This is a genomic window from Bradyrhizobium sp. A5, assembly GCF_042076515.1.
Taxonomy (GTDB): domain Bacteria; phylum Pseudomonadota; class Alphaproteobacteria; order Rhizobiales; family Xanthobacteraceae; genus Bradyrhizobium; species Bradyrhizobium cosmicum.
This window is the reverse complement of the sequence record NZ_CP148990.1, coordinates 4,056,346-4,167,873: the sequence shown is the minus strand read 5'-3', so window position 1 is coordinate 4,167,873 and position 111,528 is coordinate 4,056,346. Positions and strand designations below refer to the sequence as shown.

The 111,528-nt window shown below is 64.5% G+C and carries 108 protein-coding genes and 2 pseudogenes (2 of these 110 cut by a window edge); 72 read left to right on the top strand and 38 right to left on the bottom strand.

The features are described 5' to 3' along the window. Positions 1–752, bottom strand: the 5' end (the start) of a protein-coding gene (locus WHZ77_RS20115; protein ID WP_375309527.1) for an IlvD/Edd family dehydratase. It extends 1,078 nt beyond the left edge of the window; only the first 752 of its 1,830 coding nucleotides appear in the window; the start codon lies at positions 750–752; its stop codon lies beyond the left edge, outside the window. A gap of 123 nt (positions 753–875) precedes the next feature. Beyond that, entirely contained in the window at positions 876–1,976 is a 1,101-nt protein-coding gene (locus WHZ77_RS20110; protein WP_375309526.1) for a LacI family DNA-binding transcriptional regulator, read from the bottom strand. A gap of 202 nt (positions 1,977–2,178) precedes the next feature. Between WHZ77_RS20110 and WHZ77_RS20105 the strand changes: the two genes are divergently transcribed. The 13 genes from WHZ77_RS20105 (at position 2,179) to WHZ77_RS20045 (ending at position 14,697) form a co-directional block, all read left to right on the top strand. Further along, entirely contained in the window at positions 2,179–3,240 is a 1,062-nt protein-coding gene (locus WHZ77_RS20105; RefSeq protein ID WP_375309525.1) for an ABC transporter ATP-binding protein, read from the top strand. Between the two features lie 69 nt (positions 3,241–3,309). Beyond that, the gene (locus tag WHZ77_RS20100) at positions 3,310–4,623 is read left to right on the top strand and encodes an ABC transporter substrate-binding protein (protein ID WP_375309524.1); all 1,314 of its coding nucleotides are present in this window, start codon (positions 3,310–3,312) and stop codon (positions 4,621–4,623) included. 65 nt (positions 4,624–4,688) lie between these two features. Then, on the top strand, positions 4,689–5,636 hold the full coding sequence (locus WHZ77_RS20095) for a carbohydrate ABC transporter permease (RefSeq protein ID WP_375309523.1): 948 nt from the start codon (positions 4,689–4,691) through the stop codon (positions 5,634–5,636). A gap of 2 nt (positions 5,637–5,638) precedes the next feature. Continuing rightward, a complete protein-coding gene (locus WHZ77_RS20090) occupies positions 5,639–6,514 on the top strand; it encodes a carbohydrate ABC transporter permease (RefSeq protein WP_375309522.1) in 876 nt (291 codons plus the stop codon). A gap of 64 nt (positions 6,515–6,578) precedes the next feature. Beyond that, the gene (denD, locus tag WHZ77_RS20085; RefSeq protein ID WP_375309521.1) at positions 6,579–7,565 is read left to right on the top strand and encodes a D-erythronate dehydrogenase; all 987 of its coding nucleotides are present in this window, start codon (positions 6,579–6,581) and stop codon (positions 7,563–7,565) included. Positions 7,566–7,594: 29 nt separating this feature from the next. Further along, on the top strand, positions 7,595–8,563 hold the full coding sequence (locus tag WHZ77_RS20080; RefSeq protein WP_375309520.1) for a sugar kinase: 969 nt from the start codon (positions 7,595–7,597) through the stop codon (positions 8,561–8,563). Between the two features lie 13 nt (positions 8,564–8,576). Further along, positions 8,577–9,227 (top strand): bifunctional 4-hydroxy-2-oxoglutarate aldolase/2-dehydro-3-deoxy-phosphogluconate aldolase, encoded by a 651-nt coding sequence (gene eda / locus WHZ77_RS20075; protein ID WP_375309519.1) that lies wholly within the window; start codon positions 8,577–8,579, stop codon positions 9,225–9,227. 104 nt (positions 9,228–9,331) lie between these two features. Then, positions 9,332–10,501, top strand: a complete 1,170-nt coding sequence (locus WHZ77_RS20070; RefSeq protein WP_015686787.1) for an acetyl-CoA acetyltransferase — start codon at positions 9,332–9,334, stop codon at positions 10,499–10,501. Between the two features lie 127 nt (positions 10,502–10,628). Next, a complete protein-coding gene (locus WHZ77_RS20065) occupies positions 10,629–10,835 on the top strand; it encodes a hypothetical protein (protein WP_375309518.1) in 207 nt (68 codons plus the stop codon). Positions 10,836–10,959: 124 nt separating this feature from the next. Further along, the gene (locus WHZ77_RS20060) at positions 10,960–12,165 is read left to right on the top strand and encodes a CaiB/BaiF CoA transferase family protein (protein ID WP_375309517.1); all 1,206 of its coding nucleotides are present in this window, start codon (positions 10,960–10,962) and stop codon (positions 12,163–12,165) included. 9 nt (positions 12,166–12,174) lie between these two features. Then, positions 12,175–13,311 (top strand): thiolase family protein, encoded by a 1,137-nt coding sequence (locus WHZ77_RS20055; RefSeq protein WP_375309516.1) that lies wholly within the window; start codon positions 12,175–12,177, stop codon positions 13,309–13,311. Continuing rightward, positions 13,308–13,667 carry a Zn-ribbon domain-containing OB-fold protein gene (locus tag WHZ77_RS20050; RefSeq protein ID WP_375309515.1) on the top strand — a complete coding sequence of 120 codons (360 nt, stop codon included), beginning with the start codon at positions 13,308–13,310 and terminating at the stop codon, positions 13,665–13,667. Before WHZ77_RS20055 ends, WHZ77_RS20050 begins: the two co-directional genes overlap by 4 nt. Positions 13,668–14,169: 502 nt before the next feature. Then, positions 14,170–14,697, top strand: coding sequence for a carboxymuconolactone decarboxylase family protein (locus tag WHZ77_RS20045; RefSeq protein ID WP_375309514.1), 528 nt, complete (start codon positions 14,170–14,172; stop codon positions 14,695–14,697). Between the two features lie 139 nt (positions 14,698–14,836). Here WHZ77_RS20045 and glsA read toward each other — a convergent pair whose 3' ends face one another. From glsA to WHZ77_RS20025, 4 genes are all read right to left on the bottom strand, one after another. Next, entirely contained in the window at positions 14,837–16,678 is a 1,842-nt protein-coding gene (gene glsA / locus WHZ77_RS20040; protein ID WP_375309513.1) for a glutaminase A, read from the bottom strand. 21 nt (positions 16,679–16,699) lie between these two features. Next, positions 16,700–18,769 carry a TRAP transporter permease gene (locus tag WHZ77_RS20035; RefSeq protein ID WP_375309512.1) on the bottom strand — a complete coding sequence of 690 codons (2,070 nt, stop codon included), beginning with the start codon at positions 18,767–18,769 and terminating at the stop codon, positions 16,700–16,702. 36 nt (positions 18,770–18,805) lie between these two features. Beyond that, positions 18,806–19,972: a TAXI family TRAP transporter solute-binding subunit gene (locus WHZ77_RS20030; protein ID WP_375309511.1), complete on the bottom strand. Its 1,167-nt coding sequence runs from the start codon at positions 19,970–19,972 to the stop codon at positions 18,806–18,808. Positions 19,973–20,137: 165 nt separating this feature from the next. Next, a complete protein-coding gene (locus tag WHZ77_RS20025) occupies positions 20,138–20,359 on the bottom strand; it encodes an acetyl-CoA carboxylase biotin carboxyl carrier protein subunit (RefSeq protein WP_375309510.1) in 222 nt (73 codons plus the stop codon). A gap of 94 nt (positions 20,360–20,453) precedes the next feature. On the opposite strand from WHZ77_RS20025, the gene WHZ77_RS20020 reads away from it, so the two are divergent. After that, on the top strand, positions 20,454–21,428 hold the full coding sequence (locus WHZ77_RS20020; protein WP_375309509.1) for an IclR family transcriptional regulator: 975 nt from the start codon (positions 20,454–20,456) through the stop codon (positions 21,426–21,428). Continuing rightward, the gene (locus WHZ77_RS20015; protein WP_375309508.1) at positions 21,358–22,917 is read left to right on the top strand and encodes an acyl-CoA carboxylase subunit beta; all 1,560 of its coding nucleotides are present in this window, start codon (positions 21,358–21,360) and stop codon (positions 22,915–22,917) included. Before WHZ77_RS20020 ends, WHZ77_RS20015 begins: the two co-directional genes overlap by 71 nt. A gap of 306 nt (positions 22,918–23,223) precedes the next feature. Here WHZ77_RS20015 and WHZ77_RS20010 read toward each other — a convergent pair whose 3' ends face one another. The 4 genes from WHZ77_RS20010 to WHZ77_RS19995 all read right to left on the bottom strand — a co-directional run bounded on the left by WHZ77_RS20010 (position 23,224) and on the right by WHZ77_RS19995 (position 29,613). Beyond that, entirely contained in the window at positions 23,224–23,856 is a 633-nt protein-coding gene (locus WHZ77_RS20010) for a hypothetical protein (protein ID WP_375309507.1), read from the bottom strand. 8 nt (positions 23,857–23,864) lie between these two features. Beyond that, the gene (locus WHZ77_RS20005) at positions 23,865–26,117 is read right to left on the bottom strand and encodes a xanthine dehydrogenase family protein molybdopterin-binding subunit (RefSeq protein ID WP_375309506.1); all 2,253 of its coding nucleotides are present in this window, start codon (positions 26,115–26,117) and stop codon (positions 23,865–23,867) included. Position 26,118: 1 nt separating this feature from the next. After that, on the bottom strand, positions 26,119–26,583 hold the full coding sequence (locus WHZ77_RS20000) for a (2Fe-2S)-binding protein (protein ID WP_375309505.1): 465 nt from the start codon (positions 26,581–26,583) through the stop codon (positions 26,119–26,121). A gap of 159 nt (positions 26,584–26,742) precedes the next feature. Then, on the bottom strand, positions 26,743–29,613 hold the full coding sequence (locus tag WHZ77_RS19995) for a winged helix-turn-helix domain-containing protein (RefSeq protein WP_375309504.1): 2,871 nt from the start codon (positions 29,611–29,613) through the stop codon (positions 26,743–26,745). A 442-nt stretch (positions 29,614–30,055) separates the two neighbouring features. Here WHZ77_RS19995 and WHZ77_RS19990 point away from each other — a divergent pair, with 442 nt between their 5' ends. Together WHZ77_RS19990 and WHZ77_RS19985 are read left to right on the top strand one after the other, a co-directional pair. Beyond that, the gene (locus WHZ77_RS19990) at positions 30,056–31,507 is read left to right on the top strand and encodes a type II and III secretion system protein family protein (RefSeq protein WP_375309503.1); all 1,452 of its coding nucleotides are present in this window, start codon (positions 30,056–30,058) and stop codon (positions 31,505–31,507) included. Then, entirely contained in the window at positions 31,504–32,130 is a 627-nt protein-coding gene (locus WHZ77_RS19985) for a hypothetical protein (protein WP_375309502.1), read from the top strand. Before WHZ77_RS19990 ends, WHZ77_RS19985 begins: the two co-directional genes overlap by 4 nt. A gap of 426 nt (positions 32,131–32,556) precedes the next feature. Here the strand turns inward: WHZ77_RS19985 and WHZ77_RS19980 are convergent, their stop codons facing one another. The 3 genes from WHZ77_RS19980 to WHZ77_RS19970 form a co-directional block, all read right to left on the bottom strand. Further along, positions 32,557–33,852, bottom strand: coding sequence for an MFS transporter (locus WHZ77_RS19980; protein WP_375309501.1), 1,296 nt, complete (start codon positions 33,850–33,852; stop codon positions 32,557–32,559). 113 nt (positions 33,853–33,965) lie between these two features. Continuing rightward, positions 33,966–35,162 carry an acetyl-CoA C-acyltransferase gene (locus tag WHZ77_RS19975; protein WP_375309500.1) on the bottom strand — a complete coding sequence of 399 codons (1,197 nt, stop codon included), beginning with the start codon at positions 35,160–35,162 and terminating at the stop codon, positions 33,966–33,968. Between the two features lie 131 nt (positions 35,163–35,293). Next, entirely contained in the window at positions 35,294–36,064 is a 771-nt protein-coding gene (locus WHZ77_RS19970; protein ID WP_375309499.1) for an enoyl-CoA hydratase, read from the bottom strand. A gap of 155 nt (positions 36,065–36,219) precedes the next feature. On the opposite strand from WHZ77_RS19970, the gene WHZ77_RS19965 reads away from it, so the two are divergent. Together WHZ77_RS19965 and WHZ77_RS19960 are read left to right on the top strand one after the other, a co-directional pair. Beyond that, positions 36,220–36,750 (top strand): PaaI family thioesterase, encoded by a 531-nt coding sequence (locus tag WHZ77_RS19965; RefSeq protein ID WP_375309498.1) that lies wholly within the window; start codon positions 36,220–36,222, stop codon positions 36,748–36,750. A gap of 69 nt (positions 36,751–36,819) precedes the next feature. After that, a complete protein-coding gene (locus tag WHZ77_RS19960) occupies positions 36,820–37,440 on the top strand; it encodes a TetR/AcrR family transcriptional regulator (RefSeq protein WP_375309497.1) in 621 nt (206 codons plus the stop codon). A gap of 95 nt (positions 37,441–37,535) precedes the next feature. Here WHZ77_RS19960 and WHZ77_RS19955 read toward each other — a convergent pair whose 3' ends face one another. Continuing rightward, positions 37,536–38,450, bottom strand: a complete 915-nt coding sequence (locus tag WHZ77_RS19955) for a LysR family transcriptional regulator (protein WP_375309496.1) — start codon at positions 38,448–38,450, stop codon at positions 37,536–37,538. A 102-nt stretch (positions 38,451–38,552) separates the two neighbouring features. Between WHZ77_RS19955 and WHZ77_RS19950 the strand changes: the two genes are divergently transcribed. The 8 genes and pseudogenes from WHZ77_RS19950 (at position 38,553) to WHZ77_RS19915 (ending at position 47,942) form a co-directional block, all read left to right on the top strand. Then, a complete protein-coding gene (locus WHZ77_RS19950; protein WP_375309495.1) occupies positions 38,553–40,049 on the top strand; it encodes a CoA-acylating methylmalonate-semialdehyde dehydrogenase in 1,497 nt (498 codons plus the stop codon). 22 nt (positions 40,050–40,071) lie between these two features. Continuing rightward, positions 40,072–41,216: pseudogene (locus WHZ77_RS19945) on the top strand (isobutyryl-CoA dehydrogenase). Then, entirely contained in the window at positions 41,213–42,280 is a 1,068-nt protein-coding gene (locus WHZ77_RS19940; protein ID WP_375309494.1) for an enoyl-CoA hydratase/isomerase family protein, read from the top strand. The pseudogene WHZ77_RS19945 and the gene WHZ77_RS19940 overlap by 4 nt, the downstream one beginning before the upstream one ends. A 31-nt stretch (positions 42,281–42,311) precedes the next feature. After that, a complete protein-coding gene (mmsB, locus tag WHZ77_RS19935; protein WP_375309493.1) occupies positions 42,312–43,202 on the top strand; it encodes a 3-hydroxyisobutyrate dehydrogenase in 891 nt (296 codons plus the stop codon). Next, positions 43,202–44,920, top strand: coding sequence for an AMP-binding protein (locus WHZ77_RS19930; protein WP_375309492.1), 1,719 nt, complete (start codon positions 43,202–43,204; stop codon positions 44,918–44,920). Before mmsB ends, WHZ77_RS19930 begins: the two co-directional genes overlap by 1 nt. A 129-nt stretch (positions 44,921–45,049) precedes the next feature. Continuing rightward, entirely contained in the window at positions 45,050–45,526 is a 477-nt protein-coding gene (locus WHZ77_RS19925) for a MaoC family dehydratase (protein WP_375309491.1), read from the top strand. A gap of 118 nt (positions 45,527–45,644) precedes the next feature. Continuing rightward, positions 45,645–46,562: an SDR family NAD(P)-dependent oxidoreductase gene (locus WHZ77_RS19920; RefSeq protein WP_375309490.1), complete on the top strand. Its 918-nt coding sequence runs from the start codon at positions 45,645–45,647 to the stop codon at positions 46,560–46,562. Between the two features lie 147 nt (positions 46,563–46,709). Then, complete coding sequence (locus WHZ77_RS19915; protein WP_375309489.1) at positions 46,710–47,942, top strand: NAD(P)/FAD-dependent oxidoreductase; 1,233 nt, start codon at positions 46,710–46,712, stop codon at positions 47,940–47,942. Between the two features lie 170 nt (positions 47,943–48,112). Here WHZ77_RS19915 and WHZ77_RS19910 read toward each other — a convergent pair whose 3' ends face one another. From WHZ77_RS19910 to WHZ77_RS19900, 3 genes are all read right to left on the bottom strand, one after another. Continuing rightward, a complete protein-coding gene (locus WHZ77_RS19910) occupies positions 48,113–49,192 on the bottom strand; it encodes an alanine racemase (protein ID WP_375309488.1) in 1,080 nt (359 codons plus the stop codon). Between the two features lie 64 nt (positions 49,193–49,256). Then, positions 49,257–51,068, bottom strand: coding sequence for an ABC-F family ATP-binding cassette domain-containing protein (locus WHZ77_RS19905; protein ID WP_375309487.1), 1,812 nt, complete (start codon positions 51,066–51,068; stop codon positions 49,257–49,259). 2 nt (positions 51,069–51,070) lie between these two features. Beyond that, positions 51,071–51,562, bottom strand: coding sequence for a YaiI/YqxD family protein (locus WHZ77_RS19900; RefSeq protein ID WP_375309486.1), 492 nt, complete (start codon positions 51,560–51,562; stop codon positions 51,071–51,073). A 107-nt stretch (positions 51,563–51,669) separates the two neighbouring features. Here WHZ77_RS19900 and WHZ77_RS19895 point away from each other — a divergent pair, with 107 nt between their 5' ends. After that, positions 51,670–52,470 carry a hypothetical protein gene (locus WHZ77_RS19895; protein WP_375309485.1) on the top strand — a complete coding sequence of 267 codons (801 nt, stop codon included), beginning with the start codon at positions 51,670–51,672 and terminating at the stop codon, positions 52,468–52,470. A 138-nt stretch (positions 52,471–52,608) separates the two neighbouring features. Here WHZ77_RS19895 and WHZ77_RS19890 read toward each other — a convergent pair whose 3' ends face one another. Further along, a complete protein-coding gene (locus WHZ77_RS19890) occupies positions 52,609–54,981 on the bottom strand; it encodes a xanthine dehydrogenase family protein molybdopterin-binding subunit (RefSeq protein ID WP_375309484.1) in 2,373 nt (790 codons plus the stop codon). A gap of 211 nt (positions 54,982–55,192) precedes the next feature. Between WHZ77_RS19890 and WHZ77_RS19885 the strand changes: the two genes are divergently transcribed. Genes WHZ77_RS19885 through WHZ77_RS19875 form a run of 3 tightly spaced genes read left to right on the top strand, consistent with a single transcriptional unit; the run spans position 55,193 to position 57,721 of the window. Next, on the top strand, positions 55,193–56,266 hold the full coding sequence (locus tag WHZ77_RS19885) for a Ppx/GppA phosphatase family protein (protein WP_375309483.1): 1,074 nt from the start codon (positions 55,193–55,195) through the stop codon (positions 56,264–56,266). 1 nt (position 56,267) lies between these two features. Beyond that, positions 56,268–56,948 (top strand): RlmE family RNA methyltransferase, encoded by a 681-nt coding sequence (locus WHZ77_RS19880; RefSeq protein ID WP_375309482.1) that lies wholly within the window; start codon positions 56,268–56,270, stop codon positions 56,946–56,948. A gap of 59 nt (positions 56,949–57,007) precedes the next feature. Continuing rightward, the gene (locus tag WHZ77_RS19875; protein WP_375309481.1) at positions 57,008–57,721 is read left to right on the top strand and encodes an alanyl-tRNA editing protein; all 714 of its coding nucleotides are present in this window, start codon (positions 57,008–57,010) and stop codon (positions 57,719–57,721) included. A 33-nt stretch (positions 57,722–57,754) separates the two neighbouring features. On the opposite strand, the gene WHZ77_RS19870 is transcribed toward WHZ77_RS19875, so the two are convergent. Beyond that, complete coding sequence (locus tag WHZ77_RS19870) at positions 57,755–59,245, bottom strand: DHA2 family efflux MFS transporter permease subunit (protein WP_375309480.1); 1,491 nt, start codon at positions 59,243–59,245, stop codon at positions 57,755–57,757. A gap of 445 nt (positions 59,246–59,690) precedes the next feature. On the opposite strand from WHZ77_RS19870, the gene guaB reads away from it, so the two are divergent. The 3 genes from guaB to WHZ77_RS19855 all read left to right on the top strand — a co-directional run bounded on the left by guaB (position 59,691) and on the right by WHZ77_RS19855 (position 62,932). Then, entirely contained in the window at positions 59,691–61,184 is a 1,494-nt protein-coding gene (gene guaB / locus WHZ77_RS19865) for an IMP dehydrogenase (RefSeq protein ID WP_375309479.1), read from the top strand. 254 nt (positions 61,185–61,438) lie between these two features. Beyond that, positions 61,439–62,461 carry an NADP-dependent oxidoreductase gene (locus tag WHZ77_RS19860; protein ID WP_375309478.1) on the top strand — a complete coding sequence of 341 codons (1,023 nt, stop codon included), beginning with the start codon at positions 61,439–61,441 and terminating at the stop codon, positions 62,459–62,461. 174 nt (positions 62,462–62,635) lie between these two features. Next, entirely contained in the window at positions 62,636–62,932 is a 297-nt protein-coding gene (locus WHZ77_RS19855; protein WP_375309477.1) for a hypothetical protein, read from the top strand. 9 nt (positions 62,933–62,941) lie between these two features. Here the strand turns inward: WHZ77_RS19855 and WHZ77_RS19850 are convergent, their stop codons facing one another. Beyond that, entirely contained in the window at positions 62,942–63,784 is an 843-nt protein-coding gene (locus WHZ77_RS19850; protein ID WP_375309476.1) for a metallophosphoesterase family protein, read from the bottom strand. 69 nt (positions 63,785–63,853) lie between these two features. Next, entirely contained in the window at positions 63,854–64,468 is a 615-nt protein-coding gene (locus WHZ77_RS19845) for an acriflavin resistance protein (RefSeq protein WP_375309475.1), read from the bottom strand. 156 nt (positions 64,469–64,624) lie between these two features. On the opposite strand from WHZ77_RS19845, the gene WHZ77_RS19840 reads away from it, so the two are divergent. Continuing rightward, the gene (locus tag WHZ77_RS19840; protein ID WP_375309474.1) at positions 64,625–64,996 is read left to right on the top strand and encodes an MAPEG family protein; all 372 of its coding nucleotides are present in this window, start codon (positions 64,625–64,627) and stop codon (positions 64,994–64,996) included. Positions 64,997–65,005: 9 nt separating this feature from the next. Then, entirely contained in the window at positions 65,006–66,307 is a 1,302-nt protein-coding gene (locus WHZ77_RS19835; protein ID WP_375309473.1) for an RsmB/NOP family class I SAM-dependent RNA methyltransferase, read from the top strand. Positions 66,308–66,525: 218 nt separating this feature from the next. Here WHZ77_RS19835 and WHZ77_RS19830 read toward each other — a convergent pair whose 3' ends face one another. From WHZ77_RS19830 to WHZ77_RS19820, 3 genes are all read right to left on the bottom strand, one after another. After that, on the bottom strand, positions 66,526–66,735 hold the full coding sequence (locus tag WHZ77_RS19830) for a cold-shock protein (RefSeq protein ID WP_015686739.1): 210 nt from the start codon (positions 66,733–66,735) through the stop codon (positions 66,526–66,528). Between the two features lie 258 nt (positions 66,736–66,993). Further along, positions 66,994–67,326: a DHCW motif cupin fold protein gene (locus WHZ77_RS19825; RefSeq protein ID WP_375309472.1), complete on the bottom strand. Its 333-nt coding sequence runs from the start codon at positions 67,324–67,326 to the stop codon at positions 66,994–66,996. 60 nt (positions 67,327–67,386) lie between these two features. Then, on the bottom strand, positions 67,387–68,643 hold the full coding sequence (locus WHZ77_RS19820; RefSeq protein WP_375309471.1) for an MFS transporter: 1,257 nt from the start codon (positions 68,641–68,643) through the stop codon (positions 67,387–67,389). Positions 68,644–68,740: 97 nt separating this feature from the next. Here WHZ77_RS19820 and WHZ77_RS19815 point away from each other — a divergent pair, with 97 nt between their 5' ends. Then, positions 68,741–69,193 carry a winged helix-turn-helix transcriptional regulator gene (locus WHZ77_RS19815; protein ID WP_375309470.1) on the top strand — a complete coding sequence of 151 codons (453 nt, stop codon included), beginning with the start codon at positions 68,741–68,743 and terminating at the stop codon, positions 69,191–69,193. Positions 69,194–69,229: 36 nt separating this feature from the next. On the opposite strand, the gene WHZ77_RS19810 is transcribed toward WHZ77_RS19815, so the two are convergent. Further along, positions 69,230–69,601 carry a nuclear transport factor 2 family protein gene (locus tag WHZ77_RS19810; protein WP_375309469.1) on the bottom strand — a complete coding sequence of 124 codons (372 nt, stop codon included), beginning with the start codon at positions 69,599–69,601 and terminating at the stop codon, positions 69,230–69,232. A 147-nt stretch (positions 69,602–69,748) separates the two neighbouring features. On the opposite strand from WHZ77_RS19810, the gene guaA reads away from it, so the two are divergent. From guaA to WHZ77_RS19790, 4 genes and pseudogenes are all read left to right on the top strand, one after another. Further along, positions 69,749–71,347, top strand: coding sequence for a glutamine-hydrolyzing GMP synthase (gene guaA / locus WHZ77_RS19805; RefSeq protein ID WP_375309468.1), 1,599 nt, complete (start codon positions 69,749–69,751; stop codon positions 71,345–71,347). A gap of 69 nt (positions 71,348–71,416) precedes the next feature. Then, a complete protein-coding gene (locus WHZ77_RS19800) occupies positions 71,417–72,319 on the top strand; it encodes an HNH endonuclease (protein WP_375309467.1) in 903 nt (300 codons plus the stop codon). Positions 72,320–72,581: 262 nt separating this feature from the next. After that, a pseudogene (locus WHZ77_RS19795) lies at positions 72,582–72,674 on the top strand (integrase); the annotation flags it as partial. Positions 72,675–72,733: 59 nt separating this feature from the next. Continuing rightward, positions 72,734–73,117 (top strand): hypothetical protein, encoded by a 384-nt coding sequence (locus tag WHZ77_RS19790; RefSeq protein ID WP_375309466.1) that lies wholly within the window; start codon positions 72,734–72,736, stop codon positions 73,115–73,117. A 105-nt stretch (positions 73,118–73,222) separates the two neighbouring features. On the opposite strand, the gene WHZ77_RS19785 is transcribed toward WHZ77_RS19790, so the two are convergent. Then, positions 73,223–73,816 (bottom strand): NADPH-dependent F420 reductase, encoded by a 594-nt coding sequence (locus tag WHZ77_RS19785; protein WP_375309465.1) that lies wholly within the window; start codon positions 73,814–73,816, stop codon positions 73,223–73,225. 39 nt (positions 73,817–73,855) lie between these two features. Continuing rightward, positions 73,856–74,590: an SDR family NAD(P)-dependent oxidoreductase gene (locus WHZ77_RS19780; protein WP_375309464.1), complete on the bottom strand. Its 735-nt coding sequence runs from the start codon at positions 74,588–74,590 to the stop codon at positions 73,856–73,858. A gap of 279 nt (positions 74,591–74,869) precedes the next feature. Between WHZ77_RS19780 and WHZ77_RS19775 the strand changes: the two genes are divergently transcribed. From WHZ77_RS19775 to WHZ77_RS19765, 3 genes are all read left to right on the top strand, one after another. Beyond that, a complete protein-coding gene (locus tag WHZ77_RS19775; protein WP_375314769.1) occupies positions 74,870–75,766 on the top strand; it encodes a LysR family transcriptional regulator in 897 nt (298 codons plus the stop codon). A 189-nt stretch (positions 75,767–75,955) separates the two neighbouring features. Beyond that, positions 75,956–77,212, top strand: a complete 1,257-nt coding sequence (locus tag WHZ77_RS19770) for a serine hydrolase domain-containing protein (RefSeq protein ID WP_375309463.1) — start codon at positions 75,956–75,958, stop codon at positions 77,210–77,212. 244 nt (positions 77,213–77,456) lie between these two features. Beyond that, positions 77,457–78,338, top strand: coding sequence for a GyrI-like domain-containing protein (locus WHZ77_RS19765; RefSeq protein WP_375309462.1), 882 nt, complete (start codon positions 77,457–77,459; stop codon positions 78,336–78,338). A 103-nt stretch (positions 78,339–78,441) separates the two neighbouring features. Here the strand turns inward: WHZ77_RS19765 and WHZ77_RS19760 are convergent, their stop codons facing one another. Next, positions 78,442–78,942 carry a peptide deformylase gene (locus tag WHZ77_RS19760; protein ID WP_375309461.1) on the bottom strand — a complete coding sequence of 167 codons (501 nt, stop codon included), beginning with the start codon at positions 78,940–78,942 and terminating at the stop codon, positions 78,442–78,444. Between the two features lie 19 nt (positions 78,943–78,961). Then, positions 78,962–79,879, bottom strand: coding sequence for a LysR family transcriptional regulator (locus tag WHZ77_RS19755; RefSeq protein ID WP_375309460.1), 918 nt, complete (start codon positions 79,877–79,879; stop codon positions 78,962–78,964). Positions 79,880–80,001: 122 nt separating this feature from the next. On the opposite strand from WHZ77_RS19755, the gene WHZ77_RS19750 reads away from it, so the two are divergent. From WHZ77_RS19750 to WHZ77_RS19735, 4 genes are all read left to right on the top strand, one after another. Beyond that, positions 80,002–80,553 (top strand): hypothetical protein, encoded by a 552-nt coding sequence (locus WHZ77_RS19750; RefSeq protein WP_375309459.1) that lies wholly within the window; start codon positions 80,002–80,004, stop codon positions 80,551–80,553. Beyond that, positions 80,550–81,533, top strand: coding sequence for an NAD(P)H-quinone oxidoreductase (locus WHZ77_RS19745; RefSeq protein ID WP_375309458.1), 984 nt, complete (start codon positions 80,550–80,552; stop codon positions 81,531–81,533). The genes WHZ77_RS19750 and WHZ77_RS19745 overlap by 4 nt, the downstream gene beginning before the upstream one ends. Positions 81,534–81,686: 153 nt before the next feature. Then, entirely contained in the window at positions 81,687–82,271 is a 585-nt protein-coding gene (locus WHZ77_RS19740) for a TetR/AcrR family transcriptional regulator (protein ID WP_375309457.1), read from the top strand. A gap of 104 nt (positions 82,272–82,375) precedes the next feature. Continuing rightward, a complete protein-coding gene (locus WHZ77_RS19735; protein ID WP_375309456.1) occupies positions 82,376–82,954 on the top strand; it encodes a DUF308 domain-containing protein in 579 nt (192 codons plus the stop codon). A 111-nt stretch (positions 82,955–83,065) separates the two neighbouring features. Here WHZ77_RS19735 and WHZ77_RS19730 read toward each other — a convergent pair whose 3' ends face one another. Further along, positions 83,066–83,617: a dihydrofolate reductase family protein gene (locus WHZ77_RS19730; RefSeq protein ID WP_375309455.1), complete on the bottom strand. Its 552-nt coding sequence runs from the start codon at positions 83,615–83,617 to the stop codon at positions 83,066–83,068. 178 nt (positions 83,618–83,795) lie between these two features. Between WHZ77_RS19730 and WHZ77_RS19725 the strand changes: the two genes are divergently transcribed. Continuing rightward, complete coding sequence (locus tag WHZ77_RS19725; RefSeq protein WP_375309454.1) at positions 83,796–85,016, top strand: MFS transporter; 1,221 nt, start codon at positions 83,796–83,798, stop codon at positions 85,014–85,016. A gap of 6 nt (positions 85,017–85,022) precedes the next feature. Here the strand turns inward: WHZ77_RS19725 and WHZ77_RS19720 are convergent, their stop codons facing one another. The 3 genes from WHZ77_RS19720 to WHZ77_RS19710 all read right to left on the bottom strand — a co-directional run bounded on the left by WHZ77_RS19720 (position 85,023) and on the right by WHZ77_RS19710 (position 86,569). Then, positions 85,023–85,901, bottom strand: a complete 879-nt coding sequence (locus WHZ77_RS19720) for a GNAT family N-acetyltransferase (RefSeq protein ID WP_375309453.1) — start codon at positions 85,899–85,901, stop codon at positions 85,023–85,025. Between the two features lie 57 nt (positions 85,902–85,958). Continuing rightward, positions 85,959–86,114: a hypothetical protein gene (locus tag WHZ77_RS19715; RefSeq protein WP_375309452.1), complete on the bottom strand. Its 156-nt coding sequence runs from the start codon at positions 86,112–86,114 to the stop codon at positions 85,959–85,961. Between the two features lie 101 nt (positions 86,115–86,215). Then, the gene (locus WHZ77_RS19710) at positions 86,216–86,569 is read right to left on the bottom strand and encodes an MmcQ/YjbR family DNA-binding protein (RefSeq protein ID WP_375309451.1); all 354 of its coding nucleotides are present in this window, start codon (positions 86,567–86,569) and stop codon (positions 86,216–86,218) included. A gap of 69 nt (positions 86,570–86,638) precedes the next feature. Between WHZ77_RS19710 and WHZ77_RS19705 the strand changes: the two genes are divergently transcribed. Further along, a complete protein-coding gene (locus tag WHZ77_RS19705) occupies positions 86,639–87,190 on the top strand; it encodes a carboxymuconolactone decarboxylase family protein (RefSeq protein WP_375309450.1) in 552 nt (183 codons plus the stop codon). Between the two features lie 18 nt (positions 87,191–87,208). On the opposite strand, the gene WHZ77_RS19700 is transcribed toward WHZ77_RS19705, so the two are convergent. Next, positions 87,209–87,442 carry a 4-oxalocrotonate tautomerase family protein gene (locus WHZ77_RS19700; RefSeq protein WP_375309449.1) on the bottom strand — a complete coding sequence of 78 codons (234 nt, stop codon included), beginning with the start codon at positions 87,440–87,442 and terminating at the stop codon, positions 87,209–87,211. A gap of 35 nt (positions 87,443–87,477) precedes the next feature. Beyond that, entirely contained in the window at positions 87,478–88,218 is a 741-nt protein-coding gene (locus tag WHZ77_RS19695) for an SDR family oxidoreductase (protein WP_375309448.1), read from the bottom strand. A 105-nt stretch (positions 88,219–88,323) separates the two neighbouring features. Here WHZ77_RS19695 and WHZ77_RS19690 point away from each other — a divergent pair, with 105 nt between their 5' ends. The 7 genes from WHZ77_RS19690 (at position 88,324) to WHZ77_RS19660 (ending at position 95,715) form a co-directional block, all read left to right on the top strand. After that, complete coding sequence (locus WHZ77_RS19690; protein WP_375309447.1) at positions 88,324–89,217, top strand: LysR family transcriptional regulator; 894 nt, start codon at positions 88,324–88,326, stop codon at positions 89,215–89,217. A gap of 860 nt (positions 89,218–90,077) precedes the next feature. Beyond that, positions 90,078–91,742, top strand: a complete 1,665-nt coding sequence (locus WHZ77_RS19685; protein WP_375309446.1) for an acetolactate synthase large subunit — start codon at positions 90,078–90,080, stop codon at positions 91,740–91,742. Positions 91,743–91,947: 205 nt separating this feature from the next. Further along, the gene (locus WHZ77_RS19680) at positions 91,948–92,295 is read left to right on the top strand and encodes a Lin0512 family protein (RefSeq protein ID WP_015686708.1); all 348 of its coding nucleotides are present in this window, start codon (positions 91,948–91,950) and stop codon (positions 92,293–92,295) included. Positions 92,296–92,299: 4 nt separating this feature from the next. Then, the gene (locus WHZ77_RS19675; protein WP_375309445.1) at positions 92,300–92,992 is read left to right on the top strand and encodes a GNAT family N-acetyltransferase; all 693 of its coding nucleotides are present in this window, start codon (positions 92,300–92,302) and stop codon (positions 92,990–92,992) included. A 72-nt stretch (positions 92,993–93,064) separates the two neighbouring features. Then, on the top strand, positions 93,065–94,249 hold the full coding sequence (locus WHZ77_RS19670) for a serine hydrolase domain-containing protein (protein WP_375309444.1): 1,185 nt from the start codon (positions 93,065–93,067) through the stop codon (positions 94,247–94,249). Between the two features lie 30 nt (positions 94,250–94,279). Further along, positions 94,280–94,945 carry a DUF429 domain-containing protein gene (locus WHZ77_RS19665; RefSeq protein WP_375309443.1) on the top strand — a complete coding sequence of 222 codons (666 nt, stop codon included), beginning with the start codon at positions 94,280–94,282 and terminating at the stop codon, positions 94,943–94,945. 65 nt (positions 94,946–95,010) lie between these two features. Next, positions 95,011–95,715: a glutathione S-transferase family protein gene (locus WHZ77_RS19660; protein WP_375309442.1), complete on the top strand. Its 705-nt coding sequence runs from the start codon at positions 95,011–95,013 to the stop codon at positions 95,713–95,715. A gap of 1 nt (position 95,716) precedes the next feature. Here WHZ77_RS19660 and WHZ77_RS19655 read toward each other — a convergent pair whose 3' ends face one another. Next, on the bottom strand, positions 95,717–96,088 hold the full coding sequence (locus WHZ77_RS19655) for a tRNA-binding protein (RefSeq protein WP_375309441.1): 372 nt from the start codon (positions 96,086–96,088) through the stop codon (positions 95,717–95,719). Between the two features lie 103 nt (positions 96,089–96,191). Between WHZ77_RS19655 and WHZ77_RS19650 the strand changes: the two genes are divergently transcribed. Beyond that, entirely contained in the window at positions 96,192–96,545 is a 354-nt protein-coding gene (locus tag WHZ77_RS19650; protein ID WP_375309440.1) for an ArsC family reductase, read from the top strand. A gap of 24 nt (positions 96,546–96,569) precedes the next feature. Here the strand turns inward: WHZ77_RS19650 and WHZ77_RS19645 are convergent, their stop codons facing one another. Further along, positions 96,570–97,217 carry a hypothetical protein gene (locus WHZ77_RS19645; RefSeq protein WP_375309439.1) on the bottom strand — a complete coding sequence of 216 codons (648 nt, stop codon included), beginning with the start codon at positions 97,215–97,217 and terminating at the stop codon, positions 96,570–96,572. Between the two features lie 340 nt (positions 97,218–97,557). Between WHZ77_RS19645 and WHZ77_RS19640 the strand changes: the two genes are divergently transcribed. The 7 genes from WHZ77_RS19640 to WHZ77_RS19610 all read left to right on the top strand — a co-directional run bounded on the left by WHZ77_RS19640 (position 97,558) and on the right by WHZ77_RS19610 (position 104,051). Further along, positions 97,558–98,313 (top strand): ABC transporter ATP-binding protein, encoded by a 756-nt coding sequence (locus WHZ77_RS19640; protein WP_375309438.1) that lies wholly within the window; start codon positions 97,558–97,560, stop codon positions 98,311–98,313. Beyond that, complete coding sequence (locus WHZ77_RS19635; protein ID WP_375309437.1) at positions 98,306–99,052, top strand: ABC transporter ATP-binding protein; 747 nt, start codon at positions 98,306–98,308, stop codon at positions 99,050–99,052. The genes WHZ77_RS19640 and WHZ77_RS19635 overlap by 8 nt, the downstream gene beginning before the upstream one ends. A gap of 48 nt (positions 99,053–99,100) precedes the next feature. Continuing rightward, on the top strand, positions 99,101–100,321 hold the full coding sequence (locus WHZ77_RS19630; protein WP_375309436.1) for an ABC transporter substrate-binding protein: 1,221 nt from the start codon (positions 99,101–99,103) through the stop codon (positions 100,319–100,321). A gap of 72 nt (positions 100,322–100,393) precedes the next feature. Then, positions 100,394–101,257 carry a branched-chain amino acid ABC transporter permease gene (locus WHZ77_RS19625; protein ID WP_015686697.1) on the top strand — a complete coding sequence of 288 codons (864 nt, stop codon included), beginning with the start codon at positions 100,394–100,396 and terminating at the stop codon, positions 101,255–101,257. A gap of 1 nt (position 101,258) precedes the next feature. Then, the gene (locus WHZ77_RS19620; RefSeq protein ID WP_375309435.1) at positions 101,259–102,227 is read left to right on the top strand and encodes a branched-chain amino acid ABC transporter permease; all 969 of its coding nucleotides are present in this window, start codon (positions 101,259–101,261) and stop codon (positions 102,225–102,227) included. Positions 102,228–102,383: 156 nt separating this feature from the next. Further along, a complete protein-coding gene (locus WHZ77_RS19615; protein WP_015686695.1) occupies positions 102,384–103,028 on the top strand; it encodes a DUF47 domain-containing protein in 645 nt (214 codons plus the stop codon). A 15-nt stretch (positions 103,029–103,043) separates the two neighbouring features. Then, positions 103,044–104,051: an anion permease gene (locus WHZ77_RS19610; protein ID WP_375309434.1), complete on the top strand. Its 1,008-nt coding sequence runs from the start codon at positions 103,044–103,046 to the stop codon at positions 104,049–104,051. On the opposite strand, the gene sugE is transcribed toward WHZ77_RS19610, so the two are convergent. Continuing rightward, positions 104,044–104,358 (bottom strand): quaternary ammonium compound efflux SMR transporter SugE, encoded by a 315-nt coding sequence (gene sugE, locus WHZ77_RS19605; RefSeq protein ID WP_375309433.1) that lies wholly within the window; start codon positions 104,356–104,358, stop codon positions 104,044–104,046. The genes WHZ77_RS19610 and sugE overlap by 8 nt on opposite strands. A gap of 156 nt (positions 104,359–104,514) precedes the next feature. Between sugE and WHZ77_RS19600 the strand changes: the two genes are divergently transcribed. The 7 genes from WHZ77_RS19600 to der form a co-directional block, all read left to right on the top strand. Further along, positions 104,515–106,137: a peptide chain release factor 3 gene (locus tag WHZ77_RS19600; RefSeq protein WP_375309432.1), complete on the top strand. Its 1,623-nt coding sequence runs from the start codon at positions 104,515–104,517 to the stop codon at positions 106,135–106,137. A 105-nt stretch (positions 106,138–106,242) separates the two neighbouring features. Continuing rightward, entirely contained in the window at positions 106,243–106,821 is a 579-nt protein-coding gene (locus WHZ77_RS19595) for a hypothetical protein (RefSeq protein WP_375309431.1), read from the top strand. Positions 106,822–106,888: 67 nt separating this feature from the next. Further along, positions 106,889–107,473: an NnrU family protein gene (locus WHZ77_RS19590; protein ID WP_375309430.1), complete on the top strand. Its 585-nt coding sequence runs from the start codon at positions 106,889–106,891 to the stop codon at positions 107,471–107,473. A 72-nt stretch (positions 107,474–107,545) separates the two neighbouring features. Then, positions 107,546–109,138 (top strand): class I adenylate-forming enzyme family protein, encoded by a 1,593-nt coding sequence (locus WHZ77_RS19585; protein ID WP_375309429.1) that lies wholly within the window; start codon positions 107,546–107,548, stop codon positions 109,136–109,138. 166 nt (positions 109,139–109,304) lie between these two features. Then, a complete protein-coding gene (locus WHZ77_RS19580) occupies positions 109,305–109,958 on the top strand; it encodes a tetratricopeptide repeat protein (RefSeq protein WP_375309428.1) in 654 nt (217 codons plus the stop codon). A gap of 30 nt (positions 109,959–109,988) precedes the next feature. Further along, positions 109,989–110,534: a hypothetical protein gene (locus WHZ77_RS19575; protein WP_375309427.1), complete on the top strand. Its 546-nt coding sequence runs from the start codon at positions 109,989–109,991 to the stop codon at positions 110,532–110,534. Between the two features lie 49 nt (positions 110,535–110,583). Continuing rightward, positions 110,584–111,528, top strand: partial view of a ribosome biogenesis GTPase Der gene (gene der, locus WHZ77_RS19570; RefSeq protein ID WP_015686686.1) — the 5' portion only. 438 nt of this gene lie beyond the right edge of the window; only the first 945 of its 1,383 coding nucleotides appear in the window; its start codon is at positions 110,584–110,586; the stop codon falls past the right edge of the window.

The following is a 111,528-nucleotide window of genomic DNA, read 5'->3' as shown; positions in this document are numbered from 1 at the left end:
TCGTAGGCGATCTGGCCGCGCTCGCGATAGGGCGCGGGGATTGCGGCGCAGCCCGGCAGCGAGAAGCCGAGCGCTTCGGCGAGGCCGTTCATGGTCGACGCCGTGCCCATGGTGTTGCAATGGCCGACCGAGGGCGCCGAGGACGCCACGATCTCCATGAACTCCTCGTAGTCGATCTCGCCGGCAGCGAGCCGCTCGCGCGACTTCCAGACGATGGTGCCGGAGCCGGTGCGCTCGCCTGCGTGCCAGCCGTTCAGCATCGGGCCGCCCGACAGCACGATCGCGGGCAGGTTCACGGTCGCCGCCGCCATCATGCAGGCGGGCGTGGTCTTGTCGCAGCCGGTGGTCAGCACCACGCCGTCGAGCGGATAGCCGTAGAGGATCTCGACCAGGCCGAGATAGGCGAGGTTGCGGTCGAGCGCCGCGGTCGGGCGCTTGCCGGTCTCCTGGATCGGATGGGTCGGGAATTCCATCGCAATGCCGCCGGCCTCGCGGATGCCTTCGCGGACGCGGTGCGCCAGCTCGATATGGTGGCGGTTGCACGGGGAGAGGTCGTTGCCGGTCTGGGCAATGCCGATGATCGGCTTGCCGGACTGCAACTCGGCGCGGGTGAGGCCGTAATTCAGATAACGCTCCATATAGAGCGCGGTCATGCCCGGATTATGCGGGTTGTTGAACCATTCCTGGGAGCGGAGGTGGCGGCGAGCGCCGTTGCTGGCGGGCGCATGCCCATTGGTTGGGTTTTTTGTCATTGGTTTCTCCTGCAATGCAAACGCACTGGCGTCGGGGGGCTCAGCTTCGGCTGGTGCGATGCCCAACGGCGCGGTCGATGGTTCAAAGGCCCGTTGGCGGGTCATTTCCTCACGAGGTTGATACTACTCATGGCTACTTGGTAACGCTATCATTTTGTTCGTCGCGCCTGCGCCGGATACGGCTGGCTTGCTGTCCGGACGCCGTGATGCCGAGCTCTGCCGCTCGATCACCTTGAAGCCGAGATCGAGCACCGGACGCTCCGGGCGCCGTCCGTCGATCGCCTCGATCAGCATGGTCGCGGCGGTGTTGCCCATCTCGTAGCGGTTGGTGCGCACGCTGGTGAGGGTGGGGACCGCGGAGGCCATGAACTCGAGGTCGTTGAAGCCGACGATCGCGATCTGTTCGGGGATCGCGATCTCCCGGCGCCGGCATTCGAAGAGAACGCCGAGTGCGAGGTCGTCATTGGCGCAGAACACCGCATCGATGCCGGGCTCGCGTCCGAGCAGGTCGGCGAAGAGGGTGCCGCCGAGCGTCACCGAGGTCGGCGTCGCCGTGGTGACGACGAGGCGCTGTTCGAACAGGCCTGCTTCCTTCATGGCCGAGACATATCCGTCCAGCCGCCGCTGCACCCGCGGGTCCATGCGCGCGCCGACAAAGCCGATCTTGCGGTGGCCTTGCGCGAACAGGTGCGCAACGGCCGCGCGCGCCGCATCATAGTGCGAAAAGCCGATCATCATGTCGACCGGATCGGGCCCGACCTCCATGATCTGCACGATCGGGCAGTCGGCGGCCTCCAGCATCGCGCGCGATTCCGCGGTCTGGTCGATGCCGGTGACGATCAGTCCGGCCGGCTTCTGCGCCAGAAACAGGCGCAGCAGCTTCTCCTCCTGGAGAATACTATAGCGTGTGTTGGACAACTGGATCGAGTACCGGCTGCCTTCGGAGGCATCATAGATGCCGCGCAGCACGTCGGAGAATACGTTGTTGGTCAGCGAAGGAATCAAGACACCGATCACCTCGGTGCGTTGCGAGGCCAGCGCGCGTGCCGCGAGGTTCGGCACGTAGCCGAGCTCCATGGCGGCGCTCTCGACCCGCGTCCGCTTGGCGACCGACAGCGCCTCCGGATTGCGGAAGAAGCGCGACGCCGTGATCGGGCTGACGCCGGCAAGCTCGGCGACTTCCGCCAGCCGGATTTTGCCTGACTTGGTGCGTTTTCGACCCATTTGCTGCTCTTAACACAGTCACCCTCGCAAACAAAGGAACGTTGACAGCGCTACCAGCAGCGACTAACCAAAGACAAATTGCCAAAACCGCACAAACTGCCGACAATGTCGCTCGCCAAGATCGGGCTTCGGTTGGTGAAGTCTGAAAAAACAAGACGGTCGCGGCGCTCGGAGCGTCGTGGACTTTCGAGGAGGGAGCTAGATGTCGTCTGTGCAAATCCGCGACGTGCGGAAATCGTTCGGCAATTTTGAAGTCCTGCACGGCGTCTCGATTCCGATCGAGGATGGCCAGTTCGTCGTTCTGGTTGGTCCCTCCGGCTGCGGCAAGTCGACGCTTCTGCGCATGCTCGCAGGCCTCGAGAACATCACCTCCGGCACGATCTCGATCGGCGACCGCGTCGTCAACAATGTCCAGCCCAAGGAGCGGGACATTGCGATGGTGTTCCAGAACTACGCGCTCTATCCGCACATGACCGTGGCCGAGAACATGGGCTTCTCGCTGAAGCTGCGGAACGCGGGCTCCGACGAGATCAACAAGCGCGTCAAGCGCGCCGCCGAAATTCTCGCGCTGGGGCCGTTGCTCGAGCGCTATCCGCGCCAGCTTTCCGGCGGCCAGCGCCAGCGCGTCGCCATGGGCCGCGCCATCGTGCGCGATCCCCAGGTCTTCCTGTTCGACGAGCCCTTGTCGAACCTCGACGCCAAGCTGCGCGTCGCCATGCGCACCGAGATCAAGGAGCTGCATCAGCGGCTGAAGACCACGACCGTCTACGTCACCCACGACCAGATCGAGGCCATGACCATGGCCGACAAGATCGTCGTCATGCATGACGGCATCGTCGAGCAGATGGGCACGCCGCTTGAGCTCTACGACAAGCCCGACAACCAGTTCGTCGCCGGCTTCATCGGCTCGCCCGCCATGAATTTCCTCAAGGGGCATGTGCGCGTCAATGGCGTTGCGACCTTCGAAGGGCCGAACGGCGTCAAGCTGCCGCTCAAGAACGCGCCGGCCGCGTCCGACGGCCGCCCGGCCGTCTATGGTGTGCGGCCCGAGCATTTCACCATCGCCGACGACGGCGCCGATGCCGAGATCATCGTGGTCGAGCCGACCGGCTCGGAGACGCAGGTGTTCGCCAAGGTCGGTGGCGAGCAGGTCGTCGCGGTCTTCCGCGAGCGCCACCAGTTCAATCCGGGCGACAAGGTCAAGCTGAAGCCTGACCCGTCGCTGGTTCACTTGTTCGACGAGGCGACGGGCAAACGCATGTAGCGACGCCGAGGAACTGCCCAAGAACTACACAACATAAATATAAAATCTTAGGGTCTTAGGGAGAGAATGATGAGCAATTTCGACAGGCGAAGTGTGCTTAAAGCCGGCCTGGGCGGCGCGGCCTTGCTCGCCGGCCCGGGCATCGTCCCGGTCCGCGCGGCGGAGTGGACCAATGTGCCGGAGGCGAACGCCTCCATCCGCGTGCTGCGCTGGAAGCAGTTCATCCAGGCCGAGTTCGACAAGTTCGCCGAGCAGACCAAGAAGTTCTCCGAGAAGACCGGCGTCAAGGTCAAGCTCGAGGCCGAGAGCTGGGAAGACATCCGTCCCAAGGCCGCGGTCGCTGCCAATGTCGGCGCTGGTCCCGACCTCATCATCGGCACGCTCGATGATCCCCACAAATTCCCGGAAAAGCTCATCGACATGACCGACGTCGCCGATTATCTCGGCGCCAAGTACGGCGGCTGGTATCCGGTCGCCGAACGCTACGGCAAGAAGGGCAACAGCTGGATCGCCATCCCGCAGGGCGCGACCGGCGGCTGCCTGAACTACCGTATCAGCCACATGAAGGCCGCGGGCTTCGAGGAGTTCCCCAAGGATACCGCCGGCTTCCTCAAGCTCTGTCAGGCATTGAAAAAGAACAACACGCCCGCCGGCTTCGCGCTCGGCCATGCCACCGGCGATGCCAATGGCTGGTGCCAGTGGGCGCTCTGGGCGTTCGGCGGCAAGGTCGTCAACGACAAGAACGAGGTCGTAATCGACTCGCCGGAGACCATCGCCGCGCTCGAATACGTCAAGCAGCTCTATGAGACCTTCATCCCCGGCGTGCTGTCGTGGAACGACAGCAACAACAACAAGGCGTTCCTGAACGGCGAACTCAGCCTGACCCTGAACGGCATCTCGATCTGGACCGTCGGCAAGAACTCCACCGATCCCAAGCAGCAGGAGATCGCCAAGGACATGAACCACGCGCCGATGCCGATCGGTCCCGTGGGCGTGCCGACCGAGCAGCAGAACGTGCTGGTCGCCTACGGCTACAAGCACTCGAAGTATCCCAAGGCGGTGAAGGAATACATCAAGTTCATGTGGGATAAGGAGAACTACGACGCCTGGGAGGTTTCCTCGAACGGCTACGTTTCTCCGCCGCTGCCGGCCTACAACGACAACCCGGTGTGGACGTCGGATCCGAAGATCACGCCGTTCCGCGACTGCCTGAAGCGCAGCCGCGACAACGGTTTTGCCGGCGATCTCGGGTATGCCTCCGCCGCCGTGATGGGCGACTTCGTCGTCGTCGACATGTTCGCGGAAGCCGCCTCGGGCTCTGTGACGCCGAAGCAGGCGGCCGCGCGTGCCGCCGAGCGGGCCAAGCGCTACTATCAGGTCTGATCAGTCCAATCCGCGCGGCGTCCGGTTCGCCGGACGCCGTGACTATTCGTCGAGAGGAATCCGACATGGCAGTTATGGCCGAGCCCGTTGTCGCGCCTGTAAGGCGCAGCAGCCTGTGGAGCAGAGCATTCGAGAGCCGGCATTTTCTCGGCGCGATGTTCATGGTGCCGGCTATCGCGATTCTCATCCTGTTTCTGGCTTACCCGCTGGCGCTGGGCTTCTGGCTCGGCATGACCGATACCAAGATCGGCGGGGCCGGGCGCTTCATCGGCTTCCAGAACTTCGTCTCGTTGTCGAAGGACTCGGTGTTCTGGCTCTCCGTGTTCAACACCATCTTCTATACGGTCGCCGCGAGCGCCGTGAAATTCGCCATCGGGCTTTACCTGGCGCTGCTGCTCAACGAACGCCTGCCGTTCAAGTCGATGATCCGGGCCATCGTGCTGTTGCCCTTCGTGGTACCGACGGTGCTCTCGGCGATCGCGTTCTGGTGGATTTACGACAGCCAGTTCTCGATCATCTCCTGGGTGCTGATCAAAGCCGGCCTGATCACGCGCTACATCGACTTCCTCGGCGATCCCTGGAATGCGCGCTGGTCGGTCGTTGCCGCCAATATCTGGCGCGGCGTGCCGTTCGTGGCGATCACGCTGCTTGCCGGGCTCCAGACCATCTCGCCATCGCTCTATGAGGCCGCCAATCTCGACGGTGCCACCAACATGCAACGCTTCCGCCACATCACGCTGCCGATGCTGTCGCCGATCATCGCGGTCGTGATGACGTTCTCGGTGCTGATGACCTTCACCGACTTCCAGCTGATCTACACCATCACGCGGGGCGGGCCGATCAATTCCACGCATCTGATGGCGACGCTGTCGTTCCAGCGCGCCATCACCGGCGGCAATCTCGGCGAGGGCGCGGCGATCTCGAACGCGATGATCCCGTTCCTGGTCGCGGCGATCCTGCTCAGCTTCTTCGGGCTTCAGCGCTCCCGCTGGCAGCAGGGCGGGAGGGACTGACCATGAGCACCGCAGACGACCAAAGCGTCGGAATGGACTACCTCGAGAGCTTCCCGCGGAAGCTTTTCCGCGTCTACCTTCCGCTCGGCCTGATCATCTTCTTCCTGCTGTTCCCGTTCTACTGGATGGCGGTCGCGACGTTCAAGCCGGACGCGGAGATGTACGACTACGAGAAGTACAATCCGTTCTGGATCGTGAATCCGACGCTGGAGCACATCAAGAAGCTGTTCTTCGAGACCGACTATCCGCTCTGGATGTGGAACACCGTGATCGTCTCGGTATCCTCCACCTTCATCTCGCTGTTTGCCAGCGTCTGCGCGGCCTACGCGATCGAGCGGCTGCGCTACAAGGGCTCGCGCTATGTCGGCCTTGCGATCTTCCTCGGCTATCTCGTGCCGCCTTCGATCCTGTTCATTCCACTGGCGGCGATCGTGTTCCAGCTCGGGCTGTTCGACGGCAATCTGGCGCTGATCCTGACCTACCCGACCTTCCTGATCCCGTTCTGCACCTGGCTCTTGATGGGCTATTTCCGCACCATCCCCTATGAGCTGGAGGAGTGCGCGCTGATCGACGGGGCCACGCGGCTTCAGATCCTGATCAAGATCACCCTGCCGCTGTCGCTGCCCGGGGTGATCTCGGCGGGTATCTTCGCCTTCACGTTGTCCTGGAACGAGTTCATTTACGCGCTGACCTTCATCTCCTCGTCCGAGAACAAGACCATTCCGGTCGGCGCGATCACCGAGCTCGTCAACGGCGACGTCTACCATTGGGGCGCGCTGATGGCGGCGGCCCTGACCGGCTCGGTCCCCGTAGTTATCCTTTATTCCTTCTTCGTGGAGTATTATGTGTCGGCGATGACGGGCGCCGTGAAGGAATGATCGCGGGGCCGCCATGAGAGCGCCTCTAGCCTGATGCGCTCCGACAACAAGAAGGAGTAGGCTCTTGCACATTCTGGTTCTGGGCGCCGCCGGCATGGTCGGCCGCAAATTGTGTGAACGGCTGTTGCGCGACGGCCGGCTCGGCAAGAGCGACATCACCAAGCTGACCATGCATGACGTGATCGAGCCCAAGCAGCCGGAAAAAGCCGGTTTTGCCGTCGAGACCGTGTCGGGCGATTTTGCCGTGCCGGGCGCGGCCGAGAAGCTGATCGCCGGCCGTCCGGACGTGATCTTCCATCTCGCCGCGATCGTCTCGGGAGAGGCCGAGCTCGATTTCGACAAGGGCTACCGTATCAATTTGGACGGCACGCGGATGCTGCTCGATGCCGTCCGCCTCGTGGGCGGCGGCTACAAGCCGCGCGTGGTGTTCACGTCCTCGATCGCGGTGTTCGGCGCCCCGTTCCCCGACGCGATCGGCGACGAGTTCTTCCACACGCCGCTGCTCAGCTACGGCACCCAGAAGGCGATCGGCGAACTCCTGCTCGCCGACTATTCGCGCCGCGGCTTCCTCGACGGCATCGGCATCCGCCTGCCGACCATCTGCATCCGGCCTGGCCTGCCCAACAAGGCGGCGTCGGGCTTCTTCTCCAACATCCTGCGCGAGCCGCTGGCCGGCAAGGAAGCGATCCTCCCGGTGTCCGAGGACGTTCGTCACTGGCACGCCACGCCGCGCTCGGCCGTCGGTTTCCTGCTCCATGCCGGCACCATGGACCTCGCCAAGGTCGGTCCGCGCCGCAATTTGACCATGCCTGGCTTCTCGGCCACGGTCGGCGAACAGATCGCGGCGCTCAGGCGTGTCGCCGGCGACAAGGTCGCCGCGCGCATCAAGCATCAGCCCGATCCCTTCATCGTCGGCATCGTCGGCGGCTGGCCGCGCAATTTCGAGGCAAAGCGGGCGCGCGAACTCGGCTTCACCACCGAAGAGAAGACCTTCGACGATATCATCCGCATTCACATCGAAGACGAACTCGGCGGCAACTTCGTCGCCTGATCCAACCGATGAACAGCTTGGATATGACGATGGCGAGCGTTGCTTGCATCGGCGAGTGCATGGTCGAACTCAGGCAGGCCCATGGGGGACAGTCTGCCGGGCAGGGCGGCGGGCTGTACTCGCGCGGCTTCGGCGGGGATACCCTCAACACCGCGGTGTATCTGGCGCGGCTCGAGGTCAAGGTCGACTATCTCACCGCGCTCGGCGATGACGCCTTGAGCGACGAGATGATCGCGGCCTGGACCGCCGAGAGCGTCGGCACCAGGCGCGTCGTGCGGTTGCCGGGCAAGCTGCCCGGCCTCTACATGATCCAGACGGATGCGAACGGCGAGCGCCAGTTCTTCCACTGGCGCGACAGCGCGGCGGCGCGGCAGTTGATGAACCTGCCGGAGACGGACGAGCTGCTCAACTCGCTGATGAGCTACGACATCGTCTATCTCTCCGCGATCACGCTCTCGATCTACGACGCGGCCGGGCGCGATCGCCTGTTCGCGGCGATCAAGCGGGCGCGGCTGCTCGGCACCCGCTTCGTGTTCGACACCAATTTTCGCGCACGCGGCTGGCCCGATCGCGACGTCGCCCGCGAGGTCTTTGCCGCGGCCTTCGCGGCCGCCGACATCGTGCTGACTTCGACCGAGGATCTGCTCGCGCTCTATCCCGGCGAGAGCCGGGAGCAATTGATGGCACGGATCCCAAGCCCGGAGCTGGTGTTCCGGCTCGCCGAGCCGGTCAGCCTGTTGCGTTTCCCCGGGGCTACCCACGAGGTCCGCGCCGAGCCCATGACCAAGCCGGTGGTCGACACCACCGCCGCCGGCGACAGCTTCGCGGCGGCCTATATCGCGGCACGGCTCGCCGGTTCCGATCCGGTCGAGGCGGCCCAGGCCGGGCATCGCCTCGCCAGCCTCGTGATCTGCTATGCCGGCGCCATCATTCCGGGCTATGCCATGCCGCCGAAGAAGCGGCACCGGCCGGCGACCACGCGTCAAGCGACCAAGTGAAACGAAAGCCAAGATGACCACGAGCGCCCAGCAGAACCACCTCGTCGCGCTGTTCAAGGCCGCGACCGTCATTCCCGTCCTCACCATCGAGCGTATCCAGGACGCCGTGCCGCTGGCGCGTGCACTGGTCGCCGGCGGCATCCGCACGCTGGAGGTGACCATGCGCACCCCCGTCGCGATCGAGGCGGCAAGGGCGATGATGGCCGAGGTGCCCGAGGCGGTCGTCGGCATCGGCACGATCCTCAATCCGGCTGACTTTATCCGCGTCGAGAAACTCGGCGTCGCGTTCGGCATCAGCCCGGGCCTGACCCCCGATCTCCTGAAGGCCGCCACCGACAGCTCCCTGCCGTTTGCGCCCGGCATTGCCACCGCGTCCGAGCTGATGATGGCGCTGTCCTACGGCTTCGACGTTGCAAAGTTCTTCCCGGCCGAGCAGGCCGGCGGCATCAAGGGCCTGCGCGCCCTCGGCGGCCCGTTCCCGAACGTACGGTTCTGCCCCACAGGCGGCGTGGGGGAGGCCAATGCGGCGACCTGGCTCGGCGAGCCCAACGTGGTCGCGGTCGGCGGTTCCTGGCTGTGCCCGGCGGCGGAGATCAAGGCCGGGAACTGGGCCGGCATAACTGCCATCTGCCAGCGCAGCCTCCAGGCCCTGAAAGCCGGGTGAAGTCTTGCCAGCCCTGCGCTAAGATTTAATTCAGCAAGGACTTGATTCAGCGAAGGCTTGGCTCAGCCAAGACCCAGATTAGACGACTCCAGGGAGAAAAGACCATGACCGCCAGCATCGTCGGATGGGCCCATACGCCGTTCGGCAAGTTCGACACCGAGACCGTGGAAAGCCTCGTGGTGAAGGTCGCCAACGAGGCGCTGGCGGATGCCGGCATTTCGGCCGGCGACGTCGACGAGATCGTGCTCGGCCATTTCAACGCGGGTTTCTCGCCGCAGGATTTCACGGCGTCGCTGGTGCTCCAGGCCGACCCGAAGCTGCGCTTCAAGCCGGCCACCCGGGTTGAGAATGCCTGCGCTACGGGCTCTGCCGCCGTGCATCAGGGCCTGCGCGCGATCGCCGCCGGTGCGGCCAAGATCGTGCTGGTCGTCGGCGTCGAGCAGATGACGCGCACGCCGGGTCCGGAGATCGGCAAGAACCTGCTCAAGGCGTCATATCTGCCGGAGGACGGTGAAACCGTCGGCGGCTTCGCCGGGGTGTTCGGCAAGATCGCCAGCTCCTATTTCCAGAAATACGGCGACCAGTCCGATGCGCTGGCGCTGATCGCGGCCAAGAACCACAAGAACGGTGTCGCCAATCCCTTCGCCCAGATGCGCAAGGATTTCGGCTTCGACTTCTGCCGCGCCGAGAGCGAGAAGAACCCCTACGTTGCCGGCCCGCTGAAGCGCACCGACTGCTCGCTGGTCTCCGACGGCGCCGCGGCGCTCATCCTGGCCGATGCCGAGACCGCCAAGAGCATGAGCAAGTCGATCGGCTTCCGCGCCACCGCGCATGCCCAGGACTTCCTGCCGATGTCCAAGCGCGACATCCTCCAGTTCGAGGGCTGCACCGTCGCCTGGCAGCGCGCGCTGGAGCAGGCGGGCGTGACGCTTTCCGATCTCTCCTTTGTCGAGACCCATGACTGCTTCACCGTCGCCGAGCTGATCGAATACGAAGCGATGGGCCTGACGCCGAGGGGACAGGGCGCCCGCGCCATCAAGGAAGGCTGGACGCTCAAGGACGGCAAGCTGCCGGTCAACCCGTCCGGCGGCCTCAAGGCCAAGGGCCACCCGATCGGCGCCACCGGCGTGTCCATGCACGTGATGACCGCGATGCAGCTCGCAGGCCAGGCGCCCGAGGGCATGCAGCTCAAGAATGCAAAACTCGGCGGCATCTTCAACATGGGCGGCGCCGCGGTCGCCAACTACGTCTCCGTGCTGGAGCCGCTGAAGTAACGTCTTGTCGCTTCCGTTGGGTGGGCAAAGGTGCGAAAGCTCCGTGCCCACCTTCTTTCTTGCGCTAGATCATGGTGGGCCCGCCGGGGCCCCTTAAAGCTCCTGATTGATTTGCAGGGAATACATCATGAGCAATGACTACGAAGACTCGCTGTCGATGGACGCACTCAACGATCGCATCGCGATCCTCGAGGATAATATCAGGCAGCTGATCGAGCAGGCTGCGGCTGCCTCGGGCGAGCAGAGCGAGTCCCGCATTGCCGACCGCCTCAACCAGCAGAATGACGAGCTCGACCGGCTCCTCAAGATCCGCGATTCCCGCCAGAAGAAATAGCGGCTGATATCGCCTTGCGGCGCATGCGGCCATACCCCGGCTGCCCTTGCGCGCGCGGCGTCACTGCCGTTAGCTGACCGAAATCGCGGGGCCGATCTGGCCTTGCGCAATCGGGAGCGAACGAATGGGGCCGCTAAAGGGCATCAAGGTCGTCGACATGACCACCGTGCTGATGGGGCCTTATGCGACCCAGATGCTCGGCGATTACGGTGCCGACGTGATCAAGGTCGAATCGCTCGATGGCGACGTCACCCGCCTGATTGGCCCGATGCGGCACACCGGCATGGGTCCGGTGTTCCTCAACACCAATCGCAGCAAGCGCTCGATCTGCCTCGACCTGAAGAAGCCCGGCGGCCGCGAGGCCGTCCTGCGGCTGCTGAAGAACGCCGACGTTCTCGTCTACAATGTTCGCCCGCAGGCGATGGCGCGGCTTCAGCTCGGCTATGACATCGTCTCGAAAATCAATCCGCGCCTAGTCTATGCCGGTGTATTCGGCTTCGGCCAGGACGGGCCGTATGCCGCAAAACCCGCTTATGACGATCTGATCCAGGGCGCCACGGCGCTTCCCGCGTTGATCGCGCAGACTGGCGACGGCGTGCCGCGCTACGTGCCGAACGCGCTGGTCGACCGCATCGTCGGCCTGACCGCCGTCGGCGCGATCTGTGCCAGCCTCGTGCATCGGGATCGCACCGGCCGAGGCCAGCGCGTCGACATCCCGATGTTCGAGACCATGGCGGGATTCGTCATGGGCGACCACATGGGCGGGCTCACCTATGAACCGCCGCTCGACAAGGGCGGCTACGCCCGCCACCTCTCGCGCGACCGCAGGCCGTACAAGACGTCGGACGGCTATCTCAGTGTCATCGTCTACAACGACAAGCAGTGGGAGAATTTCTTCAAGGCGACGGGGCGCGACGATCTGCGCGACGATCCGATGTTCGCGACCTTCGCCGGCCGTGCCGCCAACATCGATGTCGTCTATGCCGAGCTCGCGCGCATTTTCGAGACGCGCACCACGGCGGAATGGATCGACCTCCTGACCAAGGCCGACGTGCCTGTGATGCCGATGCATGATTTGCAGGGCGTGCTCCACGACGAGCATCTGGAGGCGACGAAGTTCTTCCCGGTCGTGAACCATCCGACCGAGGGGCCGATCCGCAGCATGAAGGTCACGGCGACCTGGTCGGAGACCGAGGCGGAGCCGGTGCGGCTGGCGCCGCGGCTCAACGAGCACGGCGCGGAGATTCTGCGCGAGGTCGGTTACTCCCAGGACGAGATCGCCGCCATGGTCCGCGACGGCGTCACGCGTTCGCCGCCGGACGAGATGTAGGGGACCGCCATGAGCTTCATCACCGGCGTCGGCCTCACGTCTTATGGCAAGCACGAGGGTTCATCCTCGCTCGACCTGATGAGCAAGGCGGCGCAAGCCGCGCTCGACGATGCCGGGCTCGAGCGTACGGACATCGACGGCATCCTCTGCGGCTATTCCACGGTCTCGCCGCACATTATGCTGGCGACCGTGTTCGCCGAGCATTTTGGCATCCGCCCGTCCTACGCTCATGCCGTGCAGGTCGGCGGCGCCACGGGGCTGGCGATGACCATGCTCGCGCATCATCTCGTCGACGCAGGCGTTGCGCGCAACGTGCTCGTGGTCGCCGGCGAGAACCGTCTCACCGGACAGAGCCGCGACGCCTCGATCCAGGCGCTGGCGCAGGTCGGTCATCCCGACTATGAGGTGCCGCTTGGCCCGACCATTCCCGCCTATTACGGCCTCGTGGCCACACGCTATATGCACGAATATGGCGTGACCGAAGAGGATCTCGCCGAGTTCGCGGTGCTGATGCGCGCGCACGCCTGCACCCATCCCGGCGCGCAATTCCACGATCCGATCACGGTCGCCGACGTCATGGCCTCGAAGCCGGTGGCGATGCCGCTCAAGCTGCTCGACTGCTGCCCGGTGTCCGATGGCGGCGCGGCGTTCGTGATCAGCCGCGAGCGGACCGGGGAGGCCGGCGTACGCATCCGCGGCTGCGCGCAGGCCCATACCCATCAGCACGTCACGGCCGCGCCCGCGCTCAGCGAACTCGGCGCCGAAATCTCGATCGCCCGCGCCAGGAAGGCCACGGGCCTTGCGATCTCGGACGTGCGCTACGCCGCGATCTACGACAGCTTTACGATTACGCTGGCCATGCTGCTGGAAGACCTCGGCCTTGCCGGTCGCGGCGAGGCGGCGGCCCGCGTGCGATCAGGCCATTTCAGCCGCGACGGCGCCATGCCGCTCAACACCCATGGCGGGCTGCTCAGCTACGGCCATTGCGGCGTCGGCGGCGCGATGGCCCATCTGGTCGAAGCGCATTTGCAGATGACGGGGCGAGCTGCGAATCGGCAGGTGCGCGACGCCTCGATCGCGCTGCTGCACGGCGACGGCGGCGTGCTGTCGTCCCATGTCAGCATGTTCCTGGAGCGGGTGCGATGAGCGAGCGTCTGGCGGACTGGACCAAGGGCGAACAGGCCATCACTTTCCAGACCTGCGCCGCATGCGGACATGTGCAGTATTTCCATCGCGCCTTCTGCGCGGCTTGCGGCGCCTCCGATCCGCCCGAGGCGCGTGCCAGCGGCAAGGGCAGGGTCTATGCGACCTCGCTGGTCTGCCGCGCCGCCACGCCCGAGACGCGCGCGCACGTGCCCTACAACATCCTGCTGGTCGATTGCGCCGAGGGCTTTCGCATGATGGCGCACGGCGAGAACGGTCTCGCCATCGGCGATGCGGTGACGGCGAGCTTCAAACCGTTCGCGGGAAAACTCGTGCCGTTCTTTACGAAGGAATCGTAAGGGGATTCGTCATTCGGGGGCGGTCCTGAGAGACCGAGCCTGGAACGGGAATTCTGGGCCTGGCCTGTGCGAGAGCCACCCCGGAATGACGAAAACTCTTGCTAACGCAACTCTTACTAACGCCCGTAGAACAAGATGCTGGCGATGACCAGCATCGCCGTCACCGCCAGCATATGCGCGAGCGCTCCCGAGGCCGCCCCCTTGGTGGCTTCCTTCATGCCTTTTTCTCCCTAGACCTGGGCGTGACTCATCGTTGCGCGCTACTCGCGCCCCGACGGCCAATTGTTTTTACTCGGAACACCCCTTGCGAGTACTCACCGCGATTTGTCCCCACGCCGCGAATATCGACTGTCCCAAGGTCGATCAGCATTGCGGCGGCATTTTGACTCGATAATGTTGCTCCCAAGGTTGCGCGCGCATAGAGTTTCCCGGGACTTATCCCGCTAACGACAAAAAGTAATAAAAGCCCCCAAGAAGTCTTCGAGAAAAACCCAGGAAAATCATGGCCCGCATCGGTTACAGCGACCCGTCCAAGGCATCCGACCGCACCCGCGAAATCCTCGACAAGAACCGCAATGCCAACATCTTCCGGATGATGTCGCATTCGCCGAGCTATTTCGAACAGTACTGCCGGCTCGGCGGCGCCATCCGCCACAAGGGCGAACTCGATCCGATCGTGCGCGAGCTCGCGATCACGCGCACCGGCATTCTGTGCGAGGCGCCGTACGAGATCGTCGCGCACAAGCGCATCGGCAAGAATGTCGGCGTGACCGACGAGCAGAACGAGGCGCTCGAGAACTGGCAGGCCGCCAAGTGTTTCGACGAGACGCAGCGCGCCGCGCTCGCGTTCACCGATGAGGTCGTGAAGTTGAAGAAGCCGACGGATGCGACGTTCAAGGCGATCGCGGCAAAGCTGACGCCGGCCGCGCTGGTCGAGCTTCAGCTCTCGGTCGGATTCTACATCATGACCTCGAAATTCCTGGAGACATTCGAGATCGATCTCCAGCCGGTAACGGAAGTGGTGGGCTGAACGGACTGCGCCATCCGCGCACGCGATCCTCATCCTGAGGAGCCCGCAAAGCGGGCGTCTCGAAGGATGGATGCTGGCGAGATGCGGGCCTTCATGGTTCGAGACGCGCTTCGCGCTCCTCACCATGAGGGTCGTACACTCACGTCGACGTCAGGATATCCACCTTGGCGTTGGCAACGATCAGGCGGTCGGCCAGCAGCAGCGCCAGGTTCCGCATGACACGCTCGCTGGCGCGCGGGTGCTGCTTGCGGAAGCGTTCGAAGTCCTTCAGGGGGACCTCGAACGCGGTCGCCGCCATGTCGGCGAAGACGTCGGCGGAGCGCGTCTGCTCGATCAGCGCCATCTCGCCGAACGCCATGCCGGCGGTGAGCGTCGCCAGCCGCACGCCGTCGGGCAGGGTGACATGCACGGCGCCGCTGCGCAGGAAGAACAGGGAGTCGGCGGGATCTCCGGTGGTGAGGATCTTCGCGCCGGATTGATAGGTCCGGATGCTGCAGATCGATGTGAGGTCGGTCAGCTCTTCCTCGCTGAGGCCTTCGAGCAGCGGCTGCTCGGCAAGCTCGGTGGTCTCGTGGAAGTCGATCGAACCGCCATAGCGGTAGACGATCTGGTCTTCGGCCCATTCGATCGCGGTGTCGAGCAGGTAGAAGTCGCGGACGTTCTTCAGCTCCGCCGTCCATTCCCGCAACGTGTCCCATTCCTTGGAAGTGCGCCTGACGCCTGACAGCACCACCGTCACGTTCAGCGCGGCGAGCTCCTCGAACGCCTCGGCCACGAGCCGCGCACCGGCGCGCGTGGTCGAGGTGACACGATGCAGATCGAAGATCACGAATTGGGGCCGGGGCCGTCCGGCGAGCCGGCGGGAGACGTAGTCGACCGCCGACAGCGACAGCGTCCCGACCAGCTCGATGACTCGCACCTCCTGCTCATGCGCGGCCAGGATCTCGCGCTCCTGTGGACGGCGGACGCGGCGGGACGGGCTCTTGCCGATGTCGTAGTCGGCGATGACGGCGTTGCGCGCGTCGTCGCTGCGGTTGAGCATGTGCAGGTCGTAATGCGAAGACAGCGCCTCGCAGACCTTGATGCCGCGCACGCTGTTGCCGTGCTTGTCGAGCTTCGGCGAATAGCTGCCGAGGCCGAGGCGGGCGGGCAGCGCCGCCAGGATGCCGCCGCCGACCCCGCTCTTGGCGGGGATGCCGATCCGGTAGATCCATTCGCCGGCATAGTCGTACATGCCTGATGACGTCATCACCGACAGCGTACGCGAGATCGCGTAAGCGCTCAGCACCTGCTCGCCGGTGACCGGATTGATGCCGCGGTTGGCAAGCGTCGCCGCCATCACGGCGATGTCGCGCGCCGTGACCAGCACCGCGCATTGCCGGAAATAGACGTCGAGCACGCCGGCGACATTGTCCGAGATTACCGCATTGGTCTTGAGCAGATAGCCGATGGCGCGGTTGCGGTCGCCGGTCTGGCTTTCGGATGCGTAGACGGCCTCGTCAACGGCGAGGTCGCGCCCCGCAAAGCGGCTGAGCGCGAGCCGGATCTGCTCGAAGGCGTCCGCGCCCTTGCTGTCATAGATCAGCCCGGTGCAGGCGATCGCACCGGCATTGACCATCGGGTTGAACGGATGGTTGTCGGAATTGAGCCGGATCGAGTTGAAGGGATCGCCCGAAGGCTCGACGCCGATCGCGCTTTCGACCCGGCCGGCGCCCAGGAGATCCAGCGCCAACGCGAACACGAACGGCTTTGACATCGACTGGATGGTGAAGGGCACCCTGGAGTCGCCGACCTCGTAGACATGGCCGTCGAGCGTGGCGAGGCTGATGCCAAAATAGGCAGGGTCGGCTTTGCCCAGCTCGGGAATGTAGTCGGCGACGTGGCCTGAGGTCTCCGCCGAGAATTCGTTGAGGCAGGTGTCGAGAAACCGCAGCAGAGGCGGTTTCGAACGGGCCCAGGCGTTGGCGGGAGGCGGTGTCATCGCCTCTCTTGTGCAACGCAATCAGGGTACGCGCAACCCGTCCGGAATCGAGTTTTGCCGTCGGACCAGCAGGAGCGCGACCAGGACCGTGGGCATGAGGATGCCGAGACCGAGCATCGTCACCTGCATCTGCGACAGCGGCATGATCCCGCCGCCCGGGGTTGCCACCACGAAGCCGCCGATCACCAGCAGCACCCGCAATGGCCACTCCATCAGGCACGCGCCGCGGAGGTCGCCGACGAACGGCTGATAGCCCTGGATGCCACCGCAGATGAACAGCGTCCCGAACGCGGCGAGCGCCATCAGGCCCAGACCTTCGAGATAGGGGCTCGGTCCTTGCAGCACCAGCGCAGGATTGAGCACGAAGAAGAAGGGGATGAAGTAGATGATGCTTCCGACCCACATCGATTCCCAGCCCGTCTTCATCGCCGGCGAGCCGGCGATGCCGGCGGCTGCGAAAGAGGCGATGGCGACCGGCGGCGTGATCGAGGACAGCATGCCCCAGTAGAAGATGAACATGTGTACGGCCATCTTGTTGAGTCCGAGCTTCTCCAGCGCGGGCGCGACCAGAATGGCGAGGAAGATGTAGCAGGCCGTCGTCGTCAGCCCCAGGCCGAGAATGAGGCTCGTGAGGGCGCACATGCCGAGCAGCAGGAACGGATTGTCGCCGGCAATGTGGAGGAGGTCGTTGGCGAGGCTCGACACCACGCCGGTCATCGAGAAGGCGCCGATCAGGAGGCCGCAGCCGGCGAGGATGCCGACCAGTTCCACGAAGGTGCGCCCGTTGACTTCGAGGAACTTGCCGATCGTCGCCAGCGTCCAGCGCGTGTCCTTCGAGAAGAGCTGGTTGAGCACGAGCAGCAGCGCGGTCGCATAGAACGGCGCGTGGCTCTCGCGCTTGAAGTAGAGCAGCATCACGACCAGCAGCGCGATGACGAACACGTAGTACCAGCCGTCCTTGATCGTATCCATGATCCGCGGCAGCTCGGCGCGCGGAATGCCTTTCAGCCCGTGGCGCGCGGCGTAGGAGTCGACCTGCATGAACAGGCCGATGTAATAGAGCGTCGCTGGAATGATCGCGGCGATCGCGACGTCGGCATAGCTGACGTTGAGGAACTGGGCGATTACGAAGGCGGTCGCACCCATCACCGGCGGCGCCAGCACCGCGCCGGTGGAGGCACAGGCCTCGATCGCTCCGGCATAGGACGCGCGAAAACCGCTCTTCTTCATTACCGGGATGGTCATGGTGCCGGCGGTGAGCACGTTGGAGATGATCGAGCCCGACATCATGCCGAGCAGGCCGCTGGCGAAGATGCAGACCTTCGCCGCACCACCGCGGAACGTGCCGCACATCGCGAAGGCGAGGTTGATGAAGAACTTTCCGGCGCCGGTCATCATCAGCGCGGTGCCGAACACCAGGAAGCCGATCACGGTGTCGGCGAAGGCCTGGATGGGAATGCCGAGCAGGCTCTCGCCCGACAGTACGTGGTAGGCGGTTGCTTGTTCGAGCGTCGACTGCGTGCCGCGGAACGGCCCGAGCCAGCCGGCCTCCGCGAACAGCGGATAGACGGTGAAGGGAAAGACGCTGAGCAGCAGGCTCCAGCCGCCGGTGCGCCGCAGTGCCTCCATCAGCATCGCCCACATCACGAGGCCCGCCGCGATCACATTGTTGGGCGCGCCGCCGAATTCCCAGCCGGCTTCCGCGGCCTTGCGCACGTTCGACATCAACATCAGGGCGGCGGTGAACGTCACGACGAAGAAGAGAAGGTCATACCAGGGAATGCGGTCGAGCGGCGCGCGCTCTGTGCCCGGAAAAATCAGGAACGTGAACGGCAGCATCAGCGCAATCAGGAGATAGAAATACTCGGTGTTGAGCTGGGTGTAGCCAATGAAGAAGCGCAGCGAGAATTGCTGATTGATGCAGAGCAGGATCGTCGCCGCGGTCGCGGCCACCAGTGTCCAGCGCCATGCACCGCGAAGCGTGCGGACGCGCGTGACCTCGGCCTCCTGCATGTTGCCGGCGGCGCCATGCGGATCGTCGAACACGATCCGCTTGGCCTCGTCCTGCGGGCCGGAAGAAATTGACGACATGATCGACTCCGCGCGTGGGCCGTTAGCTGGTGACGATTATTCGTCGAACCCGTTCGGCATGTCGGCCCTGGCCAGCGCCGCGGCGCGCGCCTTCATCCAGCCTTCGAGGAACGCCTTGTCATCCGCAGGCGGGTTGGACTTGCCGTAATCGGCCCACGCCGCGCCGAGCACGTCCTGGCGCTTGAACAGTTTGTTGTTGTGCGCCTCCTGCGCATCACTCCATTGTCCGGCTTCTTTCAGCGCCTTCACCGCGCCGGCATGGACGGGCACCACCCAGTTCTTGGTCTGCCGGTCGGCGGCGAGGCCGCCGGCACCGGGCGCGGAGTCTTTGTACGCATCGTAGTTGACGATCATCGCCTTGGTCATCGCATAGACCTGGTCGGCCGGCTGCGAGGCATAGGCGACGAAGATCGGGTAGGGGTAGTTGCCGAGCTCGATCGGCTTGTCCGGCGTGATGCCGGCGCCGCAGGTGGCCGTCTGCGGGAAGAAGAACGAGCCGACCTTCTGCATCCGCGCCCAGCCTTCCTTGTCCTTGGCGGGCAGCGGCGGCCAGATCAGGCCGCGCGGCGAGGTCTCGGCTTCCTTGGCGGGGCCGGTGATGGTGGTGCCGAAGGCCGCATCTGTGTCGTTGTTGATCAGGCCTTTCCACATCGCGCCGTAGCTGGCGAATTCGACGACCTTGACGTCCTTCTGCGTCAGCCCCGCGAAGGCGAGCACCGCCAGCGAATTCTGGTTCAGCGCGGGCGAGCCGACCACGAATCCGACGCGCTTGCCTTTGAGGTCCTTCAGCTCCTTCACGCCGGCATCAGCGGCGACGCCGAGCGTGCCGCAATTGCAGTCGACGGACGAGAGCATGATCTGAAGCGGCTGCGGCCCCCATTCCCTGGAGCCGAACTCGAACACGCCTTCCTGCGCGAAATAGGTGCCCGATCCCATTGCGGATGCCGCCGCGCGCTTGGCGCGCAGTGGCGCAAGACGCGCGACGTCGTTGCCTGCCGGCAGCACGCGCACGTCGGTGCTGTATTTGTCCTTCATCATCTTGCCGACGCCGACCGCGATGTTGAAGCCGGCGGTGCCGGTGTCATAGGCGGTGAACGTCAATGTCGCCGGCAGCTTGATGTCATCGGCGAATGCATAGCGTGTAGACACAAAAGAAGCGCCCGCAACCAAGGCAGGCGCGAGCATGATCAGCCCACGAAGCATGTTTCCCTCCACGATCCCCGCTTTTGCCGCGAAGATTTTCGTTCTTTGTTTGAAACGGTTTTTTATTTGAGTCGATCATGTCACCGCGATCGAGCGATGGCAACGTCGTACCGGGAACGCAGCAATGAAGCAGACAGATTGTCGCGGAAATGACGGAGAATGCAGTCAGTTCGCGATCATCGCGATCGCCTGTCCCTCGGCCACGACGTCGTCGAGCTTGACCAGCAGCGATGTGATCGTGCCGCTCGCGGGCGACGGCACAGGGATCTCCATCTTCATCGCTTCGACGACTACAATTTCATCGCCATCCGCAACGGTTCCTCCAACTTGCACGAGAGTTGCGCAGATGCGACCCGCGATCTCTGTGACGATCTTAATTTCTGGCATGCCATCGCCTTTTTGTTGTCGTTGCAAAATGCCTGAGGTAGCGTCGTCTGCAAGTGGAATTTAATTCCGCACAGCGGAACAATTGGTAGGGAACATGGGACGACGTTCGGAGCGGTTGAGTAGGCAAGGTGCACTCGCTGGCGACGCCGGCGAGGGGGATGTCATCCAGGTGGTGTCGCGCGCGTTCGACGTGTTGCGATGCTTCGAGGGCCACGAGGCTCGCCTCGGCAATCTCGAGATTTCAAATCGGTGCGGTCTGCCGCGTTCGACGGTGTCGCGGCTCACGCACACGCTGACGCGGATGGGGCAGCTCGTCTATCTGCCGCGCGACCAGAAGTATCGCATCGGCCCGAGTGCGGTGGCGATGAGCGCCTCGATGATGAAGGGCGCGCAGCTCCGCAGCATGATCCGCCAGCGGCTCCAGGAAGTCGCCGAGCAATTGCCTGGTACGGTCGGCTTCGTCGTGCCGGATCGGCTTCATCTCGTCTATCTCCAGTTCGCGCGCTCGGCCGCCGCGCTCGGCCTGCACGAGGGCACCGGCAGCCGCATTTCGATGGCCTCGACCGCGGCGGGCGCGGCCTACACGGCTGCTTTGTCGCCGGAAGTCGGCGATGCCTTCATCAACGACATGGAGCGGGATGCGCCCGAGGCCGCAAAAATCCTGCGGCCCCGTATCGAGGCTAACCGGCAGTCGCTGCGCGAGCGGGGCTATGTCGTGGCCTGCGGCCTGTGGAGCCCGCACATCAACGGGCTCGCGGTGCCGATCTGGTCGCCGCAGTACCAGACCTTCGTGGTCATCACGATCGGCCTTCTGGCGGCGATGTATGACGAGCAGCGTCTGCATGCCGAAGTCGCACCGCTGATGGTCGCGCTCGGCCGCTCGCTCGGCAGCCTGATGGAAGGCGCGGAGGGCGACGTCTTCAACGCCCGTATCCCGCGCAAACCGGTCGCAATGGCCGTGCATAACAATAACAAGCCGATCAATTCGGAGGGAGTGAATGAACTGGAAGCCGGAACTCGACGAGCTCGCCCGGCGCGAAGCCTTCGCGCGGGAGATGGGCGGCGTTGACAAGGTCAAGCGTCAGCATGACCAGGGCCGACTGACTGTTCGGGAGCGTATCGACAAGCTGACTGACAGAGGCAGCTTTCACGAGATCGGTGCCGTCTCCGGCATCGGTGAATACGATTCCAGCGGCGAGTTGCAGAAACTGACGCCGGCGAACTGCGTGTTCGGCCGCGGGCGCGTCGACGGCCGCACGGTGGTCGTGGTCGGCGACGATTTTACCGTGCGCGGCGGCTCGGCGGATGCGTCGATCTCGGCCAAGCCGCTGATGGCGGAGGAGATGGCGCACGATTTCCGCCTGCCCATCATCCGCATCATCGAAGGTTCCGGCGGCGGCGGCTCGGTCAAAACCATCGAAACCAAGGGCGCGGCGAATCTGCCGGGGGGCATCGGCGGCACGCGCTGGTATCGCTTCACGACAGAAAACCTGTCGCGCGTTCCGGTGGTGGCGCTCGGCCTCGGCTCGGTCGCGGGCCTTGGCGCCGCGCGTCTGGCCGCCAGCCATTATTCCATCATGACAAGGAAATCCGCGATGTTCGTCGCGGGCCCGCCGGTGGTGAAGGCGCTGGGGCAGGACCTCACGAAGGAAGAACTCGGCGGCGCCGACATCCAGACCCGCGCCGGAGCGGTCGATCATGCCGTCGACACGGAAGAAGAGGCGTTCGCTTGCGCACGGCGTTTCCTCTCTTATCTGCCGTCATCGGTCTACGAGCTGCCGCCGACTTTGCCCTGCGCCGACAACCCCGAGCGGAGCGAAGAAGCGCTGATGAACGCGGTGCCGCGCAACCGCAAGCAGGTCTACAAGATCCGGCCGATCATCGAGTCCGTCATGGACAAGGGCTCGTTCTTCGAGGTCGCCAAGAACTTCGGCAAGCCCCTCATCGTGGGCCTGGCGCGGCTCGAGGGCAGGGCGGTGTTGGTGCTCGCCAGCGACAGTTTCCACTATGGCGGCTCATGGACCGCGGATGCCTGCCAGAAGGTGGTGCGCTGGGTCGACTTCGCCGAGACCTTCCATCTGCCGATCGTCTATCTCATGGATTGCCCCGGCTTCATGATCGGCCTCGATGCCGAGAAGGCGGGCACCATCCGCCACGGCGTTCGCGTCATGACCGCGGTTAACCAGACCACGGTGCCCTGGTGCACGGTCATCCTGCGCAACGCCTTCGGCGTCGCCGGCGTGGTGCATCAGCCCGCCGACCGCTTCTCGATCCGCTACGCCTGGCCGTCGGCCTATTGGGGCTCGCTGCCGCTCGAAGGCGGCATCGAAGCCGCCTACCGCGCCGACATCGATGCGGCCGAGGACAAGGCCGCCAAGCTGAAGGAGATCGAGGAACGGCTGAACAAGCTGCGCTCTCCGTTCCGCTCGGCCGAAAAGTTCTGGGTCGAGGAGATCATCGATCCCAGGAAGACGAGGTCGCTGCTGTGCGAGTTCGCGCGGCTGGCCGAGCCGCTGCGCAAGGCAGGGCCACCGGAGAACATGACGATCAGGCCGTAGCTCGCTTGTACTGCGAGCTGCTGCTGTCGGCCTTCGACCCGATTGCGCTCGGACCGTATTGATCCATCGCAACACCACCCGTCCAATTGTCTGCAAGCGTCTCGCTCTTAAAAGGGAGAGACGTCATGACAAACGCGGGAAACGCACTGCTTTGGACAGGCATATTCTTTTGTCTGTCGTTTGCTTCGATCTTTGTAGTCTGGTTTGCCGAGCGGGTACGCATGGGCGTTCAGAGCAAGCTGTAGCGCTTCGGCTCTGGCACCTGAAGCCTGCCGAGCAGCGCTCGGCTTGCGGCGACACAAAGGATCAGTTCGGACAAGGTTGTCCGGCAGCTCCCCACAGAGCCATGTCCTTGACATGATCCTCGAACGTACCCGGCGGCGTCGTGCGGCCCGCTCCGGGCGCCCATCCGCGCGGGATGAAGCCATTCAACGATGCATCGTGCCGCAGGTGCTCGACGAGCCCGGCGGCGTCGCGACCGCCATTGCGTTTGGGATCTTTCAGTTGCGCGCAAATCTCGGCGCCGCTCTTGCCGAACCAGATGAAAGCCACCGGGGCGAGCTGCCAGTCGATTCCGGCGCGCGGCGGCGCTGGCGCCGGCTCGTTCGCTTGGGTTGAAGTCATGTGACAGGTCGAGCAGGCGAGCTTTTCAGCGCCGATGCGGCTCTCTCCACCATGGATGTTCATGCCATGCACGCGGGGCTTGGTTTCGCCTGCCGGTGTCCATATCGGTATCGCCTTGGCATCGACGTGGCAGTTCGCGCAGCGCGGATGTGTCACCACCGCTTCGATTCGCTTCCAAGCCTCCAGCCCGTCGGCGCGGCTGACGCTGCCCGGCGGTGGCACCCCCTTGGTGGCCTCGTCCTTAGCTGCGACGATCCCGGTGAGAACCGCGATCGATGAAGCGGCGATGATGACCGCGATCAGAGACCTCGTCATGGCGCGCCTCACACGAATTCGATGAACTTGTTGAAGGGCATTTCGCGGATACGCTGGCCGGTCGCCGCGAAAATCGCATTGGCGAGCGCCGGTGCCGCAGGAGGGACGGGCGGCTCGCCGACGCCTCTCACCTTGGGATCGTTCTCGAGCCCGCGAACTTCGATTACCGGGCATTGGTAGATCCGCATCGCTTCGTGGTGGTTGTAGTTGGTCTGCTGCACCGCGCCTTTAGCGTAAGTGAGCTCGCAATTGATGGCATGGCCAAGCCCCCAGATGACGCCGCCCTGCACCTGGTTCTCGAAATTGACGGGGTCGATGACCTTGCCGACATCGACGGCGACCCAGACCTTGTCGATCCGGATGCCTCGCTCCGTCTTCGTCACTTCGACGACTTCGGCCGTCGGAGTGCCGAAGGACTCGACGAACGCGACGCCGCGCCCGCGGCCGTTGCCAAGCGGCCCCTTCCAGTCCGACATTTCCGCAACCGTCTCCAGCACCTTGCGATAGTGCGGCACGGTGCACATCGCGATGCGCGCCTTCATGGGATCGAGCCCGGCCGCATGGATCAGCTCGTCGATGAAGCTTTCGGTGAAGAAGCCCGACGTCGAGGCGCCGACCGATCGCCACGTGGTGCTCGGCGAAAGTCCCTGCGCCTCGTAGCTCGTGGCCCGGAAATTGGGGATGTCGTAATAGACGTTCCACAGACCGGCGGCCAATTGCCCGTCGGGATCCTTCGAAGGGGTGCCCGAACGCTCGAGCAGCCCCTTGAGCGGAGCCGTCGAAGCAAGTTGCAGATCGGCTGCGACGATCTTGCTCTTGTCGACGCTGCCTCGATGCCGGGCGATCGCAATCTGCCGCGGAATGTCCTGGAGGAAATCCTCCTCGCGCGAGAACACCAGCTTGATCGGCGTTCCCTTCATTTGATTGGCGATCTCGGCGAGAACGCGGACGTTCTCATATTCGAGACGGTGGCCAAAACTTCCACCGGTCCATTGATTGTGGAACGTGATCTGTTCCGGCTTGAGGCCGATCGCGGTTGCCGCGACATATTGCACGAAGCGGGGGCTCTGGTGACCGACCCAGATCTCCATCCCCTTGTCGGTGACGAGACCGATCCCGTTCAGCGGCTCGAGCGGCTGATGTGCCACGTAAGGCGCGCGATACTCGGCCTCGACGAGCTTGCCCGTCTTCAAGCCAGCGTCGATATCGCCGATCTTGCGCCACTCCTTGCCGAGGAATTCAGGCTTGAACGAGGATTCCAGAACCTTCCAGTGATCGGCCTGCTCGGCGGGATAGGCTGACGGTGCCCACTCGCAGATGACGGCGTCGGCCGCCTTCATCGCATACCAGCTATTCGTCGCGATCACTGCGACGCCAGTCTTGAGTTCGAGGACCTTCTTGACGCCCGGCATTGTGCGCGCCTTGTTGGCGTCATATGACTTCAGGGGCTGGCTCTTGCCGGGGTTCAGCTTGACGGCGGCGTACACCATGCCTTCCATTTTCATGTCGATGCCGAACTTCAGCTCGCCCATCACCTTGTCGCGAATGTCGAGGCGCGCCATCGGCTTGCCCAGCATGCGCCATTTCGAGGGATCGCGCGGCTTGGCATCGAGCACTGGCGGAATTTTTGCTGCGTCGGTAGCGAGATCGACATAGGCGATCCTGGTGCCGTTGGGCAGGATCACATGGCTCGATTGGGTACGCAGGTCGGCCACAGCGATACCCGAGCGTTTGGCGGCGGCAGCCTTCAGCGTCTCGCGTGCGACGGCGCCCGCCACGCGCAGCTTTTCATAAGTGTCCGGCAGCGTGCTCGACCCACCGGTCATCTGCAAGCCGGACTGCCTGAGCCATTCGAGCGTCTTGGCGCGCGCTTCCTCGGCGGCGGGACTTTGGTCCGCAGCCACGAACGGCGCGAACTCGTCGGCGAAGCCTGTGTTGAAATAGGCGGGGCTGGGGCCGGCGAAGCGAATCTCGAACTGGCCGGGATCGAGGTCCATCTCCTCGGCAATCATGATTGGCTGAATCGAGCCGACACCCTGGCCGATATCGGCATGCTGGGCGATCAGCGTAATTTTCTCCGGGCTGATCTCGACCCAGGGATTGAAGGTCACTGAGTTCGGCCCGAGGCCGGCGACCAGCGGATTGTCACCGGCGGTGGCAGCCGCTTCAGCTGTGCCAAAGGCGCCGAAAGCGATGCCCCCGGCGACGGCCGCGGAGCCGAAAACGAAGGCGCGGCGGGAGAGGTCCTGCATGTGGCCCATCTCACTTCTCCGCCATCTTCTTGGCGGCGGCGGCGTGGATCGCGGCGCGGATGCGCGGATAGGTGCCGCAACGGCAGAGGTTGCCTGACATCACCTGGTTGATCTCGTCGTCCGTGGGGTTGGAAATCAGATCGAGCAGCGAGATCGCCTGCATGATCTGGCCGGTCTGGCAGTAGCCGCATTGCGGCACCTGATGTTCGATCCAGGCCTGAATGACCGGGTTCTGCTCCTTTTTCTCCAGGCCTTCGAGCGTGACGACCGACTTGCCCGCGACCTCGCCGATATGCGCCTGACAGGATCGCACGGCCATTCCGTCGATCTGGACGGTGCAGGTCCCACATTGCGCGATCCCGCAGCCGTATTTGGGACTGGTGATGCCGAGCTCGTCGCGCAGGACCCAGAGCAGGGGCATCTCGGGAACGACATCGACTCGATGCCTGGTCCCATTTACGGTGAGTTCGATCATATCGCGGCATCCTTACAAATCGTCCTGCAGCAACAATCTAGCGAGGCGAACAGAGGCCTGCGGTTAAATGTGGTAAAAGCGTACGGTCAAGACATATGGAACCGGCGCGGCCTGGTAAGCACAGCCGGCACGCAGTCATGTTCCGTCCATTCAGGGAGACTACGCGCGGCCGGATGAGGCCTCGATCTCTAAACGATCGAGCAGGCGACGGGCTCTCGCGACGTCCTTGCCGGTGCTGTCCTGAGCAAACTGCCGGCAGATTGGATCAAGCATCGCTGCGGCCGCAGAAGCAGCTCCGCTCTCCGTCCAGACATTGGCGAGGTCGGTCGCGGCGCGGAGCTGGAAGGAAAGGGCGCCTGACGCTCCGGCTGTCTGCACCGCGCTGATCAGCGCCTGCTCCCCGCGCGCGCGATCGCCGCGCTGAATTTCGATACACCCCAGGACCCGTAGCAGTTCGGGCTGGCACCAGGTCTCATCGAGTTGGTCCGCATGCGCTATGGCGGCTGCAATGCTCTCGCGCGCAAGCTCAATCCGGCCGCGCTGCAGCGCCGCTTCCGCGAGCATGCCGAGGTAGATCGGCGCGCGGATCAGGAATTTGCTGTCGAGGATCTCGTTGGCGGCGACGCGCATCTGCTCGACCGCATCCGCACTTCCGCGATGATGCCCTATCACAGCGCGGAAGAAGTGGCTGAGCGGCGCCCAACTCGCGAGGTTCCTCCGGTTGAGATTGTCGTCGAGCAGGTTGAGATGCTGCTCGGCCGTGTCGATATCGCCTCTCCAGATCGCAATGGGAATGGAGGCCAGGGCAAGAGCGTTGGACTGTGTCACCAGATGCTCGGTTGCGGCGGCGCCGTCGACGGCGGCTCTGGCAGCCTTGACGGCTTCGAGCGTATCTCCGCGTACCCATCCGACGAAGGCGAGCGAGACGCGGATCACCACGTAGGGATCGACTTGGAAGCGCGATATGCGCGTGCGCTCCGCAAGACTGTCGTGCTGTCTGGCGAGCCGCTTCAGGGAAGCGTGGGCGCCGACGATATCGCCGCGATAAAACTGCGTCATGATGCGAAACCGCGCGCCGGAGGATGCGGCGGCGCTATCCTTCGTGCGCTCGCTGATCGCATCGAAGCGATCGAGGCTCGCCAGAACGTCGCGGTGACGCCCGGCGAATGACTGGAGGACCGCAAGGCCCCATACCGCACGGAGCTGATAGTCCGCATCGCCCTTCAGCTCGGCCAGCCTCACGCTTTCGCGGCACGCACCTTCGGCCTCCGGATCGAGCCGTTCGGCGAAAGTCAGGCTTCGGGCATGGGCAGTCGCCAGCTTCATCCGCACCTCGAGATCTGGATGAGCCGTCAGCTTTGCGGCGTCCAGCGCCGTGCGCACGCGTTGCCGGCATTCGGCCACCGACGAGAGTTCATCCCAGAGCGGGATCGCTGCGGCGGATAGTCGGAGGCCAGTCTCGACATCGCCATCCGCGCCGAAAGCCCAGTCGATCGCGTTGCGCAGGTCGTTGGCGCGCCGGCCGTAGGTCGTCATCCAGTCTTCCCGTGCCACCCACGTCCATTCCGCCTCGGCACGTTCGAACAGGTCGAGCATATAGACGGCATGGCTCTCGCAGGCGCGCCTATGTTCACCTTCCGCACGCAGCCGCTCTGCGGCATAAGTTTTGGTCGTGTCGAGCAGTCTGTACGCAGCCTTGCCGCCCGAGACTGTCTGCGAGACCAGCGACTTCGATGCGAGGTTGTCGAGGCAAGCGGCGGTCTCGCCCGGCGACGCGACGATGTCGCTGGTGATGCCGAGCACGTCCTCGGTCGTGAACAGTCCGGCGAACACGGACAGATGACGCAACAGTGAGGCCTCGGCCTCGGATAAAAGCCGATAACTCCAGTCCAGCGTCGCCTGCAGAGCCTGGTGTCGAAGCGGCGCGGTTCGCGGACCGTAGTTCAGGAGATCGAAACTGTCTTTAAGATGTCGTAACAGGGAAGCTGGATCGCAGCTCTTCAGCCGCGGCGCCGCAAGCTCGATCGCGAGGGGAATTCCATCCAGCCGCCGGCAGATATCGGCGATGACGGAGACGTCGGAATCGCTCAGACCATAGCCTGCGGCTTCCTGCGCACGTGTGACGAACAGCTCGACCGCCGGGAACGCCATGGCCTGTCGTCCGTCGAGGCCTGCCTCATCCGAGGGACAGCGAAGCGGGGCAAGCCGGTATACATTCTCGGTCTTCGATCGAAACGGCTCGCGGCTGGTCGCGATGATACCGATCTCGGGCACTGCGAGATGCATGTGCTCGGCCACGAGCGCCGAGGTCGTCAGCACATGCTCGCAATTGTCCAGGATTAGCAGCATGTTTTTGGACCGCACAGCGTCGACGATCCCGACGAGCAGATCGATGACTCCGGCGGCGGATCCCAGGGCGGACGCGATGGCCGCGCACACCAACTGCGCATCATTGATCGCAGCGAGATCGACGAAACAGACACCGTCATTGAAGCGTTCTGTCAGCTCCCGCGCGGCTGCGACGGCGAGGCTCGTCTTGCCGACGCCAGCGGGACCGACGATGGTGACAAAGCCGCGATCACACACGCGTTTGGTGACTTCGCCGACATCGTCTTCGCGCCCGATCAGCAGGTGTGACCCTTGCAGCTGCCGCTCCAAGCCGCCGCCGCCATGGGAGGGCGCTACCGACGAGGCAGATGCCGTCTCGAACCGCACAGGCGCGGCAAAGCGATAGCCGCGGCCGGGAACGGTGACGATGTAGGGAAGATCGGCCTGGTCCTGCAGCAGTGATCGGCGCAGGGCCGCGATATTCACTTTCAGATTGCTCTCATGCACGAATGTGTCGGGCCATGCGAACCGGATCAGATCGGCCTTGCTGACCAGTTCACCCTGCCGTTCGAGCAACACCTGAAGCAGATCGAGCGCGCGCGCCCCGACCCGAACCGGAACCTGACCCCGCAGCAGCAATTGCCTCCGGGGAAAAAAACGATACTCGTCAAAAAAGTAAGCGCCTTCGCTGACCGGGCGCAAGGTGGCCTCCCAACACGTCCAATGTAGAGTCTATGGCATCGGGCGCGGTCTGGCCATGTTGCGTATCGGCGCGACAGCGGATGCGTCGTGCGATTTTGCAAGTGCGGTCTGGTGCCGTCAGAGTGGCGAAGAGCCAGCCAGTGCGGCCGCGAGGCACGGCTGATTACAAGCCACCGGTTCGTGCCTGGCGCGGCCGGATAACGGACTGCGCGAAGCCATCCCGAACCTGGCCGCAAAGAAGGTTACGTTCCGGGCGCATCGATTATTGGGGCGGGATTTGGGCGTTCTTTTCGCTCGTATGTCGGTGACCTCAATTTTGTTTCGGTTGCGCCGGAGGCGCCCGAACGCCCGATCTGCGACGTTCAATCCGTGTTGGCCGCCACGTGCTCCTGCGAAGGATCCGTGAAGTCCTCCTTCGGATGAGACGTTAAGGACAATTGCTATGTATGCGGGCGCCGGACTATCGATACGTGCTTCCAGGCACTGGCTTCTAGTACTGCTCGTTCTGGCGATTGTTTCATGTGGATCGTCGTCTGGAACGAACGCTGCGGACCCCAGATCCCTGAGACAAGGAGGCGCGATCGGCCACTCCGATGCGAGGTTTGTGTCCCTCGGCGTGCGCAAATCGATGGTGATCGATCTTCCCCGCGACGTGAAGGATGTGCTGGTCGCCGACCCCAAGATCGCCAACGTCGTGCTTCGATCGGCGCAGCGCGCCTACATCATCGGTGCTGCTGTCGGGCAAACCAACGTGGTGTTCTTCGATACCGCCGGCCAATCGATTGTCGCCTACGATATCGCCGTCAAGCGTGACCTGAACGGTGTTCGTGCCGCGCTGAAGCAGGCGCTTCCCGCGGCCAATGTCCAGATTGACGGCGTCGGCGATGGGGTCATCCTGACCGGATTCGTCGCGACGCCCATCGAGGCCCAGCAGGCCAACGATATTGCTGCGCGCCTCACTGGCGCGGCCGAAAAGGTTGTGAACTCGATCACGGTTCGGGGGCGTGACCAGGTGATGTTGAAGGTGACGGTCGCCGAGATTTCACGCGAGATCGTGAAGCAGCTCGGCGTCGATCTGAGCACCAGTCTCAGCTCGGGTACGTCGGTTGTCAGCCTGGCGAACTCGAATCCCTTCACGGCCTACGGCAAGAACCTTGTCGACGGCAACAACGTGTCCCTGTCGGCCGGCGGAGCGACGGCCACGCTGAGGGCGATGGAGAAGGCGGGGGTCGTACGCACTTTGGCTGAGCCCACGCTGACGGCGATATCGGGAGAGGCCGCCACCTTTGTTTCCGGCGGTGAGTTCCCCGTTCCCGCGGGGTATTCCTGCGACCCAACGACCCATGTGTGCACGACGCAGATCAGCTTCAAGAAATTCGGAATGTCGTTGAGCTTCACGCCGGTAGTGCTGACGGAAGGCCGCATCAGCCTGCATTTGATGACCGAGGTGTCGGACCTCTCGAACGAGAATTCGATCACCTTGTCCCAGGCGGTGAGCGACAACACGACCAACTCTCTGACGGTCCCCTCCATCAAGACGCGCCGGGCCGAGAGCACGCTCGAGATCCCTTCGGGCGGGTCCATGGCAATCGCCGGCCTGATTCAGGACCAGACAAAGCGAGCCGTGAATGGCTTGCCCGGGCTGATGCAGGTGCCGCTGCTGGGCGCGCTCTTCAGGAGTCAGGACTTTGTCAACAATCAGACCGAGCTCGTCGTTCTCGTGACGCCTTACCTCGTTCGCGCCGTGAGCCCCAGAGAGCTCTCGCGCCCGGATGACGGCTTTGTCGGCTCGAGCGATCCGCAAGCCAATCTCATCGGCAGCATCAATCGCCTTTACGGCCGAACAGGATCAACCGGAGCCCGTCGCAGCAATATCGGCTTCATCACAGATTGACGCGCTATCCATACGTCGATCCCGGCAATGTTCAGGCAATCTCTGCAACATCTCTAAACATCTTCGTCAATATCCCGCGGCTGTTCGGGCATAAGGACGTGCGTGGACTTAATATCAGGATCGGCGAAATGCTTTTTAAGTTTTCGGTGGTGCGCATGGGCATTCGTGCTGCTTGCCTCGCGCTCGTCGGCATAGGTCCGTTGCGCGCAGAGCCGGTGTTCGACGGTTTGGCCGGCGCATGGTTCGGCATCGGCACGATGAAGCCCTCGGACGGCCCACGCGAGAAGGTTCGCTGCAAGGTGGCTTACAACGTCACCAAGCCTGGACGGTCGTTGACGCTGGACCTGCGCTGCGCGAGCGATGCGTACAAGATGGTCTTGTCCGCGAACATCGAGCAGAGCGGGACGGAGCTTTCCGGCAACTGGTTCGAGAGCGAATACCGGCAGGGCGGCAAGGTCTACGGCACGAACAGGGACGGCCTGATCGAGGCGCGAATTGAGGGAAACACCGTAGCTGCGCTGGTGACGATCCAGACCAGGAGCAACCATCAATCCTTCCTAATGGAAGCGCCGGGGTCCTGGATGTCGGAGGTCGCGATCGAGTTGAACAAGGAAGCGAAGTGATTTGGCTCATGCGCAACAATTCTTCATACGCAGCAATTCTTCGCCGCTTGGTGGAGAGGCATCGCAACCACTATCGTTCCGTTCGGGCTCAGGAATTCCCAGATTCTCGCGCCTGAGGACCGTTGCCTCGGCCCCTGGATGTTGACACTCCCCGAGCAGCTGGCGGCGGTTCTCTCTCCCGTATCGAGCTCTCTCCGATTTGTAACAGTTGATTGCTGAACGGGCCGAGGTACAGCTGTGGCCGCTGGCGGCTGGTTGCCCGGCTCATCACGCAGGACCCGCTTCTGGTTCACTCACATGAATCGCGCACTCCGAGTCGCCCGCTGTTCGCTCGTCGCCATCGTATCTTCACTCGCGACCGGCACCTCGCGAATCGGTGACGCCGCAGTGTTCGGCGTAACCTCCAAGATCTGATGCTAGACCTATTTACGCCATCGCCGGCTTCGGCTCGGGCTTCGGCTGCCGCGAGATCGCCAGCACGATCAGCGCGGCGAACACGCAGAGCGCGCCGGCGATGAAGAAGGCGGGCAGATAGCTCTGATAGACCGTCCGCGAGAAACCGGCGCCGAAAGCGGCAGTGCCCGCGCCGAGCTGATGGCCGGCAAAGATCCAGCCGAACACCAGATTGGCGCGCTCGGGTCCGAACTTCTGCGCGGTGAGGCGCACCGTCGGCGGCACGGTGGCGATCCAGTCGAGCCCGTAGAACATCGCGAAGAGCGACAGGCCGTAGAACGAGAAATCGCTGAAGGGCAGGAAGATCAGCGAGAGCCCGCGCAGGCCGTAGTACCAGAACAGCAGATAGCGATTGTCGTAGCGGTCCGACAGCCAGCCCGACATGATGGTGCCGAAGAAGTCGAAGATGCCCATCGCGGCTAGCAGGCCCGCGGCCTGCACCTGCGGGATGCCGAAATCGAGACACATCGGGATCAGGTGCACTTGCACGAGGCCGTTGGTCGAGGCGCCGCAGACGAAGAAGGTCGCAAACAGGATCCAGAACGCGCGCGACTTCGAGGCATCGCGCAGCGTGCCGAGCGCCACGCCCGTGATCGAGCCGTGGCTGACCGGCGGCACGGGCAGGGGCTCGGTGCCCTCGTCACCGAATGGGCGCTGGCCCACATCGCTCGGTCGGTCGCGCATCGCGAGCAGGACTGCGAGCGCGGACACGCCGAGCGCGATGCAGACGAAGCCGAGCGCCAGCCGCCAGCCGTAACGTTCGGTGAGGCTTGCGAGCAGCGGCAGGAACACGAGCTGGCCGGTGGCGACGCTCGCGGTCAGGATGCCGACGACGAGGCCGCGCCGCGCCGCAAACCAGCGCGTCGCGATGGTGGCGCCCAGCACCAGCGCGGTCATGCCGGTGCCGATGCCGATCACCACGCCCCACAGCGCGACGAGCTGCCAGACTTCGGTCATGCCGAGCGAAAGCACCAGCGCTGAGACCACGATGAGCTGAGCCGTGAGGGTGACATTGCGCAGGCCGTAGCGGTTGAGCAGGGCTGCGGCGAACGGCGCCATCAGCCCGAACAGGATGAAGCGGATCGAGAGCGCAGAGGAAATCTGCGCCGTGCTCCAGCCGAACTCCTGCTGCAGGGGAACGATGAACACGCCGGGCGCACCGACCGTGCCCGCGCTGATCAGCGCGGTGAGGAAGGTCACGCCGACCATCACCCAGCCGTAATGGATGTTGCGGCGGGAAAGCGCTGCCGCGAGCCAGTTCGAGATCATTGGGCCTCAATGTTTGATGAGCAGTCTTCGAAAGACCTGCGCGAGTGTGCAGAATGGCACGGGCGGTGTCTGGCGGAAATGACAGAGTTCCCTCATTTTCGGACGTGTGCGCGTCAGTGCACGAGACGCTCCACTGCGATCGCCGTGGCTTCGCCGCCGCCGATGCAGAGCGCCGCGACACCGCGCTTGAGGTTCTGTGCCTCGAGTGCATGCAGCAGCGTCACGATCAGCCGGGCCCCGGTGGCGCCGATGGGATGGCCGAGCGCGCAGGCACCGCCGTTAATGTTCAGCTTGTCGCGGGGAATACCGAGATCGCGCTGCGCGGCCATCGCCACCACGGCGAAGGCCTCGTTGATCTCGAACAGGTCGACGTCACTAGCGCTCCAGCCGACCTTGTCGAGCAGCTTGCGGATCGCCGGGATCGGCGCGGTGGTGAACCATTGCGGCTCCTGGCTGTGGGTAGCGTGGCCCTTGATCACGGCCAGCGCCGGCAGGCCATTGCGGTCCGCGAGCGAGCGTTTCGTCAGCACCAGCGCCGCGGCGCCGTCGGCGTTGGCGGAGGAGGCGGCCGGGGTGATGGTGCCATTGGCGCGGAACGCCGGCTTCAATCCGGGAATCTTGGCGGGATCGACCTTCAGCGGATGCTCATCATTGGCGACGATGCGCGGACCAGCCTTCTCCGTCAGCGTGATCGGCGCGATCTCGGCCTTGAACGCACCGCCCTCGACCGCCTTGCGCGCCCGGCTGAGCGTCTCCATCGCATAGGCGTCCTGGTCCTTGCGGGTGAACTGATAAGCTTCCGCGGTGGCCTCGCCGAAATCGCCCATGGAGCGGCCGGTCTCGTAGGCGTCTTCCAGGCCGTCCATCATCATGTGGTCGATGATGCGGTCGTGGCCGACGCGGTAGCCGCCGCGCGCTTTCGCCAGCAGATAAGGCGCATTGCTCATGCTCTCCATGCCGCCGGAGACGACGATCCCGGCCGAGCCCGCGCGGATGACGTCGTGCGCCAGCATGGTCGCCTTCATGCCGGAGCCGCAGACCTTGTTGACGGTCGTGGCGCCGGTGGCATCAGGAAGTCCTGCGGCCCGCGCGGCCTGCCGCGCTGGTGCCTGGCCCTGGCCGGCGGGAAGGACGCAGCCCATGAAGACCTCGTCGACCTTCTCGGGCGCGAGTTTTGCGCGCTCCAGCGCGGCGGCGATCACATGCGAGCCGAGCTTATGCGCGGCGAATGGCGACAATTCGCCCATGAAGCGGCCGAGCGGAGTGCGGGCGGCGGAGACGATGACGACGGGATCGGCGGCTTCGGCCATGACAAAATTCCCTGCGATGACGGGTAAGATTATGGTCATCATATGATGCGGCGCAAAAAATGCAACCGCGGCAGGGATGAGAAAATGTCGTGGGTCGGATGAGATTTGGTCGTCCGAGGGAAGGGGAGGCTCTACCGCTTCCGGTTCACAAACGCCTGCATCAGCCGCGTCGGCTCGTCCGTCAGGAACGATTCGCCGAACACCTTGACGCTGAGGTTCACCGACTCCGTCAGCGGCAGTTCCTCCCACTGCCGCAGCAGCGCCTTCTGCGAGCGCAGTGCTTCGGGGCCGCATTCGAGCAGTGCCTTCACGAGATGCTCGATCTCAGCATCCAGTCCGCCCTCCGGCGCGACCTTGTCGACCAGACCCCAGGCCAGCGCAGTCGGCGCGTCGATATTCTCGGCCGTCATCACCAGCCAGCGCGCGCGGGCCCAGCCGATCAGGCGCGGCAGCAGCGCGGCGTGGATCACCGAGGGAATGCCGACGCGCACCTCCGGCATGCCGAAATGCGCATCGTGCGCCGCAATCCGGAAATCGCAGGCCGCCGCGACCTCTAGCCCGCCGCCGAGGCACCAGCCGGGCATGCGCGCGATCACGGGGGCGGGGAATTGGCGCACGGCTTCGCAGAGATCGCGCAGGCGGCTGATGAAGGCTTCGGCGGATGTCTGGTCGAGCTTCGCCATCTCCTTGATGTCGGCGCCGCCGATCATGCTCTTCTCGCTCTGGCCGCGCAGCACCACGACGCGAATGCTGCGGTCTGAGCCGAGCTGCTGCAGGCCCTCGCGGACTGCGTCGGTCACGGGTGAGCCGAGGATGTTGAGCGAGCCGGCGTTGCAGATCGCGACATGAACGACGCCGCGCGCATCGCGCGTCACGCCGCAGTGCTGATTGAGCATTTCCATCGTGGCATCTCGAAAGTCTCGTGGACAGGCGCAAGGCGCACCGGTCCGGATCACTTCCGGGCCGAAACGCCGGTCTTGTCAAGCGGACAGGGGGACGGAGTTGCCAGTGCGAAATCCGCGGCATAGTATGACATGTATCATACATAGGGCCTGCCATGACCAGTGACGATCAACTCGACCTGTTTTCGCCGGCGCAGCGGCGCGAGCGCATCGTGGACTGGCAGGTTCCCGCGCCGGTCGCCAGAGTGGCCATGGGGTTATCAGGCATGGACGCGATGCTGGGCATTCGCGATGGCCGTTTGCCGCCGCCGCCCTTCGCCAGGCTGATCGGCTTCACGATGGCCGTGGTCGAGCCGGGCCGGATCGTGATGGAGCTGCAGCCGCGCGAAGACCTCGAAAATACCATCGGCCTTTTGCACGGCGCGACCGCGGCGGCGCTGATCGATACCGCGATGGGCTGCGCGATTTCGACGCGGCTGGAGGCCGGGCAGTCGTGCGTGACGCTCGACCTGAAAATGACCTTCCTGCGGCCGCTGTCGGTCCGGTCGGGCTTGATCTCCGCCGAAGGTAAAGTGATGAAGCTGGGCCGCCAGACCAGCTATACCGAGGGCTTCGTGCGCGACGGCAAGGGCGCACTCGCAGTCCATGCAACTGCAACCTTTTCGATGATCGGCGTCACAACTTGACATGAATTAATGCACACGCCGGGCCGTTCCTGTGTTATGAGATGATCTTCGACATTTAATGAGACGTGCATGCGCTATTCCCGGGAACACAAGCAGGAAACCCACGACCGGATCGTGAAGAAGGCCTCGGTGCGTCTGCGGGAGAAGGGCGCCCACGGCATCGGCGTCGCCGACCTCATGAAGGAGGCGGGCCTGACCCATGGCGGCTTCTACGCGCATTTCGACTCGCGCGAGGCGCTGGTGATCGAGGCCTTTGGCTACGCCATGGACCGCTCGATGGAGCACTGGCGCAAGCAGTCGGATCAGGTCGTGCCCGAGAAGCAGCTCACCCAGATCGTCGAGACCTATCTGTCGACGCTCCACCGCGACAATCCCGGCCATGGTTGCTCGATTCCTGCGCTGGGCGCTGAGATCGCCCGCGAGAGCCCGAAGACGCGCAAGGCCTTTGCCGGCAAGCTCGACGAGATGGTCGAGATGATGACCGACTTCATCCCGAACCTGCCGCGCAAGGCCGCGCGCAAGCAGGCGATCGCGACGCTGGCGACCATGGCCGGCACCATGCTGCTGGCGCGGATTGCCGGCTCGAGCGAGCTGTCGGACGAGGTGCTCAAGGCGGGCAAGGACAGCGCGCTCGAGGGTGCGAAGCGCGAGCCGAAGGTCGCGGCGGTTAAGAAGGCGAAGCAGAGTTAGCGATGTCGTATGGTGGGCAAAGGCGCTTCAGCGCCGTGCCCACCATCTCTCGTCGATCGCGGCAGACATGGTGGGCACGCTTCGCTTTGCCCAACCTACGACATCCGCCCCGCAAACAGCGCCCGATTGCGCTCCACGATTTCACCGATGTAATCCGCCACCGCCCGGATACGCGCCAGATCCTTGCTGTCGGCGTGCATCAGCATCCAGAACGTCCGGGTGATCGAGATCTCCTCGGGCAGCACCGCCACAAGCTGCGGATAATCACTCGCCATGAAGTGCGGCAGCACGGCGATGCCGAAGCCCGAGAGCGTGGCATTGAGCTGCGCGATCAGATTGGCGCTGCGGAAACGCGCGGAAATCCGCGGCGAGACCTGCGGCAGATAGTCGAGTTCCGGCGTGAACAGCAGCTCCTCGATGTAGCCGACGAAGCGGTGCTGCGGCAGCACGTCGCGCGAGGTGATGTTCGGGAAGCGGTCGAGATAGGCGGGCGCCGCGTAAAGCCCGAGGCGGTAGTCGAGCAGCTTGCGGCCGACGATGCGGCCTTCCTTCGGCATGGTGAGGCTGATGGCGATATCGGCCTCGCGCTTGGAGAGGCTGAACAGGCGGGCGGTGGCTACAAGTTGCAAATCGAGGTCCGGATAGCGGTCCGCGAAAGGCGCCAGCCGCGGCGCGAGGAAGGCCGTGCCGAAGCCATCAGGCGCGCCGATCCGCACTGTCCCGGTCAGCCGGGCCACCGAGCCGCCGACCTGCTCCTGGTTGGCGACGATGGTCGATTCCATGGCCTCCGCGCTGTCGGCGACGCGCTGGCCGGCCTCGGTGAGGAGATAGCCGGTCTTGCGCCGGTCAAACAGCTTGGCCGAGAGGTGCTTTTCCAGCCGGTCGACACGGCGGATCACCGTGGCATGGTCGACGCCGAGCTGTTTGGCTGCAGCCGACACCGACCCGCCCCGCACGATGGCCAGCACGAAGCGGAAGTCGTCCCAGTCGATGTGACCTTGATCCAGCATTTCCGCACATCTATGGTGCATTATCTCAGACTTGAATCCTATAAAATGCAGGTCGATAGGATTTGTCAAAGCGATCAGACCGGGATCTAAGGAGTTCATTCCATGCGCGCAGTCGGACATTTCATCGGTGGCAAGGAGGTCAAGGGCACCTCGGGCCGCACTGCCGACGTTTTCGAGCCGATGACCGGTGACGTCCAGGCCAAGGTGGCGCTGGCGTCCAAGGCCGAAGTCCGCGCCGCCGTCGGGAACGCGCGCGCAGCACAGCCCGCGTGGGCCGCGACCAATCCGCAGCGCCGCGCCCGCGTGATGATGAAATTCGTCGAGCTGGTGCAGCGCGACTACGACAAGCTCGCCGAGCTGCTGGCCCGCGAGCACGGCAAGACCGTGCCGGACGCCAAGGGCGACATCCAGCGCGGCCTCGAGGTCGCGGAATTCGCCTGCGGCATCCCGCATCTGATGAAGGGCGAGTACACCGAAGGCGCCGGCCCCGGCATCGACATCTACTCCATGCGCCAGGCGCTCGGGGTCGTCGCGGGCATCACGCCGTTCAATTTCCCGGCGATGATCCCGATGTGGAAGTTCGCTCCCGCGATCGCCTGCGGCAACGCCTTCATCCTCAAGCCGTCGGAGCGCGATCCCGGCGTGCCGATGCTGCTGGCCGAATTGATGATTGAAGCGGGCCTGCCGGCCGGCATCCTCAACGTCGTCAACGGCGACAAGGAAGCGGTCGACGCCATCCTCGACGATCCCGATATCAAGGCTGTCGGCTTCGTCGGCTCGACGCCGATCGCGCAGTACATCTATGAGCGTGCGGCCCAGACCGGCAAGCGCTGCCAGTGCTTTGGCGGCGCCAAGAACCACGCCATCATCATGCCGGATGCCGACATGGACCAGGCGGTCGACGCGCTGATCGGCGCGGGCTACGGCTCGGCCGGCGAGCGTTGCATGGCCGTTTCCGTTGCCGTGCCCGTCGGCAAGTCCACCGCCGACCGCCTGATGGAAAAGCTGATCCCGCGCGTCGAGTCGCTCAAGATCGGCACCTCGATCGATCCGTCGGCCGATTACGGTCCGCTGGTGACGCGCGAGGCGGTCGAGAAGGTCAAGGGCTATATCGACATCGGCATCAAGGAAGGCGCGACGCTGGCCGTCGATGGCCGCGGCTTCAAGATGCAGGGCTACGAGAACGGCTTCTATCTTGGCGGTTCGCTGTTCGACAACGTCACCAAGGACATGCGGATCTACAAGGAGGAGATCTTTGGCCCCGTGCTCTCGGTCGTGCGCGCGCACGACTACAAGGAAGCCCTGGCGCTGCCGTCCGAGCATGATTACGGCAACGGCGTTGCCATCTTCACCCGCGACGGCGACGCCGCGCGCGACTTCGCGGCCAAGGTCGATGTCGGCATGGTCGGCATCAACGTGCCGATCCCGGTGCCGATCGCCTATTACACTTTCGGCGGCTGGAAGAAGTCCGGCTTCGGCGATCTCAACCAGCACGGCCCGGACTCGGTCCGCTTCTACACCAAGACCAAGACAGTGACCTCGCGCTGGCCGTCCGGCGTCAAGGAAGGTGCGGAGTTCTCGATCCCGCTGATGAAGTGATCCTCTCAGGAGCGAGGCCGGGATGCAGTTCGCTCTGAACGAGGATCAGGTCGCGGTTCGCGACATGGCGTTGGCGTTTGCGGCGGAAAAAATCGCGCCGCACGCGCTGCGCTGGGACGAGGAGAAGCATTTCCCCGTCGACGTGATGCGCGAGGCGGCGACGCTCGGCATGGGCGGCATCTACATCCGCGAGGATGTCGGTGGCTCCGCCATGACGCGGTTCGACGCGGCGCTGATCTTCGAGGCGCTGGCGACGGGCTGTCCGACCACGTCGGCCTTCATCTCCATCCACAACATGGCGTCCTGGATGATCGATGCCTATGGCAGCGACACCCAGCGCCATACATGGCTGCCGAAGCTCTGCACCATGGAGCTGATTGCGAGCTACTGCCTGACCGAGCCGGGCGCCGGCTCGGACGCGGCGGCCCTGCGCACCCGCGCGGTGCGCGACGGGGACCACTATGTCCTCAACGGCCTGAAGCAGTTCATCTCCGGCGCCGGCGGCACTGATCTGCTGGTTACGATGGTCGGACCGGCGGCGACGGCCCCGGCGGCATCTCGACCCTCGTCATCGACGGCAAGACGCCGGGCGTGTCGTTCGGCGCCAACGAGCGCAAGATGGGCTGGAACGCGCAGCCGACCCGCGCGGTGATGTTCGAGAACGCGCGCGTGCCGGTCGCCAACCGGCTGAGCGAGGAAGGCGTCGGCTTCAAGATCGCGATGGCCGGCCTCGACGGCGGCCGTCTCAACATCACTGCGTGTTCTCTTGGTGGTGCTCAAACTGCGCTCGACAAGGCGCGCGCCTACATGAAGGAGCGCAAGGCGTTTGGCAAACGCCTCGACGAATTCCAGGCGCTGCAATTCCGCCTTGCCGACATGGCGATCGAGCTGGAGGCCGCGCGCACTTTCCTGTGGCGCGCCGCCGCTGCGCTCGACCGCAAGGACCCCGATGCGACCATGCTGTGCGCGATGGCCAAGCGGTTCGGCACCGATGCCGGATTCGAGGTCGCCAACCAGGCGCTGCAGCTTCATGGGGGTTACGGCTACCTCAGCGAATACGGCATCGAGAAGATCGTGCGCGATCTGCGCGTGCACCAGATCCTCGAGGGCACCAATGAAATCATGCGGCTCATCGTGGCGCGCAAACTGATCGAGGGCGCGCGATGAATGCAGTGGAGGAGGGCGACCTCATCGTTCGCCGCGAGGGCGCGGCGGGCGTGATCCGGCTCAACCGGCCCAAGGCGATCAACGCCATGACGCTGGAAATGTCTGAAGGCATCGACGCCGCGCTCGATCGCTTCGAGGCCGATCCTGAGGTGGCTGTGATCATCCTGGAAGGCGCGGGCGATCGCGGGCTCTGCGCTGGCGGCGACATCCGCGGGCTCTGGGAGAGCTCGCGCGAGGGCGGCGACCTCGGCGCGCGGTTCTGGCGCCAGGAATACATCATGAATGCGCGGATCGCGAGGTATCCGAAGCCGTATGTCGCGTTCATGGACGGCCTCGTGATGGGCGGCGGCGTCGGGCTGTCAGGCCATGCCAGCCATCGAATCGTCACCGATCGGACGAAACTTGCGATGCCCGAAGTCGGCCTCGGCTTTTTCCCGGACGTTGGCGGCACCTGGCTGCTGTCGCGCTCGCCCGGCGAGATCGGCACCTATTTCGGCCTCACCGGCCAGACCATGAACGGCCCCGACGCGATCCACGCGAAGTTCGCCGATGCCGTGGTGCCCGCGGCCAAATGGCCGGAGCTGCGCGGAGCACTGACGCGGGTTGGTCCAGCAGCGAGCCCGGCCGAAGTCAGCAGGCTCATCAACAGCTTCGCGACCGGCGATGCGGCCGGTCCGGTCGCGGCAAAACAGGCGATGATCGATGCGTTGTTCGGCTTCGACCGCATGGAGGACATTGTCGCTGCGCTGAAGCGCGACGGCTCCGAGTTTGCATTGGCCGCGCTGAAGACGCTCAATGAGAAGTCACCGCGCGGTATGGTGGTGACGCTGAAGCTGCTGCGGCTGGCGCGCACGGCGTCGAGCCTCGAAGAGTGCCTGGTGCGCGAATATCGCGCCGCGCTGGAGGTCTTTCGCAGCGACGATTTCCGCGAAGGCGTGCGCGCCGCCGTGATCGACAAGGACCGCAACCCGACCTGGTCGCCGCCGCGGATCGAGGACGTCACACTGGAGATGCTTGCGCCATATCTCGCCGGGATCGGCGCCGACGAGCTGAAGTTCAACTAATCAACGAAACGTCACAGCGGAGGATATCGAGATGGCCACGATCGCATTCATCGGTCTCGGCAATATGGGCGGCCCGATGGCGGCCAATCTGGTCAAGGCCGGCCACAAGGTGGTGGCCTTCGACCTCGTCGAGGCCTCGCGCACGCAAGCCAAGGCCGATGGCGCGGGCATCGCCGACAGCGCAGCGGGCGCGGTGAAGGGCGCCGATGTCGTCGTCACCATGCTGCCGGCGGGCAAGCACGTGCTCGGTGTCTGGAACGAGGTCGTCCCTGTCATGACCAAGGGCGCGTTGATCATCGACTCTTCGACCATCGACGTCGAGAGCGCGCGTCAGGCGCACGCGCTTGCCGCCAAGAACGGCGTGCTCTCGGTCGACGCGCCGGTATCCGGCGGGACCGGCGGCGCCAAGGGCGCTACGCTCACCTTCATGTGCGGCGGCGAGGAGGGCGCATTTGCTGCGGCCAGGCCCGTGCTGGAGAAGATGGGCAAGAAGATCGTGCATTGCGGCGGCGCCGGCGCAGGCCAGGCGGCCAAGATCTGCAACAACATGATCCTCGGCATTTCCATGATCGCGGTGAGTGAAGCCTTTGCGCTGGGCGAAAAGCTCGGGCTCTCGCATCAGGCGCTGTTCGACGTCGCCTCGACCTCGTCGGGCCAGTGCTGGTCGCTGACGACCTATTGTCCGGTGCCGGGTCCGGTGCCGACCTCGCCCGCCAACAACGACTACAAGCCGGGCTTCGCCTCGGCGCTGATGGTGAAAGATCTGACCTTGGCACAGGACGCCGCGAAGGCTGCGGGCGCCGCGACGCCGCTCGGCCAGCATGCGCAGGAAATCTACCAGGCCTTCGACAGGGACGGGCAGGGCGGGGTGGATTTTTCCGGAATTATCAAGCACGTTAGGGGGCTGGCCGGGAAAGCCTAATGACGACATTTCAGGACGCGCGCGCGTTTCTTCTGCAACATCGGACGGACTACGAGACAGCGGTCAAGGATTTCCGCTGGCCCGATCCGGTTCCCTTCAACTGGGCGCTCGACTGGTTCGACGCCGAGCTGGCGGCGAATGGGGAGAGCAAGGATCGGCCCGCACTCTGGATCGTCGATGCCGCGCAGGACAAGCAGACGAAGCTGTCCTTCGCGGCGCTTTCCAGGCGCTCCAACCAGGTCGCCAATTTCCTCCGCGCGCAGGGCTTGAGGCGCGGTGATCATCTTCTGCTGCTGCTCGGTAATGTGGTTCCGCTGTGGGAGACGATGCTGGCTGCGATGAAGCTCGGTGTCGTCGTCATTCCCGCCACCACGTTGCTCACCGCCGACGAGCTGCGCGACCGGCTCGATCGCGGCAAGGCGAAGGCAGTGGTCGCTGCGCAGGACCAGGTCGCGAAGTTCGCAAGCCTTGGTGCCGAGAACGTCGTCCGCATCGTGGTGGGCGCGGGCTCCGAGGGGTGGCTCGGATATGACGAGGCGGCGAAGGCGTCTGAGAGCTTCACGCCAGACGGCCCCACCAACGCCGACGACCCGATGCTGCTCTATTTCACCTCGGGCACCACGGCAAAACCCAAGCTCGTGCTGCACAGCCAGCGCAGTTATCCCGTCGGCCATCTTTCCACCATGTACTGGATCGGATTGAAGCCCGGCGACGTCCATCTCAACATCTCGTCACCGGGCTGGGCCAAGCACGCCTGGAGCTGCTTCTTCGCGCCGTGGAACGCCGGCGCCACCGTGTTCGTAGTCAACCAGCCGCGCTTCGATGCCAAGGCGCTGCTCGCCACCATCGGCCGCTGCGGCGTCACCACGCTGTGCGCGCCGCCGACAGTGTGGCGACTGTTCATCCAGGAGAATCTGGCGTCGTTCAAGGTGGCCTTGCGCGAGGTCTGCGGCGCCGGCGAGCCGCTCAATCCCGAAGTGATCGACCAGGTGAAGGCCGCCTGGGGGCTCACCATTCGCGACGGCTATGGCCAGACCGAGACGACTGCGCTCGCGGGCAATTCGCCGGGGCAAAAGATCAAAGTCGGCTCGATGGGCCGGCCGCTGCCGGGCTACCGCGTGCAGGTCAGCGACGCCGACGGCCATCCCGCAAAGGAAGGCGAGGTGACACTGGTGCTGGGCGCGAACCGTCCCGCCGGCCTGATGCAGGGTTATCAAGCCGATGACGGCAAGCTCTCGGGTGCTGAAGGTGCGCTCTATCGCAGCGGCGACGTCGTGTTTGAGGACGAAGACGGCTATCTCACCTTCGTCGGCCGCTCCGACGACGTGTTCAAATCCTCGGACTACCGCATCAGCCCGTTCGAGCTGGAAAGCGTGCTGCTGGAGCACGAGCTGGTGGCGGAAGCGGCCGTGGTGCCGAGCCCCGATCCGATCCGGCTCGCAATCCCCAAGGCGTTCGTGCTGCTGACGGCAGACGCCGAGCGGACGGGCGAGACCGCGCTCTCCATCTTCCAGCACCTGCACAGCCGGCTTGCGCCGTTCAAGCGTATCCGCCGTCTCGAAATCGTCACCGAGCTGCCGAAGACGATCTCTGGCAAAATCCGCCGCGTCCAGCTACGACGGCTGGAACGCGACGACGATCGCAAGGATCCCCTGCGCGGCCGGGAATTCCGCGAGGAGGATTTTCCGGAACTGTCGAAAACAAGAAGTGAAACTTAGTGTAGCTTGTCATTCCGGGGCGATGCGCAGCATCGAGCCCGGAATCCATTTCGCGGCAGAGTTTGCTGCCGGATGGATTCCGGGCTCGCGCTTCGCGCGCCCCGGAATGACGGCAATTGGAGTTGCTAGATGAACGAAATCTGGAAGAAGCCGCCGATCACGCTGGAGGCCTATCAGGCTCTGGCCGGCAAGGAGATCGGCGTCTCGTCGTGGTACCTGATCGACCAGCCCCGCATCGACACCTATGCCGACGTGACCGAGGATCACCAGTTCATCCATGTCGATCCCGAAAGGGCGAAGGAAAGCGCGTTCGGCACCACGATTGCGCATGGCTTCCTGACGATGTCGATGATGTCGGTGATGTCCTACGAAGTGATGCCGGCGATCGCGGGAACGACGATGGGCGTCAATTACGGCTTCGACAAGCTGCGTTTCATCTCGCCGGTGCGCTCGGGCAAGCGCATCCGCGGCCGCTTCGTGCTGGCGGAAGCGAAGCTTCGTAAGCCCAACGAATTGCAGTCCCGCACCAACGTGACGGTCGAGATCGAGGGCGAGGACAAGCCCGCGCTGGTCGCCGACTGGCTCGGGCTGATCTATTTTGCCTGATCTGAGGCGTCGTTCCCGGGCTTGACCCGGCAACCCATCGCTGCTCAAAAGCCTGTCGAATTGATGGATGGCCGGGTCAAGTTCGGCCATGACGAAATAGCATCCAGGAAGCACACTCATGGCAATCAGGTTCGACGGACGTGTCGCCATCGTCACCGGCGCGGGCAATGGTCTGGGACGCGCGCACGCGCTGGGATTGGCGAGCCGCGGCGCAAAGGTCGTGGTCAACGATTTCGGTGGCGCACGCGACGGCAGCGGCGGCTCGCTGTCGCCGGCGGAAACCGTGGTCGAGGAGATCCGCAAGGCGGGCGGCACCGCGATGGCCGACGGCGCCGACGTCTCGAATTTCGAGCAGGTCACCGCGATGGTCGCCCGCGCCACCAAGGAGTGGGGCAGCGTCGACCTGATGTGCGCCAATGCCGGCATCCTGCGCGACAAGTCGTTCGGCAAGATGGAAGCCGCCGATTTCCAGAAGGTGCTCGACGTGCACCTCGTCGGCACCTTCTACTGCTGCAAGGCGGTCTGGGCCGGCATGCGCGAGCGCAACTACGGCCGCATCGTGCTGACGACCTCGTCCTCCGGCCTCTACGGCAATTTCGGCCAGGCCAATTACGGCGCGGCGAAATCAGGCATGGTCGGCCTGATGAACGTGCTGGCCGAGGAAGGCCGCAAGACCAACATCCGCGTCAACACTATCTCGCCGACGGCGGCGACCCGCATGACCGAAGAGCTGCTGCCGCCGCAGGCGCTGCAATTGATGAAGCCGAACGCGATCACGCCCGCGGTCGAGTACATGCTGAGCGAGGACGCGCCGACCCGCACCATCATGGGCGCTGGCGCCGGCTCCTTCGCGGTGATCAAGATCCTGGAGAGCGAGGGTATCAACCTGCCGGAGTCAGATTGGACGCCGGACGCGGTCGCCGCGCATTTTGCCGAGATCAGCGACATGTCCAAGGCGAGGGCGCTGCAGGGCGCGTTCGAGCAGACACAGAAATACGTGGCCCAGGCGGCGGCACGGGCGGGCATCAAGCTGTAGCTCCACTGTCATTCCGGGGCGCGCGTAGCGCGAACCCGGAATCCATTGCGCTACAGAAACGGCCGCCTATTGGATTCCGGGCTCGCGCCAAGTGGCGCGCCCCCGGAATGACGAGCTAGGCGAGAGAATCTGGCCTAAACTCCCGCCATGACTCCACCTGAAACCCACGTCGCCGTCATCGGTGCAGGTCCCGCCGGCCTGATGGCGGCGGAGATGCTGGCGCAGGGCGGCGCTCGCGTCATCGTCTACGACGCGATGCCGTCGGCCGGCCGCAAATTTCTGATGGCCGGCCGCGGCGGGCTCAACCTCACCCACAGCGAGCCACTCGCGGATTTCCTTGCCCGCTACCGGGAAGCGATGCCGCATCTGCGCGCCGTCATCGAGGCGTTTCCGCCCGATGCGCTACGCGACTGGAGCGCCGCACTTGGACAGGTGACCTTCGTCGGCAGCAGCGGACGTGTGTTTCCAAAAACGTTCAAGTCCTCGCCATTGTTGCGCGCCTGGCTGCGGCGGCTCGATGCGGCAGGCGTGCAATTCGCGTTTCGGCATCGCTGGACCGGATGGGACGCGCAGGGGCGGCTTACATTCCAAACACCCGACGGCAGGCTTGCGATCGACGCCAAGGCAACCGTGCTCGCGCTCGGCGGCGCGAGCTGGCCGCGGCTTGGGTCGGATGGTGGCTGGGTCGAACTCCTCGCGGCAAAGGGCATTGCCATCTCGAAGCTAAGGCCGGCCAATTCCGGCTTCACGGTCGCGTGGTCCGACGTCTTCCGGGAGCGTTTTGAAGGCCAGCCGCTCAAGGGCGTGGCGCTCACGATCGGATCACACAAGGTGCGCGGAGAGGCGATGATCACGCGCAGCGGCCTCGAAGGCGGCGCGATCTATGCGCTGTCGGCGGAGCTGCGCGAGGCGGTGCTGGGTCTGGGGCACGCGACGCTGATGATCGCCTTGCGGCCCGATCTCGACACGACTGCCCTGACCACGCGGCTATCGGGGACGCGCGGCAAGCAGTCGCTCGCCAACTTCCTGCGCAAGGCGGCGCAGCTGTCGCCGGTCGGCATCGGCCTCATGCAGGAAGCCGCCATCGCATCTGGACGTCCACTGGCATCGTTCTCGCCGGCCGATCTGGCGCACCTGATCAACGCGATCCCGGTTCAGCTCACCGGCGTCGCTCCGATCGATCGTGCGATCTCGACCGCGGGAGGGATCAGCTTCGACGCGCTCGACGACCGCTTCATGCTGCGCAAGCTGCCCGGCGTGTTCGCCGCCGGCGAGATGCTGGACTGGGAGGCACCGACCGGCGGCTATCTGTTGCAGGCGTCGTTCGCGACGGGGGCTGCGGCGGGCAGGGGCGTGCTGGCGTGGTCGAAGCGGTCATAGAACGCCGCCGCCCTTCGAGGCCTCCGCTTCGCTCCGGCACCTCAGGGTGACGGCTACGAGGGAGCGGTATTGCAGCGACAGACTAATGAGAGCGTCATCCTGAGGTGCGAGGTTTCCGGTGCGAAAGCGCCGGAAGCCGAGCCTCGAAGGATGCGCGGGCCCTCCTGCGTCTACCTCAGCTTCCCCCGTGCCGACACCGGCAGCGTGCCGATGATCTCCTCGCCGCGCACCATCACCACCTCGTCCATCATGTTGACGACGACGCAGACATGGTTCGGCACGACGCGGACGACATCGCCGACGTTCGGACGCGTATTGCTGCGGGAGAGGTCGAGAAAGCCGTGCTCCTCGGCAAAGCGCGCGATCTTGGCTTCGGGGTGTTCGAGGATCAGGCCGTGGCCGTCGAGCCCGCCGGTGTCCGTGGTCAGCGTCTTGGAGCCGGCGTCGAGAATGCCGCGCTCGGGCGCGGCGCGGCTCACCACCGTGGAATAGATGTGCAATGCGCAGTCATCCCAGGTCGCAGAGCCGGCGGCGACCTGCATGCGGTCGTTGTAGATATAGGTGCCGAAGCGATGCTCGGTGCCGCCCTTGAGCTTGCCGATGTTCTTCAGGTTCGGCGTGCCGCCGGTCGAGACGATCGTCGCCTCCAGCCCGTGCGCGCGGACGCCGGCCAGCGCCTCGTCGTAGAATTTCTGCGCGTCGGCCCAGCCGGTCTCGGTCGGATACAGCATGAAGCCGGCGAAGTGCAGTCCCTTGGACGCGGCAATCTCGCGCGCCAGCGCGATCGCTTCCGCCGGTGTCTCGACGCCGGCGCGCTTGCGCCCCGTATCGCATTCGACCACGACCGAGAGCGGTCGGCCTGACGCCGCGGCGGCCTTCGGCAGGCCCGCGACGACGGTCGCATTGTCGGCGGCGACCGTCATGTTCGCCTTCGCCTGCAGCGCACCGAGCCGCGCCATCTTCTCTTCGCCGAGCAGATTGTAGCTGATCAGGATGTCGTCGATGCCGGCATTGGCCATGATCTCGGCCTCGCCGAGCTTCTGGCAGGTGATGCCCTTGGCGCCGGCCGCAATCTGCATCTTCGCGATCGTCGGGTTCTTGTGCGTCTTGATGTGCGGCCGGTTGGCGATGCCAGCATCGTCGCAGGCCTTCTGGATCCGAGCGATGTTGCGCTCGACCTTGTCCATGTCGATGACGGCGCAGGGCGTGCCGTATTCGCGGGCGATCTTGGCGGCGAGGGGAGTGGTCATGGAAGTCTCTTAGTTGGCGCGCATTCTGATCGCAAAACCGGTGCCCACTTTTGCGGAATGCGCGCTAGGCCTGTTCAATCTCTTCGCGGAGCATTTCCAGTTCGAGCCAGCGCTCCTCGGCGGCGGACAGTTCTTCATGCGCCTTGGCGATGGCGGCAGACGTATCGTCGAATTTCTTGCGGTCCTTGGTATAGAGGCCGGGATCGTCGAGCACGCGTTGCAGCCTGGCGATATCTGCCTGCAATTTTTCCATCGTCTTCGGCAGGGTGTCCAGCGCGTGCTTTTCGTTGAAGCTCAGCTTGCGCTTGGCTACGGATGCGGGAGCGGTGGATCGCTCTTCCTTCTTGTCCGCGCTCGGCTGCGCCTTCGCGGTCTCGCGCTTCAGGTCTGCGCCGCGCTGGATTAGCATGTCGCTGTAGCCACCGGCATATTCGGTCCACTTGCCGTTGCCCTCCGGCGCGATGACTGACGTCACGACGCGGTCGAGGAAGTCGCGGTCATGACTGATCAGGATCACTGTGCCCTCGTAATCGCCGAGCATGTCTTCGAGTACGTCGAGGGTTTCGAGATCGAGATCGTTGGTCGGCTCGTCCAGCACCAGCAGGTTCGAAGGCTTTGCCAGCGCGCGTGCCAGCATCAGCCGGCCGCGTTCACCGCCCGAGAGCACCTCCACCGGCGTGCCGCGCTGCTCCTGCGCGAACAGAAAGTCCTTCATGTAGCCGACAACATGCTTCGGTTTGCCGCCGACCATGATCTGGTCGCCGCGGCCGCCGGTGAGCGCCTCCGCCAGCGTCGACTTGGGATCGAGGCTTTCGCGGTGCTGGTCGAGCGTGGCCGTCTCCAGATTGGCCCCAAGCCGCACGGTGCCGGTATCAGGCTGCATGCCGCCGGTAAGCAGATTGACCAGCGTGGTCTTGCCGGCGCCGTTCGGCCCGATGATGCCGATCCGGTCGCCGCGCTGGATGCGGGTGGAGAAATTGTCGACGATCATGCGCTCACCATAGGCCTTGGTGATGCCCTTGGCTTCGATCACCAGTTTGCCGGACTGATCCGCCTCGGCCGCGGCGAGACTGGCGGTGCCGGCGGTGCCGCGATAGTTGCGCCGCTGGTCGCGCAACGCATGCAGATTGCCGAGCCGCTTGACGTTGCGCTTGCGGCGACCGGAGACGCCGTGGCGCAGCCAGTGCTCCTCGTCGACGATCTTGCGGTCGAGCTTGTGCTGGTCGCGCTCTTCTTCCGCCAGCACCTCGTCGCGCCAGCTCTCGAACGAGGCAAAGCCGCGGTCGATCTGCTTGATCTTGCCACGATCGAGCCAAGCCGTGGAGCGGGAGAGATTGGTGAGGAAGCGGCGGTCATGGCTGATGATCACCAGCGCGCTGCGGCGGCTGTCGAGCTCCTTTTCCAGCCACTCGATGGTGGCGAGATCGAGATGGTTGGTCGGCTCGTCCAGCAGCAATATGTCGGGCGAGGGCGCCAGCACATAGGCCAGGGCCGCACGGCGCGCCTCGCCGCCCGAGAGGTTGTGCGGGTCCTCGTCGCCGCTGAGGCCAAGCTGCTCCAGCAGATAGCGCGCCTGATAGGAATCGTCGCCGGGCGCGAGCCCGGATTCGACATAGCCGAGCGTGGTCTTGTGCTCGCCGAAATCTGGCTCCTGCGGCAGATAGCGGACGGTGGCACCGGGCTGCACGAAGCGCGTGCCGCCGTCGGGCTCGACCAGGCCGGCCGCGATCTTGAGCAGCGTCGACTTGCCGGAGCCGTTGCGGCCGATCAGGCAGACCCGCTCGCCGGCCGCGACGTTGAGCTCGACGCCTGACAGCAACGGCGTGCCGCCGAAGGTCAGCTTGATGTCTTTCAGTTGGATCAGCGGCGGCGCCATCGTCAGCCCTGACTCGTTGCGGCCTGATCGGCGCGGCGGCGCTGGATCCGGCGCAGCGTCTGGTCGAGCGCGGAGAGGAAGGCCGAGCGGTCGCGTGGCGCGAACGACCGCGGGCCGCCCGTGACTTCACCGGCCGAGCGCAGATCGGTCATCAGATTGCGCACCGCCAGCGTCATCCCGATTGATTCTTCCGTGAACGGCTTGCCGTTCGGCGCGATCACGTCGGCGCCCGCCTTCACGCAGCGGCTGGCCAGCGGAATGTCGGAGGTGACGACGACGTCGCCGGGCTTGACCCGCTCCACGATCCAGTCGTCGGCGGCATCCATGCCGGCGCCCGCCGCGATGCGCTCGATCAGCGGATCCTGTGGCACGCGGATGAAGTTGCCGGCGACCACGCTCACGGGCACGCCGTGCCGGAGCGCGACGCGGTAGATCTCGTCCTTGACCGGGCAGGCGTCGGCGTCGACATAGATACGGGTGGGGGTGTCAGTCATTCGCGGCGTGGTACCCCATTCGGGCCCCAAAGGCGAGGGGATTGACCCGTGTTCCCCGGGGCCTACCATCGGCCTCGAAGCAACAAGAATCCAGGGATGGTCCGCCAATGCCGAGCCGGCTCGAAACCTACCGCGTCGAGGCCTACAACACTGCCAAGCAATCCGAAAACAAGATGCACGACGACAGCGTGGCGCGCCGTTTCGGCTTTTCCGGCGGGCTGGTCCCCGGCGTCGACGTCTTCGCCTACATGATGCACGTGCCGGTCGCGCGCTGGGGCCGCGATTTCCTCAGCCACGGGCTGATCGAGGCCCGCTTCATCAAGCCGGTCTATGACGGCGAAACCGCCGACGTCGACGCGACCGAGCACGACGGCCAGCTCACGATCGAGGTGTTCAGCCGCACCGAGCTCTGCGCCACCGGGACAGCGTCGCTGCCGGCGGCTGCGCCCGTGGTTTCGTTGAGCGACTATGTCGAGGTGCCCGCGGTGGCCGAGCGCAAGCCGGTCGGTCCCGCGACCTTCGAGACCGGCAAATGGCTCGGCACGATGCCGCGCCGATGGATCGGGCAGGACGCGGCCGATTATCTCGCCGATATCAGGGAGACCGATCCGATTTTCGCGCGCGAGGGATTTGGCCATCCCGGCCTCATCCAGCGCGTGATGAACCGCGTGCTGGTCGACAATACCATTCTGGGCCCGTGGATCCACGTCGGCAGCCGCATGCAGCTGCTGTCGGCCGCGCGCGTCGGCGACGAGATCACCGCACGCGCGAAGGTCACCGCGACCTACGAGAAGAAGGGCCACCGCTTCGTCGAGCTCGACGCGCTGGTGGTCGCCAACGGCACGACGCCGCTCGCGCACTGCCAGCACACCGCGATCACCCAGCCGCGCGAGCAGGCGGTGGCGTAGGCGGAAGTAGGCACATCGTCACCACGTCGTCATGCCCGGGCTAAACACTTGTCCCGGGCATCCACGTTCTTCGTGCATCGAGGCAAGGCGTGGATGGCCGGGACAAGCCCGGCCATGTCGGCAGAGAAAGAAAGTCCCTTACGCCGCCTTCCCCTTCGCGTCCTGGATCGCGCGCCACACCCGCTCCGGGGTCAGCGGCATGTCGATGTGCTTGATGCCGTAATCGGAGAGCGCGTCGACCACCGCGTTCACGACGGTCGACAGGCTGCCGGCGCAGCCGGCTTCGCCGCAGCCCTTGCTGCCGAGCGGATTGGTCGTGGCCGGCACCGGGTGATCGCCGACCGTCATGTTCGGCACGTCCTCGGCGCGGGGCAGCGCGTAGTCCATCAGCGAGCCCGTGATTGGCTGCCCGCTCTCGTCGTAGCGGACTTGCTCCATCAGCGCCTGGCCGATGCCCTGGACCACGCCGCCATGGAGCTGGCCCGCGACCAGCATCGGGTTGATCACCGTGCCGAAATCGTTGACCGCGCTGTAGCGCACGATCTGGACCACGCCGGTGTCAGGGTCGATCTCGACCTCGGCGACGTGGCAGCCGTTCGGGAACGCCGACGGCACCGGCTCGCTGGTGTGGTCGACGTCGAGAGAGTCAGGCACGCCGTCCGGCGCCTTGCCGTCGTGCAGGCGCTTGGCCAGCTCCATGATGTCGATGCTGCGGTCGGTGCCGGCGATGGTGAAGCTGCCGTCGGCGAACTCGATGTCGGCCTCGGACGCTTCGAGCATGTGCGCAGCGGCGCGCTTGCCCTTTTCGATGACCAGCTTCGAGGCCTCCACGATGGCCTGCCCGCTCGCGGTGATCGAGCGCGAGCCGCCGGTGCCGTTGCCGGTGTGGACGATATCGCTGTCGCCCTGCACCAGCTTGACGCTGTCGAAGGGCACACCGAGTTGCGAACAAAGCACCTGCGCGAATGCGGACGCGTGGCCCTGGCCATAATCGAGCGTACCGGTGATCAGCTGCACGCTGCCGTCGGGATCGAACACGATCTTGCCGAGCTCGGGGCTCGGCGGCGCGGTGACCTCGAGATAGGAGCCCACGGCGATGCCGCGCAGCTTGCCAGTCTTCTTGCTCTCCTTCTTGCGCTTGGCGAAATTCTCGTGGTCGGAGATTTCCAGCGCCTTGTTGAAGACGGCCTGGAAGTCGCCGCTGTCATAGGTGACGCCGGAGGAGGCCGCGAACGGGATCTGGTTCGGCTTGATGAAGTTGCGCTTGCGCATGGTCAGCCGGTTGATGCCCATCTCGTCGGCTGCGCGGTCGATCAGCCGCTCCATGTAGTAGTTCGCCTCGGGCCGGCCGGCGCCGCGATAGGCGCCCATCAGCGTGGTGTTGGTCAGCACCGTCTTGATGTCGATGCCCATCAGCGGCGTGCGGTAGACGCTGGAGAAGTTCTTGCCGGTGTTGAGCGAGAGCGGGCCGGGCGCGACGCCGGTGATGTAGGCACCGAGATTGCCGTAGCCGGACAGCTTCGCCGCGAGGAAGTGCCCCTCGGCGTCGAGCGCCAGCTCGGCATGGATCTTCTGCGCGCGGCCGTGGCTGTCGGAGAGGAAGGCGGTCGAGCGCTCGTCGAGCCACTTCACCGGGCGTCCCAGCGCCTTGGCCGCGTACAGGATGCACATGTATTCGGGGTAGTTGACGTTCTTCATGCCGAAGGAGCCGCCGACATTGGCGGTGAGGATGCGGACCTTCTCGTTCGGCACTTTCAGGTTCTTGGCGAGGTTGGCGCGGTTGCCCGCGACGCCCTGCGTCGGCATCTGGATGGTGTAGCGCTCGGTGGTCTTGTCGTAGGAGGCCAGGCCGACGCGTGGTTCCATCGAGACCACGGCGACGCGGGTGTTCTCGATGTCAATCCTGGTAACGTGGGCCGCGCCTGCGAACGCTGCGTTGACCTTGTCCATGTCGCCGTAATGGTAGTCGAGCGCGACGTTGTTCGGGATGTGGTCGTAGAGCTGCGGTGCGCCGGGTTTTGCGGCTTCCTCGGGATCGGTCACGGCCGGCAGCGGCTCGATGTCGAGTTCAACGGCTTCGGCCGCGTCGCGGGCCTGCGCCAGCGTCTCGGCCACGACAAAGGCGACGGGATCGCCGACGAAGCGGACCTTGTCGGTCGCCAGCGGCTGGCGGTTCGTCTGGAGCAGGGGGGAGCCGTCGCGGTTCTTCAGCGGCAGGCCGCAGGTGAAGGGGCCGTAGCCGGCGGCGTCGAGGTCCTTGCCGGTCCACACCCCCAGCACGCCCGGCATCGCCTTGGCGGCATCAAGGCCGATGCCGCGGATCACGCCATGGGCATGGGTCGAGCGGACCACCACGGCATAGGCCTGGCCGGGCAGGTTGAAATCGTCGGTATAGCGGCCCTTGCCGCGCACCAGCGTGTCGTCTTCCTTGCGGCGGACCGGTTGCCCGACGCCGTATTTTTGCAGTGCAATAGCGTTTTCGAGCGTGGACGATTTGGTGTGTTCTTGCATGGAAATGACCTGAAAAGCCGGCAATTGCGCGTTTTGTGGGCGCTTGGGGGGACCGGGTCCCTTCAAATAACCCACCGCCTCGTTCACGACAACGCACGAATGGGCATGGTCCCATGTGATGCGTTGTTGCGCAGGACTGACGCGCTGCTAATGTTTCAGGCGAAAAAGCAATTCCAGATCGGCCCGAACCGGCCGCGGAAAGACAGTTTATATGAATGACCACACGCGGCTCCGCGACGGCCATGCGCCGCACGGTGGGCTCGAGGGGTCGATGGCGGCGGTGGCGTTGGCCCCCGAACCGGCTGTCGCCGCGCAAACGCCGGGAACCGGCGTCTACGCGGCGCTGGACCTCGGCACCAACAATTGCAGGCTCCTGATCGCCTCTCCGACCAGCGACGGCTTTCGCGTGGTCGATTCCTTCTCGCGCATCATCCGGCTCGGCGAGGGCGTCTCGGCAACCGGGTGCATCAGCGAGGCCGCGATCGAGCGCGCCATCGTGGCGCTCAGCATCTGCCGCGACAAGATCAACCTGCGGAGGGCGCGGCGGCTGCGGCTGATCGCGACCGAAGCCTGCCGCGCGGCCTCGAATGCGGAGGGGTTCCGCAGCCGCGTCGCGGCCGAGACCGGCATCGAGCTGGAGGTGATCGACCGCGAGACCGAGGCCTCGCTCGCCGTGCTCGGCTGCTCGCCGCTGGTCGATCCCAGGGGCAGGGGCGCGATCCTGTTCGACATCGGCGGCGGCTCGACCGAACTCGTGCGGATCGAGCGCGATCCGGAGAATCCGGAGCCGCGCATCAAGGCGTGGATGTCGATCCCGCTCGGCGTGGTCACGCTCGCCGAGCAGTTCGGCGGCCGCGACGTGACACCCGAGATCTATGCCGCGATGGAGCAGGAGGTCGCCAACCACGTGGCGCCGTTCGCCGAACAGCACGGCGGCGATCTCGCCGACATGCACCTGCTCGGCACCTCCGGCACCGTGACGACGCTGGCCGGCATTCATCTCAATCTCGTGCGCTATGATCGCCGCCGCATCGACAGCGTCTGGATGCACGATACCGACATCACCGCGACCATCAGCAAGCTGCTCGGCATGAGCTACGAGGAGCGCGCCGGCAACAGCTGCATCAGCGTCGAGCGCGCCGATCTCGTGCTCGCCGGCTGCGCCATCCTCGACGCGATCCGTCGCGCCTTCCCGCTGCCGCGCCTGCGCGTCGCCGACCGGGGCCTGCGCGAGGGCATGCTGGTCGAGATGATGCGCGAGGACGGCGCGCTCGGGAGCTGGTGAGATGGCCAAGGACACGACCGGCCGCTTGCACGTCCAGGTCAAGACCGGCGGCAAGCGCAAATTGTCGTCGAAGCTGTGGCTGGAGCGGCAGCTCAATGACCCCTATGTGGTCAAGGCGAAGGCGCTGGGCTATCGCTCGCGCGCCGCATTCAAGCTGCTCGAGATCGACGACAAATACCGGCTGCTGAAACACGGAATGTCGGTCGTCGACCTCGGCGCAGCGCCGGGCGGCTGGAGCCAGATCGCCGCTAAGCGGGTCGGCTCGATCGACGGCAAGGGCAAGGTCGTCGCGATCGATCTTCTTGATATGCCCGAGATCGCCGGCGTCGAGTTCGCGCAGCTCGACTTCATGGACAATGACGCCCCGGCGAAGCTGAACGCGATGCTCGGCGGCGGCGCCGACGTCGTGATGTCCGACATGGCCGCCAACACCACCGGCCACCGCAAGACCGACCAGCTTCGCATCGTCGGCCTGATCGAGACCGCCGCGGCGTTCGCCTGCGACGTGCTCAAGCCCGGCGGTACCTTCCTGGCCAAGGCGTTCCAGAGCGGCGCCGACGCCGAGCTGCTCGCCCAGCTCAAGCGCGACTTTGCGACCGTGCGCCATGTGAAGCCCGCAGCGAGCCGGCAGGACTCGTCGGAGCGGTACGTGCTTGCGACGGGATTTCGCGGCGGCAGCTGAGACCCGGCGGCCGTCCGGGGACGCGACGGCAAAGGCTTGGCGGAACGAAAGGAAACGTCATGCATCTTCTTTGCCAGGGCGCCCCTCAGGTGCTCGAACTGGAGGCAGATGTCCTCGACACCCGGCCTGGCGCGGTGCTTCTTGCTCAAACACCCGTATTCCCGGGAGGCGGAGGCCAACTCCCCGACAGGGCGTCCATCCAATGGAGCAAAGGCGAAGCGGATATCCGCGCCTTGAAGTCTGACGAGCGGGGCTGGTGGCACGAATTCGACGGCGAAGCCGAGATATTCGGTCCCGTCCACGTCTCGGTAAACGCAGCCTTTCGCCGCCTCATGTGCGAGCTGCACACGCTCGCCCATGTCACCAACAGCGTGGTGTTTCAGAACTTCGGCGGAGCCTTGCTCACCGGCGCGCAGCTTTCGGCGGACGGAACGTTCCGGATCGATTTCGATCTGACCGGTTCGGAAGCGGACAGGCTTCGCGCTCTGGCTGATCCGATCAACGACGTTATCCGGCAGGATCTTCCGATCCGGACATATCAGATGCGCTGGGACGAAGCCAATTCCGTTCCCGGTCTCTTTCGCAGCAAGAGTGTGTCGCCTCCGCGTCAGGCGGACGGCAACGTCCGCATTGTCGAGATAGGAGATCTCGACCGGCAGGCATGTGGGGGAACGCATCTCGGTTCGACCGGGCAAACGCGGCCGGTGCGCATTCTCAAGGTCGACAACAAGGGACGTCAAAACCGGCGCATCAAGGTCGGCTTCGTCGACTAGGGAGCGGGGCCGCCGTCAAAATGGCGGCAGGTGCTACCCCAGCCGCTGATCCCGCACGTCCTGCGTATCTTCCGTCGCGGTCTTGACGGCGGCGCTTGCCGCGCTCTTCGCCGCGCCCTTGCGGCTGGAAATATCCCCCACCTTGCGGCCGGAGATCTCGTGGCCGGCGTCCGCGGGCATCTGCCAGAAGAACCAGCTCGATGCCGCCGAGGTCAGCGCCACCACGACGAAGGCGGGGGCGAACACGGTGGCGTTGAGCTCGCTGACATGGCTGAGCCACATCGTCGTCTCGACCGAGGCCGCGCCGACGGCGACGCCGGCGGAGACCGCGAGCTGCTGGTTGACGCTGACCAGCGTGGTGGCGCGGCTCATCTGCGCGGTCTCGACCTCGGCATAGGCCACTGTGTTGATCGCTGTGAACTCCAGCGAGCGGAAGAAGCCGCCGACCACCAGGATCACCATGATGATGAGCAGCGGCGTGGTCACGGTGAACAGTGCGCAGACGCCGAGGAAGACCGCGCTGACGATCGCATTCACCGTCATCAGATTGCGGAAGCCGAAGGTGCGGATGATGCGTGCCGCCAGCGCCTTCATGCCCATGGCGCCGAGCGAGGAGCCAAACGTGACGAGGCCCGACTTGAACGGCGACAGCCCGAAGCCGATCTGCATCAAGAGCGGCAGCAGGAACGGCAGTGCGCCGATGCCGAGCCGGAACAGGAATCCGCCGAGCACGGCCGCGCGCAGCGTCGGCAGGTTCAGCAGCGAAAAATCCAGTACCGGCGATCCGGTCCGCCGGGCATGGATGACGTAGAGCGTCATCGAGATCGAGCCGCCGACGACCAGCGCCGCGACCGTGCTCCACGGCAGCAGGTTGAGGCCGGCCACCGACAGGCCGAAGGCAATGCCCGCAAGCCCGAGCCCGGCGAGCACCATGCCGTAGAGATCGAACGGCTCGCGTTCCTCGCTCTTGATCGGGTCGATGAACTTCAGCGCCATGAAGATGCCGAGCAGCCCGATCGGGATGTTGATCAGGAAGATCCAGTGCCACGACGCGTAGGTGGTGATGAAGCCGCCGAGCGGCGGGCCGATCACGGGACCGATCAGCGCGGGGACCGTCACCCAGGCCATGGCATTGACCAGCGCGCTCTTGTCAACCGAGCGCAGCAGCACGAGGCGCCCGACCGGCGTCATCATCGCCCCACCCATGCCCTGGAGGATGCGCGCGAACACGAAATCGGTGACCGAACTCGAGAGCGCGCAGCCGACCGAGCCGACCATGAACACGCCGACCGCGATCGCGAACACCATCCGCGCGCCGAACCGGTCGGCGGTCCAGCCGCTCGCCGGAATGAACACCGCCAGCGACAGCAGGTAAGAGGTGATCGCGAGCTTCAGCGTCAGCGGGCTGGTGCCGATGTCGGCGGCGATCGCCGGCAGCGAGGTGGCGATCACCGTCGAATCCATGTTTTCCATGAACAGGGCGGTGGCCACGATCAGCGGAATGACGCGTTGCTTGTCGACCATGACGGATTGGTAATGAAAATCAGAAGAGGGGTGGAGTTGCGGCTTACCACCACGACTCGGTCAGGACCATTGCGGATCGACGCATAGCACCTAAATCGCGCGTAACATCGGTGTGACCCTCTCTCGTCATTCCGGGGCGCACCACCTGGCGCGAGCCCGGAATCCATCGGGCCGCAGCGACCGCCGCGAAATGGATTCCGGGCTCGCGACTTCGTCGCGCCCCGGAATGACGGCGGGTGGAGGCCGGGGGCACGCTGAATTTACTTAAAAACCCTGTGCATGGCTGGCCAGCGATCCGAATTGCTTTGATTCGTCATCCGGCCGTGCTATCGACCCGCGTCAACCCCACCGATGGGCTCCGATTCTCCGGCGATGCCGCAAGGCACGCCGAGGGCGGCGCTCATCCATAGCTATTTGCGGCAGGGCCGCAGGAAGGAGTTGGCAAATGGCCACGGTGCAACTTCAAGGCATTCGCGAAGCTCTTACGTTCGACGACGTGCTGTTGAAGCCAGGCCTGTCGGACGTCATGCCGGGCGAAGTCGACATCCGCTCCCGCGTCACCCGCGTCATTCCGCTCAACATTCCGATCATGGCCTCCGCCATGGACACGGTCACCGAAGCCCGCATGGCGATCGCCATGGCGCAGGCCGGCGGCCTCGGCGTCATCCACCGCAATTTCGATCCGGAAGGGCAGGCCGCCCAGGTGCGGCAGGTCAAGCGCTACGAGTCGGGCATGGTGGTGAACCCGCTCACCATCAGCCCCGAGGCGACGCTCGACGACGCGCTCAAGCTGATGAGCGACCACGGCATCTCCGGCATTCCCGTCGTCACCGGCGCCGGCAAGTCCACGCCGGGCAAGCTGGTCGGCATTCTCACCAACCGCGACGTGCGCTTTGCCACCGACCGCAGGCAAAAAGTCTCCGAGCTGATGACGCATGAAGGTCTCGTCACGGTGCGAGAGAATGTCAGCCAGGACGAGGCGCGGCGGATGCTGCACCAGCATCGCATCGAGAAGCTGCTCGTCGTCGACGAGCAGTATCGCTGCGTCGGCCTCGTCACGGTGAAGGACATGGAAAAGGCGGTCGCTCATCCGCTCGCCTGCAAGGATGCGCAGGGCCGCCTGCGCGTCGCCGCTGCCACCACCGTCGGCGACACCGGCTTCGAGCGCACCGAGCGGCTGATCGATGCCGGCGTCGACCTCATCGTCGTCGACACCGCGCACGGCCATTCCCGCCACGTGCTGCATGCGGTGAACCGCATAAAGCGTCTGTCCAACTCGGTGCAGGTCGTTGCCGGCAACGTCGCCACCACCGAGGGCGCGCAGGCGCTGATCGATGCGGGCGCGGACTGCATCAAGGTCGGCATCGGCCCCGGCTCGATCTGCACCACGCGCATCGTCGCCGGCGTCGGCGTGCCCCAGCTCACCGCGATCATGGATGCGGTGGAAGCCGCGAAGAAGTCCGACATCCCCGTCATCGCCGACGGCGGCATCAAGTTTTCGGGCGACCTTGCCAAGGCGCTTGCCGCCGGCGCCGACATCGCGATGGTGGGCTCCCTGCTTGCCGGCACCGACGAGACGCCCGGCGAAGTCTTCCTGTGGCAGGGCCGGTCCTACAAAGCGTATCGCGGCATGGGATCGGTCGGCGCGATGGCGCGCGGCTCGGCCGACCGCTACTTCCAGCAGGACATCAAGGACACGCTCAAGCTCGTGCCTGAAGGCATCGAGGGCCAGGTGCCCTACAAGGGCGCGGTCGGTCACGTCATGCACCAGCTCGCCGGTGGCCTGCGCGCCGCGATGGGGTATGTCGGCGCCAAGGACATGAAGGAGCTGCACGAGAAGGCGAACTTCGTCCGCATCACCGGTGCCGGCCTGCGCGAAAGCCACGTCCACGACGTGACCATCACGCGCGAGAGCCCGAATTATCCGGGCGGAGGTTAGTCGCTTTCGCTCGATCGCTCCGCTCTCTCCTTCGTCATGGCCGGGCTTGACCCGGCCATCCACGTCTTGGCTCTCGCTCCACGGCTTGTGGATGCCCGGGTCAAGCCCGGGCATTACGACGAAGAGTGATGCACCAGATTTCTCAAAGTCGTCAGTCGACAGACATCAGCCGCACCGCCCTTGAGTCCTTTTGTATTGACGCGGCTACCTCCCTCCGCTTCCGTTCGCGGCGAAAGCAATCCGGAGGAAGCCCCATGTCCCAGGCAAAACGTATCGTTCTCGCCGCGCGTCCCGTCGGCGAACCAAAGCCGTCCGATTTCCGCACTGAGGAATTCGCTGTTCCGACGCCGGGGCAGGGCGAAGTCCTGCTGCGCACGATCTGGCTGTCGCTGGATCCGTACATGCGCGGGCGCATGAGCGACGGTCCGTCCTACGCGACGCCGGTGCCGGTCGGCGGTGTGATGGAAGCCGGTACGGTCTGCGAAGTCGCTGCGTCCAACAATCCGAACTTCGCCAAGGGCGACATCGTGCTCTCGCGCGCGGGCTGGCAGACCCATGCGATCTCGGACGGCAAGGGGCTCGCCAAGGTCGATCCGAAACTCGCGCCGATCTCGACCGCCATCGGCGTGCTCGGCATGCCCGGCATGACGGCGTACACAGGCCTGCTCGACATCGGCAAGCCGCAGGAAGGCCAGACCGTCGTCGTTGCCGGCGCCTCGGGGGCGGTCGGCTCGGCCGTCGGCCAGATCGCCAAGATCAAGGGAGCACGCGCGGTCGGCATCGCCGGCGGCAAGGACAAGTGCGACTACGTGGTGAAGGAGCTCGGCTTCGACGCCTGCCTCGACCATCGCGATCCCGATCTCGCCGCGAAGCTGAAGGAAGCCTGCCCGAAAGGCATCGACGTCTATTTCGAGAATGTCGGCGGTGCGGTGTTCGAGGCGGTGTTCCCGCTGCTCAATCCGTTCGCGCGCATTCCGGTCTGCGGCCTGATCGCCCATTACAACGACACCGAGTCCAAGCCGCCGAAATGGGCCGGCGCGATGATGCGTGCGATTCTGACCAAGCGGCTGAACTTCCGCGGCTTCATCGTCTCCGACTTCGCCTCGCGCCATGGCGACTTCCTGCGCGACATGTCGGGCTGGGTCCGCGACGGCAAGGTCAAGTACAAGGAGTTCGTTACCGAGGGACTGGACAGCGCGCCCGGCGCCTTCATCGGGCTCCTGAAGGGCGCCAATTTCGGCAAGCAGCTGGTGCGGGTCAGGCCGGACAAGGCTTAGTTGCCAAGGTTTGGCTGCAAGACCTGGTTGCAGATCGGCCACTCCCCGTGCGGGAGTGGTTAATAAAGAGTCACCGATCGGCCACACCTGCCCGCAAAAGCCGCAGGTGCGACCGGTCGTTCATTGACCTCGAAGCGAAGGCATTGAATCATCGCACATATTTCGGGTGTTGCGATGTTAGAGATCGGTATTTTCTGCGTCATTGTTCTGGCCGCCGGCTATTGGACGGCGATGTATGTCATGGGACGTCATGACGACGTCATTCATGGCAAGTTCGTGCACACCGACGACGAGGGCGCGCTCACGCAGCCCGCGATGCCGGTGCCTCCGCCGCCATTTCCGAAGCGTCCGCTCAAGGCCGCCGCGCCAGCCAATGTTCAGTCCGTGAAGGCTGAGGCAAAGCCGGTCAACAGCGACGCGCTGCAATCCTTGCTCGCCGCGATCCAGCAGGATCTCAAGAGCGTCGCCTGACGAGCGCGGTTAGTGCTCCCCACCCATCTGGGCGAACAACTCCTCGATATCGACATCGACCTGTCCGGCGGCGCGGATGTGGCGGACCTCGAAACTGTCGGGCTTGAAGCGGTATTCGACCAGGCCGACTTCCTTGATCGCGATGCGGTCCTGGCGGGCATCGTTGATCCTGAAGCCGGCCGACGGCGCCCAGACGTGGCGGGTGTGGCGAAAAGTGAAGTCGCGCCGTTGATGCACGTGGCCGCTGGCGATCAGGCGCAAATCGACGCCCGCGAACATCCCGATCAGCCGCGCGCGTGACGGCTGCGGCACGTAGCGGATCGAGGTCTCCGGCGTTTCGGGGTCGTCGGGCAAATTGAGGAACAGCGGCTTGTGCAGGAATAGCGCGACCGGCTTTCCGTTGGTCCGCGCGATCTCCCAGGACAGCCAGTCGAACTGCTCGGCCTCGAAGGCGAGCCCCGCATTCATCACCAGCGTGTTGAGGCCGATGAAGTGCCAGCCCGCTTCCTCGAACGACCAATGGTCTTCGCCGATGATGTCGCGAAACTGCTGGCGGTGGGCTTCGGTGACCGGCGGCTTGGGGGCCGGCCCGATTGCGGTCGGATTGTCGCCGATGTCGTGATTGCCTGGAATGTAGCGGCAGGCGACGGGCAGGGCGTCGTGCAGGCCCTTGGCGAATGCGACATCGTCGCGGCTGGTCGGTCCGTCGAACGAAACGTCGCCGGTGTTGACGACGAGATCGGGCCGATCGGCGTCGATGTGCTCACTGACACGGTGGAAGTTGGCGATCAGGCCGGGGAAGCGCCGGCCGAGATGGGTGTCGGAAATCTGCGTCAGGCGAAATTCGGACATGCGGTCAACTTACCCGGTGTCGCGCGTCGGAACGATGACGGTGCGGGCGTGCATCGCAATAAACAAAGTTTAAAACACGCGGTAGCGGATCGTGTAGGCGTCCTGCGGCGCAACTGCGCCCGCCACTGGCGAGGCGACGCGATCGGCGAGATGCCACGGGCTGAAGTCCTCCGAGCGGTGCGGCTCGGCGGGCGGGCGGATGCGGAATTCGAAGGTGTCCTTGCCGGGCAGGTTGACGGCCAGCACGCGGTCCGCGGTGCGATGGTTGAGCACCACCGCGCCACGCAGCAGCGCGCGGCCGTCGCCGAGCTCGCGCACGCCGTCGACCAGCGCCAGTGTCTGGTTGCGGTCAGTGTGCAGCTCGATCTGGGCATCGGACACCGCCGTCAGCGTCTCCCTGGGCATGCGGATCTCGAACTCGACGGCGGGCCTGGACGGGTTGAGGCTGAGATAGGCCAACGCGGCATGGCGCATGTCGTAGGCGGCAAAGGCGAACAGGACAATCGCGGCGAGCACGGCGAAGCCGTGCCTGACGACGTCGCGCCAGGTCCGGTAGCTCAAGCGGAAATACACTGTCATCGCCAGCGCCACGGCAAGCGCTGCCGCGATGCCCGAGATCGCCGACATCAGGATGCCGAGCCAGCCGTCAGCAGATTCGGTCCAGAGGCTGGTCAGGCTGGTCACGGCGGTCGTTCGCCTTGCGGCCCAAGGGCCAAAAATCGCTTTAACTAACGGGATTTGGTCGCGGGATCGGGAACACCGGTTCAACTGGTCGATTGTCAGCGCCTCTGGTCGCGGCTAATGACGGTCCGCGGCGTTCCGCGTCACGGGAAAGTTCCGATGTCCATTCAAATGGTTTTGCTGCCTGTCTTCGTGCAGGTCGGTCTCACCTTCGCGCTGCTGATCGGCGTGGTCTTCGGGCGCCGCAAGGCATCCAGCTCGGGCGAGGCCAGGAGCCCCGACATTGCGCTTGGCGAGTTCGAGCTGCCGGTGCTGTTCTATGCCCTGATCGCGTTGGCGCTCCCCTTGCGCCATGCCGATCTCTTCATCGTGCTGATGTCCTGGGTGTTCGTGGTGACGCGGTTTGCCCATGCCGGCGTCTTCGTCTCCTCCAACGACCTCCGCCGGCGCTCGACGGTCTGGCTCGCCGGCGTGCTCGTGCTGCTGGCGATGTGGATCTACTTCGCACTGAAGATGCTGTTGCTGATCTGAAAGATTCAAATGACTCCCGCTGCCCGGCTGTCCGCAGCCATCGAACTGATTGACACCATCGAGAAGGACCGCGTGCCCGCAGCCAAGGCGCTGAAGGAGTGGGGCACCGCGCACCGCTTCGCCGGCTCGGGCGACCGCGCCGCGATCGCCGGCCTCGTCTGGGACGTGCTGCGCCGCTATGCCTCGAGCGCCTGGCTGATGGATGCCGATACCGCGCGGGCGCGGCTGATCGGCATGCTCCGCCTCGAGCGCAACATGGATGCGGCCACCATGGCCGCTTTGTTCGACGGCAGCCGGTTCGCGCCGGCGCCGCTGACCGACGCCGAGCTGGCGGCGCTGGCCTCGCGTTCCCTGAAGGATGCCCCGGCCGCGATCGCCGGCGACTATCCCGAATGGCTCGATTCCCATCTGGCAAAAGCGTTCGGCGAGGACCGCGTTGCCGAAGCCGTCGCGATGGCGAGCCGGGCGCCGCTCGACCTTCGCGTCAACACGCTAAAGTCCAATCGCGACAAGGTGCTGCGCGGGCTTGCTCATCTTCATGCGAAACCGACGCCATGGTCCGTAAACGGCTTGCGCATCGAGCTTTCGGCCGATGCGCGCAACCCCGGCATCCAGGCCGAAGAGGATTTCATCAAGGGCGCCGTTGAAGTGCAGGATGAAGGATCGCAGCTTGCGGCCCAGCTCACCGCGGCAAAACCCGGCGAGCAGGTGATCGATCTCTGTGCAGGCGCCGGTGGCAAGACGCTGGCGCTGGCCGCGATGATGCAGGGCAAGGGCCGGCTGATCGCGACCGACAGCGACAAGCGCCAGCTCATGCCGATCCACGAACGCCTCTCGCGCGCCGGCGTCCACAACGCCGATGTCCGCACGCCCAAGGGCGAGGCCGATCCGCTGGCCGAGATCAGCGGCACCGCCGATCTCGTTGTCATCGACGCGCCCTGCACGGGAACCGGAACCTGGCGCCGCAACCCTGACGCCAAATGGCGCATGCGGCCGGGCGCGCTCGAGATCCGCCTGCGCGACCAGGCCGCGGTCCTGGATCGCGCCGTGCCGCTGGTCAAGGCGGGCGGCCGCATCGCCTACATCACCTGCTCGGTGCTGCCGGAGGAGAATGGCGAGCAGGTGCGGGCGTTCGTCGCGCGGCATCCCGAGTTCGCGGTCGTGCCGCCCGAGCAGACCGCGAGCGTGCTCTGGGACAAGGCGGAAGCGTTCGCGGACGCCGCGCTGCAGTCGCCGGAGGGCTGGCTGATGACGCCGCGGCGGACCGGGACGGACGGGTTTTTCGTGTCGGTGCTGAAGAAGGTGGGCTGATCTCGCTCCGCCGTCATTCCGGGGCTCGCGAAGCGAGAGCCCGGAATCCATTGAGCCGCAGAGACAGTCGCGCGATGGATTCCGGCATCGCCCTCCGGGCGCCCCGGAATGACGGAGGCGGCCGCCCAAAACAAAAGCCCCGAACCGGATCCCGGTCGCGGGGCTTTCTAATTCTTGCGTTCTGCCGGTACGTCCGTGGTCAGAACGGTGCGCGGGTATTAGCCGACGCGGAGATTGTCAGCCGACGACTTGCCGCTGCGGCGGTCGGCCACGATGTCGAACGAGACCTTCTGGCCCTCGTTGAGGGTCGAGAGGCCGGCGCGCTCGACAGCGCTGATGTGGACGAACACGTCCTTCTGGCCGTCATCCGGCTGGATGAAACCATAACCCTTTTGGGTGTTGAACCACTTCACGGTGCCCATAGCCATGGGAATTTCCTTTGTTAGAGATGGTACGCGCGGACCGGTACGCGTCGCTGCGCCCATGATCCTGTTCAGTCGATGTTTGGAGAAGTCATCTGAAGCGTGCGCGCCCGTCTGCAACGAAGGGAAGCGGCCCAGTCGTTCGGCCAAGTATCGATGATCACATTATAGCGAGATTTTGGGCTTCTTCAAGGCATCACCCGTGGTCCGGCGTCTCGCGAGACTTTGCTATTTTGCGCTGCAAATAAAACCGGCCGGCGCGTCTCAATCCACGATGAAAAGCGTGGCGCCGGTGGCCGTCGAGGACCGGTGCGCGGCATCGCCGAAATCCGAGACCTGGTAGCTCATCCCCGCCGTCAGCTTGAACTTGCGCCCGTCGCGCAGCTCGCTGTCGAGTTCGCCCTTCACGACGAAGATCACGTGGCCACGGTCGCACCAATGGTCGGCGAGATAGCCCGGCGAATACTCCACCATCCGCACCCGGAGATCGCCGATGTTGAGCGTGCGCCACAGCGCCTGGCCGGTCTCGCCGGCATGCGTGGTCGGCTCGACCTTGCTCCAGTCAGTGACGGTGAAGGGGCAGGTGGGAAGTTTCATGGTGGGATCCTGTCTTGATGCCGGCGGAGCCCTTGTTATCGGATGCGAACGCCGCAGTCCTCATCTTTGCTGGTGCGTCAGTGCGCATGGGTGCGGCACCTGCATCTTGCTTGCAATCATGACCCAGACCAGCAGCGCGGCGGCGCTGATCCCGGCGCCGAGCATGCACACGCCGGTCCAGCCGGCCATCGCGTACACCATTGTCGAGGTGATCGCGCCGGCCGCGCTTCCGACCGAGTAGAACACCATGTAGCCCCCGATCAGTCGGCTGGCCGCATCCGGGCGCGCGGCGACGATCAGGCTCTGGCTGGTCACATGCACGGCCTGGAGCCCGAAATCCAGCATGATGACGCCTGCGACCACGAGCCACAGCGAGGTTTGCAGGCAGGCGATCGGAGCCCAGGCGGCCAGCATCAGCATCAGCGAGAGGCCGGTGGTGCGCTGCCCCCATCCGAGATCCGCGAGGCGTCCGGCATTGCGCGCCGCAAGTGCTCCGGCGAATCCGGCGATGCCGAGCAACCCGATCGCAGTGTGCGACAGCGCGAAGGGGGGCGCCGAGAGCGGCAGCACGATCGAGGTCCAGAACACGTTGAGATCAGCGAAGATTAGAAACGCAAACAATGCGCGCTCGCGCAGCAGCGGCTCCTCGGCAAACAGCGCGGCCGTCGAGCGCAGCAACGACGTGTAGGACGCTTCGGCCATCGCCGTCGGCCGGCCGGGCGGCAGCACGCGCAGGAGCAGGGCGGCGAGGGCGAGCATGAGGCCGGCCGAGACCAAATAGACCATGCGCCAGCCGCCGATATCGGCCAGCGCGCCGGAGGCGAACCGCGCCAGCAGGATACCCGCGACGACGCCGCTGGTGACGGTGCCGATGGCGCGGCCGCGCCCGTCCGGCGTGGCCAGCGTCGCCGCAAACGCAACGAGGACCTGGACGACGACGGCCAGCACGCCGACCAGCGCCATCCCCGCAAGCAGCACCGCAGCGTGCGACGCCGTGCCGACGACCACGAGCCCGATGGCCGACAGCACGGTCTGGCCGACGATCAGGCGGCGGCGATCCCTGAGGTCGCCGAGCGGCACGATCAGGATCAGGCCGAGCGCGTACCCGATCTGCGTGAATGTCACCACCGTGCCGATCGCAGCGGGCGCGATATCGAGGTCGTGCGCCATGGCGTCAAGCAGGGGCTGCGCGAAGTAGATGTTGGCGACGCTCAGGCCGCAGGTCAGCGCGAACAGCAGCGCCATCGCGGGAGAGAGCCCGCGCCCGGTCGTATCATCGGCTTTCACGCCCGCTGTCGCGGTGTCGTTCCCCGTCATCGTCGTCTCCGGCGTATTCGATTTGGTCTTAAAATAAGACCAGTTGCATCATGTGCTGTCTAGTCTTATTTTAAGACCAGTTTGAAGGGGGCGGCGAATGAAGCGGACCGGTTTTGCCGAGGCGAGCTGCCCGGTGGCGCGCGCACTCGATGCCATCGGGGACGTGTGGTCGCTGCTGATCGTGCGCGATGCCTTCGATGGCTTGCGCCGGTTCGGCGATTTCCAGAAGAATCTGGGCATTGCCAAGGGCATGCTCAGCGCGCGCCTGCACAGGCTGGTCGAGCTCGGCGTGCTCGAACCGGTTCCGGCCTCCGACGGCAGCGCCTATCAGGAATATGCGCTGACGAAGAAGGGGCGCGACCTGTTTCCGGTCGTCGTCAGCCTGCGCCAGTGGGGCGAGGCCAATCTGTATGCCCGAGGCGAAGCGCATTCCGATCTGGTGGACGAAGCGGGCCAGCCGGTCGGCAAGCTCGTGCTTCCGTCGCGGGCCGGCCGGCCGCTGGCATGGTCCGACACCAGGGTGAGAAAGGCCGGCGCGCGCAAGCGCTGAATGCGCGCGGGCCTCCTCAAGCTGGGATCGTCGGCGTCAATGCGGCAAATGGTTCGCCGAGCCCTGCACGATCAGCCCGGCCTCGTTCACCCGCAGATATTCGCAGATCCGCTTGCCCCGCTCGTTCTCGTAGAACACGACCACGCTGTCAGGGCTGACGAACAATTCGATCACGGTGAAATGCAGGTTCGGGATCAGCCCGAGCGCCTTGCCCCAATAGGCCCGTAACGCGTCCTTGCCGCGCACGGTGCCGCTGGCATCGAACCCCATCATGGGGATGCGGTCCGAGGTCATCACGGCGTCCTCGTCGTAGAGCGTGAGCACGCGTTCGAGATCGCGCGCATTCCAGGCCTCGACCCAGGTGTGGCCGAGCGCGGCAAGCGTTGATGGCTGATGGTGCTGTGGCACGAGCGTTCTCCCTGATTGGCCCTGCGTGATGCGGGTCATATTAGGTCAATAATACTTACCTATTTCCGTTTGTCCATGCCCAAAGAAGAATGTGGGTGCGTGCCCCGCGCGGTTGCGGGCCGGTCGCACGTCGCGTATCTGCTTGCCATGACAGCAGCACAGCACGACCGCTCCGCGTCGACGCCCTCCGTGGCCTCGGCGCATGACAAGATTCTCATCGTCGACTTCGGCAGCCAGGTGACGCAGCTGATCGCGCGTCGCGTGCGCGAGGACGGCGTCTATTGCGAGATCGTTCCGTTCAACAAGGCCGAACAGGCCTTCAAGGAGATGAAGCCGAAAGCGGTGATCCTCTCCGGCGGGCCGGAGTCGGTGCATGAGGCAGGCTCACCCCGCGCGCCGCAGCTGATCTTCGCCTCCGGCGTGCCGGTGCTGGGCATCTGCTACGGCCAGATGACCATGGCGGAGCAGCTCGGCGGCACGGTCGAGGGCGGCCATCACCGCGAATTCGGCCGCGCCGATGTCGAGGTCAAGGCGCCGAGCAAGCTGTTCGAGGATGTCTGGTCGCCCGGCGGCAAGAACCAGGTCTGGATGAGCCATGGCGATCGCATCACCAAGATGCCGCCGGGCTTCAGCGTTGCCGGCACCTCGCCGAACGCGCCGTTCGCGATCATTCAAGACGAGACGCGCAAATATTACGGCCTGATGTTCCACCCCGAAGTGGTTCACACGCCCGACGGCGCCAAGCTGATCCGCAATTTCGTCCGCAAGATCGCCGGGCTCTCCGGCGACTGGACCATGCGCGCCTTCCGCGAGGAAGAGATCGCGAAGATCCGCGCCCAGGTCGGCAAGGGCAAGGTGCTCTGCGGCCTCTCCGGCGGCGTCGATTCCGCGGTCGCGGCCGTGCTGATCCACGAAGCCATCGGAGACCAGCTCACCTGCGTGTTCGTCGATCACGGCATGCTGCGTCTCGACGAAGCCAAGACGGTCGTCGACCTGTTCCGCCACCACTACAACATCCCGCTCGTGCACGTGGATGCCTCCAAGCAGTTCCTCGGCGAGCTCGAAGGCGTCACCGACCCCGAAACCAAGCGCAAAACCATCGGCCGTCTCTTCATCGAGGTGTTCGAGGCGGAGGCCAAGAAGATCGGCGGCGCCGACTTCCTCGCACAAGGCACGCTCTATCCCGATGTGATCGAGAGCGTCTCCTTCACCGGCGGCCCCTCGGTGACGATCAAGTCGCACCACAATGTCGGCGGTCTGCCCGAGCGCATGAACATGAAGCTCGTCGAGCCGCTGCGCGAACTGTTCAAGGACGAGGTCCGCAAGCTCGGGCGCGAGCTCGGCCTCCCCGAAATCTTCGTCGGCCGCCACCCGTTCCCGGGCCCCGGCCTCGCCATCCGCTGCCCCGGCGACATCACGAAGGACAAGCTCGACATCCTGCGCAAGGCCGACGCCGTCTACATCGACCAGATCCGCAAGCACGGCCTCTACGACGACATCTGGCAGGCCTTTGCCGTGCTGCTCCCCGTCAAGACCGTCGGCGTCATGGGTGACGGCCGCACCTATGATTTCGTGGTCGGCCTGCGCGCCGTGACCTCCACCGACGGCATGACCGCGGACTTCTACCAGTTCGACATGAAGTTTCTGGGCGAGACCGCCACGCGCATCATCAACGAGGTGAAGGGCGTGAATAGGGTGGTGTACGACGTGACGAGCAAGCCGCCTGGGACGATTGAGTGGGAGTAGGGGACGCTCCTGTGGTTCAACATCACTGAATTGGGCGTTACTTCCCAGAGAGGAAGCGCGGCATAGATCATGGGATTTGGGGTATTCATCCATCGATCGGACTCGATCTACGATGACAGCCCGGCTGAACGATATCAGTTTCCCAGTCAGTATTTTCGTCGCGTCGAAGCATGCATCGGCGATTGGATCATCTATTATGAGCCGAGCAAAGTCGCCGAAACGCGCGGCTACTTTGCGATTGCTCGGGTTCAGCAAGTCATTCCCGATCCAGGCACTCCGGGGATGTACCTCGCTCTGATCGAACCCGGAAGTTACCTCGATTTTGCCAATCCGGTTTCCTTCAACGGGCCAGCTGGTCCTGTCGAACGCGGCGTCCTGAATGAGCAGGGGCGAATTTCGGGGCGTGCTCAGTCGGCAGTCCGACCAATCTCGCCGGAGGATTTCAACAGAATATTCGAGCTCGGTTTTGCGGAAGGCGCACCGCTGCTGCCCCGCGTTGATACCGATGTTCAGTTGTCGCAATTTGACGAAAAGCAGCAGGCCCCGTTCATATTCGAGCAACAGCGAGATCGCGTCAGCCTAACTGTATCGAGAGTTCTGCGTGACCGCGTCTTTCGCCGGATTGTACTGCGCGCCTACGACGAGCGCTGCGCCATTACCGGTTTGAAGCTCATCAATGGAATGGGGCGCGCAGAAGTCGCGGCGGCGCACATTCGGTCTGTGGAGGCAAAGGGGCCGGACATAGTAAGCAATGGGATCGCGCTATCCGGTACGGCGCATTGGATGTTCGATCGTGGTTTGATCAGCTTAGCGGATGATTTGGAAATACTGATCTCGCGCCAGACAAACGACCTGGAGGGAGTTCGATCGGTGATCAACAAGACCGGTCGCGCACTTGAGCCAAGGAGGCCATCGGATCGGCCTCATCCGCATTTTCTGAAATGGCACCGCGAGCATTGCTTTAAACAATGACCATGTCGGCAGCAGCGCAATGCCCGAGTTCGCGCTTTCATCTGCTCCTCGACCCGGTGCCGATTTGTCGCACCTCCCAGTGAGACGGCATGCACCGGTAAAGCGACGACTGATGAAGACAAGGATTTAGGCAAACCGTCGCGCCCAATCTCGCCATATTTGCTGGTACTGTCGAGGTCACGTTTTAAGGGCTCCGTTTCGGTCGGTTCTGTACCATCATGGACCATGATGGTATCTGGCGGCGAACCGAACGGAGAATACCTTGTTGACGGATACGGGACTTCAGAAGCTCAAGCCTGGCGAGAAGCTTTACAGGCGCGGCGACCGCGACGGCATGGACGTTGCCGTCATGCCCATCAACAGGCGCAAGCAGATCCGGGAACGTGGCGGCCACACCATCAAGGTGATGCATTGATGCGCGCCGCGTTGAAAGTGGTGATGGCCGCAATATTTGCCATGCCGGCTGCGGTGGCTCTGGCGAAGTCTCCGGACTGCGCGAGTTGGCCCACGAACATGGCCCTCACGCACCTCAAGAACGCCGGCCTGATTGATATCCCGTCAGTGATCGACGCGCAGACCAAAGCCGTTCGTCTCGCATCCGAAAAGATCGGCAAAGACCTCCACCAGCAGGTTTACGACATCACGTTTCACACCAGGGATGGCAAGACGATCGAGGTCATCACGAAAAGCCAGGCATCAAGCGAGGAATGCTCGATGAGCGGCGTCGACGTCTACTTGGTCTCGACAAAAATCGGCGGGTCGGCAGCGCTGCCATCTGAGGGCACGACTAAAAAGTGATCCGGCTGTACCGAAGGCTCAAGAACTGGAGTTGACCGGTCGCGCGCTGCTCTAAGACGTTAGCGCGCGCGACCAGGTTTCGGCGTCGATCACACGGTAGATCGATTACTGCTCCTTCCTGAACAAATCCTGGAAGATCAACTGGCCCCAGACGCGGTCGCGTGCGTGCACCAGCGCGCCACCCTCGTTGAGCTTTCCCAGCTTGACGGGAGCGAACCCGAGTTGCTTGGCCAGGGCCGCCACGGGAGCGATCGCGTCCTCGTCGTCGCTGGACAGAAAGACGACCCGGTGGCCGCCTTCGACGACCGGATCGGCAGCCAGTTTGGCTGCACCCAGGTGATTGAATCCTTTCACGAGCCTGGCGCCGGTGAACGCCTTCGCAACGACGGCGGAGGACAGAAGACCGTCCAGCTCTTCTCCAAACCCGTTCGTCGCGTCGATGATCGTCTTGCCTGTCCAGTTCGGGAGGGCCTTCGCGACCTCGCGATGCTCGGCGAACGGGACCGCCAGGATGATCGTGTCGGCCTCGACGGCATCCCGCAGCGACCTGGCGACGACTGTGGGTCCAATCGCCCGAGCCTGCGGCGCCAACGCCTCAGGCGGGCGGCGGCTCGCGACTGTTACGTCGATGTTCTTGCGGGCGAAGGCGTGCGCGAGGGCCTGGCCTATCTTGCCGAAACCTAAAATTGCGTAGCTCATGATATTCTCCGATCCGTGTTGATATTGATGTCCGGGCCTTCAGATCGCGGAGAAGCCGCCATCGACGGACAGCTCCACCCCATTCACGAAGCTCGAATCGTCTGACGCAAGAAACAGCGCGACTGCCGCGATTTCCTCGGGGCGCCCCATCGTTCCCCGCGGGATCAGGGATTCGAACATCCGCTTCGCCTCCTCGGTGAGAACTTGGTCCTGCATCGGTGTGGCGATCGGCCCCGGGCTCAGCACGTTCACCCGGATGTTCCTGCCCTTCAGTTCGTTGAGCCAGGTGCGTGCGAATGAGCGCAGCGCCGCCTTGCTCGCCGCATACACGCCGTAACCGGGAAAACCTTTCACCGATGCGACCGACCCGGTCATGAAGATCGACCCGCCATCGCGAAACAGCGGCAACGCCTTCTGAACCGTGAACAGCGTGCCGCGCGTATTCAGGTTGAACGTCGCGTCGAAATGCTGCTCGCTGATCTCGCCCAGCGGGACGGCTTCGCCGATGCCGGCGCTCGCGTACAGGACGTCGATCCCGCCCTTGTCCCGCTTGACCCTGTCGAACAGGCGGTCGAGGTCGTCGAGATTGGCCGCGTCGCCGCGCACGCCGGTCACGTTCCGGCCGACCAGTTTGACGGCAGCGTCGAGCGCCTCCTGCCTCCGGCCCGTGATGAAGACATAGGCGCCTTCTTCGACGAACCGCCTGGCGCTCGCCAGCGCCATGCCGCTCGATCCACCCGTGATCACTGCAACCTTGCCTTCAAGCTTTCCCATGACTTCTCCTTGCGTGGTGTGGGACGGCATCTGCCCCCGAGACCCTCGAGATGGGTCTGCCGGCGTCAGGCGTTGAGTGCGGAGGCGCGCACATCCGTGGTGCGAAATCGAACCGGCTGGACGACTGACGCCAGCCGTGACGATCGGTGTCCGCCGTTCGGAAGTCGGCTCTTTCGGTGCGGGCTATGATAATTGCCACGCGCCACCCACATACGTGAGGCCGTTCGATGGGTTGGATACGGGCTTTGGAAGGCGCACCGCGCGGTGCGGGATTGCACCATGATCGACTGGGATGACGTTCGCTACTTTCTGGCCGTCGCACGCGGAGGCTCGGTGCGGGCTGCCGCCGAGCGCCTCGGTGTGAACCACGCGACCGTGCTGCGCCGCATCGCCCAACTCGAGGAACGCCTCGGGGTCCAGATGTTCGAAAAGCTGCCTTCGGGTTACCGCCTGACGGCTGCGGGCGAGGAGGTCCTCGAATTCGCGGACCAGATGGAGGCGTCGTCGCACCTGCTGGAGACGCGCGTCTTCGGCCGCGACCAGGGCGTGCGCGGGCGTCTGCGGGTGACGCTGGCGCCGCCGCTGGCGACACACCTGCTCATGCCTGATTTCGCCGATTTCGCGCGTCTGCATCCGGACATCGAGATGGACATCCTGTCGTCCGGCGAGCTGGCCAATCTGACCAACCGGGAGGCCGACGTCGCGCTCCGCGTTGTCTACGACCGCAAGACCCTGCCGCTCAATCTTCACGGCCTGAAGGGACCGGAGGTGTTCGGCGGCGTCTACATGTCCAGGGATCGACTGACCGCGTGGCGTGCGGGCGCACCCGATCCCATCAGGTGGATCGTCATCAGCATTCATGGAATTCCGGATTGGGCCAGCGACGGTGAGGTTCGCACCGCCGATGTTCCGTTCAGGGTCACAGATGCCGGAGCGCAGATCGTTGCCGTCAGGCAAGGGCTCGGGATGACGACACTGCCGTGCTTTGTCGGCGATGCCGACCCGCTGCTCGCAAGGGTGCCGGGCTCCGATTTGCACATGTACGGAACGCTCTGGCTTCTCACTCAGGGCGAGACACGCAAGACCAAGCGCGTGCGGCTCTTCACGGAGTTCATATCCCGCAGGCTCACCGCGTACGCTCCGCTTCTTGCGGGGCTGTCCATCTCGCGCGGCTGACGCACGGCAGGTCGCCGACTTTTTGCGAACAGCGGGATACTAATCCAACGTCGCGATCGCGCTTCGAACGCCGATGCTCAACCGTTGCACCTCCGGTATCCGGCGCGCAGGTGCCCGGCACAAACGCGGGATGTCCGCGATTTCATCTGATGCTACGACATCGGCGCCGCACGTCTGGAGTCATTGTCCATGTCTACCGCCACACCCGCCGCCAACCCGTCCACCGCCACCTCCACCGACCCCGAAACCCTCGGCTGGATGCGCGGTTTCCCGCCGGCGCCCGACCGCCTCATCACCTTCCAGGACAGCTCGTTCCGCAGCTTCCCCGAACTGCGCTGGGCCTGGAGCAACATCCGCCAGCTGGTGCCGACCGTGAACGTCTGGCGCGGGGCGGGGCCTGCGTCGCCGCTTCCGCGCGAGGATCACGACATCGGCGCGGTCGCCTCGATCACCATGGACGGCCGGCCCATGACCTTCGCAAACATGCTGGAGGAGACCTACACCGACGGCATCGCCGTGCTGCATCGGGGCAAGCTGATCTTTGAGCGTTATTTCGGAGCGCTGAAGCCGCACAAGCCGCACATTGGGATGTCGGTGACGAAGTCGTTCACCGGCGTGCTGGCCGGCATTCTGGTCAGCGAGGGCAGGATCGATCCGCAGGCGCCCGTCACGGACTATGTGCCGGAGCTGAAGGCCAGCGCGTTCGGCGATGCGCGCGTGCACGAGGTCATGGATATGACCACGGGGCTCGCATACACCGAAGTGTACACCGACAAGAATTCGCACGTCTGGGGCCTGCGGCGCGCCAACGGCATGGCGCCGATTCCGCCTGACTATGACGGCCCGACCACCATTTTTGATTTTCTCGTCGCGCAGACAAAGCAGGGCGAGCACGGCAAGGCCTTCGCCTACAAGACCGTCAACACCGACGTGCTCGCCTGGATCATCAGGCGCGCCAGCGGCATGACGTTGTCCGACCTTCTGTCGGAGCGCATCTGGCAGCCGATGGGCGCCGAGGAGGACGCGCATTATCACGTCGACCGCATCGGCACCGAAAGCGGCGGTGGCGGCCTCTCCACGACATTGCGCGATCTCGCCCGCTTCGGCGAGACCATGCGCAATCACGGCCGCTTCAACGGCCGCCAGATCGTACCGTCGTCCGTTGTCGAAGACATCGCGCGCGGCGGCGACCCCGAAAAATTCAAGCCGGCCGGCTACGCTACATTACCGGGCGCGTCCTACCGCAATCAATGGTGGGTCACGCACAACGCCCACGGCGCCTACATGGCGCGCGGCGTCTACGGCCAGGGCCTCTACATCGATCCCAAGGCCGAGATGGTGATCGCGCGCTATGCCTCGCATCCCGTGGCGGGCAATGCCGCCAACGATCCCGTGACGCTGCCGGCCTACATGGCGCTGGCGAGGGCGTTGATGGCTGGCGGGTAGGGTTGGCTGCTGAATCGTCTCTTGGCGCCACAGACTCGGTGTCATCGCCCGACTTGATCGGGCGATCCCAGAGACGATCGTCAATGAGCCGAGAGGCCGCGGCGTACTTGGTCGCACGGCCGAGCCGGGCGACGACAGCCGTGGTCAACGGATGCCACGGGGAACATCCCCTGCCAAACAGCAAGATCGGTCGAGCGCGTCACCGCCATCCGCGCAAAACTGTATCAGCCACGGAGCAGGGACGATGAAGGCGGCGCTGCAAAACTATCAGGACCGGATGCGGCGGGTGCTGGATCATATCGACCGTCACCTCGACGCCGATCTGGACCTCGACACGTTGAGCGCTGTCGCCGCCTTCTCGAAATTCCATTTCCACCGGCAGTTCACGGCGACCTTCGGGCTGTCGGTGCATCGCTACGTCCAGCTTTCCCGTCTGAAGCGCGCATCGCATCAGCTGGCCTACGCGGACGACCTCGATGTCACCGACATCGCGATGGATGCCGGCTACGACGCGCCCGATGCTTTCGCCCGCGCCTTTCGGCAACGGTTCGGGCAGTCGCCGTCGTCGTTCCGGAAATCGCCCGTGTGGGAGCCGTGGCTTGCGGCCTTCGGGCCTCTCGACAACGCGAGGAGCAAGCTCATGCAGACGACTTTTTCCACCAACGACGTGACGATCCGCGATGTGCCACCCACGAAGGTGGCGATCATGGAGCATCGGGGGAGCCCCGAAGCACTTCGCGCCACCATCCAGAGGTTCATTGCCTGGCGCAGGGCGGCGAACCTGCACCCCAGCACAAGTCCGACCTTCAATGTCTGGCGGTCCGAGCGGCGTCCTGCCTCGCCGGCTGACTACAGCGTGGACCTGTGCGTCGGGACCGACCGGCCGGTCGCGGGATGCGGCGAGGCGGTCAAGGCCGGCGAGATCCCCGGCGGACGCTGCGCCGTGCTGCGCGTGGTCGGCCACACCGACAATCTGGAGCCCGCCGCGCTCTATCTCTATCGCGACTGGCTTCCGGCCAGCGGCGAGGAAGCCCGCGACTTCCCGATCTATTGCCAGCGGCTGAGCTTCTTCCCGGAGGTGCCGGAGCACGAGACGGTCGCGGATGTTTTTCTGCCGCTGAGATAGCGCTGCTGCCCGAACGCAGAAGCAGGTAGTAGCCGAAGGCGTAATCCACCACTTGAGCTTCCACGGAGAGAGACAGTGGTGGGTTACGCCTACGGCTCGCCCCCTACAAGCCCCGCGCCAACTTCTCGAACTTCTTCACCAGCCGCTCCCGCTTCAGCCGCGACAGCCGCTGGATCCAGAATATGCCGTCGAGCTGGTCGATCTCGTGCTGGTGGCAGACGGCGCGCAGGCCATCGGACTCCTCGCTTTGCATGGTGCCGTCGAGATCCCAATAGCTGATCCGCACGCGCGCGTGGCGCTGGACCTCGTCGTTGACCCCAGGCATCGAGACGCTGCCCTCGCGGTGCATGATCAGCTCGGGCGAAGCCCATGTGATTTCCGGATTGACATAGGTCTGCGGCCCCGACTTGGCGTCGAGTTCGAGCACGACGACGCGCAAGGGCACGCCGATATGCGGCGCGGTGATGCCGATGCCGGGCGCGCCGCGCATCGTCTCCAGCAAATCTGCTGCGAGTTCGCGCAAGCCGTCGTCGAAGGCGGTGACGGGACGGGCCGGGCTCGCGAGGCGCCTGTCGGGGTAGCGTATGATGGGGCGGATGGTCATGATGTGATTGGCATCCGCACTACGCCCACACCGGCGGCGACCCGATGGAATCCCGCAAGGCGGCGGTCAGGATGGTCAGTTTTGCAGACGGCTGAGCCAGGGCCCGCAACAGGTAGATGCCGGTCTTCGTCTCGTTCCACGGTTCGCCGTCGATCGGGATTCGTGTCAACGTACCGGCGCGCACATCTGCGCCGACCACCCAGTCGGCGAGGAATGCAACGCCAATGCTGGCGAGCGCCGCGAGACGCATCGCTTCGAAATCGTCGCATCGAAACACGGCTTGCTGTTCGGGCGCTGTGCCCGCGGGCTGACCAAGCACGTCCGTCCAGCCGAGCAGGTCGGCGCCGTGCAATTTGTCAATCAGCCGATGGCCGGTGAGGTCTTTCCCTACGGTCGGCGTACCATGACGATCGAGATAGGCCGGAGTGGCGACCAATATCCTGGTCTGCGATGCCAGCTTGGTCGCGATGAGGGTGCTGTCGGCAAGTTCGCCGATCCGGATCACGGCGTCCAGCCGCTCCAGCACGGGATCGGCGAGTCTCTCGGTGAGATCGAGCTCGATCATGAGGCCGGGATGATCCCGCATGACCGTTTCGAGGGTGGGGATCACGTAGCGCTTGCCGAAGGTCGGAAAGCAGGCAAGGCGAAGAACGCCGGCGACCGCACCATCGAAAGCGGCGATCTCGGCGTGCGTGTCCGCGAGGTCATCGAGCAACCGCTGCGCGCGTTCGAACAGTCGTTCTCCGGCATCGGTCACTGCGAGTGCGCGGGTCGAGCGTACCAGCAGGGGCACCCCGAGACTATGCTCGAGCGCGTCGATCTGCCTGACGATGGCCGAGGGCGTCACACCGCGATGACGCGCGGCGCTGGAGAAACTTCCGCCACGAACCACGTCGACATAGATTGCCAGATGCTCCGCAAAACGCGGATCTTTCATCTTTGCGCCTTTCGCAAAAGGGTTTCGAGTTCAACGTTCATTATCATCGAACCTCAAAAGCCGTATCTCCTCCCTCGAAGGCGGGCCCTGCCGGCCTAAGCCCTTGATCAAAGGAGACTATCATGAAGGTTCTCGATCGCATCCTGTCGCAATCGGCCTACACCGCGGACATTGATGTTTCGCTCGACCAGGTGGACATTGCCGAATGGCTGTTCACGCTCTCAGAAGCCGAATATCTGCGTTGCTGCCCGCCTGATCACATTGCGGCCGGCGTCAGCACCACCGACGACGGACGCCGCATGATGATCAACGTCGAGCAGATCGGCACCGGCCTGGTCGTTCAGCACTATGTCGCTGAAGAGGCCGGCAAGACCTACTGCCGCATGAATTCAATCTCGGACGTGTTCACGGCCAATGGCAGGACCCAGGTCAACGTGATCTGGGAGCTGAAGGCCGAAACCGTCGATGGAGGACGTACCCGCTATACGAACAGCGTCACGGCGCACCCGACCGATGTCTTCATGGCATTCCTGGACAAGCACGGCCTGTCCTTCGACGGCGCTGCCAAAGCGCGCCAAGCGGCCGGAAGCGACCACAATCGCCGCGAGACGCCGTTATTCGCCGCCAGCATCGCGCGGCGCGCCATGGCGCTGGCGCAGGAGCAGGCGAAATGAGAGGTGTCGTCTATGACAGCTTCGGTCCGGCGGAGGTTCTCCGCGTGGCCGAGGTGCCGAGGCCCGAGATTCGCCCCCACGACCTGCTGGTGCGTGTGAAGGCGGCAGGGATTAACCGCGCGGATATTCTTCAGCGCATCGGCGCCTACGGCAACCAGAGCTTTGGCGAGAGCAACCTGCTTGGCCTCGAATTGGCCGGTGAAGTTGTTGGCGTCGGCAGCGAAGTCGATGACGTCTCGATCGGGGAACGTGTGATGGCGATCGTGGGAGGGGGAGGATATGCCGAGTTCGCCCGGGTCGACCGTGACATGGCGGTCAGGCTTCCAGGCAATGTCTCATTCGTCGAGGGCGCGGCGATCATGGAATCGTTCGTCACGGCGGTCGAAGCGGTCTCGCATCTCGCAGGCCTCGGGCAAGGTCAAACCGTGCTCATTCACGGCGCCGCGGGCGGAGTGGGCTCGGCATGCGTGCAGGTCGCGCATGCGCTGGGCGCCTCCGTCTACGCAACGGCGAGCGCTTCGCGGTTGGCGGATGTCGGCAAGATCGGCGCGGCCACTGTGATCGACTACCGGGCAGATGATTTCGAAAGCGTGGTCGCAAAGCTTACGGATCATCGTGGCGTTGACGCCGTGATCGATTTCGTCGGCGGCGACTACCTGCCACGCAACCTTCGCAGCCTCCGGCCCGGCGGAACACTGGTTCAAGTCGGCCTTCTGAGCGGACAGCACGACACCTCGATTCCGCTCAACCTGCTGCTACACAACCATCTGCGATTGGTCGGCACCGTCATGAAATCGCGTGGCGTGGACGAGAAGCGGGCGATGGTCCGCCGATTCTCCAAAGGCTTCCTGCCGCTGTTTGTGTCGGGTGGGCTGAAACCGTTGGTCGACCGGGTGTTTCCGCTGGAACGCGCCGCCGATGCCCATCGCAGCGTGGAGCGCGGCGGGGGATTTGGAAAGATTGTCCTGGCGGTCAACTGAACGCGCTCTGGCGGGAATGTCGTTGGCGGAGTGCTCAATCCAATGGGGATCTGTAAGGGGACTCCGATATGCGGCGCCACGCTGCTTGCCACTCACGGATGGTTGAAGCACGTCATTCTTGACGCCCTACCAACTGGTAGGTAGTTGTACCCCATGCCCAACGTATCTTCCACTGCTGACGACATTCTGGCCTGCGCGCGCACGCTCATCATCGCGGGCGGTTACAACGGCTTCAGCTACGCTGATATTGCCGAGGTGGTCGGCATTCGCAAGCCGAGCATTCACCACCATTTCGCCAGCAAGGTCGATCTGGTCCGTACCCTCGTGTCGCGCTATCGCGAGGAGGCCCAGGCCGGGCTGGCGGCACTCGAGCGCAACATTCCTGACACGCGCGAGCAGCTCGAAAACTATGTCGCGTATTGGGAGGCGTGCATCACCGACGTGACGGCTCCCTTCTGTGTCTGCGCGCTACTGGCCAGCGAGCTTCCGATCCTGCCGGAGGAGGTGGCGCTCGAAGTCCGCGCGCATTTCCGCTTCCTCGCGTCGTGGCTGACGTCGGTGATGGAGCGCGGCAAGCGGAAGGGGCGGTTGAGATTCTCGGACACGGCCCGGGTCGAGGCTGAAGGATTCATGGCGACCATCCACGGCGCGATGCTGTCGGCGCGCGCCTATGGCGATCCAAAGATGTTCGGCGTGATCACCGCTCCGCTGCTGGAGCGGCTGTCCGGCAAGCACTGAGAGACATCGGCGAAGCGACAACGACGCCCCGCGAGCACTTGGGGTGAACGCGATCGCGTGGCGCGCGAGTAAACTACCAACTAGTAGGTAAAGAGGAGACTGCAGTGACGCATCATCAACTGGATCTCGTGCGTGCCGATCGCGAACGATGGCTGAAACAATACTACTTCACCCGCGCGGCGTTCTCCATCGCCTGGGTCGCGGCCGCGTTTGCCGCGGGATCGTCGTCGGCGCTGATCGCCGCCGCCTTGCTCGTGCTCTACCCGGCATGGGATGCAGCGGCCAACTTCGTCGATGCCCTGCGCAGCGGGGGCTTCGGGCAGAACCGCACGCAGGCACTCAACGTTCTGGCCAGCCTGGCGACCACCGTCGCGGTCCTCATCGCCTTGCAGATGAGCATGAACCTTGTACTCGCGGTGTTCGGGGCCTGGGCGATCCTGGCCGGCCTGCTCCAGCTGGGGACGGCCATCCGGCGCTGGAAGAGTTTTGGCGCGCAATGGGCCATGGTGCTGAGCGGCGCCCAGTCGGCGCTGGCCGGCGGCTTCTTCATCTTCCAGGCCTCCACGCCCGCGGTGCCGTCGATCGCGACCGTCACAGGCTACGCTGCGGTCGGCGCGCTCTATTTCCTGGTCTCGGCAATATGGCTCACCGTCGGCGACTGGCGCCGTCGTGCCGCGATGTGAGGCCACCGCGTCCGAAATCCGAGCCTTGCAGGATCGACATCCTAAGTCATTGATCCTGCAAGCGCCGGCTACTGTGCATGGGGTTGTTTTCGCGAGTATTGTTTCAAGGCATCAGCCGAACTCGTATCGGCTCTGCACCATCCCGGACGCGAACGTCGTCGTTTCCACATGCCGGAGCGGCAGATCGGCTGCGAGCCGACCAAACAGGGGGATGCCGTCGCCAAGCAGCACGGGAATGCGCGTCAGCACGATGTCGCTGATCAGCCTCTCCTGCAGGAACGACTGGATCACCCGACCGCCATCGACATAAGCGCGTCGCCATCCCTCGCTCGCCAGCATTTGCATCAGAGGCCGCGGCGCCAGCGACGAGATCCGGACCTTGCCGCCGAGGTCGGCGCGCAGGTCGGCTTGCGACAGGGTTTGGCTCAGGACGACGACGGGCTTCTTGAAAGGCCAGCTGTCGAACGACAGCACCTTCTCGAAGGTGGCGCGGCCCATCACCAGGCCGTCGACCGTATCCATGAACGCGTCGTAGCCGGTGTTCTCACCGGAGGCTGCGTATCTGGTCAGCCAGTCGATGTCGCCATCGGGCCGGGCAATGTAGCCATCGACGCTGGCCGCGATGAAGACATGACCGGTCGTCTTTTTGGAGGAGGTGTTCAATGTCGTTACCATCGGCGTTGCAGGAGGGCTGATCGAGATGCACATTCGCGATCAGGGATCGAAGGTCAAGAATTTGTCGAGCAGGCTGGAACAGGCGTGCAAAAAATTCGCGACGACGATGTCGGACCGCGCTGTTCCCATCCGTCTTTCACCCAGACAGACCTGACGGGAGACCAGAATGAACGCTTCCTCTTATCGCTGGGTGATCGTCGCCGCCGGCGGCTTGCTTGGCTGTGTCGCCATCGGCGGCATGTTTTCGCTGCCGGTATTCCTGCAGCCGATCGCAAATGACACGGGCTGGTCGGTCACCGGTATTTCCAGCGCGATGACGATCGGCTTTCTGGCGATGGCCTTCACCAGCATGCTATGGGGCACGCTGAGCGACAGGTTCGGCCCGCTCCCGGTGGTGCTGACGGGATCGATCGTGCTGTCGCTGAGCCTGTTCGCCGCGAGCCATGCGACCTCGCTGCTGGCGTTCCAGATCGTTTTCGGCCTCCTGACCGGCGCCTCCTGCGCGGCGATCTTCGCGCCGATGATGGCGACCGTCACCGGCTGGTTCGACACTCATCGCAGTCTCGCGGTGTCGCTGGTGTCGGCCGGCATGGGCGTGGCGCCGATGACGATGGCGCCGCTCGCCGCATGGCTCGTGTCCAATCACGACTGGCGCACCGCGATGCAGATCGTGGCGCTGGTGGTTGGCGCCATCATGATCCCGGTGGCGCTGCTGGTGCGCCGTCCGCCCGCGCTCGCCCACGCCGTGGCCGCCCCGGCGGGTGAGGGCGCCGGGCAGAACGAGATGTCGATGGGCGAGGCGCTGCGCTCGCCGCAATTCCTGATCCTGCTCGCGACCAATTTCTTCTGCTGCGCCACCCATTCCGGTCCGATCATCCACACCATCAGCTATGCCGTCAGTTGCGGCATTCCGCTGGTCGCGGCGGTGACGATCTACAGCATCGAGGGCTTTGCCGGCCTCGGCGGGCGCATTGCCTTCGGCCTGATGGGCGACCGCTTTGGCGCCAAGCGCGTGCTGGTCTCGGGCTTGCTGCTGCAGGCGTTCGGCGCGCTGGCCTATGTCGCCGCGCATCAGCTCGCGACGTTCTACGTGGTCGGCGCCGTCTTCGGCTTCATCTATGCGGGCACCATGCCGCTCTATGCCGTGCTGATCCGCGAAAACTTTCCGCTGCGGATGATGGGCACGGTGATCGGCGGCACCGCGATGGCCGGCAGCCTCGGCATGGCGACCGGCCCGCTCGCCGGCGGGCTGATCTACGACGCGTTCGCCAGCTACGCCTGGCTCTATGTCGCCTCCTGGGCGATGGGCCTCGGCGCCTTCCTGATGGCGATGAATTTCCGCCCCTTCCCGAAGCCGCAGGCCGAGGCGGCGCCGGTCGTGGCGTGACGACGCCTATGACGGGACGCGCTTCTCGAAGAACAGATCCGGATACGGATCGTCGTTGAAGCGCGGGATCTCGCGCCAGCCCGTGGTGCGGTAGAGCTGGCCGGCTTCCGCCAGCGCACTGTTGGTGTCGAGCCGCAGCAGGTCGATGCCGAGCTCGCGCGCGGCATCTTCGGCCGCATCCATCAGGCGCCGGCCGAGCCGCAATCCGCGCGCGGCAGGGGCGACCCACAGACGCTTGATCTCGGCGTAGCCGTGATCGGTGCCCTTCAGCCCGACACAGCCGATCGGCAGCGTGTCCGACATCGCCACGATGAACGTGCCGCGCGGCCGGCGCATATCCTTGGCGTCGGGGTCGCGCGACAATGAGACGTCGAAGCCCTGCCTGAAGCGGCGGCCGAGCTCGGCATAGTACTCGCCGAGGCAGTACCGGGCTTCATCGCTCCGCGGGTCCATCTCGGTGGGCGCAATGCGCTCGCGCGTCAGCGCCGAGGCGATCAAGTCCATCGCCGCCAGCAGCGCATCGCGCTGCGAATGCCGTGCAATGATGCTCTCGGCCTGTGTGTTCGATAGCGCCTCATAGGCGGCGAACTCGCGCCGGCCCGTGCGCGTCAGCTTCGCGACGCGGCGGCGGGCATCGCCGTCGTGCGTAGTGGTCTCGACCACCCCTTCGTCCTCGAGGCTGCGCAAAAGCCGGCTCATCAGCCCGGAATCGAGGCCGAGATAGTCGCGGATCTCGGCCACATCCGAGCGCCCATGGCCGATCGCGTTGAGCACCCGCGCTGCCCCGAGTGGCCGGCCGCGTCCGAGGAACGAAGTATCGAGCGCGCCGACGGCGGACGTGACGGCACGGTTGAAGCGGCGGACGCGGGAAACGGGATCGAGCATGATGTCTGACTTTAGTCAGAGATCAATTCCCGGTCAACGGCGGCAGGACCCTTCGCTCTAGCTGCAGATCGCGCGGGGAATCATCCAGGTCGCAAAGGTCTGCCAGAGTCCGTCCTCACGGCGGCGCTGGTAGGCGACGAAGTCGGCGCCGTCGCCATGCACGAGTTCATAGCGATGTGCTTTGGAGGATACGCTGGTGTTGGGATTGCTCATGGAACACTCCATCTCGAATGGGCTCTGCGGCTGAGTTAGGTGCAGTGCAGCAAAAGTCCAATGGGAGGACGGTAATCATCCCATCACGTTCTGGAGAGCGGTCAGTCCAGCCCCAGGGCCTTGCGCGATTTGCGGGTGAGCTTTGCGACGATCGTGGCATGAGCCTGCGCCAGATAGGCCGTGAGCTCGGCATCCGGCAGCGCGTTATTGCCAGCGAGCTGCACCCATTTGGCGCGCGCGAGATACGGCGCTGGCCGTGCCACGCCATGTTCGATCAGGATCGCGTAGGCCATGTCCGAGACCTTGAACATGTAGCCGCCGGAACCCGCGGCAAAGCCACCGCTGAGCGCGAACATCTTGCCGCCGACCTTGAACACGGAGGTGCCTTCCCACTGCACCACCTTGGTGACGGCAGGCAGGCGCAGGCAGCGTGTTTCAAATGTCTTGGGTGTCATGCGATCGCAATCGAGGCGGATGGCCTGCCGTTATGGCAACATGTATTCTCCAACCAGGGATGAATGGCCATGTCGCGAGTTTCGATCAAGACCAGGGACGATTTGCCGGAGGCGCTGAGGCCGCTGTGGGACAAGATGGCGACTTACGGCGCGTTCGAGAACCAGGCCGGTGTCATGGCGCATCGCCTGCCGATCTTCAAGCACATGTGGTCGCTGCTGGTTGATCTCGCCAGCGAAGGCCAGGTGTCGAAGCGCCATCTCGAGCTTGCGCTGGTCACAGTCTCGCTGCTCAACAAGTGCGACTATTGCGTCTCCCACCACGCACCCAAGCTGGCGGTGCAGGGCGTATCGGAGCAGGGCGCCGCGCGCCTCGTCGACTACAAGGACCATCCCGAGCTCGATGAGCTCGACAAGCTCGTCGTCGAATATTCCATCGCCGTCACCAACAACTGGAACAAGACCCGCGACGAGATCTTTGTCCGCCTTCGCGCGCATTTCTCGGAAGCTCAGATCGTCGAGCTGACCTGGCGCATCGCGCTGTGCGGCGCCTTCAACCGCTTCAACGACATCCTTCAGCTCGAAGTCGAGCAGGGCGTTCCCCACAGCGAGGCTGCCGAGTAGGCGGAGTCGCCCGCGGACTCAGCCTGAAGCTGCCGTGACGGAATCGCCGGCGCGATAAGCGTCGGGAACGACGAAGACCTCGTCGGCGCGGCCATAGCCGCCGTCGGGGACTTCCGCGATCAGGACCATCGTGTGCGGCCGCGCCGCTTCGCCGAAATAGTCGACGAACAGCGCGGTGAGGCGATGCACGATCTCCGCCTTCTGGGTTCGCGAGAGCGCGGCCTGCGGGATCTTGATGTTGGCGAAAGGCATGATTGTCGTCTCCGTGTAAGGTGTCGTGCTGCGTGTCAGATCACGCCGCCGTTGGCGCGGATGATCTGGCCGTTGATCCAGCCGCTGTCGCGGCCGGCGAGAAAGGCGACGACGCCGGCGATGTCGTCGGGCTGGCCGAGGCGGCCGAACGGGTTCATGGCGGCAATGGCGCGCACCTGCTGCTCGCTCTTGCCGTCCATGAACAGCCGGGTCTCGACCGGACCTGGCGCCACCGCGTTGACCGTGATGCGCCGGCCGCCGAGTTCCTTGGCGAGGATATGCGTCATGGCTTCGACTGCGGCCTTGGTCGCGGCGTAGACGCCGTAGCCGGGCTGATAGAGGCCGACGACGCTGGACGAGAAGTTGACGATGCGGCCGCCGTCGCGGAGCCGCCGCGCCGCTTCGCGCAAGGACCGGAACACGCTTTCGAGGTTGATCGACATCTGCCGCGCGAACGCGGCGTCCGTCATCTCGGCGAGTGGCCCGAGTTCCATGACTCCGGCATTGTTGACGAGGATGTCGACGCCGCCGAAGGCCCGCTCGGCCGCATCGAACAGCAGCGATGGGGTTGCCGGATCGACAAGATCGGCCTGCACGGCGATGGCGTGTCCGCCGGCGGCTTCGATTTTGGCGACGAGCGCGTCGGCAGCGTCGCGGCCGCTGGCATAGTTGATGGCAACCGCGATTCCGTCCTGGGCCAGCCGGCGGGCGATCGCCGCGCCGATGCCGCGGGAGCCGCCGGTGACGATGGCGCCGCGCTGGGATGGAGTGGTCATGATGGGTCTCCTCGATGGTGTCTGACCGGGAGATACTCCATCGCGATGGCCGGATAATCGCCTGAGACTTGCCATCACTTGTCGGCTGTGGTGAACAATCGTTCCATGGACCGTTTCGACGCCATGCGCCTGTTTGTCCGCCTGGTCGAGCGGCAGAGCTTTACGGCCGCAGCCGCCGACCTCGGCATTCCGCGCTCGACGGCGAGCGAGGTGCTGCGCGGCCTCGAAGCGCGACTGGGCGCGCGCCTGCTGGAGCGGACGACGCGGCATGTCACGCCGACGCTCGACGGCGAGGACTATTACCGCCGCTGCGTCGCCATCCTGGCGGAGGTCGAGGAAGCGGAAGCCGCGATGCGCGATGCACAACCGCGCGGCCTGTTGCGTATCGACGCGCATCCTTTGCTGACGCGCACCTTCATCCTGCCGCACCTGCCTGCGTTCCTGGCGCGCTATCCGCAGCTCGACTTGCAGATCGGGCAGGGCGACCGCCTCGTCGATCTCGTGCGCGAGGGCATCGATTGCGTGATCCGCTCCGGCGAGCCCGAGGACAGCGGCATGATCCTGCGCCGCCTCGGCACCATCGCGGAGGTTACGGTGGCGAGCCCGGCCTATCTGGCGAGCCACGGCACGCCGGCGACGCCGGACGCACTCGACGGCCATCAGATGGTGGCCTTCCTCTCCTCGCGCACCGGCGACGTGCTGCCGCTGGAATTTTCCATCGCCGGCACGCTTCGCCATGTCGTGCTGCCGAGCCGGGTTCGCGTCAACAATTCCGACGCGATGGCCGACCTCGTGCGGCTCGGCTTTGGTCTTGCGCAGGCTCCTCGCTATCGCTTTGCGGACGATCTCGCCAGCGGGGCGCTGGTCGAGGTGCTGGCGGACCATCCGCCTTCGCCGACGCCGCTCTCGGCGCTCTATCCGCAGAACCGCCAGCTCGCGCTGCGCCTGCGCGTGTTCCTGGAGTGGATCGCCGGCATTTTCGCCGAAGCGAAGCTGTAGGGAGAAGCGGGCTACAATCCCTTGCGTTGCCCGACGGGCAAAACACACAAGTCAGGGGTCAATCAGCCGTCGCAAAAATATTCCATTTTACCAAAATTCGGTTATGGCGTATTCAAGCGTCACCTCACCCCGGTCAGAGGGGCGTATCGCGATCGTCACGAAACGTGGGGTGAGCTGCGGTGGACGCAGACAGCATCGGCGCGACAGGCATCGCAGGGCGGGCAACCATGAGCGAAGGCCATTGTGCACACGACCGGTGTGATTTGCGTACGGCAAAATCGTGTGGTCCTGGCGCCCGCAGGCTGGCGTCAAGCGTTGCGGTGATGCGTGCTGTCCAACCGTACATGCGCATCGTCAGCCGCAAGGCGACGGGGGCAATAGTGCATCGCTCCCCGGGGAGAGCGCGACATAAGCCGTAAACCCACTGCGCAGGGAAGGCCGGTTGTTTGGCTTCACCTGTATGCCGCTGTGCAGCCTCTTGTAGCGCAACTTTCGCACAGTGGACCGTGGGTGCCAGCCGGCACCCGGTCTTCCCTGCGCCCTCTGACATCTGAGGGTGTCGAGATGAAGCAAAGCTCGGGCGAGACACGCCGCGAGGACGCGAAACTGCGTCTGCGTGGTTGTGGGATGGGTTTCGCAAGTGCTCCACCCATCCTACGAGTTGCCACCAACATACTCCGTCATTGCGAACGCAGCGAAGCAATCCAGAGTCTCTCGGCGGAAGGATTCTGGATTGCTTCGCTGCGTTCGCAATGACGATGTTGATGCAATTGAACGCCTCTTTGTGAGTTGTGCCGGAGCGGCATATCGCTACGATGCGCGCGCTCCCGACCACGGGACGCACAACGCGCGGAGGCGACATGAGCGAACAGGAACGCAAGACAAAGGGATCGGACCTGTTTGTCGCCGCGCTGGAGAACGAAGGCGTCGATCGCATCTTCGGTGTTCCCGGCGAGGAGAACCTCGACCTCGTGGAGTCGCTGCGCACCTCCAAGATCCAGCTGATCCTGACCCGCCACGAGCAGGCCGCAGCCTTCATGGCCGCCACCCATGGCCGGCTCACCGGCAAGCCCGGCGTTTGTCTGTCGACGCTCGGCCCCGGGGCGCTCAACCTGTCCACCGGTGCGGCCTATGCGCATCTCGGCGCGATGCCGATGATCCTGATCACCGGCCAGAAGCCGATCATGAGCAGCCGGCAGGCGCGCTTCCAGATCGTGGACGTGGTCGCAAGCATGAAGCCGCTTACGAAGCTGTCGCGGCAGATCATCAGCGCGTCCAGCATTCCGACCGTGGTGCGCGACGCCTTCCGCGTGGCGATGGAGGAGCGGCCGGGACCCGTCCATCTCGAACTGCCGGAGGACATTGCTGGCGATGAAGTGCCGGCCGTTCCCGTCATCCCGGTCCATCCGATCGAAATTCCCGTCGCCCACCGCGCCGCGCTCGACCGCGCCGCGGGAATGATTCTGGCTGCAAAACGCCCGCTGGTGATGATGGGCGCCGCGACCAGCCGGCCACGTTCGACGCACGGCATCGCAAGCTTCGTGCGCCGGACCGGCATTCCGTTCTTCACCACGCAGATGGGCAAGGGCACCGTGCCCGGCGGCACCAATCTCTATATGGGCACCGCGGCGCTGTCCGAGCGCGACTATGTTCACGACGCGATCGAGGCCGCCGATCTGATCGTCGCGATCGGTCACGATCCCATCGAGAAGCCCCCCTTCATCATGGGGCCGTCGGGGCCGAAGGTCATCCACGTCAGCTACACGCCGGCGAGCGTCGAGCTGGTCTATTTTCCCGACGCGGAAGTCGTCGGTGACGTCGGCCCGAGCCTGGAGCTTCTGGCCGATCGTCTCGAAGGCAAGCTGCCGCAGGCGGCGGCGCTGTTGCCGCTGCGTGAGGACATCCTCGGGCATATCGCCGACCGCGCCACCGAGGCGCGCTGGCCGCCGACGCCGCAGCGTATCGTGCACGACATCAGGCAGGTGATCCCGGAGAACGGCATCGTCGCGCTCGACAACGGCATGTACAAGATCTGGTTCGCGCGCAACTACCGCACCCGGGTCGCCAACACGCTGCTGCTCGACAACGCGCTGGCGACCATGGGCGCCGGCCTGCCGTCGGCGATGATGGCCGCGATGCTCTATCCCGAGCGACGCGTGCTCGCGGTCGCCGGCGACGGCGGCTTCATGATGAACAGCCAGGAGATGGAGACCGCCGTCCGGCTCAAGCTCAATCTCGTCGTGCTGGTGCTGGAGGACCACGCCTACGGCATGATCCGCTGGAAGCAGGCCGTCGATCATTTCGCCGATTTCGGCATGACGTTCGGCAATCCCGATTTTGTTCTCTACGCGAAGGCCTATGGCGCGAGGGGCCATCGCATCGAGAGCATCGACAGCTTTGCTCCGACGCTCGATGCGGCCTTCAAGGAGGGCGGCGTGCATCTGGTCGTGATCCCGATCGATTATTCGGAGAACGTACGGGTGCTGGTCGACGAACTGCGGGCGCATGAGAAGGCGAAGGCGTGATGTGATGGACGCTCTCTCCACATCGTCATCGCGAGCGCAGCGAAGCAATCCAGAATCCCTCCACGGAAAGACTCTGGATCGCCTCGCTGCGCTCGCAATGACGGAGTTTGTGGCAGGCGCCTTTGCCCAACATGACAACCCTCCTTGTGCCGCGATCTCCGATCGCAGACACTCCCCATCACCCAACCAACCACAGGAATAAGACATGACCCGCGTTCGCTGTATCACCGAGATGGGCATGGGCGTCGACGTCCACGGCCGGGATGCCACCAAGGCGGCGAAGCGCGCGGTGTCGGATGCGATCAGGCATTCGAGCCTCGGCTTCTTCCGGATGATCGGCAAGACCGCCAACGACATGTTCGTCGACGTCACGATCGCCGTGCCCAACCCCGAGGCGGTGGACAAGGAAGCTGTTGCCAAGGAGCTACCTTACGGCACGGTGACCGTGACCGCCGTCAAGGGCGGGCTCGAGATTCCCTCGGCCACGGAAGTGGCCAACGACCCCATCCTCATCGCCAATGCCGCCGTCATCGTCAGCTTCGAGAAGGACTAGGCCGGTGTCCGACAGCGATGTGGCTCTGCTCGATCGGCCGATCTGGAGCGCGCTGACGACCAGCCAGAAGCATCTGGCGGAAGGCGGCCCGCGGGCGCTGCGTTATCCCGTGGACATGACGCCGTTTGCAGACATGGCGGACATGTCGGCGGCAAGCTTTGCCGCGCTGGGTGATCTCCTGCCGGCCTCGCAAGTCGCCGCGCTGTTCACGCCGGACCCCGTCGACATTCCCTCCGGCTTCAAGGTCGTACTCTCGGAGACCGGCGAGCAGATGATCGGCTCGCCGGCCGACAGTCCGCTTCGCGATGCCGAGATCGTCACACTGGGCGCAGCCGACGTTCCCGCCATGATGGCGCTGACGGAGCTGACAAAGCCCGGCCCGTTTGCCGCGCGGACATATGAGCTCGGCACCTTTCTCGGCATTCGCGCAGGCAATGAACTGGTGGCGATGGCCGGCGAGCGGATGAAGCCGGGAAAGTTCGTCGAGATGACGGCGGTCTGTGTCCACCCCGATCACCGTGGCCGCGGTTATGCGCAGGCGCTGCTCGCGGCGATCGCGCGCCAAATCGAGGCGCGCGGTGAAATTCCGTTCCTGCACGTGTTCTCGAGCAATGCCTCGGCGATCGCGCTGTATCAGCGGCAGGGGATGACAATTCGTCGCCGCATGCACGTCACCGCCCTGATGAAGGAGGGATGAGTGCGGTCCGCCGGGCTTCATATCCGGCCAATTCACGCTATATCCATCCCAACCATAATTTGGGGGAAGCACATGGACGCCAGAACACCGGATTTTTCCGCCGCACGGACGGCGATGCAGCGCTATGTCGATCAGGAGATCATTCCGGGCGCGTCCTGGGCCGTACTGAAGGGCCGCGATGTCGTCGATCAGCAATGCGTCGGTTTCGCCGATCGCGAGGCGAAGACCGCGCTCCGGCCCGATCACATTTTCCGCGCGTATTCCAACACCAAGATCTTCGTCACCTGCTCGATCATGCTGCTGGTCGAAGAGGGGCGCATCGGGCTCGATGACGCCGTCGAAAAAGTCCTGCCACAGCTTGGCAATCGCAAGGTGCTGAAGCAGGGCGCCTCGAGCCTTGCCGACGTCGAGCCGGCGAAGGGCCCGATCACGATCCGCCAGCTCCTGACCCACACGTCGGGCCTCAGCTACGGCATCTTCGATCCCGGCTCGGTGCTGTTCAAGGGTTACAACGAAGCGCGCGTGCTCAATCCGCTGACGCCGCTGACCGACATGATCGACCAGCTCGCCGATCTGCCGCTGTCCTATCATCCCGGCACGGGCTGGGAATATTCGGTGGCGACCGACGTGCTCGGTCGTATCGTCGAGGTCGTCTCGGGCAAGTCCCTCGACGCATTTTTCAAGGAACGGATATTCGATCGGCTCGGCATGATCGACACTGGCTTCCACGTGCCTGAGGCACAGCAGGGCAGGCTGGTTGCGCTCTACACCGGCGCCGACGTGCTCGATCCAATGAAGCCTGGCCTGACGCGGGCCGACAATCTGCCGTTTCCGCAAGCCTATCGCCGGCCGTTCCCGCGGCTGTCGGGCGGCGGCGGTCTGGTTTCGACCCTGCCGGACATGCTCGCAATGGTGCGCGCGCTGCTGCCCGGCTCGGATGCGCTGCTCAAGCCGGAGACGCTGCGCCAGATGATGACGAACCAATTGGCCGCCGGGCAGACCATCCGTTTTGCCAATCTCGGGCCGATCCCCGGCAAGGGCTTTGGTCTCGGCGGCGCCGTCACCTTCGCTCCGACGCCGTTCGATCCGCCGAATTCGACCGGCGAATTCCAGTGGGGCGGCCTTGCCGGCACCCATTGGTGGATTTGCCCGCAGGCCAACACCGCCGGCGTGCTGATGGCCCAGCGCCACATGGGTTTCTGGAATCCGTTCTTCTTCGAGTTCAAGCGCCTGGCCTACCAGGCGGTCGGCGGCTGATACGCGAGAGGGCACGTCAGGGTCGCGCGCGTGCCCAATTATCTCGGCTTCGATGGATATCGCTTCGGCTGGGTCGCCGCGTGGATCGATGATCGCGGCGATCACGGTTTCGATTATTCGCCGGGCCTGACTCGTTTGCTCGAGATGCCGCATGCACGTGCGATGATCGACATGCCGATCGGATTGAAGCCGAGCGGCTATCGTTGCTGCGACAAGGAGGCCCGAAAATTGATCGGTCCTGCCGTGTTCCTCGGTGCGCGGCGCGACCTCTGGAAGTTCTCTGACATGGGGGCTGCCAATCGCCATTACTGGGAGCATGAAGGCCGGGGCATGGGCGTGTCCGCGCAGCTCTGGAATATCAGGGACAAGATCAGGGACGTCGACGCGATCATGACACCGGCGCGACAAGCGATTGTCGGCGAAGCGCATCCGGAATTGGTGTTCTGGAATCTCGCCGGTCAAATCCGGCTTGCGCTGAAGACATCGTCGCACGGTCGCGAACAGCGCATCGCGTTGCTGGAGCAACGCGGATTCACATGCGTGCGCAAATGGCTGACACAGCGGCACGGCACCGGCATCGGCCCAGACGATCTCATCGATGCCTGTGCTTGCGCGGTCGCTGCGCGCGACAGCACGCAGCGCGTCGGCGGCGAGGAGATCGATCCGCGCGGACTGCGGATGGAGATCAATTATTGAGCCTTGCGCCGATCCGCGCCCCGCCTAGATTAGACCCGGCTTGATACCAGCTCGAAGGATCCCCGATGTCAGATCTCTCCGCATTTGCAATTACGAGGCGCTGGCCGGCCGAGCACCCCGAGCTGCTTCAGCTTTACTCGCTGCCGACACCGAATGGCGTCAAGGTTTCGATCATGCTGGAGGAGATCGGATTGCCTTACGAAGTTCATCTCGTGGACTTCGGCAAGGACGACCAGAAGACGCCTGAATTCCTCTCGCTCAATCCAAACGGCAAGATCCCGGCGATCCTCGATCCCAACGGTCCCGGCGGAAGGCCGCTGCCGTTGTTCGAGTCCGGCGCGATCCTGCAATATCTGGCGGAGAAGACCGGCAAGCTTTTGCCCGAAGATGCCGCGCGCCGGTACCAGACCATCCAGTGGGTGCATTTCCAGATGGGCGGCATCGGGCCGATGTTCGGCCAGGTCGGCTTCTTCCACAAGTTCGCCGGCAAGGATTTCGAGGACAAGCGTCCGCTCGAACGCTACGTGGGCGAGTCCAGGCGCCTGCTCGGCGTCATGGAGACGCATCTGGCGGGCCGGCAATGGTTCATGGATGACGACTACACCATCGCCGACATTTCCATGCTCGGCTGGGTACGCAACCTCATCGGCTTCTACGGCGCCGGCGATCTCGTCGAATTCAGCCAGTTCAAGTCGGTCGGCGCCTGGCTCGAACGGGGCCTTGCGCGGCCGGCCGTTCAGCGCGGGCTGAACATTCCGAAGCGGCTGTGAGCTAGAACAGCCGTCCGCCGTTGGGCACCGGCTTGGTCGGCTGCACCAGCACGACCTTGCCGTCGGTATCGGGAAAGCCGAGCGTCAGCACCTCGGAGACGACAGGCCCGATCTGGCGCGGCGGGAAATTGACGACCGCCGCGACCTGTTGTCCCACCAGCGTCTCCAGCGGGTGATTTTCGGTGATCTGCGCCGAGCTCTTGCGCACGCCGATCGCGGGACCGAAGTCGATCCACAGCCGCCACGCCGGCTTGCGGGCCTCCGGAAACGGCTTCGCATCGACGATGGTGCCGACGCGGATATCGACCGCGAGGAAGGTGTTGAAGTCGATGGTCGGCGACGAGGCTGCGGCGGGATCGTGGGTGACGTGCATGGAATGTCCGGTCGGAGAGCTGGCTTGGTTCGCAATATTGTCGCGCGAACCGGAGTTTCGTACAACGCTACAGTCACGATACGATGCATGCACGAGGAACGTCTTGCCCAACATCATCTACGGCATCAAGAACTGCGACACCATGAAGAAGGCGCGCGCCTGGCTCGACACGAACGGCGTCGCCTATGAATTCCACGACTACAAGGCGGCGGGCATCGAGAAGGACAAGCTCAAGCAGTGGAGCGACAAGGTCGGCTGGGAGACGCTGCTCAACCGCGCCGGAACGACCTTCAAGAAACTGCCCGACGTCGACAGGGAAGGCCTCACCGAAAAGAAGGCGCTGGCATTGATGCTAGCGCAACCATCGATGATCAAGCGACCGGTGCTGGAAGTCGGCGGCAAGCTCCTGGTCGGCTTCAAGCCGGACGTCTATGCCAAGGAAGTCAGGACCAAATAGGTCGACATCCGAGCGCGCTGACGGCTAGTTCAGCTCGATGGTCTCGGAGGTGACGGCGGGGCCGGACTGATCGGCGAACTCGACGACGTCCGCGGCCGCGATGCGACCGGGTGCGCGATGGAAGAGGTCCTGATCGATCACCGCGCGCAGTTTCGGCCGAGGCAGCGCGTCATTTCCGCGCATCAGATTCTTGATCTCGAAGCCGCCGTCCTCGCAGAACGTCTTGAGCGAGGCGATGATGTGACAGACCTTGCCGTCGGTCAGGAACGGCAGCAGCAGCCGTTCATAGGCAACCACGCGTCCGTAGATGTCGTCGATGTCGGCAACGCTGTAGACCGGAAGCCCCCGCGCCACGCATTCATAGTAGAATGGCATCACGAACGGCGCGAGCCGCGGCCCGATATAGTCGTCGAGCAGAACGCCCTTGCCGGTATGTCCATAAGCGCGCGAGATTCGCGTGCCTTCGCTCTGGATGGTCAGGCGCGGCGTCGGCGTCGAAATGTCCACAGTATAGTAGATGAGATCGGACAGCTCGTCCTCAAGGCGCGCGGGCTGATATTCCCAGACCGCCGGCGCCGTCTGCGTGCGCGCAAAAAGTCGCAGCCACGTGTTCAGAAGGTCACGCTGCCTGATCGACTTGACGACGGAAGGAGCGGCGCTTGCAAAATCCAAGACAATATTCCCGGCGATAAAACGCGCACATCATCGTCGTTGCGGGAAAATTTTCTATGAAGGCTGGCGCGCGGCACGAAAGACCGTTAACGACGGCTTGATGACCGGTGTCTTGCGAACCGGGAGGCCGGGCAGGCGCGACGTCAACACCTCCGACTAGGGGAGCATTTGGATCCCAGCCGGAGGCCTGATCTGCTCAGCTTTCCGCCTTGCCTAACCCCCGTCACCTCCGGCATATTCCGCGCCCGGAGGCGGCGGTTCCGGGTGGGCTCCAGGGCATCCGGAATGCCGAAGCAACCAAGGACAGCCACGCGCATAGCGCGGGCAGGGGGAAATCTGTTTGGCCGATGAGTTCATTCTCGAAACGGAAGGCTTGACCAAGGAGTTCGCGGGCTTCTTCGCCGTCCGCGACGTTGCGCTCAAGGTTCGCCGTGGGAGCATTCACGCGTTGATCGGCCCGAACGGGGCCGGCAAGACGACGTGCTTCAATCTTCTGACCAAGTTCCTCAAACCGTCTGCCGGAAAAATCCTGTACAAGGGACAGGACATTACCGCGATGGCGCCGGCCGACGTGGCCCGGATGGGGCTGGTCCGTTCATTCCAGATTTCCGCGGTATTTCCGCATCTCACCGCGCTGGAGAACGTTCGTGTCGCGCTTCAGCGTCAGCACGGCAGCTCCTTCGATTTCTGGCGTTCCAAGTCCGCGCTCAACCGTTTCAACAACCGCGCGCAGGAGCTGTTGAGCGACGTCGGCCTCAGCGAGTTTTCCAATACGCCGGCAGTCGAGATGCCCTACGGGCGCAAACGCGCACTGGAGATCGCAACCACGCTGGCGCTCGACCCTGAGATGATGCTGCTGGACGAGCCGATGGCCGGCATGGGCCACGAGGACATCGACAAGATCGCGGCGCTGATCAAGCGGATTTCCGCGAAATATACCATCCTGATGGTCGAGCATAATTTGAGCGTCGTCGCCAATCTCTCCGACATCATTACCGTGCTGACGCGCGGGCAGGTGCTCGCGCAGGGCAATTACGCCGAGCTCACCAAGGACGAGCGCGTCAAGGAAGCCTATCTGGGAGCTGGTCATGGTTGAGACTGTGATTGCGGGCGCTCCGGCAAAGGCTGCGACCGGAGGCAACATCCTCCAGGTGCGCAACCTGGAAGCCTGGTACGGCGAATCCCACATCCTGCACGGGATCAATTTCGACGTGAATGCCGGCGAGGTCGTCACCCTGCTCGGGCGCAACGGCGCCGGCAAGACCACCACGCTGAAGTCGATCATGGGCATCATCGGCAAGCGCACCGGCTCGGTGAAGTTCAACAACCAGGACATCATTCGCGCGACCTCCGACAAGATCGCGCGGATGGGCATCGCGTTCTGCCCGGAGGAGCGCGGGATTTTCTCCAGTCTCGATGTGCGGGAGAATTTGTTGCTCCCGCCGGTGGTCCGCCCGGGCGGATTGCCGCTCGAGCAGATCTTCGACCTGTTTCCCAATCTGAAGGAACGTCTCAACAGCCAGGGCACGAAGCTGTCCGGCGGTGAGCAGCAGATGCTCGCGATCGCGCGCATCCTGCGCACCGGCGCGAGCTTCCTGATGCTGGATGAGCCGACCGAAGGTCTTGCGCCTGTCATCATCCAGCAGATCGGCCACACCATTGCGCGGCTCAAGAAGGAGGGCTTTACGATCCTCCTGGTCGAGCAGAACTTCCGCTTCGCATCGACCGTCGCTGACCGCTACTACGTGGTCGAGCATGGCAAGATCATTGACGGATTTTCCAATTCGGAGCTTGCCGCCAACATGGACAAGCTCCACACCTATCTCGGCGTTTAAGGCGGCCACGCGTCAAACGACCAAGAGAATATTCACGAGGGAAGTCACATGAAGAAGTCGATTGCGTCGTTTCTGCTCGGCACGGCGTTGGCCGTCACCACGGCCGGCGTAGCCTTCGCGCAGGACAAGACTGTCAAGATCGGTGCGCTGTCCGATCAGTCCGGCCTCTATGCCGACCTCGGCGGTCCCGGCTCGACGCTCGCCGCCCAGATGGCCGTCGAAGATTCCGGCCTGGTGGGGAAGGGCTGGAAGATCGACATCATCTCGGGCGATCACCAGAACAAGCCCGACATCGGCACCGCGATCGCGCGGCAGTGGTTCGACGTCGACAAGGTCGACATCATCGTCGACGTGCCGAACTCGGGCGTGGCGCTCGCCGTCAACAACGTCATCAAGGAAAAGAACGGCGTCTACATCAACTCCGGTGCGGCAACCTCGGATCTCACCAACGCGCAGTGCTCGCCCAACACCGTGCACTGGACCTACGATACCTACATGCTGGCCCACACCACGGGCCAGGCGCTGGTGAAGGCCGGCGGCGACACCTGGTTCTTCCTGACCGCGGACTACGCCTTCGGCGCAGCGCTCGAGCGCGACACCACCTCGGTCATCACCGCCAATGGCGGCAAGGTGATCGGCGGCGTCAAGCATCCGCTCAACACCCCGGACTTCTCCTCGTTCCTGCTCCAGGCGCAGGCGTCCAAGGCCAAGATCATCGGCCTCGCCAACGCCGGCGGCGACACCACCAACTCGATCAAGCAGGCGGCCGAGTTCGGCATTGTGAAGGGCGGCCAGAAGCTCGCGGCGCTGCTCCTGTTCCTCACCGACGTCAAGGCGATCGGCCTCGAGACCGCGCAGGGCCTCAACTTCACCGAGACGTTCTACTGGGACATGAACGACCAGACCCGCGCTTTCTCCAAGAAGTTCTCGGAGAAGATGAAGAACGGCGCGATGCCGACCATGGTGCAGGCGGGCGTCTATGCCGGCGTGCGCCACTATCTCAAGGCGCTGGACGCGCTCGGCGGCAATCCGCATGACGGCGTCAAGGTCGTCGAGAAGATGAAGTCGATGCCGACGGAAGACGATCTGTTCGGCAAGGGCGAGATCCAACCGAACGGCCGCACCATCCATACCGCCTATCTGTTCGAGGTGAAGAAGCCCTCCGAGTCCAAGGGGCCGTGGGATTTCTACAAGCTCGTCGGCTCGGTGCCGGGCGACCAAGCCTTCACGCCGCTCTCCGAGAGCAAGTGCGCGCTGCTTAAGAAGTAGGATAACGGCCCGCAGGCCTAAGGTCTGCGGGCGACTTTCAGGGGAACGCCGAAGGGACCGGGTGCGGGATCGATGCAGGCTCTTTACGCTCAGCTACTGGTGGGACTGATCAACGGCTCGTTTTACGCGCTGCTCAGTCTCGGGCTCGCCGTGATCTTCGGCATGCTCAACATCATCAATTTCGCCCATGGCGCGGTCTACATGATGGGTGCCTTCGTCGCCTATTTTCTGTTGAACCTCGGCGGCATCAATTACTGGTGGGCACTGCTGATCGCGCCGATCATCGTCGGCATCTTCGGCATGATCCTGGAACGGACCATGCTGCAATGGCTGACCGGGCTCGATCATCTCTACGGCCTGCTGCTGACCTTCGGCATCGCCCTGATCGTGCAGGGCGTGTTCCAGAACTACTTCGGCTCGTCCGGCCTGCCTTACGCCATTCCGGACCAGCTCAAGGGCGGCATGAATCTCGGCTTCATGTTCCTGCCCGTCTATCGCGGCTGGGTCGTCATATTCTCGCTGGTGGTGTGTATCGCCACCTGGTTCCTGATCGAGAAGACGCGGCTCGGCGCTTACCTGCGCGCCGCCACTGAAAATCCGACGCTGGTGCGCGCCTTCGGCGTCAACGTGCCGCGCATGATCACGCTGACCTACGGTCTTGGCGTCGGCCTTGCCGCGCTCGCCGGCGTGCTCTCGGCGCCGATCAACCAGGTGCGGCCCCTGATGGGCGCTGACCTCATCATCGTGGTGTTCGCGGTGGTCGTGATCGGCGGCATGGGATCGATCATGGGCTCCATCATCACCGGCTTCGCACTCGGTGTGATCGAGGGCCTGACCAAGTATTTCTACCCCGAGGCCTCCAACACCGTCGTGTTCGTGCTGATGGTGCTGGTGCTCTTGGTGAAGCCAACGGGATTGACGGGAAGGGCGGCCTGATATGACAGCCTTGACGGACGACACGCTGCCGGTAGCCCCGCGCGCTATTCGCGACGAGATGATCGTATTCGTGGTGATGGCGCTGCTGCTGGCCGCGGTGCCATTCAGCGGCATTTACCCGTTCTTCGTGATGCAGGCGCTGTGCTTCGCGCTGCTCGCCTGCGCCTTCAATCTTCTGATCGGATATGGCGGCTTGCTGTCGTTCGGTCACGCGATGTTCATGGGCACCGCAGGCTATTGCAGCGCGCATGCGCTGAAGGTGTGGGCGTTGCCGCCGGAGCTTGGCATTCTCGTCGGTATCGCCGCGGCGTTCGGGCTGTCGCTCATCACCGGCTATATCTCGATCCGCCGCCAGGGCATCTACTTCTCGATGATCACGCTGGCGCTGTCGCAACTGCTCTACTTCATTTATCTCCAGGCGCCGTTCACCCATGGCGAGGACGGCATCCAGGGCATCCCGCAAGGCCGCATGTTCGGCCTGTTCGATCTCTCGAAGCCGACGACCCTGTACTACGTCGTGCTGGTCGGCTTCCTCGCCGGCTTCCTGCTGATCTACCGCATCATCAATTCGCCGTTCGGCGAGGTGCTGAAGGCGATCCGCGAGAACGAGCCGCGCGCGATCTCGCTCGGATACCGGACCGACCAGTACAAGTTCCTGGCTTTCGTCCTGTCGGGCACGCTCGCCGGCTTTGCCGGTTCGCTGAAAGTGTTCGTGGCGCAGAACGCCTCGCTCACCGACGTGCACTGGACGATGTCGGGCGAGGTCGTGCTGATGACGCTGGTCGGCGGTCTCGGCACCATCTTTGGTCCCGTTGTCGGCGCCTTCGCGATCATCGCCATGCAGCAATATCTGGCGGGGTTCGGCCAGTGGGTGACGGTGATCCAGGGCTCGATCTTCGTGGTCTGCGTGCTCACCTTCCGCCGTGGCGTCATCGGTGAAATCGCGCATTACTTCCGGCGATCGCTCTAAATCATTGATATCGCACCGATTTAATTGGTGCGTGAAAGCGGTGGATGATCCGGCTGCGCGGGCGTGAGGTGGCACGCGCGCGGAATGAAAATGGTCTATGACAGTTTTATGACGGCTCATTCGGGCCGGGCCATTTCCAACCGGTAGACGATTTCCATGATGCGATGGTTTCGCGCTTTCCTGCCCAAGGAAGAACGGTTCTTCGACCTGTTCGACCGCCACGCCAAGACCGTGATCCAGGGCTCGATCGCGCTTCAGGGCATGCTCAACGGGGGTGAGGAGACGCCGGTCTACTGTCAGCGCGTCAACCAGTTCGAGAACGACGCCGACAACATCACCCGTGAAGTGCTGACGGCGGTGCGCCGCACCTTCATCACCCCGTTCGACCGCGGCGACATCAAGAACCTCATCACGTCGATGGACGATGCGATCGACCAGATGCAGCAGACCGCCAAGGCCGTGATGCTGTTCGAGGTCCGCACTTTCGAGCCGCCGATGCGCGAAATCGGCGGGCTCCTGATCGAATGCGCCAATCTGGTCGGCCGCGCGCTGCCGCTGATGCAGGAGATCGGCAAGAACGTCGCGATGCTGACCGCGATTACGGAAGAATTGACCAAGCTCGAGGGCCGGGTCGACGACCTCCACGACATCGGGATGAAGGAGCTGTTCCTGAAGCATCGCGACGGCAGCGCAATGGATTTCATCGTCGGCGTCGAGATCTACGATCACCTCGAAAAGGTGGCCGACCGTTTCGACGACGTCGCGAACGAGATCAACAGCATCGTCATCGAGCAAGTGTAGGGCAGGGGCCGCGCCGTGGATGCTGCGTTGGGTCTACCCGTCCTGGTCGGATTGATTGCCGTCGCGCTGCTGTTCGATTTCCTGAACGGCCTGCACGATGCCGCCAATTCGATCGCGACCATCGTTTCCACTCGCGTTCTGCGGCCGCAATTCGCGGTTTTCTGGGCCGCTTTCTTCAATTTCGTCGCCTTCCTGGTGTTCGGGCTGCACGTCGCCCAGACCATCGGCACCGGCATCATCGACCCCGCGATCGTCGATGCCCAGGTGATCTTCGCGGCGCTCGTCGGCGCCATCGTCTGGAACCTCGTGACATGGGCGCTCGGCATACCGTCATCGTCGTCGCACGCGCTGATCGGCGGCTTGTTCGGTGCAGGCGTTGCCAAGGCCGGGGTTTCGGCGGCGGTCTGGAGTGGATTGTCCAAGACGGTGATCGCGATCGTGCTGTCTCCGCTGGTGGGGTTCCTGCTCGCGATGGTGCTGGTGGCGATCGTGTCCTGGGCGTCGGTGCGGTCGACCCCGTTCGCGGTCGACCGTGCCTTCCGCATCCTGCAGTTCGCGTCCGCTTCGCTCTATTCGCTCGGCCATGGCGGCAACGACGCGCAGAAGACCATGGGCATCATTGCCGTGCTGCTCTATTCGCAGGGCCAACTTGGCGGCGAATTCTTCGTTCCATTCTGGGTCGTGCTGTCGTGCCAGGCGGCGATGGCGATGGGGACGCTGATGGGCGGCTGGCGCATCGTGCGCACGATGGGATTGCGCATTACCAAATTGACGCCGATGCAGGGCTTTTGCGCCGAAACCGGTGGCGCCGCCACGCTGTTCATGGCGACCTTCCTCGGGGTTCCCGTCTCGACCACCCATACCATCACCGGCGCCATCGTCGGCGTCGGCGCCGCTCGCCGCCTCTCGGCGGTGCGCTGGAACGTCGCCAGCTCGATCGTCTATGCCTGGGTGATCACGATGCCAGCCTCGGCGATCGTCGCGGCTCTGACCTGGTGGGCGGTCAAGATCTTCGTCAGGTGACGAGCTTCAGCCCGACAATGCCGGCGACGATCAATCCGATGCTGGCAAGGCGGAACGCGCTGGCCGGCTCGCCGAACAGGACGATGCCGAGCGCCGCGGTGCCGACCGCGCCGATCCCGGTCCAGACCGCATAGGCGGTTCCAATCGGCAGCGATTTGAGGGCGAGGCCGAGCAGGATGACGCTGCCGGCCATGGCCGCGAGCGTGAGGACCGACGGAACGAGCCTGGTAAAGCCCTCGGTGTATTTGAGGCCGATCGCCCAGGCGATCTCCAGCAGGCCGGCGATGAACAGGATGCTCCAGGCCATGGCGACCCTCCATTCAAGGCAGGGTCGTCCCCGCGGCTGATAGTCCGATGAGCGGGAAGGCCGTCCTTCCCAAAGCGGATATGGGGCTGGCCGTAAGGCTCCGCAATCACCAATGAGGCTTGATCCGGCCCATATTCCCTGCCAAACGCTGCCGCCATGTCCGACATCGCCACGACCACAGCCGAATCGCCGGCCCGTTCCACGCTTGCCGCCGAAGTGGCGCGGCGGCGGACCTTTGCGATCATCTCGCATCCGGACGCCGGCAAGACCACGCTCACCGAAAAGCTGCTGCTGTTCGGCGGCGCCATCAATCTGGCCGGCCAAGTCAAGGCCAAGGGCGAGCGGCGCAACACGCGCTCGGACTGGATGAAGATCGAGCGCGAGCGCGGCATCTCGGTTGTGACCTCGGTCATGACCTTCGAGTTCGAGGGCCTCGTGTTCAACCTCTTGGACACGCCGGGCCACGAGGACTTTTCGGAAGACACCTATCGCACGCTGACCGCGGTCGACTCCGCCGTCATGGTGATCGACGCCGCCAAGGGCATCGAGGCGCGCACCCGAAAGCTGTTCGAGGTGTGTCGTCTTCGAGATATCCCGATCATCACCTTCATCAACAAGATGGACCGCGAGAGCCGGGACGTGTTCGATCTGCTCGACGAGATCGAGAAGACGCTGGCGCTCGACACCACACCGATGACCTGGCCCGTTGGCCGCGGCCGCGACTTCCTCGGCACCTATGACGTCGTCAATGGCGGCGTGCGGCTGCTCGAAGGCGGCGGCGCCAAGACCGGCGCGGCACAGCAGATCGAGATTGCCGAACTCGGCAAGCTCAATGCGAACCTCGATGTCGGAGCGGTCAAGGATGAGCTCGAGCTCGTCACCGCGGCCTCGAAGCCGTTCGAGCTCGCCGCGTTTCGCGAGGGCCATCTGACGCCGGTCTATTTCGGCAGCGCGCTGCGCAATTTCGGCGTCGGCGACCTCCTGGAAGGCCTCGGCAAGTTCGCGCCCGAGCCGCGGGCGCAGGAAAGCGACCAGCGCAAGGTCGAAGCCACCGATCCGCACATGAGCGCCTTCGTGTTCAAGATCCAGGCGAACATGGATCCGAACCACCGCGACCGCATCGCTTTTGCGCGGCTCTGTTCCGGCAAGCTCAGCCGCGGCATGAAGGCGAAACTGGTGCGCACCGGCAAGAGCATGCCGCTGTCGAGCCCGCAATTCTTCTTCGCGCAGGATCGTTCGGTCGCGGATGAGGCCTTCGCCGGCGACGTCGTCGGCATTCCCAATCACGGCACGTTGCGTATCGGCGATACGCTGACAGAAGGTGAGGATTTCAACTTCGTCGGGGTCCCGAGCTTCGCGCCGGAAATCGTCCGCCGCGTGCGTCTCACCGACGCGATGAAGGCAAAGAAGCTGAAGGAAGCGCTCCAGCAGATGTCGGAAGAGGGCGTCGTGCAGGTGTTCCGCCCGCGCGACGGTGCGCCTGCGCTCGTCGGCGTCGTCGGCGCGCTGCAGCTCGACGTGCTGAAGGCGCGGCTCGACGCCGAGTATTCGCTGCCGGTCGAGTTCGAGGTCAGCGAGTTCCAGCTCGCGCGCTGGGTCTCCTCGGAGGACCGCAAGAAGCTCGACACCTTTATTGCCGCGAACACGTCCAGCATTGCGGACGACGTTGACGGTGATCCCGTCTATTTGGCGCGAAACGAGTTTTATCTCGGCTACGCCCGGGAACGCGCCGAGGGGATCGAGTTCACCAACGTCAAGGACGTCAAGAAGAAGGGGTGAGGCGCGCCCCCATCCTGCGGTAGAGCGCGAGCATGTGAACGCCTGCGGGCTTGACGCGCTCACGGACGATACCACGTCAGCCTTGTGGCATCGTGAGTTCACGTCATGTGGCGCGGCATCTTTGTTCTTCTCCTGCTGGTAGTATCGACGGCTGCCGCCGATGCGCAACGTCGTCAGATCAACCCGATCCCGTTTGCGCACGAGCCGTGCAGCGTGCTCGATAATCGGCCATGCACGCCCTCGTACTGCAGTCCGCTCGAACCCGGTCCTTGCATTCCCGAGATCGACTATCCCTACGGGGAGAACCTCCAGCTCACGATCGAAAGTGTGCCGCAGAGCGCCGATCGGGCCAAATACCGGAAGCCCGATCATGATCTCGATACGATCGGTGATCTCTTCGCCGAGCTACGCACCTGCTGGTCGCCGCCATCGGACCATGCCCGCGCGGGCATGCAGATGTCGGTGCGTTTCAGCTTCAACAAAGCAGGCGGCCTGATCGGTCCGCCGCGTCTGACCTTTGCGACCGCAGGTGTCCTCGCCGATACCCGAACCACCTATCTCAACGCGATCAATGCGTCGCTGAAGGCCTGCCTGCCGCTCAAATTCACCAGCGGCCTCGGCGCCGCGCTGGCCGGGCGGCCGATCATGATCCGCTATGTCGACAATCGGGAGCTGGGCAAGTAGCGCATTGCGGGTATCTGCCAATCAATGATACGCCATTGGCGGGGGCGCTGGTTGAGGGGAAGATGTCGTGGGTCTGCTGATCATGATCCTGGGGCTGGTGCTGTTTTTTGCGCCCCATATTTTCACGACGAAGCGTGACGCGCGAGCTCAGGCAATCGCGCGGCTGGGCGAGGGGACTTATAAGATCCTCTATGCGGTGGTGTCGCTCGCCGGTCTGGCGCTCATTATCTGGGGCTTTGCCAATTATCGCGCGACCGGCTGGATCGACGTCTGGTATCCGTCGAAGGCGATGAAGCACGTCACAATCGCGCTGATGCTCCCCGCCGTCATTCTGGTGGTCGCCTCCTATCTGCGTGGCCGTATCTACGCGACGCTGAAGCATCCGATGCTGGCCGGCATCAAGCTGTGGGCTGCGGCGCACCTGCTCGCCAATGGCGATCTCGGCTCCATCATCCTGTTCGGATCGTTCCTGGGCTGGGCGGTGTATGACCGCATCTCGTTGAAGCATCGCACCGACGGGGGTGGCCCTCCGATTCCGGTGGGTGGCGTCACCAACGATCTGATCGCGGTTGCGGTCGGCGTGGTCGCCTATCTGGCGCTGGCGTTTGCGTTCCATCCGGTCGTGATCGGTGTTCCCGTGATGGGCGGGTAACAGATCCGCACGAGACAGGACCCGCATGCCCGTGCGCGGAAAGTGACAAAAGCAACAAGCTGAGGCATTCCGATGGACTGGTCGTACTCTCAGATTCCGCCGATGCGGCTCGAGGCGCGCTTTGGCGATCGGGTGGTGCCGGCCTTCTGCGATCGGCCGATGAGCCTGTGGGCGATGGTTGAGGACGCGTGCGCCCGCAATGCTGATGGCGAAGCGCTGATCGCAGGTAATGTTCGCCTGAGTTGGCGACAGGCGGCGGAGCAGGCCACGCGGATCGCTGCGGGCTTTCGCAAGCTGGGACTCCAGCGCGGCGACCGTGTCGCGATCCTGCTCGGCAATCGCATCGAATTTCCGCTGTTGTTGTTCGCCGCCGCGCATGAGGGGTTGGTCACGGTGCTGCTCGGCACGCGCCAGCAGAAGCCGGAGATCGCCTATGTGCTCGCCGATTGCGGCGCCAGGATCCTGATCCACGAGGCGGCGCTCGCGGAACGCCTGCCCGACGCGCTGGACGTGCCCGATGTGATCCACCGCATCGCCATCGACGACGATCCCGCTCTCTCGCGTTTCGCCAAATTCGCTGACAACCTGCCGGCACCAGCGCCGGTCGAGGTCGGCGAAGAGGACACCGCGATGATCCTCTACACCTCGGGTACGACCGGCAAGCCGAAGGGCGCGATGCTCGCCCATTGCAACATCGTCCATTCCTCGATGGTGTTCGTCTCCTGCCTGCAATTGACGTCGGCGGACCGTTCGATCGCGGCGGTGCCGCTCGGTCATGTGACCGGCGTCGTCGCCAACATCACGACGATGGTCCGCTGCGGCGGTGCCCTGATCATCATGCCGGAGTTCAAGACCGCCGAATATCTCAAGCTCGCCGCGCGTGAACGCGTCACCTACACGGTGATGGTTCCGGCGATGTACAATCTCTGCCTGCTCCAGCCCGATTTCGACACCTACGATCTGTCGAGCTGGCGCATCGGCGGCTTTGGCGGCGCGCCGATGCCGGTCGCGACCATCGAGAAGCTCAAGGCCACGATTCCCGGCCTGAATCTCGCGAATTGCTACGGCTCGACCGAGACGACATCGCCCTCGACGATCATGCCGCGCGAATTGACCGCGAGCCACATCGACAGCGTCGGTCTGCCGTGTCCGGGCGCGCGCATCGTCGCGATGGGGACGGACGGGCGCGAGCTGCCCCATGGCGAGATCGGCGAGCTCTGGATCCAGAGCGCCTCCGTCATCAAGGGCTATTGGAACAACCCGAAGGCCACGGCCGAGAGCTTCACCGGCGGATTCTGGCGCTCCGGCGATCTCGGCTCGATCGATGCCGAGCGATTCGTCCGCGTGTTCGACCGGCAGAAGGACATGATCAACCGGGGTGGACTGAAGATCTATTCCGCCGAGGTCGAATCCGTGCTGGCCGGCCACCCCGCGGTGATCGAGAGTGCGATCGTCGCCAAGGCATGTCCGGTGCTGGGCGAGCGCGTCCACGCCGTGGTGGTAACGCGCGGGCCGGTGGCCGGTGAAGCCTTGCGGGCCTGGTGCGCCGAGCGGCTGTCCGACTACAAGGTCCCCGAAACCATGACGATCACCGCCGAGCCGTTGCCCCGGAACGCCAATGGCAAGGTGCTGAAGCGGCAGTTGCGGGAGCTGCTGGGAGCCTGACCGGGCGCGCCGGTCTCCGGGCGCTCCCGGGTCGTTAACGCCTTGATTGGGCTTGCTTTGCCTTGCCTCCGCCATATCGATAGGGTATCGCCGCCGCCACGTGGGGACCGGTATTTGACGCGAACAATCTGGCGCGCGCGCCCGGCCGGGCATGGGATTAGCTTAAGTGTCTGAATTATTTGACGAAGTCGACGAGGAAGTCCGTCGCGAACAGCTCAAGAAGCTGTGGGATAAGTATTCCATCTTCTTCATCGCCCTGATGGTGCTGGTCGTGGCCGCCGTCGGCGGCTGGCGCGGCTACCAATATCTTGAGGGCAAGAAGGCCGCCGAGGCCGGCGCCGCCTTCGAGAAGGCCGCCGAGCTGTCCGACCAGGACAAGCACGCGGAGGCGGAGGCCGCCTTCGCCGAGCTCGCCGTCAAGGCGCCCTCGGGCTATCGCACTCTGGCGCGGCTGCGTGCTGCGGCCGAGGCGTCGGCTCGCGATCCCAAGGCCGCTGCCAAGATGTATGACGACATTGCCGCCGACCGCGGCATCGGCGGTGAGTGGCAGGATCTGGCCAGGATCCGCGCCGCCGGCTTGCTGGTCGACAGCGCGTCCTATGCCGACATGCAGCAGCGGTTGGAGGCCTCCGCCGCGCCCAAATCGACGTTCCGCCACACTGCGCGCGAGTTGCTGGCGCTGTCGGCCTGGCGCAACAACGACACCACTGCGGCCCGCAAATGGCTCGACGCGATCGCTGATGACGGCGAAACGCCGCCGGGCCTGCGCTCGCGCGCCGAGGCGCTCCAGGCCCTGCTGCCGCCCGTCGCCAAGAGCTGACGGTCCCGAGAGCTGAGACGAGACACCGATATGCGCCGCACGCCACGCTTGATCGCAGCCGCCGTCCTGATCGCCTTCACGGGCGTTCTGGCCGGCTGCTCCAGCTTCGATCCCAGCGACATGCTCGACTTCCTCGATACCAAGAAGAAGCTGCCGGGAGACCGCAAGCCGGTCTTCCCCGAGGGTGTGCCGGGCCTCGAGCAGGGCGTGCCGCGCGACATGTACAAGGGTGCTCAGCAGCAGCCGGATCCGAACGCGCCTGCCGTCGCGGCTTTGCCGGCGGAGCCGCCGCCCGAGGCCAAGCCGGCAAAGGGTGCCAAGGCGAAGAAGACCAGGCAGCCAGCCACCGCGGCAGCTCCTGCTGAGGCCCCGGCGGGCGAAGTCGATGGCGAGGCCCAGCCCGAGGCCGCACCGCCCGCGGCCGCTCCGCCGCCCAAGCAGAAGATCGTCCGCAGGCGCACCACCGCGCCGCCGCCGGATCAGCCCGCCCAGCAGGCGCAACCGACCCAGACCACGCAGCAGCAGTCGCAGGGAGCTTTCCCGGCGCCGATGCCAAGCGGCAGCTTCTCGCGCTGATCACTTCATTACATTGACAGGCGCGGCCTTCGCAGCGCACGAATGACCGATGTCCTTCACGATTGCCATTATCGGCCGACCCAACGTCGGCAAGTCGACGCTGTTCAACCGCCTGGTTGGGCAGAAGCTCGCGCTTGTCGATGACCTGCCCGGCGTCACCCGCGACCGCCGCGAGGGCGAGGCCAGGCTGGGCGACCTCGAATTCACCATCATCGATACCGCCGGCCTCGATGAGGGCGCCAAGGGTTCGCTGACCGCACGCATGCAGGAGCAGACGGAGGCGGCGATCGCGCAGGCCGACGCGCTGTTCTTCGTGATCGATGCCCGCATCGGCCTGACACCCACCGATCGAGCCTTCGCCGATTTCGCCCGCAAGGCCAACAAGCCGGTGCTGCTGGTCGCCAACAAGAGCGAAGGCAAGCATGGCGATGCCGGCGCGATGGAGGCCTTCGCGCTTGGCCTTGGCGATCCCATCCAGATCTCGGCCGAGCATGGCGAGGGCATGGGCGAGCTCTACGATGCGCTCCGCGAACTGATGCCGGAGCCCGTCGAGGAAGATGAAGCCGAGGACGACGCGCCGCTCACCGAGGAAGAGGCCGCGACGCGCCCGATCCGGGTCGCCATCGTCGGCCGGCCCAATGCCGGCAAGTCGACATTCATCAATCATCTGCTCGGCGAAGAGCGCCTGCTGACGAGCCCGGAGGCCGGCACGACGCGCGATTCCATCGCGGTCGAGATCAACTGGAAGGGCCGCGAATTCCGAGTGTTCGATACCGCGGGCCTGCGCCGGCGCTCGCGCATCGAGGAGAAGCTGGAAAAGCTCTCGGTCGCGGACGCGCTGCGTGCGGTGCGTTTTGCCGAAGTCGTCGTGATGATGATGGACGCCCAGAACCGGTTCGAGGAGCAGGACCTGCGCATCGCCGACCTGATCGAGCGCGAGGGCCGCGCGGTCGTGCTCGCCGTCAACAAATGGGACCTGATGGAAAGCAAGGGT

Bases quoted from the DNA above. Each gene is read 5' to 3' on its own strand.
- WHZ77_RS19775 (WP_375314769.1), top strand. From the start codon at position 74,870: ATGATCGACTGGGATGACGTTCGCTACTTTCTGGCCGTCGCACGCGGA.
- mmsB (WP_375309493.1), top strand. From the start codon at position 42,312: ATGGCCACGATCGCATTCATCGGTCTCGGCAATATGGGCGGCCCGATG.
- WHZ77_RS20060 (WP_375309517.1), top strand. From the start codon at position 10,960: ATGGGGCCGCTAAAGGGCATCAAGGTCGTCGACATGACCACCGTGCTG.
- sugE (WP_375309433.1), bottom strand. From the start codon at position 104,358: ATGGCCTGGAGCATCCTGTTCATCGCCGGCCTGCTGGAGATCGCCTGG.
- WHZ77_RS19880 (WP_375309482.1), top strand. From the start codon at position 56,268: ATGGCCAAGGACACGACCGGCCGCTTGCACGTCCAGGTCAAGACCGGC.
- WHZ77_RS19740 (WP_375309457.1), top strand. From the start codon at position 81,687: ATGCCCAACGTATCTTCCACTGCTGACGACATTCTGGCCTGCGCGCGC.
- WHZ77_RS19990 (WP_375309503.1), top strand. From the start codon at position 30,056: ATGTATGCGGGCGCCGGACTATCGATACGTGCTTCCAGGCACTGGCTT.
- WHZ77_RS19670 (WP_375309444.1), top strand. From the start codon at position 93,065: ATGGACGCCAGAACACCGGATTTTTCCGCCGCACGGACGGCGATGCAG.
- WHZ77_RS19960 (WP_375309497.1), top strand. From the start codon at position 36,820: ATGCGCTATTCCCGGGAACACAAGCAGGAAACCCACGACCGGATCGTG.
- WHZ77_RS19800 (WP_375309467.1), top strand. From the start codon at position 71,417: ATGGGATTTGGGGTATTCATCCATCGATCGGACTCGATCTACGATGAC.
- WHZ77_RS19910 (WP_375309488.1), bottom strand. From the start codon at position 49,192: ATGACCACTCCCCTCGCCGCCAAGATCGCCCGCGAATACGGCACGCCC.
- WHZ77_RS19905 (WP_375309487.1), bottom strand. From the start codon at position 51,068: ATGGCGCCGCCGCTGATCCAACTGAAAGACATCAAGCTGACCTTCGGC.
- glsA (WP_375309513.1), bottom strand. From the start codon at position 16,678: ATGACACCGCCTCCCGCCAACGCCTGGGCCCGTTCGAAACCGCCTCTG.
- WHZ77_RS20035 (WP_375309512.1), bottom strand. From the start codon at position 18,769: ATGTCGTCAATTTCTTCCGGCCCGCAGGACGAGGCCAAGCGGATCGTG.
- WHZ77_RS19760 (WP_375309461.1), bottom strand. From the start codon at position 78,942: ATGACCATCCGCCCCATCATACGCTACCCCGACAGGCGCCTCGCGAGC.
- WHZ77_RS19955 (WP_375309496.1), bottom strand. From the start codon at position 38,450: ATGCTGGATCAAGGTCACATCGACTGGGACGACTTCCGCTTCGTGCTG.
- WHZ77_RS19870 (WP_375309480.1), bottom strand. From the start codon at position 59,245: ATGGTCGACAAGCAACGCGTCATTCCGCTGATCGTGGCCACCGCCCTG.
- WHZ77_RS19885 (WP_375309483.1), top strand. From the start codon at position 55,193: ATGAATGACCACACGCGGCTCCGCGACGGCCATGCGCCGCACGGTGGG.
- WHZ77_RS20020 (WP_375309509.1), top strand. From the start codon at position 20,454: ATGGGACGACGTTCGGAGCGGTTGAGTAGGCAAGGTGCACTCGCTGGC.
- guaB (WP_375309479.1), top strand. From the start codon at position 59,691: ATGGCCACGGTGCAACTTCAAGGCATTCGCGAAGCTCTTACGTTCGAC.
- WHZ77_RS20090 (WP_375309522.1), top strand. From the start codon at position 5,639: ATGAGCACCGCAGACGACCAAAGCGTCGGAATGGACTACCTCGAGAGC.
- WHZ77_RS19895 (WP_375309485.1), top strand. From the start codon at position 51,670: ATGCCGAGCCGGCTCGAAACCTACCGCGTCGAGGCCTACAACACTGCC.
- WHZ77_RS20045 (WP_375309514.1), top strand. From the start codon at position 14,170: ATGGCCCGCATCGGTTACAGCGACCCGTCCAAGGCATCCGACCGCACC.
- WHZ77_RS19965 (WP_375309498.1), top strand. From the start codon at position 36,220: ATGACCAGTGACGATCAACTCGACCTGTTTTCGCCGGCGCAGCGGCGC.
- eda (WP_375309519.1), top strand. From the start codon at position 8,577: ATGACCACGAGCGCCCAGCAGAACCACCTCGTCGCGCTGTTCAAGGCC.
- WHZ77_RS20055 (WP_375309516.1), top strand. From the start codon at position 12,175: ATGAGCTTCATCACCGGCGTCGGCCTCACGTCTTATGGCAAGCACGAG.
- WHZ77_RS19660 (WP_375309442.1), top strand. From the start codon at position 95,011: ATGTCAGATCTCTCCGCATTTGCAATTACGAGGCGCTGGCCGGCCGAG.
- WHZ77_RS19630 (WP_375309436.1), top strand. From the start codon at position 99,101: ATGAAGAAGTCGATTGCGTCGTTTCTGCTCGGCACGGCGTTGGCCGTC.
- WHZ77_RS19900 (WP_375309486.1), bottom strand. From the start codon at position 51,562: ATGACTGACACCCCCACCCGTATCTATGTCGACGCCGACGCCTGCCCG.
- WHZ77_RS20030 (WP_375309511.1), bottom strand. From the start codon at position 19,972: ATGCTTCGTGGGCTGATCATGCTCGCGCCTGCCTTGGTTGCGGGCGCT.
- WHZ77_RS19820 (WP_375309471.1), bottom strand. From the start codon at position 68,643: ATGACGGGGAACGACACCGCGACAGCGGGCGTGAAAGCCGATGATACG.
- WHZ77_RS19815 (WP_375309470.1), top strand. From the start codon at position 68,741: ATGAAGCGGACCGGTTTTGCCGAGGCGAGCTGCCCGGTGGCGCGCGCA.
- WHZ77_RS20015 (WP_375309508.1), top strand. From the start codon at position 21,358: ATGAACTGGAAGCCGGAACTCGACGAGCTCGCCCGGCGCGAAGCCTTC.
- WHZ77_RS19835 (WP_375309473.1), top strand. From the start codon at position 65,006: ATGACTCCCGCTGCCCGGCTGTCCGCAGCCATCGAACTGATTGACACC.
- WHZ77_RS19970 (WP_375309499.1), bottom strand. From the start codon at position 36,064: ATGGAAATGCTCAATCAGCACTGCGGCGTGACGCGCGATGCGCGCGGC.
- WHZ77_RS19620 (WP_375309435.1), top strand. From the start codon at position 101,259: ATGACAGCCTTGACGGACGACACGCTGCCGGTAGCCCCGCGCGCTATT.
- guaA (WP_375309468.1), top strand. From the start codon at position 69,749: ATGACAGCAGCACAGCACGACCGCTCCGCGTCGACGCCCTCCGTGGCC.
- WHZ77_RS19860 (WP_375309478.1), top strand. From the start codon at position 61,439: ATGTCCCAGGCAAAACGTATCGTTCTCGCCGCGCGTCCCGTCGGCGAA.
- WHZ77_RS19690 (WP_375309447.1), top strand. From the start codon at position 88,324: ATGGACCGTTTCGACGCCATGCGCCTGTTTGTCCGCCTGGTCGAGCGG.
- WHZ77_RS19710 (WP_375309451.1), bottom strand. From the start codon at position 86,569: ATGACACCCAAGACATTTGAAACACGCTGCCTGCGCCTGCCTGCCGTC.
- WHZ77_RS20005 (WP_375309506.1), bottom strand. From the start codon at position 26,117: ATGGGCCACATGCAGGACCTCTCCCGCCGCGCCTTCGTTTTCGGCTCC.
- WHZ77_RS19700 (WP_375309449.1), bottom strand. From the start codon at position 87,442: ATGCCTTTCGCCAACATCAAGATCCCGCAGGCCGCGCTCTCGCGAACC.
- WHZ77_RS19980 (WP_375309501.1), bottom strand. From the start codon at position 33,852: ATGATCTCGAACTGGCTCGCGGCAGCGCTTTCCCGCCGCAACATCCAT.
- WHZ77_RS20025 (WP_375309510.1), bottom strand. From the start codon at position 20,359: ATGCCAGAAATTAAGATCGTCACAGAGATCGCGGGTCGCATCTGCGCA.
- WHZ77_RS19840 (WP_375309474.1), top strand. From the start codon at position 64,625: ATGTCCATTCAAATGGTTTTGCTGCCTGTCTTCGTGCAGGTCGGTCTC.
- WHZ77_RS20010 (WP_375309507.1), bottom strand. From the start codon at position 23,856: ATGACGAGGTCTCTGATCGCGGTCATCATCGCCGCTTCATCGATCGCG.
- WHZ77_RS19975 (WP_375309500.1), bottom strand. From the start codon at position 35,162: ATGGCCGAAGCCGCCGATCCCGTCGTCATCGTCTCCGCCGCCCGCACT.
- WHZ77_RS19725 (WP_375309454.1), top strand. From the start codon at position 83,796: ATGAACGCTTCCTCTTATCGCTGGGTGATCGTCGCCGCCGGCGGCTTG.
- WHZ77_RS19930 (WP_375309492.1), top strand. From the start codon at position 43,202: ATGACGACATTTCAGGACGCGCGCGCGTTTCTTCTGCAACATCGGACG.
- WHZ77_RS19655 (WP_375309441.1), bottom strand. From the start codon at position 96,088: ATGCACGTCACCCACGATCCCGCCGCAGCCTCGTCGCCGACCATCGAC.
- WHZ77_RS20080 (WP_375309520.1), top strand. From the start codon at position 7,595: ATGGCGAGCGTTGCTTGCATCGGCGAGTGCATGGTCGAACTCAGGCAG.
- WHZ77_RS19915 (WP_375309489.1), top strand. From the start codon at position 46,710: ATGACTCCACCTGAAACCCACGTCGCCGTCATCGGTGCAGGTCCCGCC.
- WHZ77_RS19875 (WP_375309481.1), top strand. From the start codon at position 57,008: ATGCATCTTCTTTGCCAGGGCGCCCCTCAGGTGCTCGAACTGGAGGCA.
- WHZ77_RS19575 (WP_375309427.1), top strand. From the start codon at position 109,989: ATGCGCCGCACGCCACGCTTGATCGCAGCCGCCGTCCTGATCGCCTTC.
- WHZ77_RS19715 (WP_375309452.1), bottom strand. From the start codon at position 86,114: ATGAGCAATCCCAACACCAGCGTATCCTCCAAAGCACATCGCTATGAA.
- WHZ77_RS19705 (WP_375309450.1), top strand. From the start codon at position 86,639: ATGTCGCGAGTTTCGATCAAGACCAGGGACGATTTGCCGGAGGCGCTG.
- WHZ77_RS20050 (WP_375309515.1), top strand. From the start codon at position 13,308: ATGAGCGAGCGTCTGGCGGACTGGACCAAGGGCGAACAGGCCATCACT.
- WHZ77_RS19950 (WP_375309495.1), top strand. From the start codon at position 38,553: ATGCGCGCAGTCGGACATTTCATCGGTGGCAAGGAGGTCAAGGGCACC.
- WHZ77_RS19750 (WP_375309459.1), top strand. From the start codon at position 80,002: ATGAAGGTTCTCGATCGCATCCTGTCGCAATCGGCCTACACCGCGGAC.
- WHZ77_RS19765 (WP_375309462.1), top strand. From the start codon at position 77,457: ATGAAGGCGGCGCTGCAAAACTATCAGGACCGGATGCGGCGGGTGCTG.
- WHZ77_RS19615 (WP_015686695.1), top strand. From the start codon at position 102,384: ATGATGCGATGGTTTCGCGCTTTCCTGCCCAAGGAAGAACGGTTCTTC.
- WHZ77_RS20100 (WP_375309524.1), top strand. From the start codon at position 3,310: ATGAGCAATTTCGACAGGCGAAGTGTGCTTAAAGCCGGCCTGGGCGGC.
- WHZ77_RS19785 (WP_375309465.1), bottom strand. From the start codon at position 73,816: ATGAGCTACGCAATTTTAGGTTTCGGCAAGATAGGCCAGGCCCTCGCG.
- WHZ77_RS19790 (WP_375309466.1), top strand. From the start codon at position 72,734: ATGCGCGCCGCGTTGAAAGTGGTGATGGCCGCAATATTTGCCATGCCG.
- WHZ77_RS19745 (WP_375309458.1), top strand. From the start codon at position 80,550: ATGAGAGGTGTCGTCTATGACAGCTTCGGTCCGGCGGAGGTTCTCCGC.
- WHZ77_RS19635 (WP_375309437.1), top strand. From the start codon at position 98,306: ATGGTTGAGACTGTGATTGCGGGCGCTCCGGCAAAGGCTGCGACCGGA.
- WHZ77_RS19585 (WP_375309429.1), top strand. From the start codon at position 107,546: ATGGACTGGTCGTACTCTCAGATTCCGCCGATGCGGCTCGAGGCGCGC.
- WHZ77_RS19685 (WP_375309446.1), top strand. From the start codon at position 90,078: ATGAGCGAACAGGAACGCAAGACAAAGGGATCGGACCTGTTTGTCGCC.
- WHZ77_RS19920 (WP_375309490.1), top strand. From the start codon at position 45,645: ATGGCAATCAGGTTCGACGGACGTGTCGCCATCGTCACCGGCGCGGGC.
- WHZ77_RS20000 (WP_375309505.1), bottom strand. From the start codon at position 26,583: ATGATCGAACTCACCGTAAATGGGACCAGGCATCGAGTCGATGTCGTT.
- WHZ77_RS19770 (WP_375309463.1), top strand. From the start codon at position 75,956: ATGTCTACCGCCACACCCGCCGCCAACCCGTCCACCGCCACCTCCACC.
- WHZ77_RS19720 (WP_375309453.1), bottom strand. From the start codon at position 85,901: ATGCTCGATCCCGTTTCCCGCGTCCGCCGCTTCAACCGTGCCGTCACG.
- WHZ77_RS19600 (WP_375309432.1), top strand. From the start codon at position 104,515: ATGTCCGACATCGCCACGACCACAGCCGAATCGCCGGCCCGTTCCACG.
- WHZ77_RS19680 (WP_015686708.1), top strand. From the start codon at position 91,948: ATGACCCGCGTTCGCTGTATCACCGAGATGGGCATGGGCGTCGACGTC.
- WHZ77_RS19780 (WP_375309464.1), bottom strand. From the start codon at position 74,590: ATGGGAAAGCTTGAAGGCAAGGTTGCAGTGATCACGGGTGGATCGAGC.
- WHZ77_RS20110 (WP_375309526.1), bottom strand. From the start codon at position 1,976: ATGGGTCGAAAACGCACCAAGTCAGGCAAAATCCGGCTGGCGGAAGTC.
- WHZ77_RS19925 (WP_375309491.1), top strand. From the start codon at position 45,050: ATGAACGAAATCTGGAAGAAGCCGCCGATCACGCTGGAGGCCTATCAG.
- WHZ77_RS19755 (WP_375309460.1), bottom strand. From the start codon at position 79,879: ATGAAAGATCCGCGTTTTGCGGAGCATCTGGCAATCTATGTCGACGTG.
- WHZ77_RS19855 (WP_375309477.1), top strand. From the start codon at position 62,636: ATGTTAGAGATCGGTATTTTCTGCGTCATTGTTCTGGCCGCCGGCTAT.
- WHZ77_RS20105 (WP_375309525.1), top strand. From the start codon at position 2,179: ATGTCGTCTGTGCAAATCCGCGACGTGCGGAAATCGTTCGGCAATTTT.
- WHZ77_RS19850 (WP_375309476.1), bottom strand. From the start codon at position 63,784: ATGTCCGAATTTCGCCTGACGCAGATTTCCGACACCCATCTCGGCCGG.
- WHZ77_RS19695 (WP_375309448.1), bottom strand. From the start codon at position 88,218: ATGACCACTCCATCCCAGCGCGGCGCCATCGTCACCGGCGGCTCCCGC.
- WHZ77_RS20065 (WP_375309518.1), top strand. From the start codon at position 10,629: ATGAGCAATGACTACGAAGACTCGCTGTCGATGGACGCACTCAACGAT.
- WHZ77_RS19890 (WP_375309484.1), bottom strand. From the start codon at position 54,981: ATGCAAGAACACACCAAATCGTCCACGCTCGAAAACGCTATTGCACTG.
- WHZ77_RS20095 (WP_375309523.1), top strand. From the start codon at position 4,689: ATGGCAGTTATGGCCGAGCCCGTTGTCGCGCCTGTAAGGCGCAGCAGC.
- WHZ77_RS19625 (WP_015686697.1), top strand. From the start codon at position 100,394: ATGCAGGCTCTTTACGCTCAGCTACTGGTGGGACTGATCAACGGCTCG.
- WHZ77_RS20070 (WP_015686787.1), top strand. From the start codon at position 9,332: ATGACCGCCAGCATCGTCGGATGGGCCCATACGCCGTTCGGCAAGTTC.
- WHZ77_RS19595 (WP_375309431.1), top strand. From the start codon at position 106,243: ATGTGGCGCGGCATCTTTGTTCTTCTCCTGCTGGTAGTATCGACGGCT.
- WHZ77_RS19825 (WP_375309472.1), bottom strand. From the start codon at position 67,326: ATGAAACTTCCCACCTGCCCCTTCACCGTCACTGACTGGAGCAAGGTC.
- WHZ77_RS19830 (WP_015686739.1), bottom strand. From the start codon at position 66,735: ATGGCTATGGGCACCGTGAAGTGGTTCAACACCCAAAAGGGTTATGGT.
- WHZ77_RS19940 (WP_375309494.1), top strand. From the start codon at position 41,213: ATGAATGCAGTGGAGGAGGGCGACCTCATCGTTCGCCGCGAGGGCGCG.